Annotated in this window: 112 protein-coding genes and 3 pseudogenes (1 of these 115 running past the window's edge); 77 read left to right on the top strand and 38 right to left on the bottom strand. The window is 62.4% G+C overall.

What is annotated here, in order from left to right:
• The 10 genes from IEX53_RS00575 to IEX53_RS00530 form a co-directional block, all read left to right on the top strand.
• Window positions 1-227 carry the final stretch of a sugar ABC transporter substrate-binding protein gene (locus tag IEX53_RS00575; protein ID WP_188820408.1) on the top strand. Its footprint begins 694 nt before the window's first position, so 227 of the gene's 921 nt are visible here — the last part of the coding sequence; its start codon lies beyond the left edge, outside the window; the stop codon is at window positions 225-227.
• 233 nt (window positions 228-460) lie between these two features.
• Window positions 461-1,567 carry an ABC transporter permease gene (locus tag IEX53_RS00570; RefSeq protein WP_188820406.1) on the top strand — a complete coding sequence of 369 codons (1,107 nt, stop codon included), beginning with the start codon at window positions 461-463 and terminating at the stop codon, window positions 1,565-1,567.
• 60 nt (window positions 1,568-1,627) lie between these two features.
• Window positions 1,628-2,404: an ATP-binding cassette domain-containing protein gene (locus IEX53_RS00565; RefSeq protein ID WP_188820404.1), complete on the top strand. Its 777-nt coding sequence runs from the start codon at window positions 1,628-1,630 to the stop codon at window positions 2,402-2,404.
• 19 nt (window positions 2,405-2,423) lie between these two features.
• A complete protein-coding gene (locus tag IEX53_RS00560) occupies window positions 2,424-3,599 on the top strand; it encodes a Gfo/Idh/MocA family protein (protein ID WP_308429124.1) in 1,176 nt (391 codons plus the stop codon).
• Window positions 3,596-5,683 (top strand): 5-dehydro-2-deoxygluconokinase, encoded by a 2,088-nt coding sequence (gene iolC / locus IEX53_RS23730; protein WP_236015975.1) that lies wholly within the window; start codon window positions 3,596-3,598, stop codon window positions 5,681-5,683. The genes IEX53_RS00560 and iolC overlap by 4 nt, the downstream gene beginning before the upstream one ends.
• On the top strand, window positions 5,680-7,515 hold the full coding sequence (gene iolD / locus IEX53_RS00550) for a 3D-(3,5/4)-trihydroxycyclohexane-1,2-dione acylhydrolase (decyclizing) (protein ID WP_188820402.1): 1,836 nt from the start codon (window positions 5,680-5,682) through the stop codon (window positions 7,513-7,515). The genes iolC and iolD overlap by 4 nt, the downstream gene beginning before the upstream one ends.
• A gap of 8 nt (window positions 7,516-7,523) precedes the next feature.
• Entirely contained in the window at window positions 7,524-8,420 is an 897-nt protein-coding gene (gene iolE / locus IEX53_RS00545) for a myo-inosose-2 dehydratase (protein WP_188820400.1), read from the top strand.
• An 87-nt stretch (window positions 8,421-8,507) separates the two neighbouring features.
• Window positions 8,508-9,305: a 5-deoxy-glucuronate isomerase gene (iolB, locus tag IEX53_RS00540; protein WP_188820398.1), complete on the top strand. Its 798-nt coding sequence runs from the start codon at window positions 8,508-8,510 to the stop codon at window positions 9,303-9,305.
• A 220-nt stretch (window positions 9,306-9,525) separates the two neighbouring features.
• Entirely contained in the window at window positions 9,526-10,308 is a 783-nt protein-coding gene (locus tag IEX53_RS00535; protein ID WP_188820396.1) for a TIM barrel protein, read from the top strand.
• A gap of 49 nt (window positions 10,309-10,357) precedes the next feature.
• Window positions 10,358-11,857 (top strand): CoA-acylating methylmalonate-semialdehyde dehydrogenase, encoded by a 1,500-nt coding sequence (locus tag IEX53_RS00530; protein ID WP_188820394.1) that lies wholly within the window; start codon window positions 10,358-10,360, stop codon window positions 11,855-11,857.
• 25 nt (window positions 11,858-11,882) lie between these two features.
• Here the strand turns inward: IEX53_RS00530 and IEX53_RS00525 are convergent, their stop codons facing one another.
• The gene (locus IEX53_RS00525; RefSeq protein WP_188821060.1) at window positions 11,883-12,785 is read right to left on the bottom strand and encodes a LysR family transcriptional regulator; all 903 of its coding nucleotides are present in this window, start codon (window positions 12,783-12,785) and stop codon (window positions 11,883-11,885) included.
• Window positions 12,786-12,985: 200 nt separating this feature from the next.
• On the opposite strand from IEX53_RS00525, the gene IEX53_RS00520 reads away from it, so the two are divergent.
• Entirely contained in the window at window positions 12,986-13,672 is a 687-nt protein-coding gene (locus tag IEX53_RS00520) for a L,D-transpeptidase (RefSeq protein ID WP_188820392.1), read from the top strand.
• Window positions 13,673-13,683: 11 nt separating this feature from the next.
• On the opposite strand, the gene IEX53_RS00515 is transcribed toward IEX53_RS00520, so the two are convergent.
• Window positions 13,684-14,283: a TetR/AcrR family transcriptional regulator gene (locus IEX53_RS00515; protein WP_188820390.1), complete on the bottom strand. Its 600-nt coding sequence runs from the start codon at window positions 14,281-14,283 to the stop codon at window positions 13,684-13,686.
• A gap of 78 nt (window positions 14,284-14,361) precedes the next feature.
• Here IEX53_RS00515 and IEX53_RS00510 point away from each other — a divergent pair, with 78 nt between their 5' ends.
• On the top strand, window positions 14,362-15,327 hold the full coding sequence (locus tag IEX53_RS00510) for an alpha/beta fold hydrolase (RefSeq protein ID WP_188820389.1): 966 nt from the start codon (window positions 14,362-14,364) through the stop codon (window positions 15,325-15,327).
• Here the strand turns inward: IEX53_RS00510 and IEX53_RS00505 are convergent, their stop codons facing one another.
• Window positions 15,328-16,971, bottom strand: a complete 1,644-nt coding sequence (locus tag IEX53_RS00505) for an MFS transporter (RefSeq protein ID WP_188821059.1) — start codon at window positions 16,969-16,971, stop codon at window positions 15,328-15,330.
• Between IEX53_RS00505 and IEX53_RS00500 the strand changes: the two genes are divergently transcribed.
• The 4 genes from IEX53_RS00500 (at window position 16,961) to IEX53_RS00485 (ending at window position 19,046) form a co-directional block, all read left to right on the top strand.
• On the top strand, window positions 16,961-17,146 hold the full coding sequence (locus IEX53_RS00500; protein WP_188820387.1) for a hypothetical protein: 186 nt from the start codon (window positions 16,961-16,963) through the stop codon (window positions 17,144-17,146). The two genes, IEX53_RS00505 and IEX53_RS00500, sit on opposite strands and share 11 nt — an antisense overlap.
• Before the next feature lie 124 nt (window positions 17,147-17,270).
• The gene (locus IEX53_RS00495; protein ID WP_188820385.1) at window positions 17,271-17,720 is read left to right on the top strand and encodes a VOC family protein; all 450 of its coding nucleotides are present in this window, start codon (window positions 17,271-17,273) and stop codon (window positions 17,718-17,720) included.
• A gap of 254 nt (window positions 17,721-17,974) precedes the next feature.
• A complete protein-coding gene (locus IEX53_RS00490) occupies window positions 17,975-18,406 on the top strand; it encodes a hypothetical protein (protein WP_373288507.1) in 432 nt (143 codons plus the stop codon).
• Between the two features lie 139 nt (window positions 18,407-18,545).
• Window positions 18,546-19,046 (top strand): TIGR00645 family protein, encoded by a 501-nt coding sequence (locus tag IEX53_RS00485; RefSeq protein ID WP_188820381.1) that lies wholly within the window; start codon window positions 18,546-18,548, stop codon window positions 19,044-19,046.
• Window positions 19,047-19,053: 7 nt separating this feature from the next.
• Here IEX53_RS00485 and IEX53_RS00480 read toward each other — a convergent pair whose 3' ends face one another.
• Complete coding sequence (locus tag IEX53_RS00480) at window positions 19,054-19,944, bottom strand: AraC family transcriptional regulator (RefSeq protein WP_188820379.1); 891 nt, start codon at window positions 19,942-19,944, stop codon at window positions 19,054-19,056.
• Window positions 19,945-20,083: 139 nt separating this feature from the next.
• Here IEX53_RS00480 and IEX53_RS00475 point away from each other — a divergent pair, with 139 nt between their 5' ends.
• Window positions 20,084-20,839 carry an SDR family oxidoreductase gene (locus tag IEX53_RS00475; RefSeq protein WP_188820376.1) on the top strand — a complete coding sequence of 252 codons (756 nt, stop codon included), beginning with the start codon at window positions 20,084-20,086 and terminating at the stop codon, window positions 20,837-20,839.
• 102 nt (window positions 20,840-20,941) lie between these two features.
• A complete protein-coding gene (gene ald / locus IEX53_RS00470) occupies window positions 20,942-22,057 on the top strand; it encodes an alanine dehydrogenase (RefSeq protein ID WP_188820374.1) in 1,116 nt (371 codons plus the stop codon).
• A gap of 162 nt (window positions 22,058-22,219) precedes the next feature.
• Here the strand turns inward: ald and IEX53_RS00465 are convergent, their stop codons facing one another.
• Window positions 22,220-22,420, bottom strand: coding sequence for a CsbD family protein (locus IEX53_RS00465; protein ID WP_188820373.1), 201 nt, complete (start codon window positions 22,418-22,420; stop codon window positions 22,220-22,222).
• Window positions 22,421-22,482: 62 nt separating this feature from the next.
• Window positions 22,483-22,659, bottom strand: coding sequence for a hypothetical protein (locus IEX53_RS00460; protein WP_188820371.1), 177 nt, complete (start codon window positions 22,657-22,659; stop codon window positions 22,483-22,485).
• Between the two features lie 44 nt (window positions 22,660-22,703).
• Between IEX53_RS00460 and IEX53_RS00455 the strand changes: the two genes are divergently transcribed.
• The 5 genes and pseudogenes from IEX53_RS00455 to IEX53_RS00435 all read left to right on the top strand — a co-directional run bounded on the left by IEX53_RS00455 (window position 22,704) and on the right by IEX53_RS00435 (window position 25,785).
• Complete coding sequence (locus tag IEX53_RS00455) at window positions 22,704-23,474, top strand: amino acid ABC transporter substrate-binding protein (protein ID WP_188820369.1); 771 nt, start codon at window positions 22,704-22,706, stop codon at window positions 23,472-23,474.
• Window positions 23,475-23,564: 90 nt separating this feature from the next.
• The gene (locus IEX53_RS00450) at window positions 23,565-24,245 is read left to right on the top strand and encodes an amino acid ABC transporter permease (protein ID WP_236015974.1); all 681 of its coding nucleotides are present in this window, start codon (window positions 23,565-23,567) and stop codon (window positions 24,243-24,245) included.
• A complete protein-coding gene (locus IEX53_RS00445; protein ID WP_188820367.1) occupies window positions 24,242-25,018 on the top strand; it encodes an amino acid ABC transporter ATP-binding protein in 777 nt (258 codons plus the stop codon). The genes IEX53_RS00450 and IEX53_RS00445 overlap by 4 nt, the downstream gene beginning before the upstream one ends.
• A gap of 63 nt (window positions 25,019-25,081) precedes the next feature.
• On the top strand, window positions 25,082-25,342 hold the full coding sequence (locus IEX53_RS00440; RefSeq protein WP_188820365.1) for a type II toxin-antitoxin system Phd/YefM family antitoxin: 261 nt from the start codon (window positions 25,082-25,084) through the stop codon (window positions 25,340-25,342).
• 3 nt (window positions 25,343-25,345) lie between these two features.
• A pseudogene (locus IEX53_RS00435) lies at window positions 25,346-25,785 on the top strand (type II toxin-antitoxin system VapC family toxin).
• 44 nt (window positions 25,786-25,829) lie between these two features.
• On the opposite strand, the gene IEX53_RS00430 reads toward IEX53_RS00435, so the two are convergent.
• The 3 genes from IEX53_RS00430 to IEX53_RS00420 form a co-directional block, all read right to left on the bottom strand.
• Entirely contained in the window at window positions 25,830-29,105 is a 3,276-nt protein-coding gene (locus IEX53_RS00430) for an autotransporter domain-containing protein (RefSeq protein ID WP_236015973.1), read from the bottom strand.
• Between the two features lie 153 nt (window positions 29,106-29,258).
• Entirely contained in the window at window positions 29,259-29,918 is a 660-nt protein-coding gene (locus tag IEX53_RS00425; RefSeq protein WP_188820361.1) for a dihydrofolate reductase family protein, read from the bottom strand.
• Window positions 29,919-30,009: 91 nt separating this feature from the next.
• A complete protein-coding gene (locus IEX53_RS00420) occupies window positions 30,010-30,918 on the bottom strand; it encodes a LysR family transcriptional regulator (protein ID WP_188820359.1) in 909 nt (302 codons plus the stop codon).
• Between the two features lie 93 nt (window positions 30,919-31,011).
• Here IEX53_RS00420 and IEX53_RS00415 point away from each other — a divergent pair, with 93 nt between their 5' ends.
• The 13 genes and pseudogenes from IEX53_RS00415 to cydX all read left to right on the top strand — a co-directional run bounded on the left by IEX53_RS00415 (window position 31,012) and on the right by cydX (window position 46,217).
• Window positions 31,012-31,881 carry an aldo/keto reductase family oxidoreductase gene (locus IEX53_RS00415; RefSeq protein ID WP_188820356.1) on the top strand — a complete coding sequence of 290 codons (870 nt, stop codon included), beginning with the start codon at window positions 31,012-31,014 and terminating at the stop codon, window positions 31,879-31,881.
• A 377-nt stretch (window positions 31,882-32,258) separates the two neighbouring features.
• Window positions 32,259-35,174 carry a monovalent cation/H+ antiporter subunit A gene (locus IEX53_RS00410; protein WP_188820354.1) on the top strand — a complete coding sequence of 972 codons (2,916 nt, stop codon included), beginning with the start codon at window positions 32,259-32,261 and terminating at the stop codon, window positions 35,172-35,174.
• Entirely contained in the window at window positions 35,174-35,515 is a 342-nt protein-coding gene (locus IEX53_RS00405) for a Na+/H+ antiporter subunit C (RefSeq protein ID WP_188820352.1), read from the top strand. The genes IEX53_RS00410 and IEX53_RS00405 overlap by 1 nt, the downstream gene beginning before the upstream one ends.
• Window positions 35,512-37,119 carry a monovalent cation/H+ antiporter subunit D gene (locus IEX53_RS00400; RefSeq protein ID WP_188820350.1) on the top strand — a complete coding sequence of 536 codons (1,608 nt, stop codon included), beginning with the start codon at window positions 35,512-35,514 and terminating at the stop codon, window positions 37,117-37,119. The genes IEX53_RS00405 and IEX53_RS00400 overlap by 4 nt, the downstream gene beginning before the upstream one ends.
• Window positions 37,116-37,610 (top strand): Na+/H+ antiporter subunit E, encoded by a 495-nt coding sequence (locus tag IEX53_RS00395; protein WP_188820348.1) that lies wholly within the window; start codon window positions 37,116-37,118, stop codon window positions 37,608-37,610. The genes IEX53_RS00400 and IEX53_RS00395 overlap by 4 nt, the downstream gene beginning before the upstream one ends.
• Window positions 37,607-37,888 carry a K+/H+ antiporter subunit F gene (locus IEX53_RS00390; protein WP_188820346.1) on the top strand — a complete coding sequence of 94 codons (282 nt, stop codon included), beginning with the start codon at window positions 37,607-37,609 and terminating at the stop codon, window positions 37,886-37,888. Before IEX53_RS00395 ends, IEX53_RS00390 begins: the two co-directional genes overlap by 4 nt.
• Complete coding sequence (mnhG, locus tag IEX53_RS00385) at window positions 37,885-38,229, top strand: monovalent cation/H(+) antiporter subunit G (protein ID WP_188820344.1); 345 nt, start codon at window positions 37,885-37,887, stop codon at window positions 38,227-38,229. Before IEX53_RS00390 ends, mnhG begins: the two co-directional genes overlap by 4 nt.
• Before the next feature lie 483 nt (window positions 38,230-38,712).
• Window positions 38,713-39,297, top strand: a complete 585-nt coding sequence (locus IEX53_RS00380) for a GbsR/MarR family transcriptional regulator (protein ID WP_188820342.1) — start codon at window positions 38,713-38,715, stop codon at window positions 39,295-39,297.
• A gap of 167 nt (window positions 39,298-39,464) precedes the next feature.
• Window positions 39,465-41,243, top strand: a complete 1,779-nt coding sequence (cydD, locus tag IEX53_RS00375) for a thiol reductant ABC exporter subunit CydD (protein WP_236015991.1) — start codon at window positions 39,465-39,467, stop codon at window positions 41,241-41,243.
• A gap of 3 nt (window positions 41,244-41,246) precedes the next feature.
• A pseudogene (locus IEX53_RS00370) lies at window positions 41,247-42,966 on the top strand (amino acid ABC transporter ATP-binding/permease protein); the annotation flags it as partial.
• A gap of 249 nt (window positions 42,967-43,215) precedes the next feature.
• Complete coding sequence (locus IEX53_RS00365) at window positions 43,216-44,796, top strand: cytochrome ubiquinol oxidase subunit I (RefSeq protein WP_188820335.1); 1,581 nt, start codon at window positions 43,216-43,218, stop codon at window positions 44,794-44,796.
• A 64-nt stretch (window positions 44,797-44,860) separates the two neighbouring features.
• Window positions 44,861-46,015: a cytochrome d ubiquinol oxidase subunit II gene (cydB, locus tag IEX53_RS00360; RefSeq protein ID WP_188820333.1), complete on the top strand. Its 1,155-nt coding sequence runs from the start codon at window positions 44,861-44,863 to the stop codon at window positions 46,013-46,015.
• A gap of 94 nt (window positions 46,016-46,109) precedes the next feature.
• A complete protein-coding gene (gene cydX / locus IEX53_RS00355) occupies window positions 46,110-46,217 on the top strand; it encodes a cytochrome bd-I oxidase subunit CydX (RefSeq protein ID WP_188820331.1) in 108 nt (35 codons plus the stop codon).
• Window positions 46,218-46,457: 240 nt separating this feature from the next.
• Here cydX and IEX53_RS00350 read toward each other — a convergent pair whose 3' ends face one another.
• Window positions 46,458-47,009, bottom strand: coding sequence for an invasion associated locus B family protein (locus IEX53_RS00350; RefSeq protein WP_188820329.1), 552 nt, complete (start codon window positions 47,007-47,009; stop codon window positions 46,458-46,460).
• Window positions 47,010-47,206: 197 nt separating this feature from the next.
• Window positions 47,207-48,529: a dicarboxylate/amino acid:cation symporter gene (locus IEX53_RS00345; protein WP_188820327.1), complete on the bottom strand. Its 1,323-nt coding sequence runs from the start codon at window positions 48,527-48,529 to the stop codon at window positions 47,207-47,209.
• A 530-nt stretch (window positions 48,530-49,059) separates the two neighbouring features.
• Between IEX53_RS00345 and IEX53_RS00340 the strand changes: the two genes are divergently transcribed.
• Together IEX53_RS00340 and IEX53_RS00335 are read left to right on the top strand one after the other, a co-directional pair.
• Window positions 49,060-50,886 carry a sensor histidine kinase gene (locus IEX53_RS00340; protein ID WP_188820325.1) on the top strand — a complete coding sequence of 609 codons (1,827 nt, stop codon included), beginning with the start codon at window positions 49,060-49,062 and terminating at the stop codon, window positions 50,884-50,886.
• Entirely contained in the window at window positions 50,883-52,241 is a 1,359-nt protein-coding gene (locus IEX53_RS00335; protein WP_236015972.1) for a sigma-54-dependent transcriptional regulator, read from the top strand. Before IEX53_RS00340 ends, IEX53_RS00335 begins: the two co-directional genes overlap by 4 nt.
• Window positions 52,242-52,247: 6 nt before the next feature.
• Here IEX53_RS00335 and IEX53_RS00330 read toward each other — a convergent pair whose 3' ends face one another.
• Window positions 52,248-52,436, bottom strand: coding sequence for a DUF3008 family protein (locus IEX53_RS00330; RefSeq protein ID WP_188820323.1), 189 nt, complete (start codon window positions 52,434-52,436; stop codon window positions 52,248-52,250).
• Window positions 52,437-52,618: 182 nt separating this feature from the next.
• Between IEX53_RS00330 and IEX53_RS00325 the strand changes: the two genes are divergently transcribed.
• Window positions 52,619-52,990 carry a DUF1428 domain-containing protein gene (locus IEX53_RS00325; protein ID WP_188820321.1) on the top strand — a complete coding sequence of 124 codons (372 nt, stop codon included), beginning with the start codon at window positions 52,619-52,621 and terminating at the stop codon, window positions 52,988-52,990.
• A gap of 222 nt (window positions 52,991-53,212) precedes the next feature.
• Here the strand turns inward: IEX53_RS00325 and IEX53_RS00320 are convergent, their stop codons facing one another.
• Window positions 53,213-53,359, bottom strand: coding sequence for a DUF1127 domain-containing protein (locus IEX53_RS00320; protein WP_188820319.1), 147 nt, complete (start codon window positions 53,357-53,359; stop codon window positions 53,213-53,215).
• Between the two features lie 543 nt (window positions 53,360-53,902).
• Here IEX53_RS00320 and efeU point away from each other — a divergent pair.
• From efeU to efeO (IEX53_RS00300), 4 genes are all read left to right on the top strand, one after another.
• Window positions 53,903-54,745: an iron uptake transporter permease EfeU gene (efeU, locus tag IEX53_RS00315; protein ID WP_188820318.1), complete on the top strand. Its 843-nt coding sequence runs from the start codon at window positions 53,903-53,905 to the stop codon at window positions 54,743-54,745.
• 13 nt (window positions 54,746-54,758) lie between these two features.
• Window positions 54,759-55,949: an iron uptake system protein EfeO gene (gene efeO, locus IEX53_RS00310; protein ID WP_188820316.1), complete on the top strand. Its 1,191-nt coding sequence runs from the start codon at window positions 54,759-54,761 to the stop codon at window positions 55,947-55,949.
• Complete coding sequence (efeB, locus tag IEX53_RS00305) at window positions 55,949-57,238, top strand: iron uptake transporter deferrochelatase/peroxidase subunit (RefSeq protein WP_188820314.1); 1,290 nt, start codon at window positions 55,949-55,951, stop codon at window positions 57,236-57,238. Before efeO (IEX53_RS00310) ends, efeB begins: the two co-directional genes overlap by 1 nt.
• 210 nt (window positions 57,239-57,448) lie before the next feature.
• On the top strand, window positions 57,449-58,270 hold the full coding sequence (gene efeO / locus IEX53_RS00300) for an iron uptake system protein EfeO (RefSeq protein ID WP_236015971.1): 822 nt from the start codon (window positions 57,449-57,451) through the stop codon (window positions 58,268-58,270).
• A gap of 177 nt (window positions 58,271-58,447) precedes the next feature.
• Here the strand turns inward: efeO (IEX53_RS00300) and IEX53_RS00295 are convergent, their stop codons facing one another.
• Window positions 58,448-58,876, bottom strand: coding sequence for an Lrp/AsnC family transcriptional regulator (locus IEX53_RS00295; RefSeq protein WP_188820309.1), 429 nt, complete (start codon window positions 58,874-58,876; stop codon window positions 58,448-58,450).
• Window positions 58,877-58,997: 121 nt separating this feature from the next.
• Between IEX53_RS00295 and IEX53_RS00290 the strand changes: the two genes are divergently transcribed.
• The 9 genes from IEX53_RS00290 to sbmA all read left to right on the top strand — a co-directional run bounded on the left by IEX53_RS00290 (window position 58,998) and on the right by sbmA (window position 66,940).
• A complete protein-coding gene (locus IEX53_RS00290) occupies window positions 58,998-60,101 on the top strand; it encodes a saccharopine dehydrogenase family protein (RefSeq protein WP_188820307.1) in 1,104 nt (367 codons plus the stop codon).
• 443 nt (window positions 60,102-60,544) lie between these two features.
• Complete coding sequence (locus tag IEX53_RS00285) at window positions 60,545-61,585, top strand: aldo/keto reductase (RefSeq protein ID WP_188820305.1); 1,041 nt, start codon at window positions 60,545-60,547, stop codon at window positions 61,583-61,585.
• A 124-nt stretch (window positions 61,586-61,709) separates the two neighbouring features.
• Window positions 61,710-62,207: a YciE/YciF ferroxidase family protein gene (locus IEX53_RS00280; RefSeq protein ID WP_188820303.1), complete on the top strand. Its 498-nt coding sequence runs from the start codon at window positions 61,710-61,712 to the stop codon at window positions 62,205-62,207.
• 190 nt (window positions 62,208-62,397) lie between these two features.
• Window positions 62,398-62,766: a hypothetical protein gene (locus IEX53_RS00275; RefSeq protein ID WP_188820302.1), complete on the top strand. Its 369-nt coding sequence runs from the start codon at window positions 62,398-62,400 to the stop codon at window positions 62,764-62,766.
• A gap of 78 nt (window positions 62,767-62,844) precedes the next feature.
• Window positions 62,845-63,114 (top strand): antitoxin, encoded by a 270-nt coding sequence (locus IEX53_RS00270; RefSeq protein ID WP_188820300.1) that lies wholly within the window; start codon window positions 62,845-62,847, stop codon window positions 63,112-63,114.
• Window positions 63,111-63,524, top strand: coding sequence for a type II toxin-antitoxin system VapC family toxin (locus tag IEX53_RS00265; RefSeq protein ID WP_188820298.1), 414 nt, complete (start codon window positions 63,111-63,113; stop codon window positions 63,522-63,524). The genes IEX53_RS00270 and IEX53_RS00265 overlap by 4 nt, the downstream gene beginning before the upstream one ends.
• 82 nt (window positions 63,525-63,606) lie before the next feature.
• Window positions 63,607-64,338: a 2OG-Fe(II) oxygenase gene (locus IEX53_RS00260; RefSeq protein WP_188820296.1), complete on the top strand. Its 732-nt coding sequence runs from the start codon at window positions 63,607-63,609 to the stop codon at window positions 64,336-64,338.
• A gap of 79 nt (window positions 64,339-64,417) precedes the next feature.
• Window positions 64,418-65,590 carry a YbfB/YjiJ family MFS transporter gene (locus tag IEX53_RS00255; protein WP_188820294.1) on the top strand — a complete coding sequence of 391 codons (1,173 nt, stop codon included), beginning with the start codon at window positions 64,418-64,420 and terminating at the stop codon, window positions 65,588-65,590.
• Window positions 65,591-65,683: 93 nt separating this feature from the next.
• The gene (gene sbmA, locus IEX53_RS00250; protein WP_188820292.1) at window positions 65,684-66,940 is read left to right on the top strand and encodes a peptide antibiotic transporter SbmA; all 1,257 of its coding nucleotides are present in this window, start codon (window positions 65,684-65,686) and stop codon (window positions 66,938-66,940) included.
• Window positions 66,941-66,943: 3 nt separating this feature from the next.
• Here the strand turns inward: sbmA and IEX53_RS00245 are convergent, their stop codons facing one another.
• Complete coding sequence (locus tag IEX53_RS00245; RefSeq protein ID WP_188820290.1) at window positions 66,944-67,939, bottom strand: polysaccharide deacetylase family protein; 996 nt, start codon at window positions 67,937-67,939, stop codon at window positions 66,944-66,946.
• A gap of 178 nt (window positions 67,940-68,117) precedes the next feature.
• Between IEX53_RS00245 and IEX53_RS00240 the strand changes: the two genes are divergently transcribed.
• Window positions 68,118-68,789, top strand: coding sequence for a tetratricopeptide repeat protein (locus IEX53_RS00240; RefSeq protein WP_188820288.1), 672 nt, complete (start codon window positions 68,118-68,120; stop codon window positions 68,787-68,789).
• Window positions 68,790-68,896: 107 nt separating this feature from the next.
• Entirely contained in the window at window positions 68,897-70,342 is a 1,446-nt protein-coding gene (der, locus tag IEX53_RS00235) for a ribosome biogenesis GTPase Der (RefSeq protein ID WP_188820286.1), read from the top strand.
• Here der and IEX53_RS00230 read toward each other — a convergent pair.
• The 3 genes and pseudogenes from IEX53_RS00230 to IEX53_RS00220 form a co-directional block, all read right to left on the bottom strand.
• On the bottom strand, window positions 70,339-70,920 hold the full coding sequence (locus IEX53_RS00230; protein WP_188820284.1) for an acyloxyacyl hydrolase: 582 nt from the start codon (window positions 70,918-70,920) through the stop codon (window positions 70,339-70,341). The two genes, der and IEX53_RS00230, sit on opposite strands and share 4 nt — an antisense overlap.
• Window positions 70,921-71,071: 151 nt before the next feature.
• Window positions 71,072-71,467, bottom strand: coding sequence for a VOC family protein (locus IEX53_RS00225; RefSeq protein ID WP_188820282.1), 396 nt, complete (start codon window positions 71,465-71,467; stop codon window positions 71,072-71,074).
• Between the two features lie 237 nt (window positions 71,468-71,704).
• Window positions 71,705-71,948: pseudogene (locus tag IEX53_RS00220) on the bottom strand (type II toxin-antitoxin system prevent-host-death family antitoxin).
• A 215-nt stretch (window positions 71,949-72,163) separates the two neighbouring features.
• Between IEX53_RS00220 and IEX53_RS00215 the strand changes: the two are divergent.
• Entirely contained in the window at window positions 72,164-73,303 is a 1,140-nt protein-coding gene (locus IEX53_RS00215) for a cell wall hydrolase (protein WP_188820280.1), read from the top strand.
• A 48-nt stretch (window positions 73,304-73,351) separates the two neighbouring features.
• Here IEX53_RS00215 and IEX53_RS00210 read toward each other — a convergent pair whose 3' ends face one another.
• Window positions 73,352-74,092: an SDR family NAD(P)-dependent oxidoreductase gene (locus IEX53_RS00210; protein WP_188820278.1), complete on the bottom strand. Its 741-nt coding sequence runs from the start codon at window positions 74,090-74,092 to the stop codon at window positions 73,352-73,354.
• Window positions 74,093-74,191: 99 nt separating this feature from the next.
• Between IEX53_RS00210 and IEX53_RS00205 the strand changes: the two genes are divergently transcribed.
• The 8 genes from IEX53_RS00205 (at window position 74,192) to IEX53_RS00170 (ending at window position 78,732) form a co-directional block, all read left to right on the top strand.
• The gene (locus IEX53_RS00205; protein ID WP_188820276.1) at window positions 74,192-74,824 is read left to right on the top strand and encodes a TetR/AcrR family transcriptional regulator; all 633 of its coding nucleotides are present in this window, start codon (window positions 74,192-74,194) and stop codon (window positions 74,822-74,824) included.
• Between the two features lie 196 nt (window positions 74,825-75,020).
• Window positions 75,021-75,443, top strand: a complete 423-nt coding sequence (locus IEX53_RS00200) for an AtpZ/AtpI family protein (RefSeq protein ID WP_188820273.1) — start codon at window positions 75,021-75,023, stop codon at window positions 75,441-75,443.
• A 39-nt stretch (window positions 75,444-75,482) separates the two neighbouring features.
• On the top strand, window positions 75,483-76,235 hold the full coding sequence (locus IEX53_RS00195) for a F0F1 ATP synthase subunit A (protein ID WP_188820271.1): 753 nt from the start codon (window positions 75,483-75,485) through the stop codon (window positions 76,233-76,235).
• A 64-nt stretch (window positions 76,236-76,299) separates the two neighbouring features.
• On the top strand, window positions 76,300-76,527 hold the full coding sequence (locus IEX53_RS00190; RefSeq protein ID WP_110747887.1) for a F0F1 ATP synthase subunit C: 228 nt from the start codon (window positions 76,300-76,302) through the stop codon (window positions 76,525-76,527).
• Between the two features lie 82 nt (window positions 76,528-76,609).
• Window positions 76,610-77,236 (top strand): F0F1 ATP synthase subunit B, encoded by a 627-nt coding sequence (locus IEX53_RS00185; RefSeq protein ID WP_188820269.1) that lies wholly within the window; start codon window positions 76,610-76,612, stop codon window positions 77,234-77,236.
• A gap of 11 nt (window positions 77,237-77,247) precedes the next feature.
• On the top strand, window positions 77,248-77,727 hold the full coding sequence (locus IEX53_RS00180) for a F0F1 ATP synthase subunit B (protein ID WP_188820267.1): 480 nt from the start codon (window positions 77,248-77,250) through the stop codon (window positions 77,725-77,727).
• A 235-nt stretch (window positions 77,728-77,962) separates the two neighbouring features.
• Entirely contained in the window at window positions 77,963-78,229 is a 267-nt protein-coding gene (locus IEX53_RS00175) for a type II toxin-antitoxin system TacA family antitoxin (RefSeq protein ID WP_188820265.1), read from the top strand.
• The gene (locus IEX53_RS00170; protein ID WP_188820263.1) at window positions 78,217-78,732 is read left to right on the top strand and encodes a GNAT family N-acetyltransferase; all 516 of its coding nucleotides are present in this window, start codon (window positions 78,217-78,219) and stop codon (window positions 78,730-78,732) included. Before IEX53_RS00175 ends, IEX53_RS00170 begins: the two co-directional genes overlap by 13 nt.
• A gap of 65 nt (window positions 78,733-78,797) precedes the next feature.
• On the opposite strand, the gene rnhB is transcribed toward IEX53_RS00170, so the two are convergent.
• Together rnhB and IEX53_RS00160 are read right to left on the bottom strand one after the other, a co-directional pair.
• The gene (gene rnhB / locus IEX53_RS00165) at window positions 78,798-79,463 is read right to left on the bottom strand and encodes a ribonuclease HII (RefSeq protein WP_188820261.1); all 666 of its coding nucleotides are present in this window, start codon (window positions 79,461-79,463) and stop codon (window positions 78,798-78,800) included.
• A 259-nt stretch (window positions 79,464-79,722) separates the two neighbouring features.
• Window positions 79,723-80,877 (bottom strand): PA0069 family radical SAM protein, encoded by a 1,155-nt coding sequence (locus IEX53_RS00160; RefSeq protein ID WP_188820259.1) that lies wholly within the window; start codon window positions 80,875-80,877, stop codon window positions 79,723-79,725.
• A 193-nt stretch (window positions 80,878-81,070) separates the two neighbouring features.
• Here IEX53_RS00160 and IEX53_RS00155 point away from each other — a divergent pair, with 193 nt between their 5' ends.
• A complete protein-coding gene (locus IEX53_RS00155) occupies window positions 81,071-81,571 on the top strand; it encodes a glycosyltransferase (RefSeq protein WP_188820257.1) in 501 nt (166 codons plus the stop codon).
• An 8-nt stretch (window positions 81,572-81,579) separates the two neighbouring features.
• On the opposite strand, the gene IEX53_RS00150 is transcribed toward IEX53_RS00155, so the two are convergent.
• The 6 genes from IEX53_RS00150 to IEX53_RS00125 all read right to left on the bottom strand — a co-directional run bounded on the left by IEX53_RS00150 (window position 81,580) and on the right by IEX53_RS00125 (window position 86,227).
• Entirely contained in the window at window positions 81,580-82,473 is an 894-nt protein-coding gene (locus tag IEX53_RS00150; protein ID WP_188820255.1) for a 4-(cytidine 5'-diphospho)-2-C-methyl-D-erythritol kinase, read from the bottom strand.
• A 268-nt stretch (window positions 82,474-82,741) separates the two neighbouring features.
• Window positions 82,742-82,927, bottom strand: coding sequence for a hypothetical protein (locus IEX53_RS00145; protein ID WP_188820253.1), 186 nt, complete (start codon window positions 82,925-82,927; stop codon window positions 82,742-82,744).
• 22 nt (window positions 82,928-82,949) lie between these two features.
• The gene (locus IEX53_RS00140) at window positions 82,950-83,828 is read right to left on the bottom strand and encodes a S49 family peptidase (protein WP_188820251.1); all 879 of its coding nucleotides are present in this window, start codon (window positions 83,826-83,828) and stop codon (window positions 82,950-82,952) included.
• A 106-nt stretch (window positions 83,829-83,934) separates the two neighbouring features.
• Window positions 83,935-85,125 (bottom strand): Na+/H+ antiporter NhaA, encoded by a 1,191-nt coding sequence (nhaA, locus tag IEX53_RS00135; protein ID WP_188820249.1) that lies wholly within the window; start codon window positions 85,123-85,125, stop codon window positions 83,935-83,937.
• Window positions 85,126-85,196: 71 nt separating this feature from the next.
• On the bottom strand, window positions 85,197-85,997 hold the full coding sequence (locus tag IEX53_RS00130) for a tRNA1(Val) (adenine(37)-N6)-methyltransferase (RefSeq protein ID WP_236015970.1): 801 nt from the start codon (window positions 85,995-85,997) through the stop codon (window positions 85,197-85,199).
• Entirely contained in the window at window positions 85,994-86,227 is a 234-nt protein-coding gene (locus IEX53_RS00125) for a putative signal transducing protein (RefSeq protein ID WP_188820247.1), read from the bottom strand. Before IEX53_RS00125 ends, IEX53_RS00130 begins: the two co-directional genes overlap by 4 nt.
• Window positions 86,228-86,376: 149 nt before the next feature.
• Here IEX53_RS00125 and IEX53_RS00120 point away from each other — a divergent pair, with 149 nt between their 5' ends.
• The 4 genes from IEX53_RS00120 (at window position 86,377) to glyS (ending at window position 93,047) form a co-directional block, all read left to right on the top strand.
• Complete coding sequence (locus tag IEX53_RS00120; protein WP_188820246.1) at window positions 86,377-87,393, top strand: polyprenyl synthetase family protein; 1,017 nt, start codon at window positions 86,377-86,379, stop codon at window positions 87,391-87,393.
• Window positions 87,394-87,768: 375 nt separating this feature from the next.
• A complete protein-coding gene (locus IEX53_RS00115) occupies window positions 87,769-89,526 on the top strand; it encodes a tetratricopeptide repeat protein (RefSeq protein WP_188820244.1) in 1,758 nt (585 codons plus the stop codon).
• A gap of 384 nt (window positions 89,527-89,910) precedes the next feature.
• Window positions 89,911-90,882 carry a glycine--tRNA ligase subunit alpha gene (locus IEX53_RS00110; RefSeq protein ID WP_188821051.1) on the top strand — a complete coding sequence of 324 codons (972 nt, stop codon included), beginning with the start codon at window positions 89,911-89,913 and terminating at the stop codon, window positions 90,880-90,882.
• Window positions 90,882-93,047, top strand: coding sequence for a glycine--tRNA ligase subunit beta (gene glyS / locus IEX53_RS00105; protein WP_188820241.1), 2,166 nt, complete (start codon window positions 90,882-90,884; stop codon window positions 93,045-93,047). Before IEX53_RS00110 ends, glyS begins: the two co-directional genes overlap by 1 nt.
• A 301-nt stretch (window positions 93,048-93,348) precedes the next feature.
• Here the strand turns inward: glyS and IEX53_RS00100 are convergent, their stop codons facing one another.
• A complete protein-coding gene (locus tag IEX53_RS00100; protein ID WP_188820239.1) occupies window positions 93,349-93,705 on the bottom strand; it encodes a hypothetical protein in 357 nt (118 codons plus the stop codon).
• 150 nt (window positions 93,706-93,855) lie between these two features.
• Between IEX53_RS00100 and IEX53_RS00095 the strand changes: the two genes are divergently transcribed.
• The 3 genes from IEX53_RS00095 to IEX53_RS00085 all read left to right on the top strand — a co-directional run bounded on the left by IEX53_RS00095 (window position 93,856) and on the right by IEX53_RS00085 (window position 97,451).
• A complete protein-coding gene (locus IEX53_RS00095) occupies window positions 93,856-94,818 on the top strand; it encodes an L-threonylcarbamoyladenylate synthase (protein ID WP_188820237.1) in 963 nt (320 codons plus the stop codon).
• A 33-nt stretch (window positions 94,819-94,851) separates the two neighbouring features.
• The gene (locus IEX53_RS00090) at window positions 94,852-96,264 is read left to right on the top strand and encodes an FAD-binding oxidoreductase (protein ID WP_188821049.1); all 1,413 of its coding nucleotides are present in this window, start codon (window positions 94,852-94,854) and stop codon (window positions 96,262-96,264) included.
• A gap of 620 nt (window positions 96,265-96,884) precedes the next feature.
• Window positions 96,885-97,451 carry a DUF6101 family protein gene (locus tag IEX53_RS00085; protein WP_188820235.1) on the top strand — a complete coding sequence of 189 codons (567 nt, stop codon included), beginning with the start codon at window positions 96,885-96,887 and terminating at the stop codon, window positions 97,449-97,451.
• 187 nt (window positions 97,452-97,638) lie between these two features.
• Here the strand turns inward: IEX53_RS00085 and IEX53_RS00080 are convergent, their stop codons facing one another.
• The 6 genes from IEX53_RS00080 to IEX53_RS00055 all read right to left on the bottom strand — a co-directional run bounded on the left by IEX53_RS00080 (window position 97,639) and on the right by IEX53_RS00055 (window position 102,329).
• Complete coding sequence (locus IEX53_RS00080; protein ID WP_188820233.1) at window positions 97,639-98,238, bottom strand: ATP-dependent Clp protease proteolytic subunit; 600 nt, start codon at window positions 98,236-98,238, stop codon at window positions 97,639-97,641.
• Window positions 98,239-98,281: 43 nt separating this feature from the next.
• Entirely contained in the window at window positions 98,282-98,629 is a 348-nt protein-coding gene (locus IEX53_RS00075; protein WP_188820231.1) for an SRPBCC family protein, read from the bottom strand.
• Window positions 98,626-98,940 (bottom strand): ArsR/SmtB family transcription factor, encoded by a 315-nt coding sequence (locus IEX53_RS00070; protein WP_188820229.1) that lies wholly within the window; start codon window positions 98,938-98,940, stop codon window positions 98,626-98,628. The genes IEX53_RS00075 and IEX53_RS00070 overlap by 4 nt, the downstream gene beginning before the upstream one ends.
• Before the next feature lie 259 nt (window positions 98,941-99,199).
• Complete coding sequence (locus IEX53_RS00065; RefSeq protein ID WP_188820228.1) at window positions 99,200-99,949, bottom strand: crotonase/enoyl-CoA hydratase family protein; 750 nt, start codon at window positions 99,947-99,949, stop codon at window positions 99,200-99,202.
• Window positions 99,950-100,134: 185 nt separating this feature from the next.
• Complete coding sequence (locus tag IEX53_RS00060; RefSeq protein ID WP_188820226.1) at window positions 100,135-101,898, bottom strand: acyl-CoA dehydrogenase family protein; 1,764 nt, start codon at window positions 101,896-101,898, stop codon at window positions 100,135-100,137.
• Between the two features lie 107 nt (window positions 101,899-102,005).
• Window positions 102,006-102,329, bottom strand: a complete 324-nt coding sequence (locus tag IEX53_RS00055) for a DUF1330 domain-containing protein (protein ID WP_188820224.1) — start codon at window positions 102,327-102,329, stop codon at window positions 102,006-102,008.
• A gap of 112 nt (window positions 102,330-102,441) precedes the next feature.
• Here IEX53_RS00055 and IEX53_RS00050 point away from each other — a divergent pair, with 112 nt between their 5' ends.
• A complete protein-coding gene (locus IEX53_RS00050; protein ID WP_188820222.1) occupies window positions 102,442-103,239 on the top strand; it encodes a helix-turn-helix domain-containing protein in 798 nt (265 codons plus the stop codon).
• Between the two features lie 15 nt (window positions 103,240-103,254).
• Here IEX53_RS00050 and purD read toward each other — a convergent pair whose 3' ends face one another.
• The gene (purD, locus tag IEX53_RS00045; protein WP_188820220.1) at window positions 103,255-104,538 is read right to left on the bottom strand and encodes a phosphoribosylamine--glycine ligase; all 1,284 of its coding nucleotides are present in this window, start codon (window positions 104,536-104,538) and stop codon (window positions 103,255-103,257) included.
• Between the two features lie 59 nt (window positions 104,539-104,597).
• On the opposite strand from purD, the gene ubiA reads away from it, so the two are divergent.
• Window positions 104,598-105,599 carry a 4-hydroxybenzoate octaprenyltransferase gene (gene ubiA, locus IEX53_RS00040; RefSeq protein ID WP_188820218.1) on the top strand — a complete coding sequence of 334 codons (1,002 nt, stop codon included), beginning with the start codon at window positions 104,598-104,600 and terminating at the stop codon, window positions 105,597-105,599.
• Between the two features lie 23 nt (window positions 105,600-105,622).
• On the opposite strand, the gene IEX53_RS00035 is transcribed toward ubiA, so the two are convergent.
• From IEX53_RS00035 to pdxH, 3 genes are all read right to left on the bottom strand, one after another.
• Entirely contained in the window at window positions 105,623-106,123 is a 501-nt protein-coding gene (locus IEX53_RS00035) for a GNAT family N-acetyltransferase (protein WP_188820216.1), read from the bottom strand.
• Window positions 106,124-106,408 carry a type II toxin-antitoxin system TacA family antitoxin gene (locus IEX53_RS00030; protein ID WP_188820214.1) on the bottom strand — a complete coding sequence of 95 codons (285 nt, stop codon included), beginning with the start codon at window positions 106,406-106,408 and terminating at the stop codon, window positions 106,124-106,126.
• 62 nt (window positions 106,409-106,470) lie between these two features.
• Entirely contained in the window at window positions 106,471-107,091 is a 621-nt protein-coding gene (gene pdxH / locus IEX53_RS00025; protein WP_188821047.1) for a pyridoxamine 5'-phosphate oxidase, read from the bottom strand.
• Between the two features lie 62 nt (window positions 107,092-107,153).
• Here pdxH and IEX53_RS00020 point away from each other — a divergent pair, with 62 nt between their 5' ends.
• From IEX53_RS00020 to IEX53_RS00005, 4 genes are all read left to right on the top strand, one after another.
• Window positions 107,154-107,594: an RT0821/Lpp0805 family surface protein gene (locus IEX53_RS00020; RefSeq protein WP_373288519.1), complete on the top strand. Its 441-nt coding sequence runs from the start codon at window positions 107,154-107,156 to the stop codon at window positions 107,592-107,594.
• A gap of 176 nt (window positions 107,595-107,770) precedes the next feature.
• Window positions 107,771-108,700, top strand: a complete 930-nt coding sequence (locus tag IEX53_RS00015; RefSeq protein ID WP_188820210.1) for a DnaJ C-terminal domain-containing protein — start codon at window positions 107,771-107,773, stop codon at window positions 108,698-108,700.
• A gap of 345 nt (window positions 108,701-109,045) precedes the next feature.
• A complete protein-coding gene (fabI, locus tag IEX53_RS00010) occupies window positions 109,046-109,864 on the top strand; it encodes an enoyl-ACP reductase FabI (RefSeq protein WP_188820208.1) in 819 nt (272 codons plus the stop codon).
• A gap of 67 nt (window positions 109,865-109,931) precedes the next feature.
• Window positions 109,932-110,522: a histidine phosphatase family protein gene (locus IEX53_RS00005; protein ID WP_188821045.1), complete on the top strand. Its 591-nt coding sequence runs from the start codon at window positions 109,932-109,934 to the stop codon at window positions 110,520-110,522.
• The last annotated feature ends 189 nt before the right edge of the window (window positions 110,523-110,711 follow it).

Genomic DNA, 110,711 nt, shown 5'->3' with positions numbered 1-110,711 from the left:
CCACCTTCGACCTCTCGGCAGGCTTCCTGCAGCAGGTCGCCGACGGCAAGGCCGCCTTCGCCATCGACCAGCAGCAATTCCTGCAAGGCTATCTGCCGGTTTCGTTCCTGGCGCTCAATGCGGAATACGGCCTGATCCCGGGCGGCGATGTGCCTTCGGGGCCGAACCTTGTGACGAAGGAGGCTGCGGGGAAGGTGATCGAGCTTTCGGCGAAGGGGATAAGGTAAGGCGATAACATTCAGGTTTGGCGCGAGGCACCCCCCTCTGCCCTGCCGGGCATCTCCCCCACAAGGAGGGAGATTGGCTGACACGACGCTTCGCGCTCATCCTGAGAGGTTTGCGATTGGTGCCGACGTTTATGAAGGCCGATCTCCCCCTTGTGGGGGAGATGTCCGGCAGGACAGAGGGGGGTGTTGCCCCGCCAACGTTTCCGTAAAGTAACTTCACGGGAGTAAAACCCATGCCCACCGACACGCTGGCGAAGACGGATGAGCGGCTTACATCCGAATCCGCCGTCTCCAAACTCATGAAACGGCCGGAGCTGGGCGCGATCGGGGGCGTCATCCTCGTCACGCTTTTCTTCCTGGCGACCGCCGACCGCAGCATGTTCACGCTGTCGGGCATCATGAACATCATGACGCCGGCGGCGCAGCTCGGCATTCTCGGCATCGCCGCCGCGCTCCTGATGATCGGCGGGGAGTTCGATCTTTCCATCGGTTCCATGGTCGCCTTCGCCGGCATGATCTTCGGCGTCTTCACCGTCAATCTGGGCCTGCCGCTCATCCTAGCCATCCCGCTGACCATGGCCTTTGCCGCCGGGCTTGGCGCGGGGAACGGGCTCATCGTCATCCGCACCGGCCTGCCATCCTTCATCGTCACGCTGGCGGGGCTTTTCGTCCTGCGCGGCGCATCGCTGGTCGGCCTCAAGATCTTCACCGGCGGGGCGACGCAATTGCGCGGCGTGCGCGAGGCGGTGGAGGGCGATTTCCTGACGCCGATCTTTTCCGGCGACGCCTTTGGGTTCCTGTTCGAATGGCTGGCCAAGGCGGGCCTGATCGATGTCTTCAAGTCCGGCGCGCCGAAAGTGCCCGGCATTCCCGTCGAGATCATCTGGTTCGTTCTGTTTGCGCTTGTCGCGACCTGGGTGCTGCTGCGCACGCCCTTCGGCAACTGGATCTTCGCCACGGGCGGGGATGCCCTTGCCGCGCAGAATTCCGGCGTGCCTGTCCGCCGCGTCAAGATCGCGCTCTTTATGCTCACCGCCATGGCCGCGGCGCTGGTCGCCATCATCACTGTCATCGACGCCGGTTCCACCGATGCGCGCCGTGGCTTCATGAAGGAGTTCGAGGCGATCATCACCGCGGTCATCGGCGGTTGCCTGCTCACCGGCGGCTATGGCTCGGCCATCGGCGCTTTCTTCGGCGCGATCATCTTTGGGATGGTCACCATCGGCCTCACCTATACCCGCTTCGATCAGGATTGGTTCCAGGTGTTTCTGGGCGCGATGCTGCTGCTCGCCGTCATCTTCAACAATGTCATCCGCAAGCGTGTGACGGGGGAGCGCTAGCGGGATTTCCGAAAAGTGGCCCCCGGTTTTCGGACAAAAATCCCGCTGAAAGGAATAAAGATGCAACCCATCATCCGCATGGAAAACATCAGAAAGCATTTCGGCAATGTCATCGCGCTGAACGGCGTCACCTTCGACGTCCACCCCGGCGAGTGCCATTGCCTGCTGGGCGACAATGGCGCGGGCAAGTCGACCTTCATCAAGACCATGTCGGGCGTGCACAAGCCGACCGAGGGGACGATCACCTTCGAAGGCAGGCCAATGTCCTTCGACAGCCCGCGTGACGCCATGGAGGCGGGCATCGCCACCGTGTTCCAGGACCTTGCCATGATCCCGCTGATGTCGGTGGCGCGCAATTTCTTCATGGGGCGCGAGCCGGTGAAGGGCAGGGGGCTTTTCAAGCGCTTCGACGTGGAGAAGGCCAATGAGGTGACCATGGCGGAGATGCGCCGCATGGGCATCAATCTGCGCCGTCCCGATCAGGCGGTGGGGACACTCTCGGGCGGCGAGCGGCAGACCGTGGCGATTGCCCGCGCCGTCTATTTCGGGGCCAAGGTGCTGATCCTCGACGAGCCGACTTCGGCGTTGGGCGTGCGCCAGACCTCGAACGTGCTCGCCACCATCGACCGGGTGCGCTCGCAAGGCGTCGGCGTGGTGTTCATCTCGCACAATGTCCGCCACGCGCTGGCGGTGGGCGACCGCTTCACGGTGCTGAACCGGGGACAGACGCTCGGCACGGCGAAGAAGGGCGAGATAACAGCGCTGGAATTGCAGGATCTGATGGCCGGCGGGCAGGAGTTGGCCGCGCTCGAGGGTTCGCTTGGCGGGACGATCTGAACCTTGAGGATAATCACAAATGATCGTGGCTAGCTGCTCCATATCCGATTGGATTGCCATCGATCCGGAGACGATGATGTCATATTCGCAAAAACAACTCGGCATCGCCCTCATCGGCACAGGCTTCATGGGCAAGTGCCATGCCATGGCTTGGCGCAATGTCGCGGCGGTGTTTGGCGGCGCGCATCCGAGGCTGGAAATCCTCAGTGATGCGACCGAGGAAGCGGCGAATGCCTTCGCCCGCCAGTTCGGCTTTGCCCGCGCCACCGCCCATTGGCAGGAGGCGGTTGCTGACCCCAAGGTGGATGTCGTCTCGATCACCGCGCCCAACGGCCTGCATCGCCCGATGGCCGAGGCCGCGCTGAAGGCGGGCAAGCATGTCTGGCTGGAAAAGCCGATGGCGCTGACCCTGTCGGACGCCGAGGCGATGGCAGCAGTCGCCGCCGCGCATCCGGGCCAAGTGACGATCCTTGGCTATAATTATCTGAGAAGCCCTGCTTTCCAATCCGCGCGGGCGATGATCCGCAATGGCGAGATCGGTGAGCCGCTCGCCTTTCGCGGGGTCTATGACGAGGATTATTCCGCCGATCCGAACCTCCCCTGGTCGTGGCGGATGACTCACGAGGGAGGTGGCCTTGGCGCGCTAGGCGATCTGGGCTGCCATCTCGTCAGCCACATGCTGGCGCTGATGGGGCCGGTGAGCGAACTCACCGCGCAGACGCAAATCGCCGTGCCCATGCGCCCATCGCCTGACGGGCTGAAGCCGGTGGAGAATGAGGATAGCGCGATGGCGCTCTTACGCTTTGCCTCCGGCGCGCATGGCTCTTTCGCCACCTCCCGCGTGGCGCGCGGTAGAAAATGCCGCCTGCAATGGGAGGTGCACGGAACTGATGGCACCATCGTTTTCGACCAAGAAAACATGAATGAACTGTGGGTGCATCACGCCGGAGAGGCCGGTTTCGTGCGCCATTTGACCGGCCCGGCCCAGCCGGACTATGCCGCCTTCTGCCCCGCGCCGGGCCATAATTTCGGCTTCAACGAGCAGAAGGTCATCGAAGCGCGGGACCTTCTCTCCGCCATCGCCGGCGGGCCGAATGCGGGGCCGGATTTTGCGCAGGGGCTGGAGATCGAGCGCATCATCCACGCCATGGCCGCGTCAAACGGAACGTCCGTCCGGATCGGAGGCCAAAAATGAAGCCCCTCGACGTCATCACCATAGGCCGCGCCAGCGTCGATCTCTATGGCACGCAAGTTGGCGGACGGCTGGAGGATATGGGCTCGTTCGAGAAATATATCGGCGGCTCGCCCACCAACATCGCCTGCGGCGCGGCGCGGCTCGGCCTCAAATCCGCGCTGATCACACGCGTGGGCGACGAGCATATGGGCCGCTTCATCCTTGAGCAGCTTGCCCGCGAAGGCGTCTCCACGCAAGGCGTCAGGACAGACCCGGAACGGCTCACCGCTCTCGTCATTCTCGGCATCCGCGACGACAAGCAGTTTCCGCTGATCTTTTACCGCGAGAACTGCGCCGACATGGCGCTCTGCGAGGACGATATCGATGAAAGTTTCATCGCATCGGCCCGTGCGCTCGTAGTCACCGGAACGCATCTCTCCCACACGCGCACGGAGGCCGCAAGCATCAAGGCGCTGAAGCTCGCCCGCAAGCACGGCCTCAAGACCGCACTCGACATCGATTATCGCCCGAACCTGTGGGGTGTCGCGGGCCATGGCGATGGCGAAAGCCGGTTTGTCGAGAGCGGGAAAGTCACCGCCAAGCTGCAATCAAGCTTGCATTATTTCGACCTGATCGTCGGCACGGAAGAAGAACTCCATATCGCAGGCGGCTCGACCGATACGCTGGCGGCGCTGAAGGCGGTTCGGGAGGTGAGCGGCGCAACGCTGGTCTGCAAGCGCGGGCCGCTTGGAGCCGTTGCCTTCGAGGGCGAGATTCCCGATAGCCTCGACAAGGGTCAAAGCGGAGAGGCGTTCCGGATAGAGGTGTTCAACGTGCTGGGCGCGGGCGATGGCTTCTTCGCCGGGCTTCTGCGCGGCTGGCTGACCGGAGCGGACTGGCCCACCTCGCTGAAATACGCCAATGCCTGCGGCGCTTTCGCCGTCAGCCGCCATGGCTGCACCCCGGCCTATCCCAGCTGGGAGGAATTGCAGTTCTTCCTGAAACGAGGCGTCAAGCGTCCCGATCTTCGCAATGACCCTGAGCTGGAGCAGCTTCACTGGTCCACTACGCGCCATACACGGGTCAATGGCGACTGGTCGACCATGCGCGTCTTCGCCTTCGACCACCGCAAGCAACTCGAGGATATGCCGGGCTACACGCCGGAAAAGGGCGCGGCCTTCAAGGAACTCTGCCTCGACGCAGCGCTCCGCGTGCAGGCGGCGCATTGCCCCTCACCCTTACCCTCTCCCCGCTCGCGGGGCGAGGGGGGCATCCACGCTGATGCCCTATCCATTGAGCCAGGCACAGCAGAACAGAAAGAAGCGTCAACGCTGACGCCTCCCTCTCCCCGTAATTCACGGGGAGAGGGTAAGGGTGAGGGGCAGTCCACCACCTCCGAGGGCTATGGCATCCTCTGCGACAACCGTATCGGCCGCTCGGCGCTGCACCGCGCCTCCGGCACCGGGCTCTGGATCGGCCGTCCGGCGGAATGGCCGGGCTCGCGTCCTCTCACGCTCGAACCGGAACTCGGTTCCGATTGCGGCGGGCTTGTCGAATGGGCGCGCGAGCAGGTGGTGAAAATCCTTTGCTTCTGCCACCCGGACGACGATGTTCCCACCCGCGCCGCGCAAGAGGCAACGGTGAAGCGGCTCTTCGAGGCGGCGCGGCGCAACCGGCTGGAATTTTTGGCTGAGATCATCCCCTCCAAGGTCGGCCCCACCGACGACATGACGGTCGCGACCTTGATCCACCAGTTCTACGCGGCAGGCATCTACCCCGACTGGTGGAAGCTGGAACCGATGAAGACGGAAGCCGGTTGGCAGAACGCCATCGCCGCCATCGAGGCGCATGACCGACACACGCGCGGCATCCTCGTGCTGGGGCTGGACGCGCCGGAGGCCGAGCTTGCCGCGAGTTTTGCGGTCGCGGCCAAATTCCCGCTCGTGAAGGGCTTCGCCGTCGGCCGCACCATTTTCGCCGATGCGGCGCGGCGCTGGTTCGCGGGCGAGATCGGCGATGAAGCGGCTATCGAGGACATGGCGGCGCGCTACATGAGGCTTTGCGATGTGTGGGATGCGGCGCGGAAGAAGGAGCAGGCAGCATGAGCACGGTAGTAAGGCTTACGGCGGCGCAGGCCATGGTGAAATGGCTTTCCGCCCAGATGACGGAAGACGGTGAGCGCTTCGTCGATGGCGTATGGGCGATTTTCGGCCATGGCAATGTCGCGGGTCTTGGACAAGCTTTGCAGGAGGCAGGCAACAGCCTGCCCACCTGGCGCGGCCAGAACGAGCAGACCATGGCGCACGCCGCCATCGCTTATGCCAAGGCGATGAAGCGCCGCCGGGTGCAGGCCGTCACGTCCTCCATCGGCCCCGGCGCGACCAATATGGTGACGGCGGCGGCGCTCGCCCATGTCAACCGCCTGCCGGTGCTGCTCATTCCCGGCGATGTCTTCGCCAACCGCAGGCCCGATCCCGTGCTCCAGCAGGTGGAAGATTTCGGCGACGGCACCGTTTCGGCCAATGATTGCTTCCGCCCGGTGAGTCGCTATTTCGACCGCATCGTCAGGCCGGAGCAACTCCTGACTGCTCTGCCGCGCGCGCTGCGCGTCATGACCGACCCCGCCAATTGCGGCCCGGTAACGCTGTCCTTCTGCCAGGATGTGCAGGCGGAGGCCTATGACTGGCCGGAAGCCTTCTTCGAGCCGAAAATCTGGCGCATCCGCAGGCCGGAGTCGGACCGGCGTGACCTTGCCGATGTCGCCGCCCTCATCCGCGCCGCCAGGCGCCCGGTAATCGTCGCGGGCGGCGGGGTGATCTATAGCGAGGCAGAGCAGGAACTGGCCGGCTTCGCCACCCGCCACGCCATTCCCGTCGTGGAAACGCAAGCGGGCAAATCCGCACTGGCGCAGGCCCATCCGATGAATTTCGGCGCGGCGGGCGTCGATGGCTCCGCCGCCGCCAATGCGCTCGCCCGCAGGGCGGATCTGGTCATCGGCATCGGCACGCGCTTTCAGGATTTCACTACCGGCTCCTGGTCGCTGTTCGAGGCCGATGATGTGAAGCTCGTCTCCATCAATGTGCAGGGCTATGATGCGGACAAGCACGGCGCGATCGGCCTCGTGGCCGACGCCAAGGTTGCCTTGCAGGCTTTCAGCGAGCTTCTGGGCGATCACCGCGCCCCCGCGTCCGGCGACTCCCTCAGGACCGAATGGCTCGCCGCCGTGGTCCGCCATTGCGCCGCGCCTGATGGCGATGGCCTGCCGACCGATGCGCAAATCATCGGCGCGGTGCAGCGTGCAACCGGCGAAAACGCCATCGCCATGTGCGCGGCAGGAACGATGCCCGGCGCGCTGAAGCTGCTCTGGCAGGCAAGCCAGGGCGGCTATCACATGGAATATGGCTATTCCTGCATGGGCTATGAGATTGCCGGAGCCATGGGCCTCAAACTCGCCCGGCCCGAGCGTGAGGTGATCTGCTTCGTCGGCGACGGCTCCTATATGATGGCGAATTCGGAGCTGGCGACCGCGGTCATGCGCAAGGTGCCGTTCACGGTGGTGCTCACCGACAACAGAGGCTTCGGCTGCATCAACCGTCTCCAGCAGGCCAGCGGCGGCGAGCCGTTCAACAACCTCTACAGGGATTGCAACATCGTCGAGCAGCCCCGCATCGACTTCGTCGCCCATGCCGCGTCCATGGGCGTATTTGCGGTCAAGGCCAAGGACATTCCCGATCTCGAAGCACAAATCGCCGCCGCGCGCGGGCGCGATATCCCGACCGTCATTGTCATCGACACCGACCCGAGCGAAGGCCCCGGCTTCGGCGATGCCGGCTGGTGGTGGGACGTCGCCGTGCCGGAAGTCGGAAGCACCGACAAGCTGAAACAGGCCTATGCGCGCTATCTCGAAGCGGCGGCCCGGCAAAGACTCGTAAACTGAGGAAGAAAATGATCCGCTTCGGCACAAACCCCATAGCCTGGGCCAATGATGACGACCAGACCCTCGGCGCGAATATCCCGACCGGGCAGATATTGCGCGAGGCGGCGGAAATCGGCTTCGACGGCATCGAGAATGGCCATCGCTGGCCGGAGGCCCCGGAGGCTCTCAGGCAATTGCTCGCCTCTCATGGCCTAGCCTTCGTCTCCGGCTGGTACTCGCTGAACCTGCTCGTCCAATCCGTGGAGGACGAGAAGAAGGCCATCCAGCGCCATCTCGACAGGTTGAAGCACAATGGCTGCACGGTCTGCATTGTTTGCGAGACCTCGAACAGCATTCAGGGCCTGCCCGTGCCGCTGGCGCAAAGCCCGGTGCTTTCGTCCGATGAGATGAAAGCCTTCGGCGCGAAGGTGGAGGAGCTTGCAGCGTTCACGGCGGCGCAGGGCATCCGCCTCGTCTACCATCACCATATGGGAACGGTGGTCGAAACGCCGGAAGAAATCGACGCCTTCATGGCCGCGACGGGACTGCATACGCGGCTGCTCTTCGATGCCGGTCATTGCTATTTCGGCGGCAATGGTCAGGACCCCGCGCCGGTTCTGGCAAAATATGCCGATCGCGTCAGCCATTTCCACGCCAAGAATGTGCGCCCGGTGATTATGCGGCAGGTCCGCGAAACCGGCATGTCCTTCATGGACGGCGTGCGCGCCGGGGTCTTCACCGTGCCGGGAGATGAGGAAGGCGGCATCGATTTCGCGCCGCTGCTGAAGATATTGAAAGAGGCGGGCTATGACGGCTGGATCGTGATCGAAGCCGAGCAGGACCCGGATGAGCGCAATCCGTTTCAATACCAGTCGCTGGGGCTGAAGACATTGAAGGCCGCGGCTGCGGAAGCGGGTTTGATCTGAAGGTCTTGTTCGAATGGAAGCGCGGCACACCCCCCTCTGCCCCGCCAGCGTCTCCAGCAAAAAATGGAATGCTTTAGGAGAAAAACCATGCCCAATCTGCTGCACCGTCCGTTCGGTACCCATGGCAAGGTGCATGAAATCACGCCTGCGCTTGCCGGATGGCGCTATGTCGGCTTTTCGCTCTATCGACTGCGCGCCGGTGAGCGCGTGGCGGAGGCGACTGGCGAGCGCGAGGTGATCCTCGTCATGGTTGAGGGCAAGGCGCGGTTTACCGGCGCGGGCCGGGACTGGGGCTTGCTTGGCGAGCGCATGAGCGTCTTCGAAAAATCGCCGCCCCATTGTCTTTATCTGCCAAACGGCAGCGAATGGCAGGCGGTCGCGGAGACAGATTGCGTCATCGCGGTCTGCTCCGCCCCAGGCAAAGGCGGGCACGAGGCAAGGCGCATCGGGCCGGAAGATATTACCCTCACCAAGCGGGGCGAGGGCACCAACACCCGCTACATCAACAACATCGCCATGGAGAACGAGGATTATTGCGATGCGCTGCTGGTGACGGAAGTATTCACCCCCGCCGGGCACTGGTCGAGCTATCCGAGCCACCGCCATGACGAGGACGATTTTCCACGGATCACCTATCTGGAAGAGACCTATTACCACCGGTTCAATCCAGCGGACGGCTTCGGCATCCAGCGGGTTTATACCGACGATCTGCAATTGAACGAGGTGATGGCTGTCCACGACGGCGACGTCGTCTGCGTCCCGCGCGGCCATCATCCATGCGGCACGCCTCCGGGCATTGAGATGTATTATCTCAATGTGATGGCGGGACCGCTGCGCAAATGGCGGTTTGTGGCGGCTCCGGTGGTCGAGCGGTTGATGCGGTAATTGCAATGCTTGTTCCCATCAATACCCCCCTCTGCTCTGCCGGGCATCTCCCCCTCAAGGGGGGAGATCACGCCTTCATCGGCGTTTGGTACCAATCGCAGACGTTGCAAAAGGTGCGATGGTCGTCATGTCGGCCAATCTCCCCCCTTGAGGGGGAGATGTCCGGCAGGACAGAGGGGGGTGGCTGGTGGGCACGCAGTTGCGTCGGAGATATCTACCCATGACCCATCCCTTCACCCTCGGCGCCTGTGCCGAAATGCTCTGGCGTGACCGCCCGATCGAATGGCGCTGCGCAAAGCTCAACGAAATGGGCTTCCAGGTAGGCCTCTGGAACTGGCCGGACCATGATCTCACCGCGCTTGAGCGCTCCGGCGCGACCTTCTCCATCATGAACGGTTACCTCACCGGCAGGCTTGCTGATGACGAAGGCGCGGATGAGCTCCTGCGCTCCGCCCGGCAAACAGCGCAGATCGGCAAGCGTCTCGGCGTCGCGCGTCTCAACCTCCACGGCACCGGCCTCGGCGCGGGCGGTCTGCCGGCAAAACCCAGCGAAACCATCACCGGGAAAATGTGGCTGAAAGCCCGCGACACGCTCTGCCGCATCGCCGGCATGGCGGAAGAGGAGAACGTCACCTTCGCGCTGGAAAACCTCAATCTCCCCGTCGATCATCCGGGCGTGCCCTTTGCCAGGGCAGAAGACACGCTGGCGCTGGTATCCTCGGTCAACCATCCGCGCCTGCGGCTCAATCTCGACCTCTATCATGTACAGATCGGCGAGGGGAATTTGATCGAAACCTGCCGCGCCGCGCTGCCATGGATCGGCGAAATACAGGTGGCCGATGTGCCCGGACGCTGCGAGCCGGGCACTGGCGAGATAAACTATCCCGCCATCGCCCGCGCGCTGGGCGAGATGGGCTATCGCGGCCCAGTCACCATGGAGGCCTTCGCCAGGCAAGATCCGGAACAGGCGCTGGAAGCCTTTCGGTCGGCTTTTTTATTGTAATATCCTGATGTCCGGTTAAAGGACGAACAGCAACAGGGGAAGATACGCCATGCCCACTGACATTTCCCATTTCATCGACGGCCGTCTTAATGCGGGCCGCAGCGGCCAGTCCGCCCCTGTCTTCAACCCGGCAACGGGCGAGGCGACCGGCTCCCTCGCGCTCGCCGGGGCCGACGAGGTGCGTGAGGCCGTGGCCGCCGCGAAACGCGCCTTTCCGGGATGGGCCGCCACGACGCCGCTGCGCCGCGCCCGCATATTGAACCGCTTCCTCCACATCATCGAGGAGCGCATAGACGAGCTTGCCGCGATCATCACCGCCGAGCACGGCAAGGTGCTGTCGGACGCCAAGGGCGAAATCCAGCGCGGCATGGAGGTGGTGGAGTTCGCCACCGCCGCGCCGCAGCTGCTCAAGGGCGAGATAACGGAGAATGTCGGCACGCGCGTGGATAGTTACTCGCTGCGCCAGCCGCTGGGCGTCGTCGCTGGTATCACGCCCTTCAACTTCCCGGCCATGGTGCCGATGTGGATGTTCCCGGTGGCGCTCGCCTGCGGCAATTGCTTCATTTTGAAGCCGTCCGAGCGCGACCCCTCCGCCTCGCTGCTTCTCGCCGCCTGGCTCAAGGAAGCGGGCCTGCCCGATGGCGTCTTCAATGTGGTGCATGGCGGCAAGGAGGCGGTCGACGCCATCCTCCACGACCCTGATATTGCCGCCGTAAGCTTCGTCGGCTCAACCCCCATCGCCCGCTATATCTACGAGACTGCGGCGCGCACGGGCAAGCGCTGCCAGGCGCTGGGTGGGGCGAAAAACCACATGGTCATCATGCCCGACGCCGACATGGATCAGGCGGCCGATGCGCTGATGGGCGCGGCCTATGGCTCGGCGGGCGAGCGGTGCATGGCGATATCAGTCGCCGTGCCGGTGGGCGAGAAGACGGCGGAGACGCTGATCGAGAAGCTCGAGCCTCGTATCCGTGCATTGAAGATCGGCCCCGGCACCGACCCTGACGCGGAAATGGGCCCGCTGGTGACAAAGCAGCATCTGGAGCGCGTCCGGGGCTATATCGACACCGGCGTGGCGGAAGGGGCGAAGCTCGTCGTCGATGGCCGCGGCTTCAGGATGCAGGGCTATGAGAACGGCTATTTCATCGGCGGCACGCTGTTCGACCACGTGACATCAGAGATGACGATCTACAAGGAAGAGATCTTCGGCCCGGTCCTGGCGATCACCCGCGCCGATACGTTCGAGACCGCCGCGCGGCTCATCAATGAGCACGAATTCGGCAACGGCACCGCGATCTTCACCCGCGACGGCGACGCCGCCCGCGAATTCGCCCATCACATCCAGGTCGGCATGGTCGGCATCAACGTGCCGATCCCCGTGCCCATGGCCTTCCACTCTTTCGGCGGCTGGAAAGCCTCGCTCTTTGGCGACCACCATATGCACGGCCCGGAAGGCGTGCGCTTCTATACCAAGCTAAAGACCATCACCAGCCGCTGGCCGACCGGCATTCGCGAAGGCGCGGAATTCGTGATGCCGACGATGCGGTAAAACGGACAATCCTCAAGGGAAGCATTCAATCCACTCCCTCGATTGCCTTCAGCCTGGGCACCAGAAAATCCGTGAAGGCGCGCACGATCGGGCGCATGAAGCGCGTCGAGGGAAAGGTCAGAAACATTTCCGTCGCGCGGATCGAATATTCCGGCAATAGCTGGATGAGGCTGCCCGCAGCGAGATCGTCTGAGATGAGGATCGTCTGCACCGGTCCGGCGCCTCGTCCCTCCCTGAGGCTGCGGGTGATCACCTCCGCATTGTTCGTTCTGAGCTTCGGGCGGACCGGCACCTCGACCGTCTCGCTGCCGCGATGCAGCGTGAGCGTGTTGCGCGGCGACAGGAAGGCAAGCGTCGTCACGATGTCGAGTTCGGCGAGGCGCTCGACCGAATCGACCGGGCCTGCACGCTTGAGATAGGCGGGAGAGGCGACCAGAACGCGCCGGACGAGCCCGATCCGCCGGGCGATGACACCCTGATTCTCCGGCCGGTCATAGCGGATCGCCAGGTCGAAATTCTCGTGGATGAGATCGACATGGCGGTTGTCCAGCACCAAGTCTACGCAGACCAGCGGGTTCTCCTCCTGAAATTCCATGACGATACGGTCGAGATGTTGCGCGCCGATGCAGGAGGGTGCGAATATGCGGAGCGTGCCCTGCATCTCGCCCGTTTCGCGCCGCACGCCTTCGAGCGCCGCTTCGATTGAGGCCAGCGCCATGCGGCTTGTCTCATAAAGCGCGAGGCCTTGCGGCGTCGGGCGGACGGCGCGGTTGCTGCGCTCCAGCAGCCTTGCGTTGACGTGCCGCTCAAGGTTCCTCAAATGTTTCGTAACCGCTGGCTGGGAGATCGAGAGATCCTTGGCTGCGCCGGTAATCGATCCTTTCTCGACCGTTCTGACAAAGGCGCGAAGAGCGGCATTGATGTCCATGGCATAGCTTTCGGTTATGGTGGCTATGCCATCATAACCAATAGACATTTCGCGCGCCAGACCTCCTTATGCCGCCAGAGCATGATCCCGAAAAGTTGCAGACTTTTCGGCGAAGATCATGCGGCGAAAAGAGCATGATCCCGAAAAGTTGCAGACTTTTTCGGTCAAGATCATGCGGCGAAAAAGGAGACCATCCCCATATGCTCATCACGCGCCGCTCTTTCATGACTGGCCTGCCACTTGCTCTCGGCGGCTGCGCAACGGCTGAAATACCGGTTCCGGCAAGGCCGGTGGCGAAAGGCCCAGCCGGCGATTCCGTTTATCGTGAAATGTACGGACCGGTTACCTCGGAGCCATGGCCTATCGCCGGGGTAGACCTGAAGCGCGTCAACCCGAAATTCCTGCGTCAGGAGGTGGATTACGTCTCTTCCTATGCGCCGGGCACGGTGGTAGTCGATCCCAACGAGCGCTTTGCCTATCTGATCCGCGAGAACAGCCGGGCGCTTCGTTATGGCGTCGGCGTGGGAAAGGTCGAGGCCTTCAATTTTCAGGGCGAGGCGACGATAGCGGCCAAGAAGGAATGGCCGGGCTGGAAACCGACGCCGGACATGATCGCGCGGGAGCCCGAGCGCTACGGGCCTTTGAAGGATGGCCTGCCGGGCGGCCCGAATAATCCGCTAGGGCCGCGCGCGCTTTACCTTTTCCGCGACGGGCGCGACACTTTTTATCGCCTGCACGGCACGGTCGAGCCGTGGACGATCGGAACCAAGGTTTCGTCGGGCTGCATCCGGCTGTTCAATCAGGATATCATCGATCTCTACAGCCGTGTTCCCGTTGGCAGCAAGGCCGTAGTGCTTCCGGTCATTCCAGAGCATCAGTCAGCCTAACGCCTGCGCCACTATAACTGCCGCGCCCTGAGGCCCGCCACCACCTCTTCGACAATCTCCTGCAATTCCTCCCGCGTCGCGCCGTCCCGCGCCTGGATGGAGATGCCCTGCATCACTGCGGCCAGATGCCGGGCGAGGCGGGGCAATTCTTCCCTCCCGGCGAAAGGTTCCAGCGTCCGCGCGATCCGCTCCCGCATCGCCGCGCGCCGTTCGGCCGCCTCGCGGGCGAGCGCTGCGTTGTCGGGCTGGCACTCCACCATGCCGCTCGAGATCATGCAGCCGGGTTCGCGCGCGGGGTCGGTGACGGCCCTGACCGCCGCTTCGAGCAGCAGCCACACCGCCTCGCCAAGCGTCTTTGCCGTGGCAATCGCGGGGACATTGAGCAGCCCCAGCGTTTCCTCATAGCGGCTAAGCGCTTCCCGGTAGAGCCCCGCCTTGCTGCCGAACGCCGCATAAAGGCTGGGCGGGGCGATGCCGATGGCCTTGGTGAGGTCTGCCACCGACACCCCCTCATAGCCATGCCGCCAGAAGAGCCGCATCGCGGTCTCTATCGCCTTGTCGCGATCGAAGCTCCAGGGCCGCCCGCCGCGTGGTTTTGCATCCTGTTCCATAACGGTCACTAAACAACAACTTGACATCAGGGTCAATATGGGTTGAATAGCGATCACTAAAAAACAAGGAGCAAACCGATGAAATCCTCCCGACGCACCTTCCTTTCCGGCGTGGCCGGCCTTGTCGCGCTGGCGCTGGGTGCTGCCACCGTCTCCCCTCTGGCCTATGCAGGGCCCGCCGTGGCGACTCAGGCGAGCGTGCAGGAAAAGGCCCCGCACCAAGAAACCTTCTCCGTCCGCTCGAGAGACGGCACGATGCTGGTGGGCGAGGCACAGGGCGATCCGCAAGCGCCGGAGATCCTCTTCATCCATGGCCTGCGCCAGAGCCGGTTGAGCTGGGAGAAGCAGCTCGATGATCCCGCACTCAAGGACTTTCGGATCGTCAGCTTCGACCTGCGCGGCCATGGCGATTCGGACAAGCCCGCGTCACCCGATGCCTATTCCGACGCGGATAAATGGGCGGATGATGTCGCCGCTGTCATAAAGGCGGCGAAGCTGCGCAAGCCCGTGCTGGTCGGCTGGTCGCTCGGCGGCTATGTGGCGGGCGCTTATTTGCGCAAATATGGCGGCGCTGAAATCGCTGGAGTCAATCTGGTCGATGCGGTCACGAAGCTATCGCCCGACCTGCTGACCGAAGAGGCAGGCGTGTTCACCCGCACCGCCACCTCGCACGACCTCGCGGAACGCACCGTGGCGACAGCAGATTTCCTCGCCGCCTGCTTCCATCAGCAGCCGACGGCGGAGGAGATGAGGCGCATGCTCGTCATCAACGGCATGACCGCACGCGCTGCCAATGAAGGTTTCGTTAAGACCGGGACGACCGATCTCGAACCCGTCTTCAAGGATTATGCCGGCCCGGTCCTGCTGACCCACGGCGTCCATGACCGGCTGGTGCGCACAACCATGTCCGAGCGGATCAAGGCCGTTCACTCAAATAGCCAGCTTTCGCTCTTCGACAAGAGCGGCCACAGCCCGTTCTATGAAGAGCCGGAACGCTATAACAAGGAGCTTGCCGAGTTCGTGAAGGCGGCGAACAAGGAGTAGTCAGGGCGTAACCGGAGAAGACGACGGCACGTCCATTTTCAGCGGCGTGTCGTCCTTCACCGGAACCGTCTGGCGTTCGATCATGCGATGGACCCTCGGTGGCTCATCGCCACGGTGCAGCGCTCGCAGCCGGGCGCCCACTTCCGCATCGGCCTGCGTGCGCCGCTTGTTGTGGCGGATATATTCCACCCAGGTCGGCACATGGTAGGTCTCGGTCCAGACGTCAGGGTTTTCCAGGTCGCGCAGCAGCGCCCATTGCTGGGCGCCGTCGCGGATGCGGATTTTGCGGCGCTTGTTCATGGCGGCGAGGAATTCCGGCACGTCCTCCTGCGCGATTCTGTAATCGATCATCACCATGATCGGCCCGCTGCGCGAGCGCAAATCGAGGAGCAGCTGCGGCTCGGTGAACCCTTCCACCGGGGAAAGGTTGAGCGACTCGAAATCCGGCTGGCGCAGCACCAGGCCCAAAAGGCCGCCAAGCGTCAGCACGACGCCCGCGATGGTGAGCGCGCCCGCGACGCCTTGGCCATCGGCAAGCGCGCCCCAGAGCCAGCTTCCCGCCGCCATCCCGCCATAGGTCGCGGTCTGGTAAAGCGCCATGGCGCGCCCGACCACCCATCGCGGCGTGGAAAGCTGGACGGTGACGTTGAAGAGCGAGAAGCCCTGCACCCAGGCAAGGCCCGCGGGCATCAGGAGGAGGCAGCTCAGCCAGATTTCCCGGCTCGCTGCCAAGCCCCAGACGCTGAGCGCGAGGATGAAGAAGGAGCCCCGAATGATCGTCTCATTGCTGAAGCGCTCGCGGATGCGCACGCTGAAAAGCGCGCCTCCGATGGCTCCTAGCCCGAAAAAGCCCAGCATCACGCCATAGGTGATCGCGGTGCCGTCCACCTGATCGCGCGCGACGAGGGGCAGCAGCGCCAGGAAGACGATGGCCGTGAGGCCGAAGACGAAGGCGCGGCACATCACCTTCAGGATGTTCGGCGACATCAGCACATAGCGGAAACCCGCCGCCATGGCGGCGCCGAAGGGCTCACGCGGCAGGCCGGTATTGACGGGCGTGGTCTTCCAGCGCAGCAGCGCGATGATGAGGGCGAAATAGCAGAACACATTGAAAAGAAAGGCAAAGGCCGCCCCTGCGGTCGCCACGATGATGCCGCCGACCGCCGGGCCGATGCTGCGCATGAGGTTGTAGCTCATGCTGTTGAGCGCCACGGCGGCAGGCAGGTGCTCGCGCGGCACGATATCCCCCATCGAGGCCTGCCATGACGGATTGTTGAGCGCCCCGCCGCAGCCGATCAAAAAGGTGAGGCTCAGGAGAAACCACGGCGTCAGCGCGTCCGTATAGGCCAGCGCCGCCAGCGAGGCCGATACGCACAGCATGAAGCATTGCGCGGTGAGCATGATGCGCCGCCGGTCGAAATTGTCGGCCAGCGCCCCCGCCGCCAGCGAAAAGATCATGACCGGCAGGGTGAGGGAGGACTGTACCAGCGCCACCATGCCATGCGACGTGGCGATGCTCGTCATCAGCCAAGCCGCGCCCACACCCTCCACCAGCCCGCCAAGGTTCGAAACCAGCGTCGCGGACCACAGGGAACGGAAGGTCTTGTAGCGGAAGGGCAGGAGAGGGGAGTCTTTGCTGGACATCATGCTTACTGAAAAAGTGGCGGAAAAACCAATCCGCCTGCCTGCGGAAAAGCAGACAAAGCATTTCCTTTATTGCGGGGAATTTAGGTTAGCGAATCCGCTTCATCTGCCTGTCATGAACTGTGGGCGCTTTGTCAGTGATGGAGAAGCGCTGACGGTCATCAAATTTTCTTGACGAGTGAAAGATAGGGTGTTGGGCTGACGACGCTACCCGCTGTGGTCGCGCATCGGCTTCTCTTGCAAAGACCGATCAATGCGGCAAAGTGAGAAAGGAAGCAGCGGAGGGAGGACCGCCAACAATGCCGGCAGAAATTCCGTTTTCTCTCGTTGGTATCGATCACGTCGTCCTCCTGGTCGATGACATGGAGGCGGCGCTTCGGTTTTATCATGGCGTCCTCGGATGCCAGCCGGGTTACTCATATCCCGCATTGGGCATGGAGCAGGTCTGGTGCGGATCGGCTTTGATCGTTCTGTGGGACATTACCCACCCCGGAGGCCAGAAGGCGGCACCGCCGGTTGCCGGGGGGCGCAATGTCGATCATATCTGCATCGCCATCGGGCCGTTCGACCATGACGCGATGCGGACGCATTTGAAGCGCCATGGAGTGAAAATTTATCAGGAAGCCTTCCATGGCGGGGCGAGGGGAATGGGGCATTCCTTCTATATCCATGATCCTTTCGGCAACAAGCTGGAGATCAAAGGCCCGGCGGAATATCCGGATGGACGCAACGCTGCCACGGCGCGCTGACGATTGCGGCATTTGCGCAACAGGCTGTCTTCCGCAAGGGAATGCACGCGCTTGACGTGTTGACACCGGGTCGTACGGCTCGTTACGACGCCGCCCGTGTCCGCTCGCGCCGATTATGGCGATAAACTCTTGAATTTCAATTATTTCCTTAGAGCGCCGAGCGGGCTGAGAGGGTTGACTTGGAATGCCCACCGCCCGGCGGTGCGGCTATATTGGAGAGGGGTGGACAAATGTCCCGTGGGGATAAAGCAACCATGAACAGAACGGGCCTGGCGGTCGCGGCCCTGGTGGGGCTCAGCCTGGCAATGGCCGGCTGCGGCGGACGCGAGGCAAAGCCGATTGCCATCACCAATGCGACGGACAGCTCTTTGGATTGCGCGGCGGTCTCGCGCGAGTTCGCCGCCAATGAGCGCCAGATCCTCGCCACGTTGAAAGAGCGCACCCAGGCGCAGGGCAAGAACATCGTTCTCGGCGTGACAGGGGCGGTGATATTCTTCCCGGCGCTTTTCTTCATGGATCCGAAATCGCCGGAGAAGGTGGAGATAGACGCCTTGCGCAATCGCAACAAAGTGCTCGAAGACATCGCGCGGACCAAGAAGTGCGGACCGCTGAAGTCGCAGCTGACGGAAGTTTATAAGAAGCTCGACAATCCCCGCAGCTCGGAGCCGGCGAAGGTCAAGGACTAGGCGCAACTGGCGGCTTGTCCGTGAAAAGAACGATTGCGTCTTCCACGGCGCAATCGTTTTCAGCCTGCCAAAACCGTATTGCGGCTGCCATATTCCCTGATTAAACAAGGCTTCGTCGGTCAAGCCATGAGGAATCTGCATGAAATCGCTGGAATTGCTGGTCGAACGGATCATCCTGTCGAGCCGCTGGATTCTTGTCGCCTTCTATCTTGGCCTCGTGGCGGCGCTCGCCGTCTACGCCGTTTCCTTCGCCGGCAAGTTCCTGAAGATCGCGCAGAACGTGTTCAGCTATGGCGAAGCGGAGATGATCTTGGCCATGCTTGGCCTCATCGACGCGGCGCTGGTGGCGAGCCTCATCGTCATGGTGATGATCTCTGGATATGAGAATTTCGTCAGCCGTTTCGATGAGACGGACGCGGACGTTTCTTTCCTCGGCAAGCTCGATGCCGGCAGCCTGAAGATCAAGGTCGCATCCTCGATCGTGGCGATCTCCTCCATTCATCTGCTGCAGATATTCCTCAACGCCGACCATTATGACGATGGCAAGCTGATGTGGTATACGATCATCCATCTCGCCTTCGTTATCTCCGCCGTCATGCTCGGCTGGCTGGAGCGCATTTCCTCCAAGTCCAAGGAGTGACGGGCAGTCACTCCGCCGCGGCGATGACACCTTTTGCCGTCTTCCGGTCGCGGACGGGCGGCAGCCCGAACAGCCGCGCATATTCGCGGGTGAACTGCGGCACGCTCTCATAGCCCACCGCGAAAGCCGCGCTGCTTGCGGTCATGTCCTCGAACAGCACCAGCCGCCTTGCCTCGATAAGACGCAATTGCTTCTGGAACTGCAGGGGCGAAAGCGAGGTGACAGCGCGGAAATGCTGGTGGAAGGAGGAGGGGCTCATGCCCGCCACCGCCGCAAGCTGCTCGATCCGCAGGGGCTTCGCAAATTCGGCGCGCAGCATGGCCACCGCTCGCGCCACGCGCTGCACATGCCCATCCGGCCAGCCGAGCCGCCTTATCGCCGCCCCATGCCGCCCCGCCAACAGCCAATAATGCATCTCCCGCACCAATTGCGCCTGCAGCACAGGCAGCGAAGCCGGGCGGTCCAGAAGCCGCATCAGCCGCAAAGCGGCATCGGCCACTTCCGCCTCGGTCGGCTCCACCCGTATGGGCCGCGCGTCGTCATCGGGCGCGGCACTCATTTCCGCCACAAGGCCGGCAATGACCGCCGGGTCGAGCTCCAGCACCAATGAAAAATAAGGCGCGGCGGGGCTGGCACGGGTGATCTGGCTCACGGTCGGCACATCCGCCGCGATCAGCAGGGAATCCCCAGCGGAAAAGGCAAAACTTTCCGCTCCCATCGCCACATGCTTGGCTCCGGCCAGCACCAGGCAGGCGAGGGGGCGGGAAATCGCATGATCGAGACCGCTCGGCGCAGTACCGCGCACAAGGGTAAGGCCGGGGATCGGCGTTCGCGCGATTCCGGCGCTGTCGGCATGGGACTGGGCATAGCGCCTGATAGTGTCGAGAAGTGTACTCATGCCACGAGCCTACCCCACCGCCGCGCTCTTCGCATCTCTTTTGGACGATCAGGCAAGAATTGTCGAGTTTCCAGCAACACGGTCGGGCGCGCGTGGTGGATATGAATGGGCACCGAAAGCTCACTTAAGGGAGTCCAGCATGACCAAGATTGCACTTGTCACCGGCGCCAGCCGCGGCCTTGGCCGCAACACCGCAATCAGCATTGCCCGCGGCGGCGGCGATGTCATCATCACCTATCAAAGCCGCCGCGCCGATGCCGAGGCGGTCGTCGCCGAGATCGAGGCGATGGGCCGCCGCGCGCTCGCCTTCCAGCTCGATACGGGCGATGTCGCCGCCTTCCCGCCTTTCGCCGAAACCCTGCGCGCTGCGCTGCGCGAGAATTGGGGCCGCGAGAGCTTCGACCATCTCGTCAACAATGCCGGTCATGGCGACTATGGGCTTGTCAGTGAGACGACGGAAGAACAGTTCGACCGGCTGGTCAATGTCCATCTCAAGGGCGTGTTTTTCCTCACCCAGACGCTGCTGCCGCTGATCGCCGATGGCGGGCGCATCGTCAACCTCTCCTCAGGGCTCACACGGTTTGCGGCTCCAGGCTGGTCCGCTTACGCGGCGGTGAAAGGTGCTGTCGAAGTCCTGAGCGTCTATCTGGCGAAGGAACTGGGTAGCCGGGGCATCGCGGTCAATACGGTTGCGCCGGGGGCGATCGAGACGGATTTTTTCGGCGGCGCGGTCCGCGATACGCCGGAATTCAACAGCCTCTTCGCCAGTATGACCGCGCTTGGCCGCGTCGGCGTGCCCGATGATATCGGCCCGATGATCGCCAGCCTGCTCACCGAGGATAATCGCTGGATCAACGCCCAGCGTATCGAGGTTTCCGGCGGGCAGGGGATTTAGAATTAGATCGCGCGGCTATACAACTTAAAGCGCGCTTGATTGGAAACTGCCGCTCGCCCTCCTATTTCTTCAATATCCCTGTTGGAAAAAGAGGAGGGCGTAATGCGCGTCGGCTGCCCCAAGGAAATCAAAAACCATGAATATCGCGTCGGCCTCACGCCGGGGGCCGTACGCGAATATGTCGCCCATGGCCATGAAGTGATCGTCCAGTCGGGCGCTGGAGCAGGCATCGGCGCCGACGATGGCGCATACAGGCAAGCGGGCGCGCTGGTGGTGCCGTCAGCGGAAGAGGTCTTCCTCAACGCCGACATGATTGTAAAAGTGAAGGAGCCGCAGCCTTCGGAATGGGCGCAATTGCGCGAAGGGCAGATCCTCTACACCTATCTCCATCTTGCGCCCGATCCGGAACAGACAAAGGGGCTGCTTGCCTCTGGCGTCACGGCCATCGCCTATGAAACGGTGACCGATGATCGCGGCGGGCTGCCGCTTCTGGCCCCTATGTCCGAGGTTGCCGGCCGTCTCGCGGTACAGGCGGGGGCCACGGCCCTGCAGAAGGCCAATGGCGGGCGCGGCATTCTCTTGGGCGGTGTGCCTGGCGTCTCTCCGGGCAAGGTCGCTATCATCGGCGGCGGTGTGGTCGGCGTCAACGCTGCGATGATGGCCACGGGCCTTGGCGCGGACGTTACCATCCTCGACCGTTCCATTCCGCGCCTGCGTGAGCTCGACGAGCTCTTCCGTGGCCGCATTCATACGCGCTATTCCACCATTGAGGCGCTGGAGGAGGAGGTTTTCTCGGCGGATCTCGTCATCGGAGCAGTGCTGGTCCCCGGCGCTGCCGCGCCGAAGCTGGTGACCCGCGCCATGCTCTCAGGCATGAAGAAGGGAGCCGTCATCGTCGATGTCGCCATCGATCAGGGCGGCTGCTTCGAAACCTCGCGCGCCACTACCCATTCCGATCCGGTCTATGAGGTGGACGGCGTCATCCATTACTGCGTCGCCAACATGCCGGGCGCGGTGCCGGTCACCTCGACGCACGCGCTCAACAACGCGACCTTAAAATACGGCTTGCAGCTCGCCGACCATGGCCTGCAGGCGCTGATCGACAATCCGCATCTGCGCAATGGGCTCAACGTGCATAAAGGCCGCCTCACCAATCGCCCCGTCGCCGAGGCGCTGGGGCTGGAGATGGTGGAGCCTGACAGGGTTCTGGCGGCTTGATGAACCACTGCCCTCCTCCCTCCCCCTTGCGGGGAGGGTGGCCCGAAGGGTCGGGTGGGGGTGGTGACGCGTACGCCACTGTCTCCAGCAAAAGCGCAAACGTCACCACCCTCATCCGCCCACTATCGCGGGCACCTCCCCCGCAAGGGGGAATGTTGTGCTTTAATTCAGGCCTCTCGACCAGTCGTCCACCTGGCGCTGGGCTTCTTCCTTGGCGATGCCGTAGCGCTCCTGCACCTGGCCGACCAATTGATCGCGGTTGCCCGCGATGCGGTCGATGTCGTCGTCGGTAAGGTCACCCCACTGTTCGCGGATCTTGCCCTTAACCTGTTTCCACTGTCCTGCAATCTGATCCCAGTTCATCCCATTTTCTCCTTCCTGTTTGGTCTTATGGGACAACGAATTGCTGGCTGGCGGGTTCCCTGTCATTTTTGCTTGATGAGCCAGGAGAGCTTTTTCCGCCCTGCCGCCACCATGATAGGTATCGGGCGATTTTTTGCTAAAACGAAGCTATTTATGCGATTCAAATTCCAATATTTCGCTGGTTTAGAAAACCATTCGCGTTTCAATCCTGTTATGTTTTTGCCATTCTCTGGCTCCAAGCAATCTCCGGCCAAAAAGGCCGAAACTCAGGAAACGCAAAATCATGAAACGCTTGCTTTCGCTGCTCGTCGCCGGCGCCCTGCAGCTTCTGGTGTTCGCTCCCGCCCACGCCAATGATCTGGCGGAGATCAAGTCCTCCGGCGTGTTCCGTATCGGCACCGAGGGCACCTACGCGCCCTTCACCTATCATGACGACACGGGCAAGCTCGTCGGCTTCGACGTGGAGATCGGTGAGGCGATCGCGCAGAAGCTGGGCGTGAAGGCGCAGTTCCTGGAAGGCCGCTGGGACGGTCTTATCGCCGGTCTCGACGCCAACCGTTATGACTCCGTCATCAACCAGGTGGGCATCACCGAGGAACGCAAGAAGAAGTACGACTTCTCCGATCCCTACATCGCTTCCAAGGCGGCGCTGATCGTGCGCGGCGACAACACCGATATCAAGACCTTCGCCGATCTGAAGGGCAAGAAATCGGCCCAGTCGCTGACCAGCAATTTCGGCAAGCTTGCCGCCTCGAACGGCGCCGAGCTCGTCGGCACCGATGGTTTCGACCAGTCGATCCAGCTTGTTCTGAATGGCCGCGCCGACGCGACCGTCAATGACAGCCTGTCCTTCCTCGACTTCAAGAAGCACAAGCCCGACGCCAATGTGAAGGTCGTCGCGACAGAGGAAAAGGCCGATTATTCCGGCGTGATCATCAACAAGAACCAGCCGGACCTGCTCGCCGCGATCAACAAGGCGCTGGCGGACATCAAGGCCGACGGCACCTATCAGAAGATTTCCGACAAATATTTCGGCCAGGACGTTTCGAAATAAGCGGAATTCGCGCATGAAGGACTGACCGGTTCCCCTGAGCCGGTCAGTTTTGTTTATTCTAAAGTTTGCGGCGCACAGGGAGGACAATCCTTGCCCAACTGGCTTCAGCTCATGCTGGAATCGCTCGGACCGCTCTTGATCGCGGCCGTGAAATTCACCGCTCCTCTCACGCTTCTTTCCTTCGCATTCGGGCTCACGCTCGGGCTGATCGTGGCGCTCATCCGGCTGTTCGGGCCGCGCCCGCTGGTCTGGCTCGTGCGCTTCTATGTCTGGATTATCAGAGGCACGCCGCTGCTGGTGCAATTGTTCCTGATCTTCTACGGCCTGCCGAGCGCCGGCATTGTACTCGACGCTTTCCCCGCGGCGCTGATCGGCTTTACGCTCAACATCGGCGCCTACAGCTCCGAGATCATCCGCGCCGCCATCGGCTCGGTGCCCAAGGGGCAATGGGAGGCGGCCTATTCCATCGGCATGACCTGGCCGCAGGCCATGCGCCGCACCGTGCTGCCGCAGGCCGCGCGCGTCGCCGTCCCCCCGCTGTCGAACACCTTCATCTCGCTCGTCAAGGATACGTCTCTGGCCGCCGCCATCACCGTGCCGGAGCTGTTCATGGCGGCGCAACGCATCGTCGCCACGACTTATGAGCCGCTGATCCTTTATATCGAGGCCGCGATCATCTATCTGGCGATGAGTTCGGTTCTCTCCCATCTCCAGGCCCGGCTTGAAAAGCGGCTGGGGCGCTATGGCGGTTTCATCGAGGCGCGGTCATGATCGGCTTGGAAAATATCGTAAAGAAATTCGGCGATCTCGCCGTCCTCAAGGGCGTGTCGCTTACCATGAACGAAGGCAGCGTCACCGCTCTCATCGGCCCCTCGGGCGGGGGCAAGAGCACGCTGCTGCGCTGCATAAATTTGCTCGAAATCCCCACCTCCGGCGCTTTGCGCATCGGCGATGAGCGCATCGTGTTCGAGGAAGGCAAGCGCGTTCCCACCGCCGATATCCAGCGCATCCGCCGCCAGACCGGCATGGTTTTCCAGAATTTCCAGCTGTTTCCGCATCGCACCGCCATCGAGAACGTCATGGAAGGCCCGATCGCCGTGCTGAAATGGCCGGAGGCGCGCGCCCGCGCCCATGCGATGGAGCTTCTGGAGAAAGTCGGCATGGCGCACAAGGCCGACGTCTGGCCCTCGACTCTGTCGGGTGGCCAGCAGCAGCGCGTCGCCATCGCCCGTGCGCTCGCCATGTCGCCGAGGGTACTGCTCTGCGACGAGCCGACCTCAGCGCTCGACCCGGAACTGGCGCAGGAAGTGGTGGATGTGCTGAGCCATCTGGCGAAGGAAGGCACCACCATGGTCATCGCCACCCACGATCTGCGCCTCGCCTCGACCATCGCGCAGGAAGCGGTGTTTCTCGACGGCGGCGTCGTGGTGGAAAAAGGCCCGGCGCGGCAGCTGTTCAGCAGCCCCGAGCATGAGCGCACCAAACGCTTCATCGCCACGCTGACGCAGGAAGCTGTGATGGTGAGCCAGGGGGAGGGGATATAGGCCCATCCTAGCGTTCAGGCGGAAAATACGCTATATGACCTCTATATTGGTCAGGAGCGTGACATGAACGCGGTTAATCTGGCGGATGCAAAGGCCCATTTGAGCGAGCTTCTCGATCAGGTGGAAGCTGGAAATTCCATTGAAATTACCCGGCACGGCAAGACGGTGGCCCGGCTTGTTCCGGCGGAACCGGAGCTAAAATCAATACCTCCCCGCAAGCCAATTGATTTCAAAAGGTTGCGGGCCTTCACCGATACGCTGCCAAAGGAAACCGAACATCCCGGCGAGTTCATACGGCGAATGCGAGATGATGAGCGTTATTAACGCATGTATTATCTTGATACGTCGCTCATCGTCGCTGCACTCTCGAACGCCGAAATCGCGAGTGATCGTGCGCAAGCTTGGCTTAGCGAACACGAATCGGCGCAATTATTCATCAGCGATTGGACGATTACTGAATTTTCGTCCGCGGTAGCTTTGAAGGTAAGGACCGGAACGCTTACGGTCGAACAGCGAGCAGCGTCCTTCGTGGAATTTAATTTGCTTGTTGCCGCAGCTTTACGCTGCTGCCGGTGACCAGCGAGCATTTTCGTACAGCCGCGAGATTTGCCGACCGTTACACCTTGGGTGTTCGCAGCGGCGATGCTTTGCATCTAGCTATTGCCTGGAACCATGGAGCTACCGTCTGTGCACTTGATGGACGGCTTGCCAAAGCCGGCCCAATCCTCGGCGGACCCACGGAGCTGTTGTCTTTAAAGCAGGCTTAAAACAAGCCCCGGGCGCCTTTCGGGGCGCCCGGGGCTTTCTAACATCAGAACTTCACGGCAAACCGCGCATCGACGCCGTTCTGCTTCACATCCGAGCCGAACTGGCCGGTGTAGCTGACGCCCAGCGTGGTGCGCTCGCTGAGCTTGACGTCGAACCCGGCTTCGACAAGGCCCATGTCCTCGGCCAGCGGCACGCCCGCCACCGAGAAGCCATTGCCGCCGTCGAAGGCCAGCGTCGAGACCGGCGTGGTGTCGCCATAGGCATGCTGCCAGCCGACCGTGCCGCGCGCTTCAGCCTCAACAGTGCCGAGCGTGAACGGTGCCGAAGCCCGAAGACCGAGCGTGGTGAAGGTCGTGGATGTCGTCTCTTCCGCCGCCGACAGTGCCGCCGCGCCGCCCGTCTCGGTGAAGCCGTCCGTCTTCACCCGCACATGGGCAAGGTTGGCGAAAGGCTCGAAGGCGACCTGCTTCATATCGATCCGGTAGCCGAGCTCGCCGAAGGCCTGGAAGGTGCCGGCATCGTAATCGGCTTTCAGACGGTCCTCAAAGCCGGAGAAGGCAACCGAGCGGGAGGTCTCGACCGAATGCCAGCTATAGCCAAGGCCGGAGCGCAGCGACAGCGCGCCGAAATGCCCGCCGCCATAGACGCCGACATGGTAATTGTCGCTTTCGCCCGAGCCCCTCGCATCGAAACTGGTGCGGCTGTAACCGGCAAAAGCGCCGAGGCGCCAGTCGGTGGCAACCGCCGTGTCGAAGCCGGTGACGAAACCGCCGGTCGACTGGTCGAGATCGGCAGCGTTGCCGTTGCCATCGGTCTTGCTCCACGCGCCGAAGGCCTGCCCCCACGCCGCCATTTGCGGCGTCTCGCCCTTCACAAGCGGCTTGGCATCCGGCCCATAGCCCAGCACCGGCAGGTCCGTTGCGGCCACATCGTTGAAGGCCGTGCGCAGACGGTCGTTGACTGCGCTGCGGATCAAGCGGCTGTCATTGATGAGCGCAGTCGTGGCCGAAGCGTGGATTTCGCCCGAGAGCTGGTCGAAGGCGCCGCGCGCAGCCGCCTCGCTGTCCTGCAGCACGACGGCATCATACACCTCGTTGCCCGCGCCGAGCGCCTCGATTGCCCCAGCGGTAGCCTTCTGGTTGCGCGTGATGCCGATGGTGGGGAACGCCACATCATTGCGGGCGATGTCGAGATAGACATTGCGCGGATCGTAGGTGAGGCCGAGATCGACGAAGGGCATGTTCTGGCTCAAATTGCCGAACGCGCCGGCGACGCCACCATCGGCGGTCAGGATCGTATAGCGCTGCCCCGGCATGTAATTGCCCGCGAGCTTGGAGATATAAACGTCTCCGCCCTCGAGCGTGGCCTTCCCCGTCACCGCCAGCTTGTCGCCCGTGCCGTCAGGCGCGATATTGGCGATATAGGTCGATCCTGCCCCCAGCGTCAGGTCGCCATCGACGGTCAGCGTGCCGATATCGTCTCCATCAGGCGTGAGCGTGCCGATGCCGAGCGCCGCGCCGCCGGTCTTCACCGTGCCCGCGCCGGTCAGGAGCGACATGGTGAGGTCGAAGCCATTGAGATCAAGCGTGCCGCCATTGACCGCATAGGCGGTATTGTTGACGAAAGCGCCAGCCACGCCTGCTTTCAATACGCCGTTCTCGACGATCGTGCCGCCCGTATAGCTGTTGGCGGCGGAAAGGACGAGCGTCCCGTCCCCGCGCTTCGACAGGGCGCCCGCGCCGCTGATCTGCTGGTCGGCGGAAACAATGTTGGAGGCATCCGCGATATCGATCCAGCCAAGCCCCTGCAGTTCCACCTCGCGGTTCAGACTATGCATCGCGGTTCCGGCCACCCGCAAGCCACCATTGACGAGCCGCAGGGCCGCATCCGGGCCGCCCAGCGCCGCGTCTTCGTCGACGATCACCGTGCCGCCATCGGTGACGACCGTTTCGCCGATGAAACTGTGATCATCGATGCAGTACTCCTCGATCGCCTGCTGAAAGCGCGCGTCTGTGCTCTTGCAATCGAGCAGTGTCTTCTTTTCCTGATCCGTCAGGCCGGTGAGGATGGGATTGCCGTTATCGTCGGAAATTTGCCCGAGATAGACGTCGTTCCGCATGTTGTTGCGGGAAAGGTAAAATTCCTTGCTGTTTTCCTCAAACACCGGTGCCACCGCGCCCCAGATGAGACGTGTTTTCCCAACCGTGCCGTCCATATAGGTCGCGAGGGCAGGTCCAACCCATTTGAAGGTATGTGCTACCGGTTCATGGTCGGAAACGGGGGCCGTGGTCCCATCGGGCTTGGTGACATAGACATCCTTGATGACGCCCGCATAGGGATCGTTCGGATCATCGTCTATCTTGTACCATTTGCCGAAGGGACGGCTTGCCAGGAAATGATCGATCTTCACCCGGTGCCAGCTTCCCCAGACATTTTCGTCATCCTCGCCCGCCGAAGGCCAAGTGCCGCTACCGTCATTGAGCTCGTGCGGTTTGAAGCCCTCACGTTCTGCATCGGTCTGAAGCAGCATGAATTGCTTCTTCAGAATGTTCATGGTTTGGGGTGTGTTGCCGGCAATCGGATACATCTCGTCGTTGAACAGGCCGGTCGGTATGGCCGCGGCATCGATTGCCGCTCCGCCTTTACCTTTCCAGTCGCTGATGAACTTGTCGAGCGCCGCATCATCCGTGGCGTATTGACGGAGCAGATCGTAGTAAAAACTATTGGTCGGGTTCTTGGTGTAAATCCGCAGGAGCAACTCCTGCTGGCTGACCGAATGCAGGCCGCGCTCCGATACATCGCCCGCATTAAAATCACCGGTTAGGATAACTGGCAGGCTTGCTCCCCTGGCCCAATTGTTCAAGGCCTTCGCCTCGGCCATGCGCTTGGTCGCCGGGTCGCTGTAGTCTAGATGCACTGTCCCGATCAGCGTCTGCGGACGCCCGCTATCCTCGTTGGCAATGGTATAGCTTACGTAACGGCCTTGGGTATTGAGGCCCGGCGATGTGTAGCTGCCGAAACTGCCGGGAAGCCGCGATATCACACCGACATCGCCGGTCAGTATGCCGCCATATTTTCCTAGCCCCGCATTCTCGAGGATTCCGGGAATGTCCGACACATAGCGGCTGCCATTGGCCTCCTGAAATGTCAGCACATCCCAGTTGCCGCCGATCATGAAATCGGAGGTGACCTGCGGGGTCTGCTTGAACTTGTTCCAGATATTTAACGTCAGGATCCGAAGTTTGCCGTCTTCCGCGCCCGCTGATGACGTTGCCGCAATGATAGCCCCAACAGCGACGCCGATCTTGGCTGCCGTCATCAAGCTTTTGGTTCTCTTCCGCATAATGCGCCCCACTGATAATGATCTTTAACGGACATTAAAATGTCAGTTTTTGATCATTATCGGTGTTATATGTCAGTTTTACAACATTCTAAGGGGCCGGAAGCGAATAGATGGCGCAAGCTTCGTTGCTCAGGTCAAATTCTTCCGTCTCTCCAACTCCGCCGCGGTCGGCGTTTCGAACTCGAACGAGCCGGTGACGATCTCGCCGCCGCGGACATATTTGTTGATGGTGACGCCATTGTCGGAGGTCTTGGAGCTCACGAGCTTCCAGCCATGAGGGAAGGAGCCGTCACCGAACAGGCGCTTGCCCTTGCCGAGAATGAGCGGAAAGATCGAGACATTGATCTCGTCGACCAGATTATATTCGAAAAGCGTCTTGAGGAAGTCGGTCGAGCCCTGCGTCAGCAAGTCCGGACCATCCCCATCCCTAAGCGCCTTTACCCCGGCCACGGCATCAGGCTTAAGCACATGGCTGTTCTGCCAGTCGAGTTTCAAACCCGGATTGCGGGAGGCGACATATTTGTTGATGCGGTCGAACATCGACCCGATGGGATCGCCGGGAGGCGCGTAAGGCCAATGCGCGGCGAAGATGTCATAGGTCTTTCGGCCCAGGAGCAGGTCGAAGGGCTTCGAGAACATCTCGCCCACCATTTCCTCAAGCGTCTTGTCGAAATAATGCGGCACCCAGCCGCCGAACCTGAAATCTCCCGTCGGGTCTTCCTCAGGCCCGCCCGGCGCCTGCATCACCCCGTCGAGGCTGGTCATCGCGCCTACGATGATCTTCCGCATTTCCGTTCTCCTTGGGTAAAGACATGATCATTACTTTCGTAGCATGGCTGAATAGAGCTTCGCGACGGTCTATCCGGAAGTGAGACGATTTTTATCGGGAAAAATTCTGCGTCTTGATGAAATCGACAAACGCCCGCAGCGGCGCGGGCACGAAGCGCCGTCCGGGATAATAGAGGAACGGCCCGGAGAAGCGCTGCCACCACGGCTCCAGAACCGGTTCGAGAGCGCCCTTGTCGAAATAAGGCTGGAGCCAGTCCTCGAACAGCCCGACAATGCCGAGACCCGCGACCGCCGCATCCACGGCCAGATCGATGCCGCCGCTTGCCTGCACGATGAGCGGCCCCGGCGGGTCGACCCGCACGATCTCGCCGTCGCGCTCGAATTCCCAGGGCGGCATCGCGCCGCTGGGAAAACGATGGCGCAGGCAGGCGTGATCGAGCAGGTCGCGCGGGTGTTCCGGACGGCCCCGTGCGTCGAGATAGGCAGGGGAGGCGGCTGCCCCATAGCGCTGGACGCGCGGCCCGATGGGCACGGCGATCATGTCCTGCTCCAGCTGCTCCTCATAGCGAATGCCCGCATCGCATCCGGCGGCGAGCACATCGACGAAACTCTCCTCGGTCACGACTTCCAGCCGGATATCCGGATAGGCCGCAAGGAATGGCGGGACGATCCGTGGCAGCACCAGCCGCGCCGCGCTCACCGGCACGTTGAGGCGCAGCACGCCCGTGGGACGCTCGCGATAGCGGTTCACCACGTCGAGCGCCGCTTCCACCTCGGTGAGGGCAGGGGAGAGCCGCTCCATCAGGCCTTGGCCCGCCTCGGTCAGCACCACGCTGCGCGTCGTCCGGTTGAAGAGCCGCACGCCCAGCTTCGCCTCCAGCCGCCGGATCGCTTCGGAGAGACCGGAGGGGCTCATGCCGCTCACCCGCGCGCCGTCGCGGAAGCCACCGGCTCGCGCCACCGCCAGGAAGGCATTTAAATCTCCGAGGTCGATTGCCATTGTTCGTTTCTCCGCACAACCTGTGCCGATTGTACTGGATTATCAGCGGATCGAACAGGGCTTATCTCCATGCTGTCACAAGAGGAGATACCCATGACCGATATCACCAGAGCAGGCACCTTCAAGCTCGGCAACCGCACCGTGAAGCGCCTCGGCTATGGCGCCATGCAGCTCGCCGGACCCAGTGTGTTCGGCCCGCCCAAGGACCGCGACGCTGCGATCAAGGTGCTGCGCGAGGCGGTGGAAAGCGGCGTCAACCATATCGACACCAGCGATTTCTATGGCCCCCACGTCACCAACCAGCTGATCCGCGAGGCGCTGCATCCCTATCCGGACGATCTGGTCATCGTCACCAAGATCGGCGCGCGGCGCGGGGATGACGCCTCTTGGCTGCCGGCCTATGCGCCGGAGGAACTGACGCAGGCCGTCCATGACAATCTGCGCAATCTCGGGCTCGATGTGCTTGAAATCGTCAACCTCCGCATCATGTTCGACGCGCACGGCCCTGCCGAAGGGTCGATTGAGGCGCCGCTAACCGTGCTCGCCGACCTCCAGCGTCAGGGGCTGGTGCGCCATATCGGCCTCAGCAATGTCACGCCCACGCAATTGGCCGAAGGCCGCCGCATCTGCGAGATCGTCTGCGTGCAGAACATGTACAATTTGGCGCATCGCGGCGACGACGCTTTCATCGACGATCTCGCCCGTGACGGCATCGCCTATGTGCCCTTCTTCCCGCTCGGCGGCTTCAGCCCGCTGCAATCGTCCACCCTGTCCGATGTGGCGGCCCGTCTTGGCGCGACGCCGATGCAGGTGGCGCTCGCCTGGCTGCTCCGCCGCGCGCCGAACATCCTGCTCATCCCCGGCACTTCGTCCGTCGCCCATCTGCGCGAGAACCTTGCCGCCGCCGAGCTGGATCTCGACGCCGATGTGCTGGCGGAACTGGAGGGCGTGGCGGGGAAATAATTCCCGGAAAATTGCGGTGACCAGACATCGGCGGGACAGCCTCTGTCCCGCCGATATTTTTTTGCGCGCTGCAGCGACTGAGACGATTCAGCGCAGCCAGCGAGATCGGAGGGAGCCTTTCGGCGCATCAGGCGTTGAAGAGCGCTTGGGATGATGACAGCTGCCGGGCTGATGGTCGGGAAAAACCTTCGGATAGCGATCGGTCGAGTGTCAGTAGAGTAAGTTGACCCGTTCGCATAAATAATCTGGAGAGGGTAAAATGAAAAACTCCATGGAAGTAAGATTTTCTGCCGTTGTTTACTGCGGTGTAGGCTGTTGAAAACTATACTATGCCTTGAGATTTCGTGGTCTGTGCTTAAGGGAAGGTATGGCGGCGGATGGTGAGTAATGGCGTCCTGCTGCTTCTGCTTGTAATCACCCCTTTCGCGGGCAGCATTATCATCGCCTTCTTCCGGCGGAGCGATCATAATGGCGAGGCTTTCTTCGCCGGAGCGGTTGCGCTTGCCGGTTTGATCCTCACCCTCGTGCTTTATCCGGGTGTCAGCGGCGGTGGCATCGTGCGAGGAGGATTCTCCTGGCTTCCTGACTATGGGCTGGATTTCCTCCTGCGCATGGACGGCTTTGCCTGGATGTTCGCCGTCCTGGTGACGGGCATCGGGCTGCTCGTCATCATCTATGCGCGCTATTACATGTCGCCCGCCGATCCCGTGCCGCGCTTCTTCTCCTATTTCCTCGCTTTCATGGGCGCCATGCTAGGCTTGGTGCTGTCAGGAAATCTGGTCCTGTTGGTCATCTTCTGGGAGTTGACGAGCATCTTTTCCTTCCTGCTCATCGGCTATTGGTACCAGAATGCCGGGGCGCGGGAAGGCGCGCGCATGGCATTGACAATCACCGGCGCGGGCGGTGCCTCGCTCTTCTTCGGGGTCTTGCTTCTTGGCCATATCGTCGGGAGTTACGATCTCGACCGGGTGCTGGCTTCCGGCGAGATTATCCGCGAAAGCCCGTTTTTCCTGCCCGCCATGCTGTTGATCGTGCTGGGCGCGCTCACCAAAAGCGCGCAGTTCCCTTTCCATTTCTGGCTGCCCAACGCCATGTCGGCGCCAACGCCCGTCTCGGCCTATCTCCATTCGGCGACCATGGTGGGCGCCGGCGTGTTCCTTCTGACGCAGTTGTGGCCGATTTTCGCCGGTACGCCCGAATGGTTCTGGGTTCTGGGCATATCCGGCCTTGCATCGCTCGTCCTCGGCTCCTGGTTCGCGCTGTTCCAGCAGGATCTCAAAGGGCTGCTCGCCTATTCGACGATCAGCCATCTGGGCCTCATTACGCTGCTCTTGAGCCTCGGGAGCCAACTTGCCGCCGTCGCCGCTGTCTTCCACATCATCAACCATGCCACGTTCAAGGCGTCGCTGTTCATGGCTGCCGGCATCATCGACCATGAGACCGGCACGCGCGACATGCGCCGCCTGCGCGGGCTGTTCCGCTACATGCCCATCACGGCGACGCTCGCCATGGTGGCGAGCGCGGCGATGGCCGGTGTGCCGCTTCTCAACGGCTTCATTTCCAAGGAGATGTTTTTCGCCGAAACGGTCGCGCTCCACCGCGACAACATGCTCGACGCCGCCGAGCCTTATTTCGCGGTGATTGCCGGCATCTTCACCGTCGCCTATTCGACCCGCTTCATCCATGGCGTCTTCTTCGGCCCGCCGCCGGACGATCTGCCCCGGGCGCCGCACGAGCCGCCGCACTGGATGTATATTCCGATCGCTTTCCTGGTGCTCGCCTGCCTTGTCATCGGCATCGTGCCCGGCGTCTCGGTCGGTTCCTATCTGCGCACCGCCGCCATAGGCGTGCTGGGTGCCGAAACGCCGCGGTTCAGCCTCGCCGTCTGGCATGGCTTCAACCTGCCGCTGCTGATGAGCGCGATTGCGCTGGCGGGCGGAGTGACGCTCTATTTCTTCCTCGCGAAATATCTGGCGACGAGCGAGGACGGCCCTCCCTGGTTCCGCCACATCAGGGCGAAGGGCATTTTCGAACGCGCCCTCGCGACGCTGTTCTGGCGCTGGCCGCGCATTGCCAGATATTGGCTCAGCACCCGCCGCCTCCAGCCGCAATTGCGCATTCTGGTTGTTGCGGCGCTCGTCGCTGGGGCCTTGCCCTTCTATCAGGCAGGCGCGTATGCCGGCCTGGCGCCCAGGCTTCCCATCGATCCGGTCTTTGCCTGGTTATGGATATTGGGCGGCATCTGCGCCGTCGGAGCAGCGGCCAACGCCACCTTCCATCGGCTGACCGCGCTGGCCATGCTCGGGGGAGCGGGACTCGTCACCTGTGTCACCTTCGCATGGGCCTCCGCGCCCGATCTCGCCATGACCCAGCTTCTGGTCGAGATCGTTACCATGGTGCTCATCCTCCTCGGCTTGCGCTGGCTGCCCAAGCGCCCGGCTGGAGAGGAAATGATGCCGGTCGAGACCGGCCCGCGTCTCCGGCGCCATCGCGATTTTCTGATCGCCGCGGCGGGGGGAGGCGGCATGGCCTTTCTCGCCTATGCGATCATGACCCGGCCTGTGACGAGCAATATCGGCGATTACTTCATCGAGCACGCCTATACCGAAGGCGGCGGAAGGAACATCGTCAATGTCATCCTGGTCGATTTCCGCGGCTTCGACACTTTCGGCGAGATCGCGGTGCTGGGCGTGGTGGCCTTGAGCGTCTTCGCGCTCTTGCGCCGCTTCCGCCCCGCGCCGGAAAGCATCGCCGCGCCCCGCCAGCAATATATCCAGAACGCCGACGATCAGATGAAGGCGGGTCGCCAGGCCGGCGATACGCTTGCCGATTATCTCGCCGTCCCGTCGGTCATCATGCAATGGCTTTTTCCGGTCATCATCGTCTTCGCGGTTTACCTGTTCCTGCGCGGCCATGACCTGCCGGGCGGCGGCTTCGCCGCGGGCGTCGCGCTGGCGGCGGGCTTCATCCTGCAATATATGGCGGCGGGCATCCGCGTGGCCGAAAGCCGCTTGCGCATCCTGCCGCTGCGCTGGATCGCGCTGGGCCTGCTCATCGCCGCATTCACCGGCATGGGCTCCTGGGTCTTCGGCTATCCGTTCCTGACCGAGTATATCCATTATCCAGTGCTGCCGCTGGTGGGCGAAATCCCGGTGACGAGCGCGCTCCTGTTCGATCTGGGCGTGTTCCTGCTGGTCGTCGGCGCCACGGTGCTGGTGCTGGTCGCGCTTGCGCACCAGTCGGTGCGCAGCCACCGCGCCGCGCGTTCCGCCGCGCCGAGGAGGAAGCGCTGATGGAACTGATCCTCGCCCTTGCCATAGGACTGTTGATCGGGTCGGGCATCTGGCTGCTGTTGCGTCCGCGCACCTTCCAGCTCGTCGTCGGCCTGTCGCTCATTTCCTATGGTGTCAATCTTTTCATCTTCGCCATGGGGCGCCTCAAACTGGGCGCTCCGCCTGTGCTGCAAAAATCAGGCCCCGGCGATCCCGCACTTTACGGCGATCCGGTGCCACAGGCCCTCGTGCTGACGGCCATCGTCATCGGCTTCGCCATGACGGCGCTTTTCCTCGTTGTCCTGCTCGCTTCGCGCGGGCTGACGGGCACCGACCATGTCGATGGCAGGGAGCAGAAATGACGGCCTCCTGGCTTCACCATCTCATCGTCGTGCCGGTCGTGCTGCCGCTGGTGACCGGCGCGCTGATGCTCCTCTTCGACGAGCGCCGCCACGGGCTGAAGGCGGCGATCAGCCTTGCCTCAGCGACCCTTCTGCTCGGCGTTGCGGTAACGCTGATGGTCATGGCGGGGCGAAATGGCCTGGGGGCCAGCGTCTATCGTCTGGGCGACTATTCAGCGCCCTTCGGCATTGTATTGGCGCTCGACCGGCTCTCGGCGCTGATGCTGGTGCTGACGGCCGTTCTCGCCGTCGCGTCACTCGTCTATGCCCTGGCATGCTGGCAGCAGGGAGGGCCGCATTTCCATACCCTCTTCCAGCTTCTGCTGATGGGGCTGAACGGCGCGTTCCTGACCGGCGATCTCTTCAATCTTTTCGTATTCTTCGAGCTGACGCTGGCGGCCTCCTACGGCCTCGCCCTGCACGGCTCCGGCGTCAGGCGCGTCAAGGCGGGCCTGCGTTATATCGTCTTCAACCTCGCCGCATCCGCTCTGTTCCTTATCGGCGTGAGCCTGCTTTACGGCGTGACCGGCACGCTCAACATGGCGGATCTGGCAACGCGCATCCCGCTGGTGTCACCCGGCGACCGGGTGTTCGTCGAGGCGGGCGCGGCGATCCTCGGCCTCGTCTTTCTGGTCAAGGCGGGCATGTGGCCGCTCGGCTTCTGGCTGACACCGGCCTATGCCGCCGCCGCAGCGCCCGTGGCGGCGATGTTCGCCATCCTTAGCAAGGTCGGCATTTATGCCATCCTCAGGCTGTCGCACCTGTTCTTCGGCACGGGTGTGCTGGCCGGTTTCGGCGATCAATGGCTTATCGCGGGCGGCATGGCGACGATCGTCTTCGGTGTCCTCGGCGTGCTGGGATCGCGGGCGATCGGCCGCATCGCAAGCTTCGGCGTGCTCATCTCGTCCGGCACGCTCATCGCCGCCATCGGCGTCGGCGGGGTGCCGACGGTCGCGGCCCTCCTGTTCTACATGCTCTCAACCACATTGGGCATCGCCGCGCTCTTTCTGCTGGCGGAGCTCATCGAGCGCGGCCGCGATACGGTCGCCAATGTTCTCACCCTGATGATGGACTTTGACGATGAGGACGAGGAAGAAGAGGAGGAGGTCGGCCTTACCATTCCGGCGACGCCGGCGATTCTCAGCGTCTGCTTCATCATCTGCACGATCGTGCTGATCGGGCTGCCGCCCTTTTCCGGCTTTATCGCCAAATTCATGCTGATCTCCTCCATCCTCAATCCTGGGGGGCTCGGCCATCCCGAGCCGATAGCGGCAATGCACTGGGCTCTGGTCCTGCTGATGGGTTCTGCCGGTCTGGGAGGCCTCATCTCCCTGACAGGCATCGGCATCCGCAATTTCTGGACGCCGCTGGAGCGCAGCGTGCCGCCCGTGAGGCTCGTCGAGATCGCGCCCGTCATCGGGCTGCTCCTGCTCTGTCTGGGGCTGGTGGTGGGTGCCGCGCCGGTCATGCGCTATCTGCAGGCGACGGCGCAATCGCTGAACGCGCCCCAGGATTATATCCGCAGCGTTCTTGCCGCGCCGCACGTGGAGGAGAAAAGCCGATGACGCCCATCCTGCCATATCCGCTGCTCGCCCTGTCGCTGTTCGTCATGTGGCTGCTGCTGAACGGCGTTTCCACCGGCGACATGCTGCTCGGCGCCATCATCGCCATTTTCGCCTCATGGACCATGCGGGTGCTGGAGCCGTCGAAGCCGCATGTCCGGCGCTGGCGCCTTGCCCCGGTCCTTTTCGCCCGTGTCTTCATGGACGGCATAAGCTCGAACATCGATGCCGCTCGTCTCATTCTGACGCCGGGAAGGACGCCAAGATCCGCCTTCATGCGCGTTCCCCTTGCCCTGCGCGATCCCACCGGGCTCGCCGTCCTGTCCGTCATTCTCAACGCCATGCCGGGCACGGCATGGGTCGGCTACAGCGCGCGAAGCGGAGAACTGCTCGTCCATGTGCTCGACATGGAGGACGAGCGATATTGGCGCGATCTGATCCAGGAGCGCTATGAGCGTCCGCTCCGCGACATGTTCGAGGAGACAGACGAATGAGCGCTGCCATTCTCTCCTGGTCGCTTCTGGCGGCGCAGATGATGCTGGTCGCCGCGATGGCGCTCGCGCTCATCCGGCTCTTCATCGGGCCGCGCGCGGCGGACCGTGTCCTCGCCATGGACGCCTTCTATATCGGGGCCATGCTTCTGCTCGTCACGCTCGGCATCAGGACGGGCAGCACGCTCTTTTTCGAGGCGGCGCTGATCATCAGCCTCCTGAGTTTCGTCTCCACGCTGGCGCTCGCCAAATTCCTCATGCGCGGGGAGGTGATCGAATGACGGGCGCGGATCTTCCCCTCTGGGCGGCGCTGCTGGCGGCGTTCCTCCTGCTCATGGGCGCGGCCATCACGTTGGTCGGCGCGATCGGCCTTCTCCGTTTCAAGACGTTCTACGACCGCCTTCACGCCCCGGCCATGGGGGCAAGCTGGGGCGCAAGCTGCATCCTGCTTGCTTCGATCGTCTTTTTCTCGGTGCGCGATGGCGGGCTTGTCCTGCATGACGTGCTGATCGGTTTCTTCATCATGGTCACCACCCCCGTCGCCCTGATGCTGCTCACCCGCGCGGCTCTATACCGCAATCCGCCAAAAGACGGCCTCCCGAAAAGCCGCAAGAGACGCTGATGGCGCCCCCTTGCGCTGCCCAAGCTGGTTTGCCGATCGCACGAGTATCTGTCAGAACCAGCTTGAAACAGCGCCCCTCTCGCCGTCATTCTCGGGCTTGTCCCGAGAATCTGCCGTGGCTTAATCTGTCAGGACGGTAATCGCTTATTCTTTTTCTTATGGCAGATCCTCGGGACACGCCCGAGGATGACGGCAGGACTCCGCGCCTTTTCTTCACAGCGTGTCAGTTGAACTCTGACAGACTCTATTTCCTCGTCTGCCGATCGTGAACACCCGTGATTTGGCAGGGTGTGGCGGCGAGGCTATGCCCATTTGAGGAAATTCCGGGAGGAGGGATGCCACGCATCTGCGCTTGGCTACAAAACACCCCTTATGCGGCGAAACGTCCCGGATAGCCCTGAAATTTTTGCAAATTGCTTGCTATCGCGCAAATTCGGGCTTATTGAGATTTCAGAAATTACTGAAACTTCGGAAGAGAGTGTCATGGACCTTCCCCCCATCGTTCAGTCCTTCGTGCTGCATTTCGGTGAAATGGGCAGTCGGTGGGGCATCAACCGCACGGTCGGGCAGATCTATGCGCTGCTTTATGTTTCGCCCGAGCCGCTCTGCGCCGACCAGATCGTCGATGCGCTGGGCGTCTCGCGTTCCAACGTCTCCATGGGGCTGCGGGAGTTGCAGGGCTGGAACCTCGTGGTGCTGAAGCATCTGCCGAACGACCGGCGCGATTTCTTCACCACCCCCGACGATGTCTGGCAAATCCTGCGCACCTTGGCCGAGGAGCGCAAGAAGCGCGAGATCGACCCGACCATGACGGTGCTGCGCGAAATCCTGATGCAGCGGCCCGCCAGTGAGACCGAGCAATACGCGCAGAGCCGGATGCAGGACATGTACGGGCTCATCGAGCAACTGACCAACTGGTATGACGACGTGAAGCAGCTCGACACCGACCGGCTCGCGACCCTGCTGGCGCTGGGCGCGAAGGTGACACGCTTCCTGGAGGCGAAGGACCGCATCGTCTCCTTCGGCAAGAGCCGCCAGTCCCGCAAGAAGGACGGTGAAAGCGCGTGACCATTGCTGTCTCCAACGAATTCGTGGCCGCCCCCGAGGCTGCCGCCGAAACCCGCGCGACTGAAGCAGTCCGGGTGAAAGCCGTAGCCTTACCGGAATCGTCTCCCACAGGCATGGCCCCGAAAAGTGCGAAGCGGTTTTCGGACAAGGTCCATGCCCAGCCAAGAATGAAAGTCGGAGCAGGTGCAGTGCTGCAAACCGGCGCTGCCCTGCTCTGGCTGCCGCAGGCGGGGTTGCTGGCCTATGCGCTGGGGCTGGTGATGAAGGGCGGCGCGCTCACGCAGGTGGCTTGGATCGCCATCGCCGTGCTTATGCTTGGCATCATCCGCGCGGCGCTCGACGCCGCCGGCAGCCGCATTGCCTTCAAAGCCGCGAGGGCGACGCTTGCGGTGCTGCGCGAGCGCGCGGTTTGCGCCCTCATGCGCCGCTCGCCGCTTGATAACAGCCGTCCCGCCTCGGGCCTTGCTGCCAGCGTCATCGCCGAACAGGCCGAGGCGGTCATTCCCTATCTCTCGCGCTTCCAGCCGGTGCGGCAGCGGGTGAGCGTCGTGCCGCTTGTTATTCTTGCGGTTGTCCTGTGGTTTTCCTGGGTGGCGGCGCTCATCCTTCTTGTTGCCGCGCCATTGATACCGGTCTTCATGGCCCTGATCGGCTGGCGCGCAAAAGCCGCGAGCGAGGCGCAACTGGCGGAGCTTGGCGGCATGAACGGCTTTCTGCTCGACCGCCTGCGCGGGCTTTCCACCATCCGCGCCTTCGACGCCGTCGACCTGACCGCCCACCGCCTGCGGAACAACGCGGAAAGTCTGCGCCGGCGCACCATGGTCGTGCTGCGCATCGCCTTTCTGTCGTCGGCGGTGCTTGAGCTTTTCTCCGCGCTCGGCGTCGCCATGGTCGCGGTCTATACCGGCTTTCACCTTCTCGGCCAGCTCGATTTCGGCGCCTGGGGCGGCAAGCTGACGCTGCCGGAAAGCTTCTTCATCCTGCTCCTCGCCCCCGCCTTCTTCGAACCCCTGCGCGATCTCTCCGCTGTCTGGCACGACCGAGCCTCGGGCGAGGCGGCGATAAAAGCGCTTGAGGTGCTGGGGGGGGAGGGGGCGGCCATGGTGAGCGACGCAGCACAATTTTGCCCCTCACCCTTACCCTCTCCCCGTAAAGAACGGGGAGAGGGGGGCGTCAACGTCGCGTCTTCGTCCTTTTTCCCCTGCACCCGGCAGAAGAACGAGACGGAAACGTCCGTGTCCCCCTCTCCCCGCGCGCGGGGAGAGGGTAAGGGTGAGGGGCAACCTGCTAGAGTGAGTGAGGGGCAAGCTGCCCTCCACCTCACCAACCTCCGCTTCCGCCACGCCGGCAGCGACACCCCTCTGTTCGACAATTTTAACCTCACCGTCTCCCCCGGCGAACATGTCGCCCTCTGGGGGCCGAGCGGCTGCGGCAAGTCCACCTTGCTGGCGCTGATGGGGGGGCTTGTGATCCCGGAAGAGGGGAATATCACCCTCTGCGGCCCCCCCTTTCTCCCCGAAACGGCGGCGGATATCCGCGCCCGCATGGCCTGGGTGGGACAGAAGCCGCATATCTTCGCGGGTTCCGCTGAGGCCAATATCACCCTCGGACGCGACGGCGGCGAGGCTGAAATCGAAGCGGCGCTGGAAGCGGCAAACCTCACCGATGTTATCAGGAACCGCGCGGCGCTGGGCGAAAGCGGCATCGGCCTTTCCGGTGGCGAGGCGCTGCGCCTGTCGCTCGCCCGTGCCGCCTTCAACACTGAGGCCGCGATCATCCTCGCCGATGAGCCGACCGCCCATCTCGATCACCAGACAGCCTTGAAGGTCATGGACAGCCTGCTCGCGCTGGCCAAGGGAAAAACGCTTGTTGTCGCGACCCATGACCCGGCCCTTGCCCTGCGCATGGACCGGCTCGTCAGGCTGGACGCCGGAAGGAGGGCCTGAGCCATGAACACCATCCGCCATCTTCGCCCGGTTCTCTCCCTTTTCTCATGCGAGCGGCGCGGCATGATGCTATCAGGCATGGTCCTCGCTGCAAGCACGGTTTTGGCCGGTATCGCGCTATTGGGGCTTTCCGGCTGGTTCATCACCGCCACGGCGATTGCCGGAATGTCCGCCGCTACCGCCTTCGCCTTCGATGTCTTCGCGCCCGCCGCCGGCATTCGCTTCCTCGCGCTCGCCCGCACCGGCGCGCGTTATGGCGAGCGGCTCGTCACCCATGACGCTACGCTCGCGGTGCTCGCTGCTCTACGGGAAAGGCTCTTCCGCGCCTGGGCCGCCCCCGGCGCCGCGCATGACCTCCTGATGCGCCCCGCGCGGCTTCTCTTTCGCTTGACCGCCGATATCGACGCACTGGATTCGCTCTACCTGCGGGTATTGGTGCCTGCCGGAGCCGCACTTGCCACGGCGCTGGCCGCGGGCATCGCGTTCTTCTTCATGTCGGCGCTAGCAGGTGTCGCCATCGCCGCGCTGCTGCTCCTCGTAGGGCTCGGCCTTCCAGTAATAGCCGCGATTTCAGCCCAAAAGCCGATGCGCCGCCGCGCCAAGGCGGTGGAAGCCCTGCGCGCCCGCGCCATCGATCTCGTCGCCGGGCAGACCGAACTCGTCATGGCCGGACGTCTCGCCGCCAAGGCGGAAGCCATCGCCTATGCCGACCGCCGTCTCAGCGAAGCCGATGACAGTCTCAACCGGATCGACACGCGGGTTTCCTTCGGCTTCGGCCTCGCGGGCGCGCTGCTGCTTTCAGGCACGCTCGTCGCCATGGCCGTGCTTGCCGACAAGGGAACCATCGGCGCGCCGGTCGCCGCACTCGGCCTGCTCGTCGCGCTCGGTGCGATGGAGCCCTTCGCCGCCCTGCGACGCGGCGCGATGGAACTCGGCCGCACCGCGCTCGCCGCGCAGAGGCTGGGGCCACGACTGACGGAAACGGAACACTCTTCCGCTTGCCTCTCACCCTTACCCTCTGCCCGCATGCGGGGAGAGGGGGGCCTTGATGTCGCCGCCTCATCTTGCAGCGCTGAGGGTGCAGGCAAAAGCGGCAACGCGGATGCCCCCCTCTCCCCGTCCTTACGGGGAGAGGGTAAGGGTGAGGGGCAATCCGAAGCGCCCGCCGCCCGCCTCATCTCCGTCACCGCCTACCATCACGGCGCGGAGAAACCGGTGCTCCAAGGCGTCTCTCTCGACATCCTACAGGGTGAAAAGCTCGCTCTGGTCGGCGCGAGCGGCGCAGGAAAGTCCACGCTGCTGGCCATACTGTCAGGCGAGATCGCGCCTCTGTCAGGCACGGTGGCCGCGCTGCCGGCGACTCTCGTTACCCAGCGCACCGAGCTTTTCCAGGACAGTGTGCGGGAGAACCTCCTGCTCGCCAACCCCGCCGCCGATGACGCCGCGCTATGGGCGGCGCTCGATGATGCCGGGCTTGCCGAAACCATCAGGGCGCTGCCCCATGGCCTCGACAACCGGTTGGGGGAGGGCGGAATGGGCCTCTCCGGCGGACAGTCGCGCCGTCTGGCGCTTGCCCGGCTGTTCCTGCGCGATACGCCGCTCTGGCTCCTCGACGAGCCGACCGAGGGGCTGGACGCTGCGACGGCGAAGGATGTGCTCACCCGTCTCGCGGCAAAGGCACGGGGCAGGACTCTGCTCATCGCCACGCACAAGCGGCGCGAGGCGGAATGCGCCGACCGCATCGCCCTCGTGGAGGAGGGACGGATCGTCGCCATCGCCGATAAGGCCGATCCGGCTTTCGGGGCCATGATTTCCAGTTTGCGGGAGGATTGAACCGCAATTTCCGCGATGCCGGGTGCATGGCGGACAAGCAAGTCCCAAGGGCGGTTTTCCCGGGAAAAACAGGAACTGTTTTCCCAGCGGACTTGCGGATAAAGAAGAAAGGAGCGCCGGCCAGCCGGCGAAAAACCCGATGGAATTCGACATTGTCACGCTGTCGCGGCTGCAATTCGCGATAACAGCGCTCTATCACTTCATCTTCGTGCCGCTGACGCTGGGCCTTTCGGTGCTGCTGGCGATCATGGAGACGGTCTATGTCATGACGGGCCGCAAGGTCTGGCGCCAGATGACCAAGTTCTGGGGCACGCTCTTCGGCATCAATTTCGTCATGGGCGTGGCGACCGGCATCGTCATGGAATTCCAGTTCGGTATGAACTGGAGCTATTACAGCCATTATGTCGGCGACATCTTCGGCGCGCCGCTCGCCATCGAGGGGCTGATGGCCTTCTTCCTTGAGGCAACCTTCGTCGGCCTGTTTTTCTTCGGCTGGGACAGGCTCTCCAAGGTCGGCCACCTCGTCGCCACCTATTGCGTCGCCGCCGGGTCGAATTTCTCAGCCCTCTGGATCCTGATCGCCAATGGCTGGATGCAGAACCCGGTCGGCGCAGCCTTCAACCCGCAGACCATGCGCATGGAGATCACCGATTTCTTCGCCGTGGTGACCAATCCGGTGGCGCAGGCGAAGTTCGTCCATACCGTTTCGGCGGGCTATGTCGCGGCGTCGGTCTTCGTGCTGGGAGTCTCGGCCTGGTATCTCCTCAAGGGCAAGCATAGCGAGCTTGCCAAGCGTTCTATGACCGTCGCCGCCTCCTTCGGCCTTGCCGCCTCGCTTTCGGTAGTCGTGCTGGGCGACGAGAGCGGCTATCTCTCGACCGAGCACCAGAAGATGAAGCTCGCGGCCATCGAGGCGATGTGGAACACCGAGCCCGCGCCAGCCGCCTTCACCGCCTTCGGCTTCCCCGACCAGGAGAAACGCGAGACGCATTATGCCGTGCATATCCCATGGGTGATGGGCCTCATCGGCACCCGCTCGCTCGACACGCAGATCCCCGGCATCAACCAGCAGGTGGCCGCGGCCCGTGAGCATATCGTCAAGGGCATCGCCGCCTATGACGCGCTGCAGAAGATCCGCGCCGCGGGCGGCGACAAGGCCAATGTCTCGCCTGATATCCGCGACCAGTTCGAGAACAACGGCAAATGGCTCGGCTATGCGCTGCTGCTGAAGCGCTATGTCGATGACCCGCGCCTCGCCACTCCCGCCGATATCACCAAGGCCGCTAACGACACCGTGCCGCAGGTCTTCCCGCTGTTCTGGGCGTTCCGCATCATGGTCGGCATTGGCATGTTCCTGATCCTGCTGACGGGCACCTTCTTCGTCCTCTCGGCGCGCCGTTCGCTCGACCGTCACCCATGGCTGCTGCGCGTCGCGCTCTGGGCCATCCCGCTGCCGTGGATCGCCATCGAATGCGGCTGGTTCGTCGCGGAGTTCGGCCGCCAGCCCTGGATCATCGAAGGCGTGTTGCCGACGGCCGTGGCTGTCTCCGATCTTGGCGCGGCGAGCGTGCTGGCCACCATCGCGGGCTTCGTCGTCATCTATACCGTCCTTCTCATCATCGAGATGAGCCTGATGGTGAAGGCCATCAAGCACGGGCCCGAACCGGACGATGAGACCGAAGCGATCCTCGTTTCTCCCCATCTCGCGGTAAAGGCCTAGTCGCATGATCTTGTCCGAAAAGTCTGCAACTTTTCGGGATCATGCTGCGGCGGAGTAAAGTATTATGATATTAAGTGAACTCATCGACTATGGAACCCTGCGCCTCATCTGGTGGGTGCTTCTGGGCGTGCTCCTCATCGGCTTCGCGGTCATGGACGGCTTCGACCTCGGCGTCGGCATGCTCTTGCCCTTCGTCGGGAAAAGCGATGTCGAGCGCCGCGTCGTCATCAACACGGTCGGGCCGGTCTGGGAGGGCAATCAGGTCTGGCTGATCCTTGGCGGCGGCGCCATCTTCGCCGCATGGCCGCCGCTTTATGCGGTGTCCTTCTCGGGCTTCTACCTCGCCATGTTCCTGATCCTCGCCGCGCTGATCCTGCGGCCCGTTGGCTTCAAGTACCGCTCCAAGCGCGAGAGCATGGGCTGGCGCACCGGCTGGGACTGGGCCCTGTTCATCGGTGGCTTCGTGCCCTCGCTCATCTTCGGCGTCGCGGTTGGCAATGTGCTGCAGGGCGTGCCGTTCCGTTTCACCGAGGAAATGCGCATCATCTATGAGGGCAATCTTCTCGGCCTGCTCAACCCGTTCGCGCTGCTCTGCGGGCTTCTGTCAGTCACGATGCTCGCCATGCATGGCAGCGCCTGGCTGGCGCTGAAGACGAGCGGCGTGATCTCGGCCCGCGCAAGGCGGCTCGGCAGCATCGCCGCGCTGCTGACCATCGTGCTCTATGTCGCGGCGGGCGCTATCCTCTGGCAGCATATCGGTGGCTACCGCATCACCAGCGCCATCAATCCCGGCGGGCCGTCCGACCCGCTGTTGAAGAGCGTGGTGGCGGAGCATGGCGCATGGTTCACCAACTATGCGGCCTATCGCTGGCTGATGATCGCCCCGGCGCTGGGCGTGCTCGGCCCGCTCATGACCTTCTTCGCGCTGCGCAGCCGTGCGGAGATCCTGCCGCTCCTGACCGGCAAGCTCGGTATCTTCGGCATCATCTCGTCGGTGGGCGTCTCGATGTTCCCCTTCATCTTGCCCTCATCGATCGATCCAAGATCGAGCCTGACGGTATGGGATTCATCCTCCAGTCATGTGACGCTGTTCATCATGCTGGTGGTGACCGCAATCTTCCTGCCGCTGATCGTCGCCTATACCAGCTGGGTCTACCACGTGCTCTGGGGCAAGGTGGACGAGGCGGCTGTGACGGACAAGAAGAGCCATTCTTATTAGTGAGATAGGGAATAGTGAGTAGTGAGTAGTGAGATAGAAAACTACCTCACTACTCACTGATCACTATCTCACTGGATTATCAAGGAGACCAACTATGTGGTATTTTTCCTGGCTTCTCGGATTGCCCCTGGCGGTGGCTTTCGCCGTGCTCAACGCCATGTGGTACGAGCTGATGGACGATCAGGCGAAGAAGAGCGAATAGGGAAGTGGTAAATGGTGAATGGAAAAATAGCCATTCACCTAGAGCATTTCACATCTATACGGAGCCAACTGTGCGCCCTTCACCCCCGTGGTTCGAGGCTCGCTACGCTCACACCTCACCATGAGGGTGAAGGGTTGCAACGCCGTAGTAGCCCTCATCCTGAGGTGCGTAGTGAAGCGCAGCGGAACGAAGCCTCGAAGGGCGAGGGCGCTTGGCGATTCGATCAAAACATGAGTCGCTCTACGACGCCGCCAGCGCGGCCAGCCGGCTTGATGCGGCGGAGAAGCCCTTCAGCGAGATATTGCCGGTCACGTCCTTGCCGCCGTTGAAGGCGGTCATGCCGATGACAGCTTGCTTGCCTTTTGCCAGCGCGGCCAGCGCCTTGCCATCAAGCGAAAGCGGGGCGATGCAGCCCTGCGGCAGGCAGGTGCTGATACCGGCGCGGGCGAGGTCCGTCTCGTCTACCTTGACCTGCACGCCTCTGGAGAAATCCAGTCCGAAGGGCAGAACCAGCGTGGAGTTGGCGATGCCGGTCTTGGCATCGGGCGCACCCAGCGCGATCATCAGCACCATCTGCCCGGTCTTGCTGTCGACCTGCTGCTGTGTCATCTGGCAATTGCGCTTCTTGCCATCGGGCGCGGCCTGACAATTGACCATCCAGTCGCCGAAGGTTTCGGAAAGCGCGGTCGGAGCGGGCCCTTCGGCTTGCGCGGGCGCGGGCCTGGTGCCGGTCAGCACCAGCGCGGTCCCCGCCGCAGCCATGAGCGCCAGCACGGTCAGTCCGAAAGTCATGATTTTTTCACGTGGAGAGCGGGCGAGTATTGCCATGTCTTTTCTCGATCAAGGTTGATTCTTATTTAATTAAACCTATACCATATTGGTATATGAATTATTCACAGGCAAGATGTTTTCTGTTGTATATTTGCATCTTTGAAATAAAAAGCCGGGCGCATCTTACGGCACGCCCGGCATATGATGATGTATAGCGCTTATTCCGCCGGCTGGAGCACCTGCGTCTGCATGGGGCGTCCGCTCATGGCGGCGGCGAGCTTCTCGGTGTCGAGTTCCTTTTCCCAGCGCGCCACGACGATGGTGGCAACCGCATTGCCGACGAGGTTGGTCAGCGCGCGGCACTCCGACATGAAGCGATCGATGCCGAGGATCAGCGCCATGCCCGCGACCGGAACGGCGGGGACGACCGAGAGCGTGGCGGCGAGCGTGATGAAGCCCGCGCCCGTGATGCCGGCAGCGCCCTTCGAGCTCAGCATCGCCACCAGCAGGAGCAGGACCTGATCGCCGAGGGAGAGGTGGATATCCATCGCCTGCGCGATGAACAGCGCCGCCAGCGTCATATAGATATTGGTGCCGTCGAGGTTGAAGGAATAGCCGGTCGGGACGACGAGGCCGACGACGGATTTCTTGCAGCCCGCCTTTTCCATCTTCTCCATGAGCGAGGGCAGCGCCGCCTCGGACGAGCTGGTGCCAAGGACCAGCAGCAGTTCTTCCTTGATGTAACGGATCAGCGCCAGGATGGAGAAGCCGTTATACCGCGCCACCGCGCCGAGCACGACGAGCACGAACAAGATCGAGGTCAGGTAGAAGGTCGCGACCAGAAACGCCAGGTTTGCGACGGATTCGATGCCATATTTGCCGATGGTGAAGGCCATGGCGCCGAACGCGCCGATGGGGGCCGCCTTCATCAGGATCGCCACCAACCGGAAAATAGGCAGCGAAAGCGCCTGCAGGAAGTTCAGCACCGGCGCGCCCTTTTCGCCGACCATCCCGAGCGCGATGCCGAACAGGACCGAGAAGAACAGCACCTGCAGGATGTCGCCCGAGGCGAAGGCGCTGACAATGGTGGTCGGGATGATATTGGTGAGGAAGCCGGTGATCGTCTGCTCATGCGCCTTTTCGGCGTAATTCGCCACCGCCTTGGTGTCGAGCGAGGCAGGGTCGATATGCATGCCGCTGCCGGGATGGACGACGTTGGCGACAATGAGACCGAGGATCAGCGCCAGCGTCGAGAAGGTGAGGAAGTAGATCATCGCCTTGCCCGCGACGCGGCCGACCTTGGCAAGGTCCGACATGCCGGCGATGCCGGTGGCGACGGTGAGGAAGATGACGGGCGCTATGATCATCTTGACCAGCTTGATGAACGCATCGCCCAGCGGCTTCAGGCTTTCGCCGAGCTCGGGGTAATAATGGCCGAGCGCGATGCCGGCGGCGATAGCCACCAGCACCTGCACATACAGATGACGGTAAAGAGGGGTTTTCGCGCGGGGCGTGTCCGCGCCGATATGCGTGGGGCTCATGGTTCCTCCTAGAGCATGATCCCGAAAAATTGCAGATTTTTCGGTAAGATCATGCGGTCGAAATGTGCAAACCCCGGTCTCCTCGACAGCTCCTCCGCCGATTGTTCTCAGGGTCCATTTAACAGGCGGGCGCCCGATTAAAGCGCCCGCTTGGATAGCTTCCATGAAAGCAATTGCCGTGCCAAAGTTTCGCCTTAAGTGTAAATGATTGATTTAATTAAGGGAAATGTTGAGGGTGCGAGTCAGGGTCTCGGAAGTTTGTGCGACAATCCGCACTCGCCTTCTTGTGTTTTGTCCGGGATTCTGCACCTGTGCGGTTCATGGCTTATGATCGTTTGCGCCCAGTCATCACCCCCCTCCGTCCTGCCGGACATCTCCCCCACAAGGGGGGAGATCGGATGTCGGTTCCGCCTTGGCCAATCGCCAACGTTGCAGGATTGGGTGCCGTCATCGATGAAGGCCAATCTCCCCCCCTTGTGGGGGAGATGTCCGGCAGGACAGAGGGGGGTGGACCGCGGTTTCGCTCCCACATGAAAACGTCCCGCCACCACCCGGCCATCGAATGGAGCATCTTCGCGCTGCTTGCCGCCGGCCTGCTGCTCGCCGCGCTGTGGCTGGCGGGCGATTATGGGCGTGCGCAGGCTTATCGGGCGCTCGACAGCCGCAGCCGCAATGCTGCCTCGCTCAACGCGGTCGTGCTGCGCACCGTCTTGGAAAAGCAGCGCTCCGTTCCCTTCGTGCTGGCGCAGGACAGGGATATCCGCGCCGCGCTGGCCAGCGGCGACAAGGCGCGGTTCCAGGAACTCGACCACAAGCTGGAAGGTCTCGTGGACGGCACCGGCGCATCGGTCATCTATATCCTCAATAGGCACGGCCTCGCCGTCGCCGCCAGCAACTGGCGCTCGCCCACCAGCTTCGTCGGCAATGATTATGCCTTCCGTCCCTATTATCGGGAGGCGGTGAAATCGGGTAGGGCGGAATATTATGCGCTCGGCACCGCCAGCCTGCGCCCCGGCCTTTATATCTCGCGACGGGTCGAGGGGCCGCATGGCCTGCTGGGCGTCATCGTCGTCAAGCTGGTGTTCGACCAGGTCGAGGCGGATTGGAGGAGCAGCGCCGACGCCTCCTATGTCACCGACGAGCACGGCGTGGTGCTGGTGACGAGCATTCCGCGCTGGCGCTTCCGCACGCTCACGGACATTCCGCCCAAGGACCAGACGGCGCTGCGCGATACGCTGCAATTCGGCGATGCACCGCTGACGGTGCTGCCTATATCGCCACATTTCGCTGCCGATGAGCGCCCCGATATCGTGCGCGCCGCGCTGCCGGATACGCGCCCGGCGCGCTTCGTCCGCGTCCGCGTGCCGGTGCCGACCACAAACTGGACGCTGCATATGCTCGCACCCGCCAGCGAGGAGGTTGCCTTGAGCATGCGCGAGGCCCGCTCGCTCGCCGTGCTCGGCCTCATACCCGTTCTCGCGCTGGCGGGCTGGCTCCTGCGCCGGCGCCAGCGCATCCAGCGCCGCGCCGCGCAGGCCCGGCTTGCCCGCGAGGAACTGGAAACCCGCGTCAGCGAACGCACATTCGAGCTCAGTGCCGCCAACAAGCGGCTGGAGCGCGAGGTGGAGGAGCGTCAGAAGACGGTGCTGCGTCTGCAGGAAGTGCGCGAGGAACTGGCGCAGGCCAACCGCCTCGCCATTCTGGGGCAGGTGGCGGCGGGCATCACCCATGAGATCAACCAGCCCGTCGCCGCGATCCGCAGCTATGCCGACAATGCCCGTACCTTCCTCGCCCGGAACGACCGGAAGGCCGTTGGCGAGAACCTCTCCACCATCGCTGCCCTGACGGAGCGCATCGGCACTATCGCAGATGGCCTCCGGACTTTCTCGCGCAAGGGCACGGGCGGGGTGGAACCGACCAGCGTCGCCGCGGCGATGGACGGCGCGTTCCTGCTCCTCAACAATCGCCTGCGCCAGCAGGGCGTGGAATTCGTCTGCGATATCCCGCCGCCCGACATCCGCGTCATGGGCAACCGCGTGCGGCTGGAGCAGGTGCTGGTCAACCTGATGCAGAACGCCATGGAAGCCATGGAAGGGCAGGCGGACGGGCGCGTCGAGCTTTCATGGGAGCGGCAGGGCGACGAGACGCACCTCATCGTCGCCGACAATGGCCCCGGCATCCCGCATGATATCATGGAGCGCCTGTTCACGCCCTTCACCACCACCAAGAAGGGCGGGCTGGGCCTCGGCCATGTCATCTGCAACGACATCGTCACCGAATTCGGCGGGCGCCTCGAAGTCGAAAGCGAGCCGGGGCAGGGCACCCGTTTCATCATTCATTTGAAGAGCGTGCTATGAGCAATCACGAAATGCGTCCGAAAATTGCCTTCGTCGACGATGACGAGACCGTGCGCCGCGCCAATGCCCAGACGCTGGACCTGGCGGGCTTCGAAGTGCTGTCCTTCGACGGCGCAAAGGCGGCCATCGCCGAAATCGATGCGGAGTTTGAAGGCATCGTCGTCACCGACATCCGTATGCCGCGCATCGATGGGTTCCAGCTTTTCCGGGAATTGAAGGCGCGCGACGTTGATCTTCCCGTCATCCTCATCACCGGACATGGCGATATCGCCATGGCTGTCGAGGCGATGCAGGAGGGAGCTTATGATTTCATCGCCAAGCCCTATCCGGCGGAGCGGCTGGTGCAGAGCGTGCGCCGCGCCATCGAAAAGCGCCGGCTGGTGCTTGAAAACCGCGAACTGCGCCGCGCGGCGGAAGCAGCGCAGGACGAATTGCCGCTGATCGGCCAGACGCCATCCATGGAGCGCCTGCGCCGCACGCTCCGGCAGATCGCCGATGCGGATGTGGATGTGCTCGTCGCCGGCGAAACGGGCAGCGGCAAGGAGGTGGTGGCCGAGCTTCTCCATCGCTGGAGCCGCCGCCGCCAGGGCCAATTCGTGGCATTGAATTGCGGCGCGCTGCCCGAAACGATGATCGAGAGCGAGCTTTTCGGGCATGAGCCGGGCGCATTCACGGGCGCGCAGAAGAAGCGCGTCGGCAGCATCGAGCATTCGAGCGGCGGCACCCTGTTCCTCGATGAGATCGAAAGCATGCCGCCCGCCGCGCAGGTGAAGCTCCTGCGCGTCCTCGAAAAGCGCGAAATCACCCCGCTCGGCAGCAATCAGGTGCGCCCCCTCGACCTGCGCGTCGTCGCCGCCTCGAAGATTGACCTCGGCGATCCCGCCGCGCGCGGCGATTTTCGTGAAGATCTATTTTACAGGCTGAATGTCGTGACGGTCTCGATCCCGCCTCTGCGCGAGCGGAAAGAGGACATTCCGCTGCTCTTCGCGCATTTCCTCGGCCGCGCCGCCCAGCGCTTCCATATGGACCCGCCGCCCGTACCCGAAAACGTCCGCCGCCACCTCCTCGCCCATGACTGGCCCGGCAATGTGCGAGAACTCGCCCATTTCACCGAGCGCTTCGCATTAGGGCTGACCGAACCGGCAATCACCGGGACGCCTTCCCACGATGAGGAAAAACTGTCGCTCCCCGAGCGCGTCGAGCGCTATGAGGCCGAACTGATCCGAGAGGCGCTCGCGGCCAATGGCGGGGACGTCAAGGCGACGATCGAAGCGTTGGGCATCCCGCGCAAGACCTATTACGACAAGCTCCAGCGGCACGGGATTATCCGGGCGGGGTATGCGGGGCAGAAGTAAGCAGGTTTAATCCTTGCCCACATGCTCCGGCAGGCCCTTGCGCTTGGTCGATGCAAACTCCTCGAGTTCCTTTTCGGACATCGATTCATACATCGATTTCGAAGCGCCCTTGAGCTCGCTTACCTTCTTTTCATCACGCTTTGCGGCAAGCGCGGTCCCGGCCGCTTCCTGCTGGCTTTTCGATTTCGCGGGCATGACATACCTCCGAATCTGGCCTCACCGCTGTTCAAACGCGTCAGGCGTCGAATGGTTCAGGCAAATGGAAGGTGGGTATTTGGCTGTCCGGAGTCAATTTTGCGCCACTGGAGGGTTGAGCAAGGCCGTCAAGCCGGACAGGATGACAATTGCAACATTTCCATTCTGGATGAGGAAATCTCATGTCCTATGTCGATGGCTTTGTGCTGGCCGTGCCGAAGGCCAACCGCGAGGCGTTCAGGAAGCTGGCGGAGGATGCGGCGGTGGTTTTTACGGATCACGGCGCGTTGAGCGTTGTCGAGTGCTGGGGCGACGACGTGCCGGATGGCGAAGTCACCTCGTTTCCCATGGCGGTGAAATGCGAGCCGGATGAAGCGGTGTGCTTCTCCTGGATCGTCTGGCCTTCGCGCGAGGCGCGCGACGAGGGGAACCGGAAGGTGATGGAAGACCCGCGCATGAAGATGCCTGACGGCAGCGCGCCCTTTGACGCCAGGCGCATGATCTATGGCGGCTTCACGCCGATCGTGGGCGACCCGACGGCAGGTAGGGGATAGCGCGCGATCCCGAAGCTGCGGACTTTTCGGATGAGATCGAGGCTGAAGCAACTTCCCAAAAAACAACACCCGCCGCGGGAGGAGGTGCGGCGGGTGCTATTTGTAAAGGCCGGCTTGGGAGGAGGAGGTGCCGGCCTTTTATCGCGGGGGTCTGGGAGGAGGAGGTGACCCCGGCGATATCTCTATGATTCTTTGCGCATGGGACGAGCCATGCGTCCAAACTTAGCGAGCGACGGCCTTGCGGGCGACGTAGGGGATTTCGGCGGGAAGGATGCCGAGATCGTTCAGTTCGCGGGTCGACAGGCGGCTCAGTTCGTTTACGGTAGCGCGGTAACGGCGCCAGTTGTTGTAGGAGCGGATCAGGTTCATTTTTCTCACCTAGACTTCGTTTGTTCTTTTTTGTGTGAGCTAGATATACCCTCGCATCGCAAAAATGTGCAGAGGCGATTTTGCATGGCTGCCTTGCAAGAAATGCTCTGAGGCCTTTGATTTCTGACATTTTTTCGTCATCATCATCCCCTCGCATCGCATATTGCGGCGCAATATGGGCACGCCCCGCCATCTCCCGGAAAATTTAGCCAAAAAAAGAGCCGGACTTGCGAAAGCCCGGCTTCAAGTTTTGAAGGTGCCCATACGGGCAAAACCTCCAGAGGGGAACACTTGCCGCGCGCAATGGGAGGAGACGCGCCTGCAAGCCACGCTGATATGGAGAAGGGTTTTGTCATCTTCAAGCCCTTGGGTGAAAAATTTTGTGCAGCGCGATGGGAAGCGAAGTTGTCAGAACCAGCTTGAGGCGCTGACGCCGCCCCAGCAACTCACAGGCTCGTGACGGGACGTACTTCCCTATTTCTTTCCTTCTCCATCCCCGTTAAAAGGTGACAAAAATACGAAGGCTTTTTCCGGGTGGCGGATATGCTCGTACCTTTTCTCATCATGCTGCGTGAGGGCGTGGAAGCGGCGCTGATCGTCGGCATCATCGCCAGCTATATCAGGCAGACAGGGCGGGGCGCATGGATGCCCGTCGTCTGGATCGGTATTCTGCTGGCGCTGGCCCTCTCGCTCGCCGTCGGCGCGGGGCTGCAATTTGCCAGCGCAGAATTTCCGCAGAAGGCGCAGGAGCTTTTCGAGTCGGTGATCGGCTTCATCGCCGTCTTCGTGCTCACTTCGATGGTGTTCTGGATGCGCAAGGCCGCGCGCTCCATCAAGGCCGAACTGCATCATTCCATCGACGCCGCGCTGGAGACCTCCACCAACAAGGGGCTGGGGCTTATCGCTATGGTGTTCTTCGCCGTGGCGCGGGAAGGGCTGGAATCGGTGTTCTTCCTGCTCGCCGCTTTCCAGCAGAGCGATGGCATGGCCGGTCCCTTGGGTGCGCTCATGGGCGTCCTTGTCGCCATCGCCATCGGCTATGGCATCTATATCGGCGGGCTCAAGCTCAATTTGCGCCGTTTCTTCCGCTGGACCGGCGTGTTCATCCTCTTCGTCGCCGCCGGCATTCTCGCCAATTCGGTCAAGGCGCTGCATGAAGCGGGGCTTTGGAACCATCTCCAGACAGTCGTTTTCGATCTGAGCGCCGCACTACCGCTCGACAGCCCCCTGGGCTCGCTGCTGTCAGGCATGTTCGGCTATATCGACACGCCGACCGTCAGCGAGCTCGCGGCCTATGTGGTCTTCCTCGTCCCCGCGCTTTTGCTTTTCCTGGCCCCGCCCGCTTCCGGCGCGCCGAAGGCGGCGAGCGCCGGGCATCATTCATAAAGCGGGTTAGGAAATGCCTGATAACAAGACCATCGACCCCATGCCGCGCCTAATCATCCGCGCTGGGCTGGGGCTTGCCATCGTGCTGTTCGTCGGTGCGGGCGTTGCCTTCTATTATGCCTCGAAAAAGGCGAACGAGGCGCGCCGGACTGCCGGAGGCGCGGCGGCAACTGTCACCATCACCGACAAGGCCTGCGATCCGAATGAGCTGACCATACCGGCGGGCCGCGCCACATTCGAGATCGTCAACCGCTCGCAGCGGGCGGTGGAATGGGAAATCCTCGACGGCGTCATGGTGGTGGAGGAGCGGGAGAATATCGCGCCCGGCTTCAGCCAGCGTCTCGCCGCCCGTCTGGAGCCCGGCGAATATCAGATGACCTGCGGCCTTCTCAGCAATCCGCGCGGCAAGCTCACCGTCACGCCCTCCGCCAGCGCTTCGGCGGATAGCGCCCGCCCGCAACTGACCGCCTTCATCGGCGCTCTGGCCGAATACAAGCTCTATCTGGCCGCGCAGACGGATGTGCTGGCCAAGGCGGTGGACGATCTGGCCAATGCCGTCAAGGCGGGCAATCTCGACGCGGCGAAGCAGTTCTACGAGCCAGCCCGCGAGGCTTATGCCCGCATCGCGCCGGTCTCGGAGACCTTCGCCGACCTCGATACGGCCATCGACGCCCGCGCCGATTATTTCGAAAAGCGCGAGGCCGACCCGGCGTTCGGAGGGCTCCACCGCATAGAATATGGTCTGTTCGCGCAGGGAAGCACGGAAGGGCTCGCCCCGGTCGCCGACAAGCTCGTCGCCGATGTCGCCACGCTGCAAGGCCGCGTCCACGACATGCGCATCCTGCCGCAGAAGATGCTGGGCGGCTCGGCCTCGGTTCTGGACCGCTTTGCCAGCGAGACGCCGGGACAGGAGCAGGACCGCTACGCCCATACCGACCTTGCCTCCTTCGCCGCCAATCTCGAAGGCGTGCGCAAGATCGTCGATCTCTTCCGCCCGGTGGCTGTCAAGGCCGATGCGACGCAAATCAATGCGGTCGATAAAGATTTCACGCAACTCGGTGCGACGATGGGCGCCCTCAGACGAGGGGACGGCTTCATCGCCTTCGACAAGCTTGACGACGCCGGCAAGGCGCAAGTGAAAAAGCAGGCCGCGCAACTGGCCGCCGATCTGGGCAAGCTGCGCGACGCTTTGGGATTGAACTGATGGACGATACAGATTCAGACGACAAGAACGCGCCCGCCTCTCCGGCGCGGCGCAAGCTTCTCCTTGGTGCAGGCGTAGGCGCTATCGCCGGCCTGATGCCGCAAGGGGCGGGGGCCACGGAACTGCCCAATGACAGCGTCACCAACGCGCCGGAAAGCGACAAGACCGGGGAGCGCCAGCCTTTTTATGGGCCGCACCAGCCCGGCATCGTCACGCCGCGCCCGGCAGCGGGCATGGTCGCCGCCTTCGACGTTCTGGCGCGCGACCGGGGCGAACTCGAAAAGCTCATGCGTACACTGACCGAGCGCATCGCCTTCCTCATGCAGGGCGGCGAGGCGGATGAGCTCGATCCGAAATTCCCGCCGCCCGATTCCGGCATTCTGGGGCCGGATATCATGCCCGACAATCTGACGGTGACGGTGGCGCTGGGCTCGTCGCTGTTCGACGACCGTTTCGGCCTGAAACCGGCAAAGCCGAAGCATTTGACGCGCATGACGAAGTTTCGCAACGATGCGCTGGACAAGAACCTTTGCCATGGCGATCTGCTGATCCAGTTCTGCTCCAACACGCCCGACACCAACATCCACGCGCTGCGCGACATCGTGAAGAACACGCCGAGCCTTCTGGTGCTGCGCTGGAAGCAGGAGGGAAGTGTGCCGGTGCAGCCGCCCGCGCGGGCAAACGAAAGCGCGCGCAATTTCCTTGGCTTCCGCGACGGCTCCGCCAATCCGGACTCCGGTAATGCCGAACTGATGAACAAGATCGTCTGGGTGCAGAAGGATAGCGGCGAGCCGGAATGGGCGGCGGACGGCACCTATCAGGTGGTGCGCATTATCAGGAATTTTGTCGAGCGCTGGGACCGCACCCCCCTGCGGGAGCAGGAGGCGATCTTCGGACGCCGCAAGAACAGCGGCGCGCCCTTCGACGGCAAGACGGAAGCGGACGTGCCCAATTACGCCGCCGACCCCGAGGGCAAGGTGACGCCGCTCGATGCGCATATCCGCCTCGCCAACCCGCGCGACGCCAATGCGGCGCAGCATCTCATCCTGCGCCGCCCGTTCAATTATTCCAACGGCATCAGCAAATCCGGCCAGCTCGAGATGGGCCTCCTTTTCATCGCCTTCCAGGCCGATCTGGAGAAGGGCTTCATCACCGTGCAGAAGCGCCTCGATGGCGAGCCGCTGGAGGAATATATCAAGCCCATCGGCGGCGGGTTTTTCTTCGCTCTGCCCGGCGTGCGCGATGAGAAGGATTATCTTGGCCGGACGCTGCTGGAGGCGACGGCATGATCTGGTGCCAAGCGCCCTCGTGGTTCGAGGCTCCCCTTCGCAAGCTACGGGTCGCACCTCACCATGAGGGCTACAGGAGCGCTGCCGCCCTTCGCCAGGCGCGGCGCCCTTTACCCTCATCCTGAGGTGCTCGCGAAGCGAGCCTCGAAGGGCGAGGGTAAAGGGCACTTCATTGTTTCTGAATTGAAAACTATCGGAGAGGATACACCCATGAACATACGCCTGCTCACCTCGGTTTGCGCTCTGGCGCTAACCACCGCTCTCACCCCCGCCCGGGCGGAAGTCTCGCCGCTCGACCTGGTCCAGCCGATCGCGGATTATAAGCTCTACGTCCAGCAGAACCTCGACCAACTGGTAAAGGACACGAAAGCCTTCACCGACGCCGTCAAGGCGGGCGATCTGGAAAAGGCCAAGGCGCTCTATGCCCCCTCGCGCATGCCCTATGAGAAGATCGAGCCGATTGCCGAGCTCTTCTCTGACCTCGACGCCGCCATCGATTCCCGCGCCGACGATCACGAGGCAGGGGAGCAGTCCGACGAATTCACCGGCTTCCATCGCCTGGAATACGGCCTCTTCGCCCAGAACTCCACCGAAGGTCTCGCCCCCATCGCCGACCAGCTTTATGCCGACGTGCTTGAATTGCAGAAGCGGGTGAAAGACCTGACCGTTCCGCCGGAAAAGGTCGTGGGCGGCGCGGCGGCGCTGATGGAAGAAGTGGCGGCCAGCAAGATCTCCGGCGAGGAAGACCGCTACAGCCACACCGACCTCTGGGATTTCCAGGCCAATGTCGATGGCGCGCAGGAGATCGTCAAGCTGGTGAAGCCGCTGGTCGAGAAGGAAAACCCTGATCTCGTCAAGAAAGTCGAAGCCAACTTCGCCACCGTCGACGGCATTCTGGCGAAATACAAGACCGCCGACGGCTTCGAGACCTATGACAAGCTCACCGACGACGACCGCAAGGCACTGGCCGGCCCGGTCACGACCCTGGCCGAAGACCTCTCGACGCTGCGCGGGACGCTGGGGTTGAATTAGTTGGTCAGGCAGCGAGGCTCGCACCCTCCTTCCCCCTTGCGGGGAAGGTGCCCGCGTTAGCGGGCGGATGGGGGTGGTGACGAATGCGCGTGCTTCGAATACCGTGGCGTAAACGTCACCACCCCCACCCGACCCTTCGGGCCACCCTCCCCGCAAGTGGGAGGGAAGGCGCCCCACCTACCTCTCAATCCGCGTCGACAGAATAATCGACGACATGGTGCGCTCGACGCCTTCAAGCGCGCCGATATTATCAAGCACCACGTCCAGTTCCCGGATCGACGGGGCTTCGACGATGACGATCATGTCGAAATGCCCGCTGACGGAGTGGAGCGTGCGGACCGCGATCATGCCGCGCAGGGCGGTCTCCACCTTCGGCGCAAGCTTGGGCAGCGCCGTCACCAGCACATGGGCTTTGACGAGATTGCGCTCGTGCTCGGGCGCCAGCCGCACCGTATAGCCCTCGATCACACCGCGCCGTTCCAGCCGCTCGATGCGGCTTTGCACCGTCGTGCGAGATACGCCGAGCCGCCGCGCAAGCTCCGCGGTTGAGGCGCGCGCGTTCTCGCGCAGGAGGGCCAAAAGCTGGTGGTCGGCGTCTGTCGTCATAATGCCTGATATATACGTCGTTTCGTTGATACGATAGGGGCATATCGTCATTTCATCGGCTACTATCCGACGAGAAAACCGGCGAATCTGGGCAAATCACCAATCCAGAGAGGGGCACCCCATGAAAGAAATCACCGTCGTCGGAGCAGGCAAGATCGGCGCCGCCATTGCCGATTTGCTGGGCAGTACCGGAGAGTACGCCGTCACAATCATCGACCGCTCGCAGGCGCAACTGGATGCGCTGGGCGCGGAGGGCGCGGTCAGGACCGAATGCGTCGATATCGAGGATGCAGACGCGCTGAAGGCGGTGCTCAAGGGCAAGTTCGCGGTGCTGAGCGCCGCGCCCTATCACCTGACGACGCGAATTGCCGAGGCTGCCGCCGCCACCGGCGTGCATTATCTTGATCTCACCGAGGATGTGGCGAGCACCCGCCGCGTCAAGGAACTGGCCGCCACTGCCACCACCGCCTTCATCCCGCAATGCGGCCTCGCGCCGGGCTTCATCTCCATCGTCGCCAACGATCTGGCCAAGCGCTTCGACACGCTAGACAGCGTGAGAATGCGCGTCGGCGCGCTGCCGCAATATCCCTCCAATGCCCTGAACTATAACCTGACCTGGAGCACGGACGGCGTCATCAATGAATATTGCGAGCCCTGCGAGGCGATCGTCGAGGGCGAGTTGACCGAAGTGCCGCCGCTGGAAGAGCGCGAAGAGTTCTCGCTCGACGGCGTCACCTATGAGGCGTTCAACACGTCGGGCGGCCTTGGCACGCTATGCGAGACGCTGAAGGGCAAGGTGCGCACGCTCAACTACCGCACCATCCGTTACCCCGGCCATGCCGCGATCATGAAGGCGCTGCTCAACGATCTTGGCCTGCGCCACCGGCGCGAGGTGCTGAAAGACATTCTGGAAAACGCGCTGCCCGCGACGCTGCAGGACGTGGTGGTGATCTTCGTCACTGTCAGCGGCCGCAAGAATGGCCGGCTGGTGCAGGAAACCTACGCCAACAAGGTCTATAGCCGCCGCGTTGGAGCCGCACACCGCAGCGCCATCCAGATCACCACCGCCTCGGCCATCTGCGCCGTGCTCGACATGCTGGCCCATGGCGACCTGCCGCAGCAGGGCTTCGTCAAACAGGAAGACATCGCCCTCGACGCCTTCCTCGCCAACCGCTTCGGCATGGCTTATGCGCAGGTGGACACTGCGGGGAGGCTGGTGGCTTAGCCGAGCGCTTCATGTTTTAGTGGAATTGCCTGAATTCCATTTTGGGCCGTTGTGGTCATGGAAGCGTAGAGGAATGGATCCCAGTGACGAGCACTGGGATGACGGGTTTGCTTGGCTGTTGCCAGCCAACCTCCATCCTCTCCGCCTGGCAGAAGCATATCCGGTAGTGGAAAACATCTCCGCCCCGTCATCCCAGTGCTCGTCACTGGGATCCATTCCTCTACGGTGGCCTAGCCGCAACGAGAAAAGAACGGGCCACCAGCTTCTATCTTAAGCGAAGAATTCTAGTCCCTCCACCCTCGAACCACGAGGGCGCTTGGCACTAATTTCATCAAAACAAACTGACTCGCATCTTTAGCGATGCGCATTTACATTACGCACCGAATTTCCCTTCCCCGGGGAGCATCCTGTTCCCCCATATTCCATCCGAACGGACATATTGCATGAAAACGAAACCGCTTGGCCGTACCGGCATCGACGTCACGGAAATCTGCCTGGGCACCATGACCTGGGGCGTGCAGAACACCGAGGCCGAGGCGCACACCCAGCTCGATTACGCCACCGACGCAGGCATCAACTTCATCGACACGGCGGAAGGCTATGCCGTGCCGATGACCACCGAGAGCTATGGCACGACCGAGACCCATATCGGCAACTGGCTGAAGAAATCCGGCAAGCGCGACCGGCTGGTGATCGCCACCAAGGTTTCCGGCCCGGGCCGGCCATTCATCCGCGAGGGCAGCGCGCCGAGCGCAAAGACGGTGCGAGAGGCCCTCGAAGGCAGCCTGAAACGGCTCCAGACCGATTATATCGACCTCTACCAGATCCATTGGCCCAGCCGCCCGCATTACCATTTCGGCGAATCCTGGGGCTATGACCCGACCAGGACCGACCGGGCGCAGGTGCTCGCGCATATCGAGGAGGTCTTGGAAAGCCTGGACGCGCTGGTGAAGGAGGGCAAGATCCGCCATATCGGCCTTTCCAACGAGACCGCCTGGGGGACGATGCAATGGCTGCGTCTCTCGGAGGAAAAAGGCCTACCGCGCGTCGCCTCTGTGCAAAATGAATATGGCCTGCTCCAGCGCCATTTCGATCTCGACATGGCCGAAACCTGCCATCATGAGGGCGTCGGGCTGCTCGCCTATTCCACCCTCGGCGCGGGCATCCTCACCGGCAAATATCTTGACGGCAAGGAACCCGCCGGGGCTCGCAGCCAGTTCTTCCGCGAAGGCTTCTGGCGCAGGAACAATTATTCCGAGCCGGCGGTGAGGGCCTATGTCGATCTGGCCCGCAAGCACGGGCTCGACCCGGCTCAGCTTGCCATCGCCTTCAGCCTGTCGCGACCGTTTATGACGTCTGTCATCGTCGGCGCGACTTCGCTCGATCAGCTGAAGACGGATATCGCAGCGGCGGATCTGACGCTTTCCGCCGAGGTGCTGGCTGAAATCGAGGCCATCCACCGCACCTATCCGCGTCCGCTCTGATCTTTCGGCCGCTTTCCTCCCGCTTTGTTCGCCCGGTTTGCGGTTTCTTGGCTCCCTCAAGGAACGCTTTGCCGGGCGAGGCGTTGAACCCGCGCATGCGGTTTCCATTCCCAAGGAGGATACTATGGCTGAGAAGGCACTCGATAAGCTGTTCTATGAAACGCTGAAGGATATCTATTACGCGGAAAAGAAGATCGTAAAGACGCTGCCGAAGCTGGCGCGCAGTGCGGCGTCGAAAGAGCTGAAGGAAGCTTTCGAGCGGCACCGCGAACAGTCGGAAGAGCATGTCGCGCGTCTGCAGCAGGTGTTCGAAATCCTCGACAAGCGCGCCGCCGGCAAGACCTGCGACGCCATCGAGGGCATCATCGCTGAGGGCGAGGAAGTCATGGACGAGTTCAAGGGCCAGCCCGCGCTCGACGCCGGCCTGATTGCCTCCGCCCAAGCGGTCGAGCATTATGAAATCAGCCGCTACGGCACGCTGAAGCGCTGGGCCGAACTGCTCGGCATGAAGGACGCCGCCAAGCTCCTCGACCAGACGCTGAGCGAGGAAATCGCCACCGACGAACTGCTGACCAAGCTCGCCAACCGCGACGCCAACAAGCACGCCGCAAAGGCCGCCTGATCCGGCCTCTGTTTCTCCGCGTGATCTTATTCGGAAAGCCAGCGTCTTTTCGAGGGTCATGTTTTAAGGAGCGGAACCGGCTCTCGTTTCATCGGGAGCCGGTTTTTTATGCATGGTCGCCCCGCTGCTGCGGGTGGGGAACCAATTTGCCGCCCGAGGAGTTGACACGGGGCAACCCGAGGAGGCGGACATGCAGGATTTTCAGATTAAGATTAAAACCTTGACCGGCCCGGATGCCCGCATCGACGGCCATTTGGTCGAGTTCTGCAGGCAGGGCAAAACATGCGTCTCCGTGACCTTGCACGAACGGTTCGGAGCCGATTACCGTCCCGGCGGTCCGACCGACCAGCCCCAGGGCCTTGCGGATAAGGCGAGGGCGCTGATGCGCGAGGTCTTGCTGGCGATGGATGAAGGCACGGCCTGCTTCGCTGAAGACACGGCATCCGAACCGGAACAGCCCAAAGGCCCGCCCTTTTCCTCCGCCCAGGCCGAACCCGAAGTCGATGACGCGCCGACTGTGCGTGTGACAGGCGAGGGGATGATCCGTCCGGAGGGGTGAGCACTGGGCTCGCGTGCTGCAGCTTGAAATCAGTGCAGGCGAGATGTATATACTTCAGTATATGCAATGGAGGTCGCCATGACCCAAACCCAGCCCAGAGAGACAAGCTCTCCCCGGGAAGCCAAGCTTTTCCGTAATAATAAAAGCCAGGCGGTACGGATCCCGGCTGATTTTGAACTTCCCGGTGACCGTGTGCTCATTCACCGGGACGGGGACCGGCTGATTATTGAGCCCGTGCATCGCAAGAGCCTGCTGGAAGTGCTTGCTGAGTTGCAGCCGCTCGGCCCGGAAGACCAGTTTCCTGATATCGACGATACGCTGCTGCCTGCGAAGGAAATCGACCTGTGAGCGGGCGTTACATGCTCGATACCAATATCGTGTCCGATCTGGCCCGCAATCCGCAGGGAAAAATTGCCAGGCGCATTGCGGAAGTTGGCCAAGGTGCTGTCTGCGTCAGCATTATCACGGCGGCTGAGTTGCGCTATGGCTGTCATAGGAAGGGGTCGGCGAGGCTGTCGGCTCAGATCGATGCGATACTTGGAAGTATGCCGGTTCTGCCGCTCGACGTGCCTGCCGATGCCGAATACGGGAGAATTCGCGCAGAACTCGAGGCTTCCGGCAAGCCCATCGGTCCCAACGATCTGCTAATCGCTGCCCACGCCAGTGCCATCAAGGCTGTTCTCGTAACAGCCAATACGCGCGAGTTCCTGCGCATCCCCGCCATAAAAGTGGAAAATTGGCTGGACGGAACGTTCTGAATTCAAAAGCAAGCGCCGGAGTGTTCGCAGGAAATCGATCTATTACCGGAAGGGCTCGCAATTTCGCAGAACGAGGTGTGAGATGACAACTTCCATTCGCGAGCCCCAACCCGCCCGAAACCGCGTCGATGCCTATGACTGGCCGGCACTGGGCGCAGAGCTGGATCGTTATGGCGCGGCGGCGATGGAAAGGCTGCTGACGCCGGAGGAGTGCGGGGAAATCGCGGCGCTTTATCCCGATGAGGAGCACTTCCGCAGCCATATCCACATGGCGCGGCATGGTTTCGGCAAGGGCGAGTACCGCTATTTCAAATATCCGCTGCCGGAGCTTATCTCGGGTCTGCGCACCGCGCTTTATCCTCGTCTTGCGCCGGTCGCTAATCGCTGGAACGAGCGGATGGGCGATGCGACGCGCTATCCGGCCAGCCATGCCGACTTCCTGAAAGCCTGTCACGATGCGGGACAGACGCGCCCGACGCCGCTGCTCCTGCAATATGTGCCTGATGATTTCAACTGCCTGCATCAGGACCTTTATGGCGATCTCGCCTTTCCCCTGCAGGTGGCGATCCTGCTCTCCGAGCCGGGCAGGGATTTCACCGGCGGCGAATTCGTGCTGACCGAGCAGCGCCCGCGCATGCAGAGTCGGGCCGAGGTGGTGCCGCTGAGGCAAGGCGATGCGGTGATCTTCGCGGTGCATAACCGGCCGGTCGAGGGAACGCGGGGGCATTACCGCGTCAATCTGCGCCATGGCGTCAGTCGTGTCCGCTCCGGCATGCGCCATACGGTCGGCATCATTTTCCACGACGCGCGGTGACGTCATGGTTCAGCAAAACCGATAGATCCATCAGATAAATTCAATTGCGTTGATGCTGCGCCATCCTATTGTGCGGTGCATGCAAACCTCCCGGAATACATTCCCCTTCGCATTCGGCGGCTTCATCACCATGGCGGTTGCCATGGGAATCGGGCGTTTCATCTATACGCCGATCCTTCCCGGCATGATGAGCGGTCTCGGGCTTTCGCCCGCCGACGCGGGGTTCATCGCCTCGGCCAATTATATCGGCTATCTCCTCGGCGCGGTTGTTGCCGGCTATGGCTGGGCGGCGGGGATCGAGCGGGCGATTGTCTACGCCGGGCTTGCCGCGAGCGCCGCGCTGTGCCTCGCCATGGGCTTCAGCGATGGCGTCTGGCTTTTCGCCGCGATCCGCTTCCTCTCCGGGCTTGCCAGCGCCTTCACCATGATTCTGTGCACCACCATCGTGTTCAGCCATCTGGCGGCGGCGGGGCGCAACGATCTGCAGGCCTGGCATTTCGGCGGGGTGGGCATGGGCATTGCGGTTTCAGCGCTTTTCGTCGCAATGATCGGGCAGTTCCAGCTTGGCTGGCGGGCGGACTGGATCGGCGCGGGGCTTCTTTCGCTCGCGGGACTGCTGGCGGTCATGCTGCTCATCCGCGAGGGACCGCTGCGCAACGGGGCGCAGCTGCGCGAGCCGCCGCTGCCGCGCACCCCGGCCTTTGTGGCGCTGGCGCTCGCCTATGGCATTTTCGGCTTCGGCTATATCATCACCGCCACCTTCCTCATCGCCATCGTGCGCTCAGGCAATGGCGGCGTGGCGATGGAAGCAGCCGTGTGGATGGTCGCCGGGCTGACCGCCGCGCCGTCGATCTGGCTCTGGGGCTTCATCGTGCGCCGCATCGGGCTGTTCGGCAGCTTCGCCGCGGCCTGCCTTGTCGAGGCGGTGGGCGTCGCCGCAAGCGTGCTCCTGCCGCTGCCAGCTGGCCCTCTCCTGGGCGGTCTGCTGCTCGGCATCACCTTCATGACCGTCACCGCCTTCGGGCTTCAGGCTGGCCGAACCCTCGCGCCGGAAGCGCCGAGGCGCGCGCTTGCGCAAATGACGGCCTGGTTCGGCATCGGCCAGATCATCGGCCCGCTGGTGGCGGGATATCTGGCCGGCCTCTCGGGGTCATACAAATCCGCAAGCCTGCTTGCCGCTGCTTCGCTCGTGCTTTCCGGCGCGATCGCCCTCTTCGCCGGATATCGCGGACGCTCACGCGCCCTCGCTTAACTGTGATCGAAACTTACGGGAATTTAATCCCTGTTCGCTGCGTGTTGCTGGTAAGCCCAAGGGGAGAGGCAAGCCGAACGGGGTATATGCAAATTGTTCGTATCCTTTTTTCCCAGGCCGAAACTGTTTTTCAGTTCCGCCGTCCTGTGGGCGCTCTTTGCGGTCGTTACATGGTTCATCGACGGCAGGAAACTGGGCGCTGTTTTCGGCCTGCCGCCCGCCGTGCCGGGCAGTGAGCCGATCATCGGCGTTTCGATCTTCTGGTCCGCGCCTTTTCTTTGGTTTTACATTTATTTCGCAATTGCGGTGCTGGCGTTCTATGCCTTCTGGTCCATGGTCGCGCCGCATAAATGGCAGGGCTGGTCGATCCTTGGCTCATCGCTGATCCTGTTCGCCACCTATTTCCAGGTAGAGGTCAGCGTGCAGGTCAATGCCTGGTACGGGCCGTTCTACGATCTTGTGCAGAAGGCGCTGTCCAAGAGCGGATCGGTTCCTGCGACCGAACTCTATATGTCGCTACTCACTTTTGCCGGTATCGCCTTCGTGGCCGTGACGATCGGCGTCCTGAACCTGTTTTTCACCAGCCATTACATTTTCCGCTGGCGCACCGCCATGAACGAATATTTCATGACCAATTGGGAGCGCCTCAGGAGCATTGAAGGCGCCGCGCAGCGCGTGCAGGAGGACACGATGCGGTTTTCAACAACGGTGGAAACCCTCGGTGTGAGCCTCGTCACGGCAATCATGACCTTGATCGCCTTCGTGCCGATCCTTTTAACCTTTTCCGACAAGGTAACGACGCTGCCCCTTATTGGCCATGTGCCGCATGCCTTGGTGCTGGCCGCAATTCTCTGGGCGCTTTTCGGCACGGTTCTTCTGGCGGCGGTGGGTATCAAGCTCCCGGGCCTCGAGTTTAAGAACCAGCGCGTCGAAGCGGCCTACCGCAAGGAACTGGTCTATGGCGAGGACGATCCGGATCGCGCCCAACCCGTGACCGTGACCGAACTGTTCCGCAATGTGCGGCGCAATTATTTCCGTCTCTATTTTCACTACATGTATTTCAACGTCGCCCGCATTCTCTACGTGCAGGCGGACAATATCTTCGGGACGTTCATCCTCATCCCCGCAATCGTGATGGGACGGCTGACCCTCGGCCTGATGCAGCAGATTTTGAACGTGTTCGGTCAAGTCAGCAGCTCGTTCCAGTATCTTGTCTCGTCCTGGTCGACGGTCGTGGAACTCCAGTCGATCTTCAAGCGCCTGCGCGCCTTCGAGGCAGCCATTGACGGGGAGCCGCCGCTGGAGATGGAACCGGAATATCTCGCCCCGCAGACCGCGGAGGCGACATGACGTTCACTGCTCCGCGTGCCGCTCCGCCGTGGCGGTCTTTTGCAGGTAATCGCTGTAGGTGAGGCACTGCACGCCGGGCTTCGTGCAGGTCTCGGTGGCGAAGCGCTCCAGCGCGCGCCAATATGCCCCTGCATTCATCTCCACGAAATGGAAGCCCAGTTGCAGCGGAATGCGGCTGCCTTTGTATTGCTTCTCGAACGCCGCCTTGAAGGCCTGATAGGTCCGCTCCTCGAAGGCTTGGCTTTGCGAAGGTTTCTCGAACCCGCCGGAATGACGGACATAAAGATTATAGTCCATGGCGATGACAGGCCGCAGCAAAGGGCCTTCGGGGATCATCGGCAGGCCGAAGCTCGCGAGTTCCGTCTTGCGCTCCGGCAGTTCCGGCCCGCGCGTCACGCCGCTCGCCTGATAGCGGAAGCCGTTGGCGATAAGCGCCTGCCGCACCGGCGTACCCGTGGCAAGATAGGGCGCGCGGAAGCCGGTGATGCCGCGCTCCGCAAGTTCCCGCCAGCCCTGCGGCTCGCCGGGAATGCCGTTTGCGGAATAGGCGTCCGCGACGAAGGTGCGAAACGCCTTCACTTCCTTGTCCCAGTCCGCCGTGCTCCATTTCGTTCCGTCGAAATGGCCGCAGCCATGGCTGGCGATCTCATGGCCCTCAATATGGGCGGTCCAGATATTGCCGAGCCGCTCGGCGATCTCCTCTTTGGTGAAGGCGAAGCCGACATTGGACCGGCCCGGAGCCATGCCCGGCGGGTGATAGCGGGCGCGGTCGGAACGCTGGATCAGGAAGACGCAGGAGAGGAAATAGGTGAAGCGCGCGCCCGCCTTCTGCCCCAGATCCATGCTGCGCCGCCACAGCTTGTTGTCATGCGCCCCGTCGAACGAGATGAGCACATATTGCGGCGGCCGTTTCTCGCCATCCGCCGGGGTGGCAAGGGCGGATTGCAGCGGAAGGCAAGTGATAAGGGCCAAGATGAACGGACGGGTAAAAATCTGCATGATTCCGCGTTAGAGCCTGATTGTGGCGAAGCTCGGACTGGATAAGCTCATGATCTCGCTCTTATTTGTAAGATCGGCTCTTACATATACGGCGAAATGCGACTAAAAGCGCGTTAACTGGGTTGTACGCTGGGTAATGGCGTGCAACGGGCAACGATAACGAGTGACGGCTAGGGCGATGACAGACGACAGCTTCTTCCGCGAGGTAAATGAGGAAATCCGCTCCGACAAGGCGAAAGCCTTCTGGCAGCGGTTTGGCCCCTTGCTGATCGGCGCCGCCGTCGCCATCGTGCTCGGCACCGCCGGCATGGTTGCCTACAGGCATTGGAGCGCGTCGCTGGCCGCCCAGTCCGGCGATAAATATCTCGCCGCGCTCGATCTGGCCGATCAGGGCAAGAAGGACGAGGCGCTGGCGGCGCTGAACGCGCTGGAAAAGGACGGCTACGGCGATTATCCTTCGCTGGCACGGATGCGCGCGGCGACGCTGCTGGCCGATAAAGGCGATACGGCAGGGGCTGTGGCGGCCTATGACAAGATCGCCGCCGATAGTGCGGTGCCCGCCGCCCTTAAGGATATCGCCCGTCTGCGCGCCGGTTTCCTGCTGATTGACACCGGCTCCTATGATGATGTCGCCAAGCGTGTCGAGCCGATCACGGCTGACGGCAATCCGATGCGGTTCTCGGCGCGCGAAGCCCTCGGCCTTGCCGCCTGGAAGGCGAACCGCCCGGCCGATGCGTTGCGTATCTTCCAGCAGATCGCCGACGATTCCGGTACGCCGCCCGATATCGGCCAGCGCGCCAACATGATGCTTGACTTGATCCACGGTTCCGGTGAAGCCAAGAAGAGCTAGTGCCGTTTGAGAGCTTGTGCGGTTCACAGCCCCCTCTGCCCGGCAGGGCGTAGGGGGTATGCGCGCGCTTCCATCTCAATGTCTGATACTCTAAGAGTCATAAAATTATGAGCTTTACCCTCGCCATAGTCGGGCGTCCGAATGTCGGCAAGTCCACGCTGTTCAACCGGCTTGCCGGGCAGAAGCTGGCGCTTGTCGACGATACGCCCGGCGTGACGCGCGACCGCCGTGTGCATGACGGCAAGCTTTATGACCTCCGGTTCCAGGTCGTCGACACCGCCGGCCTCGAGGAGACGGGCAGCGAGACGCTGGAAGGCCGGATGCGCGCCCAGACTGAGATCGCCATCGCTGAAGCCGACGTGATCCTGTTCATGATCGACGCCAAGGCCGGCATCACGCCCGCCGACGTCACCTTCGCCGACCTCGTGCGCAAGGCCGGCAAGCCCGTGGTGCTGGTCGCCAACAAGTCGGAATCGCGCGGCTCCGACGCGGGCTTTTATGATGCCTACCGGCTGGGGCTTGGCGAGCCTTGCCCGCTTTCCGCCGAGCATGGCCAGGGCATTCCCGACCTGCGCGACGCGATCGTCGAGGCGATCGGCGAGGAACGCGCCTTCGGCAAGGAAGAGGAAGAGGAGGAAGCCGCGGCTTTGTCTCCTTCCGAAACCACGCTGATCGGCGAGGATATCGACGATCCGGACGCGGAGGAAATCCCCGCCTACGACACGTCGAAGCCGCTGCGCATCGCCATTGTCGGACGGCCCAATGCCGGAAAATCGACCCTCATCAACACCATGCTTGGCGAAGAGCGCCTGCTTACCGGCCCGGAAGCGGGCATCACCCGGGATTCGATCTCGGTCGATTGGGAGTGGAAAGGCCGCCGCATCAAGCTGTTCGACACGGCGGGCCTGCGCCGCAAGTCGCGTGTGCAGGAGAAGCTGGAAAAGCTCTCCGTTGCCGACGGGCTGCGCGCCATCCGCTTCGCCGAAGTGGTCATCATCGTGTTCGACGCGACGATCCCGTTCGAGAAGCAGGATCTGCAGATCGTCGATCTCGTGGTGCGCGAAGGCCGCGCCCCGGTGCTCGCCTTCAACAAATGGGACCTCATCGAGAACCGCCAGGAAGTGCTGGCCGATTTGCGCGAGAAGACGGCTCGCCTGCTGCCTCAGATCCGCGGCATTCGGGCGGTGACGGTGTCAGGCGAAACGGGGCAAGGCGTCGACAAGCTCATGGAGAATGTCCTTCTCACCCATGAGATATGGAATCGCCGCATTTCGACAGGCCGCCTCAACCGCTGGCTCGAAGGTGTCACCACGCACCATCCGCCCCCGGCGGTTTCGGGCCGTCGCCTGAAGATCAAATACATGACGCAGGTGAAGACGCGCCCCCCCGGCTTCGTCATCGACTGCTCACGCCCCGACGCCATGCCGCAATCCTATCTGCGCTACCTCATCAACGGCCTGCGCGAGACCTTCGACATGCCGGGCGTGCCCATCCGGCTATCGCTGAAGACGTCGGACAATCCGTTTGCCGGACGGGCGAAGAAGAAGCATTAGAACCGGTAACCCAGGCGAATACCCGTCGCCTCGGCGCCGTTGTTCTCGTCGCATAGATTGGCGTTGGAAAAATGGTCGGTATAGAGCTGTGCCGTCCAGTTGTCGGTCAGGTCATAGCCGAGGCCGGCTCCCAGGTGAAAGAGCACACGGCATCCCAGCGCCTTGTAGGTGGTGGGGTCGTGCAGATTGTTCGCCGTTGTCACCGCGCCGCCGAGGCTGGTCGTCAGATAGAACTTCTCGGTCAGCTGGAAATCCCAGCTGAGGCCCGTATAGAAGAAATGGATGGGATCGTCGGCTATCGCCGCGTCGAAACCGACATAGGGGCGGGGTGAGCCGATACCGTCGAGTAGTTCGGGTGACTTGAACAGGTATTCGCCGTTTATCACGACCCCGTCATAATCATCGGTCGAGAACAGCCCGCGATCATAGGCCATGACGCCCAGGCGAATTTCCTGCCTGTCGGCATATTTGCCGACCTGGCCGAAACGGCTTGTGTCGAATAAATCCCCAGCAAGGGCTGGAGACGGCAGCAGCAATGAAACGGGAATGAACGCGCACAAAAAATGTCTGATAAGCATAGTATCCCCACCCACCCAAAGATACGAAGCATGCTTGCGACTATGATGATCGAATCATTTTCACATGAGCATATGTTTTGACAATTAGTTAAGCGAGAAAAAATTTAGCGGGACATGCGACGCCGGTGAGGGGCCGTCACCGGCGCTTCATTCATTCCGTCCGGGCATTGAAACAGACGAACGCGATCTTGTTGCCATCAGGGTCGCGCGCATAGGCGGCGTAGAATCCTTCACCATATTGGGGGCGAAAGCCGGGCTTGCCCTCATCGCTGCCGCCATTCTGCATGGCCAGTTCATAAAGACGGTCGATCAGCGCCGCATTGCCCACCTGAAACGCCGTCATCACCCCATTGCCTACGTTCGCGGGCTTCCCGTCGAAGGGGTAGCCCGTGAAAAAGCGGGGGATCGTCTCGTCATCCTTCTTGCCCCACGAGGCCGAGAGTTCATCCCGCCAGCACTGCTCCATCCCCATCGCTTCCATGATGGGATCATAGAAGGCGAGCGCGCGCGTGAGATCGTTCGTGCCAACCATTGTGTATGCGATCATTCTTGTCTCCACTGGCTGTAAATCATTCTGGGAAGAAGGTGGTTGGCTCCACGCACCCCCCTCTGGCCTGCCGGCCATCTCCCCCACAAGGGGGGAGATTAGCTGCGGGGGCCGCTTTCGCCAATTGTCAGCGTTGCAGAATAAAGTGCCGTCGTTGATGAAGGCCAATCTCTCCCCTTGTGGGGGAGATGCCCGGCAGGGCAGAGGGGGGTTCCTCCAGCCAGTCGCCTCAGTAGATCATTTTCCCCGTGCCAGCCGGTCGATTTCCACTGCGAAGATCTCCCTGTGCTCGTCCGGCATTTTCGGAAGCGAGGTGGGCGCTACGCGGGTTGCCGCCCGTGCGCAGCCGCTCGTAGTGCTCGTAGCTCATAAGCACGAAGCGGGGTTTGCGGTGCTTGGTGAGAATGACCGGCTCGCGGCTCGCGGCATCGGTCACGTCGCCCACCTGCTTGTTGAGATCGCCTGTCGTGAACTGCCGCATAATAATGCTCCCTGATGAATTTCCATAATATCCAGATTTACTGGATTTTCAAAAAACGTCCCCCGCGCTCCGTTAACCGTCCATCAAGGTTAATGCTTCATTCTCAAGGCCGTTAACCAGCGTGCTTTGAGTTGGAGTGTCACGTGCGTCTCGATACGTCGCGGAGCCTGTTCCGCCGCCGGATTCCGTCATCCCCAAAAGGGCGCCTCCGCCATATGGCTGCTCCAGCCACGCTGGGACTGGCGGTTTATTTCTTCACCCCCACCGTCGTCGCCTTTCAGGATATGTCGAGCCTCATTCGCGGCAGCGAGGCGGGAGCGCCGCGCTGGGCGGAATATATGGTGCAGACCCCGGCAGGCTCTGTTCACAAGGCCGAGACGCCCTTTGTCGATCCCTCGCTGGTGACCGGCTCGATCAGATCCGCCGGTGTGGACGTGCCGGGGGTAGGGCGCATCGCCTTTACCGGAGGCAGCGAGCGGCGGGAGAAGCTGGGGATCGCCGATCCGAACCCGGACGAAAACCGTGTGAACCGCGCCGAGAAGGGGAGCCGCCTCGTTTCCGTGCTGCGCAAGGCGCCGCCCAGATCCTTCAATGCCGGCTCGCTCCTCGAACATTCGAGCCTGCTGCTGACGCCGGCCGAGGAGCCTGAGGTGCGCATGGCCTTCGCCCCGTCGAAGATCCGCGGGGAAGTGGAAATCGCGCTCGCCTTCCATAAAGCCGAGCCGCCAAAGGCCAAGCCGGAAATGCCGGTGCAGCTTGCCAAGCTCATCACAAACAGCAACCCGGATATTCTTGCGACCGGCTATGCGTCCACCGGGCTTGACTACGCCAAAGCCTCTCCCTTCGAAAGCATCTTGACGGAAAAGAGCGCGGGCCGCTTCACCCCGCCGGTCAGTTCCGAGGATCATGATTGGGCCAAGGCGCCGCTGCCGCCGGAGGTCTTCACCGCCAAGGAGCAGAAATGCCTGGCCGAAGCCGTCTATTTCGAGGCGCGCGGCGAGCCGGTCAAAGGGCAGGCGGCGGTGGCGCAGGTGGTGCTCAACCGCGTCCGCAACCCGGCTTTTCCGAAGTCCATCTGCGGCGTCGTCTATCAGAACGACGACTGGCGCAACCGCTGCCAGTTCTCCTTCGCCTGCGACGGCCGCCGCCAGCGCGTGACCGAACCGGAGCATTGGAAGATCGCGCAGCAAGTGGCGAAGGCGGTATCGGCGGGCCAGATCTGGCTGCCGGAAGTCGGCTCCGCCACCCATTACCACGCCACCTACGTCAAGCCGCGCTGGGCCTCCGCCATGGAGCGCGTCAAGAAAATCGGCCTGCATATTTTTTATCGGACGTATGGAGGCGGGTGGAGCTAAGCGCCGACCTTCTCCCTCCCCGCAAGAGGGAGGGAGGGTCGTCAGGTCCTACGCATTCGTCCCGCTATCCAGCGTAATCGCCGTTCCCGTCACATAGCGGCCTTCCTCGCTGGCGAGCCAGGCGACGAGGCCGGCAATGTCTTCCGGCTTGGCGTATTCCGGGATCGCCATGCGGCCGCGCTGTTCGTCGGCGTGGGGCGTGCCGGAGGGGTTCATGTCCGTCTCGGTCGAGCCGGCCTGGACGAGGTTGACGGTGATCCGCTTCGGCCCAAGATCCCGCGCGATACCTTTGGTAAGGCCCGAAAGCGCCGATTTGCTTGCCGAATAGAGGCTTGCGCCGGTGATCGGCACGCGGTCGGCAAGCTGGCTGCCTATGGTGATGATCCGCCCGCCCTCCGGCAGGTGCGGCACGGCGGCGCGGATGGCTGCGAACACGGCGCGGGTGTTGATGGCCATGATCTCTTCAAAGGCCTCCAGCGTCGCCTCCTCGATCGGGGCGCGCGTGAAGATGCCCGCATTGTTGACGAGGATGTCTAGCCTCCCAAGTTCCTTCACCGTCTTCTCCACGGCTGCCTCTATGGCGGCGGCGTCCTTGTTGTCCGCCTGGATGGCGATGGCGCGGCGCCCTGTCTTCCGGATATCAGCCGCGACGGCCTCCGCCTTTTCCGGCGAACGCGCATAGGTTAGCGCCACATCGGCCACATCTGCTGCCAGCCGCCGCGCGATGGCTGCGCCCATGCCCCGGCTGCCGCCCGTAACGAGAGCCACTTTGCCCTGCAAGCCACTCATATCGAATCCTTTCTGTGTTGATCGATACAGAAATCTTTTCAGTCTTGCCCGAGGGCGTCAAGCCATTTACGTATCAATCATCACAGAAAGGAAATTCACATGTCCGAAAGGGGTCGCCCCCGCAGCTTCGACCGCGACAAGGCGCTGGAGCGCGCCATGGAGGTGTTCGAGATCAAGGGTTATGACGGCGCCTCCATGACCGATCTGACCAGGGCCATGGGCATCAACTCGCCGAGCCTCTACGCCGCCTTCGGCTGCAAGGAGGCGCTGTTCTGCGAAGCGGTGGAGCTTTACGCGCAAAAGGGCGCGTTCTTGTGGGAGGGGATTTTCCGCGCGCCGACGGCGAAGGCGGCCATCGCGCATCTCCTGCGCCAGAGCGCCGTCGCCTATACCCGCCCCGACAAGGCGCCCGGCTGCCTGATCCTCATGGGCGTCCTGCATGGCGATGACGACGATAATGGCCCCCTGCGCATGTTGCGGAAGCACCGTGCCGGAAATCATCGCACGCTTTGCGAGAGGCTGGAGCGCGCGGTGGCGGAGGGCGAGCTTCCCCAGGGGCTCGATTGCGCAGCCGTCGCCTCGTTCTATCTGGCTGTGCAGCAGGGCATCGCGTTTCAATCGCGCGACGGCGTCCCGCGTGAGACGCTGCTGCGCGTGGCCGAATCCGCCCTTGCCGGGTGGGACGGCCTCATTTCCGCCCACGCCGTGAGAGAGCCTGAAATGAGCTGGTGATGCGCCTGATTGGCGCAGTTCCGGGGCGGTTGTGGAGAGTTTGCGGCAGGATTCTTATTAAATAACTGATTTGAAAAGCGAAAAATCCTTTTAAAGGGATAGTTGCAGCGCCTTGACTAGGGCGCGGCCTGTCAATATGTTGCGCGCGACTTTGAAGCGGGGCTGAAGCCTTGCACAACGCGCTCGAGGAGGCGTCATGGCGACGGGCAAGAAACCCGAAAGGCCGGATCGTGGACCTCTTGCGCGTGGTGGCAAGCCAAGCCCCCTCTCGGAGGGGCTGGATGAACGCCGCCGCCGCCTTGAAGCCGAACTGGCCAAAAAGGGTACGCGGACGGGGCCGGGCTCTTCGGGAGGCCGGTCGGAGACGTCAGCCGGGGTTGCTGAGGCCATGAAGCTGTCGAGCGAGTTCATCGCCGGCATTCTGGTCGGGGCGGCGTTGGGCTGGCTCATCGACCGTTTCGCCGGGACGTCGCCGTGGGGGTTGATCATATTCCTCTTCCTCGGCTTCGCTGCCGGTGTGCTCAATATTCTGCGCACGACGGGGCGTGTCGCTTCAAGCGGCATTCAGCCCGGACGGGCGCAGGGCGATGATAAAAAGGCTCCTCCTGGGGGCGGGTAATGAAAACGCCTTCGGGCAGGGACGACAGACGAGGTTAAGGTGGCTAACGATCCGATCCATCAGTTCCAGGTCTCCAGATGGATTCCCATCCACGCCGGTGGCGTCGATCTCTCCTTCACCAATGTTTCGGCCTTCATGGTTCTGACCGTCGTGGCCGCTTCCGCTTTTCTCTATTTCACCACGTCCAGCCGCAGCGTCGTTCCGGGACGGCTCCAATCCGTCTCCGAGATGGCCTATGAGTTCGTGGCGGATGCGTTGCGAGGGTCGGCGGGGTCGCAGGGGATGAAGTTCTTCCCCTTCGTCTTCTCGCTGTTCATGTTCGTGCTGGTGGCCAATTTCCTCGGCCTCTTCCCGTATTTCTATACGGTGACGAGCCAGATCATCGTCACCTTCGCGCTTTCCCTTCTGGTCATCGGCGTGGTCATCGTCTACGGTTTCTGGAAGCACGGTTTCGGCTTCCTGAAGCTCTTCGTGCCATCAGGCGTACCTGCAATCATCGTGCCGCTGGTGGTGCTGATCGAGATCATCTCCTTCCTGTCGCGCCCGGTCAGCCTCTCGGTTCGTCTGTTCGCCAACATGCTCGCCGGTCACATCACGCTGAAAGTCTTCGCGGGCTTCGTCGTGTCGCTCGCCGCGCTCGGCAGCGTCTGGGGCATCGGCGGCGCGATCCTGCCGCTGCTGATGACGGTCGCCATCACTGCGCTCGAATTCCTCGTGGCCTTCCTTCAGGCCTACGTCTTTACCGTTCTCACCTGCATGTACATCAACGATGCCGTACATCCGGGACACTGAGTTCTAGCCGGCGGGAGACCGCCAGAACAATCTGCGCTATTTCCATTCAAAAGGAGCTTAAACAATGGATCCCATCGCAGCAAAGTACATCGGCGCCGGTCTCGCATGCTTCGGTATGGCTGGCACGGCCCTTGGCCTTGGCAACATCTTCGGCAGCTACCTCTCGGGTGCGCTGCGCAATCCGTCCGCCGCTGACAGCCAGTTCGGCCGTCTGGTGTTCGGTTTCGCCGTGACGGAAGCTCTGGGCATCTTCTCGCTGCTCATCGCGCTTCTGCTCCTGTTCGCCGTCTAATCGACGAGCGTCAAATTCGCCGGTCGCGTCTTGTGCCCTCAAGCACTGGCGACCGGCGTCCGAATTTATAAGGGGATGATGGATGTTCGTGTCCGCGGCGTTTGCCCAAAGCGAAACCCACTCTCAGCCCGCTGAAGCACCGGCGGCTGATCATGGCGCCCCGGCTGGGGCTGAAGCCGTGCACACCGAAACCGGAGTGCCGCACGATGCCGGTCATGCCGGCGTCTTTCCTCCGTTCGATCCCAGCCATTACACATCCCAGCTCCTCTGGCTGGCCATCAGCTTCGGCTTCTTCTATGTCTTCCTTTCGCGCGTGGTCCTGCCGCGCCTGGGAGGAACCATCGAGGCCCGGCACAACCAGATATCGCAGGATCTCGACCATGCCGGCCGCCTGAAGACGGATGCCGACAACGCCATCGCCGCCTATGAGCAGGAACTGGCCGAAGCGCGCCTCAAGGCCGGAAAGATCGCCGGGGAAGCCCGCGATGCCGCCAAGGCCAAGGCGGAGAGCGACCGCGCCGCAATCGAGGCTACGCTCGATAGCAAACTGGCTGAAGCCGAGACGCGCATTCGCGCGATCAAGGACAAGGCCATGAGCGATGTGGGCACCATCGCCGAGGATACGGCGGCCGGAATCGTAGAGCATCTCGTGGGCAGCGCGGCGGACAGGAACGCCGTATCCGCTGCCGTCAAGGCCGTACGCGGCTAAAGGAGGGCGAAATGGACGCTACATTTTGGGCGCTCGTCGCCCTGATCATCTTCCTCGGCATTGTCGTTTACATGAAAGTGCCGAAGATGCTCGCCAGCTCGCTCGACGAGCGCGCCGAGCGTATCAAGAACGAACTCGACGAGGCGCGCCGCCTGCGCGAGGAAGCGCAGCAGCTCCTCAACGAATATCAGCAGAAGCGCAAGGAAGCGGAAAAGGAAGCGAGTGACATCGTTGCCGCCGCCGAGCGCGAGGCCGCCGCGCTTCTCCAGGACGCCAAGGAGAAGATGGAGGACTACGTCACGCGCCGCAACAAGCTTGCCGAGCAGAAGATTGCGCAGGCTGAGACGGAAGCCGTCAACGCGGTGCGCTCGTCGGCGGTGGAAATCGCTGTCGCCGCCGCTGAAAAACTCATCGCAGACAAGCTCGACGTGAAGGCGGCGGGAGAGCTGTTTAAGAAATCCGTTGATGAGGTGAAGGCAAGGCTGAACTGAGCCGGAATGCCTCCGAGGATATTTAGTTGGAAAAACGCCGCCGCAAGGCGGCGTTTTTTATTACATGGTGTCCGACTTTCCAAGCGTAATACACCGCATTCCAGGCATTCAAGATTGTTTCGCGACAGGTTTGGCCACGGCCGGCACGTCTATGCAGGGTAACGCCCGGTCAAGAAACAACTCGCATTCGTCGATGGGTATGCTATTGTCCTACGAAGATCGAAAGGATATCGCCATGGCAAATCTCGCTCCAGTGAGCGTGCGGGTATCGCCGAGGGAACGTGAGTTGCTTGAAGCCGCAGCCGAGCAATCACGCACCAATTTGAGTGACTTCATCCGTCGCAAGGCGGTGGAAGCTGCCGAACTGGAACTCGTCCATCAGAATCACGTGGTTATTCCAGCGGCTGAATGGGAGAAGTTCGAGGCATGGGTGGATAGCCCGCCAAAGGATGTCCCCGCTCTGCGTGACCTCGCAAAGACGCGTCCGGTATGGCGCGACTGACCTTGCCCCGACAGCTTCGCGAGGACGATGATCGCGAGAGTTTTGATTGTGGCCGCGCGTCGATGAACGAATGGTTCCGGCGGCATGCCTGGCGCAATCAGCAACTCGACATTTCCAGAACCACGGTCATGTGCGACGGGGAAAAGAACGCCGTCGCAGGATATGTTACTTTGGCCGGCGGCCACATCGAGCGGGAGTATCTGCCGAAAGCCTCGCAGCGCAACAGACCGGAGCACATACCGATTTTCCTGCTCGGTCAACTGGCGGTGGATCGCCGGTACCAGGGATTGGGTATCGCTCGGTCGCTGTTGTACTATGCCTTGACGGCGTCCGTGCATATCGCGAAGTCGATTGGATGTGTCGGAGTGCTGACTCACCCGCTCGATGACGAGGTGCGATCATTCTACCGGCGTTTCGGCTTTGAGGATCTTCCATACGATCCCCGGCGCAGCATGATCGTCAGAATCAAGGACCTCAGACAAAACGGGTTCGATCAAGAATAGGCAGAAAACGACCGCTTCAAGCTCTCCGGGATAAATTTACCATTCGCCGCGTCGTTGCTGCCCCATTACCCCACTCGAAACCGATCCCTAATCGGCGAAAATGTAAATCGGTGCAGCCCGCGCACGGGACCGTGGATCTCGAGCGCCACGCGGTGCTGTTCGGTGGCGTAGCCGACATGGGCTTCGAGGCCGTAATGGGGGTGGTGGTTGCCCGCCCGCCGCATCATGCGGTCGCGGGTGACCTTGGCGACGATGGAGGCGGCGGCGATGGAGATGGAGCGCTGGTCGCCCTTGACGAGCGCGCTGCCCTCGCAGCATAGGCCCCAGGGCACGTCGACGCCGTCGATCAGCGCATGGCCGGGCGCGAGCGTCAGCCCTGCCGCAGCGCGGCGCATGGCTTCGAGCGAGGCTTTGCGAATGTCTGAGCGATCGATGCTGGGCGCTGAGAGGCTTGCCACCGAAACGGCCAGCGCGCGCGCAAGGATGATGTCGTATAGCTTGTCCCGCATGGCGGCGGTCAGCCGTTTGGAATCGTCGAGCCCTTCCGGTAGAGACCCGGCATCGAGAACCACCGCCGCAGCCACCACCGGCCCGGCAAGGGGGCCGCGTCCCGCCTCGTCTATACCGGCGACGGGACGCACGCCTCGTTTCATCAGCCTGAGCTCGGTGGAAAAATCCGGCACGAGCGGCATGTCGAAGAGGAGCGGAGAATCGGTAAGCGCGCGGGTCATTGTGCGGCGACAGTCGCATTGCTTCCGATTCTCCGCAAGACCCTCCCGCCGGGGGACTGGCAGGAGGGCATTCAGGCGCGGGGCTCGGGCGCCTGAAAGGAAAATCCAAGCATGATCCCAAAAAGTTGGAGACTTCTTGGACGAGATCATGCGGGTAAATAGCCTTTCATGATCCAAAAAAGCTGGAGGCTTTTGAAAATCATGCTGCTAAACCAGAGGCTTAATCATTAGAGGGGATGAAGGTTCCTTCACGCTCGCCTCAAAAAAGCGAGAGCTGGGTGCCGTATTTCGTCGGCGGCGCGAAAAGATCGGTCCTGAGCCGGGCGCGTTGCCCGTTCATCCCGAGCCGTTTGGCCGCGATCTCGAAGCGCCGGCCGATTGCCCAGGCATAGGGACCGTCGCCGCGCATCCGCTTGCCCCATTCGGCGTCGTAATCCTTGCCGCCGCGCATGGAGCGCACCAGCGACATGACATGCCGGTAGCGGTCGGGGTAGTTGCGCAGCAGCCAGTCCTTGAACAGCGGCGCGACTTCCAGCGGCAGGCGCAGCAGCACATAGCCCGCGCCGCGCGCGCCCATCGCATAGGCCGAATCGAGGATGCGCTCGATCTCATGGTCGTTGATGCCGGGAATGACCGGCCCCATCATGACGGAAGTCGGAATGCCCGCCTCGGAAAGCGAGCGGATCGCCTGCAGCCGCCGCGAGGGCGTCGACGCGCGCGGCTCCATGGTGCGGGCGAGCTTGGCGTCGAGCGTTGTCACCGAAAGCGCCACCCGGGCGAGCCCCTTCTCGGCCATGCGGGCGAGAATGTCCTGATCGCGAGTCACCAGCGCGGATTTGGTGACGATGGCGACGGGGTGATTGGCTCCTTCAAGCACCTCGAGGATTTCGCGCATGATGCGCCAATTCTTCTCGACCGGCTGGTAAGGATCGGTATTGGTGCCGATGGCGATGGTCTTCGGCTGGTAGCCGGGCTTCGCCAGCTCCTTTTCCAGAAGGCGCGGCGCATCAGGCTTGGCGAACAGCTTCGATTCAAAATCAAGCCCCGCTGAAAGCCCCATATAGCTGTGTGTCGGCCGCGCGAAGCAATAGATGCAGCCATGCTCGCAGCCGCGATAGGGATTGATCGAGCGGTCGAAGCTGATATCGGGGGAATCGTTGCGGGTGATGATGGTGCGCGGCTTCTCCACCTGAACGTCGGTCGTGAACGGCGGCAGTTCTTCCAGCGTGCTCCAGCCATCGTCGAAGACATGGCGCGTCTGCGGCTCGAAGCGTCCAGAGGGGTTGATGCCCGCACCGCGTCCGCGCCGGCGTCCGTGGTCGATGCGCAGGCCCGTTTCCTCGATCAGCGCATTGGCATGATCCGCCCGGCCTTCGCCGAACGCCGCCCTGTCGGCATGGTGAATGACTTCCATCCTCGTCTCCCGCTGGCAATCGTGTTGCCTCAAGAAATAGAACAAAGCCAGAACTTATCGAACAAAGCAAGAACTTTTTTAGGTATGGTGCCGACACGCGGCCCGAGCATGATTCCGAAAAGCTTTCAGAGAAGATCATGCGGCTAACTAAGGAATTGTGGCGTTTTCGATAGCCATGCGCTAAGCGGGAAGCATGGTATCGGTGATCATCGAAACGAAAAATGACGAGGAAGCGCTGGCTCGCACGCTGGCCGGGCTGGTGAGCGGCGCGGTGGAAGGCCTGGTGCGCGACGTGCTCGTGGTTGATCACGGGTCGAGCGACCACACGCGGGACGTTGCTGATGCAGCGGGCTGCGTTTTCCTCGCGAACAAGCCCTTCGCCGATGCGGTCCGGCAGGCGAGGGGAGACTGGCTCCTGCTGCTGGAGCCGGGCGCGCGGCTGTTGGAAGGCTGGCCGGAGGCGGTTCGCGACCATATCGAGGTGCTGCCCGGCCCTGCTCGCTTCACCCGCGCGAGCATCAATCGGCCGCGTTTTCTGGCGAGGGTTTTCGGCCGCAACGATCCGCTGAGAGACGGCCTGCTGATCTCCAAACGGCAGGCGACGGCGCTGTTGAAACCCGGCTGCGGTGGGCGGGATTTGGCGCGGGGGCTGGCGATGCGGAAGCTGAAGGCGGAAATGGTGATGGTCGGATAGGCGCGGCCTTATGCCCGCGTCTGCGTCGCGATCACAAACCATTCCGGATTGCGCTCCTTGACCAGCACCGCCGCCCGCTCTGCTGCTGCTTTATCCGGGAAAATCCCGAAGCAGGTTGCGCCGGAGCCGGACATTTGTGCGAAGCTGGCTCCGGTTTCCCGCAGAAGATCAAGGACATCGCCAAGCGCGGGCGAAACGGCCAGCGCTGCGGGGTAGAGATCGTTGCGTGTTTGTCGGACATAGTCGCAAAACGCCTCGATGTTCGAAAAATCGGGTGGCGTGGGGAGCGGCGGATTGTTCCGGCGGGTGAGCGCCTGGAACACGTTGGGCGTCGAAATCCCCGTCCCGTCATTGACGAGCACGATAGGCAGGCGCGGAAAGCGGGGCAGGGGCGTCAGCGCCTCGCCGATGCCGCGCGCGACGAGCGGCGCGCCGATCTGCTGCCCATGCAGGCACATCGGCAGGTCTGCCCCCAGTGTGAGACCGATGCCGCAGAGGGCAGGAAGGTCGAGGCCGAGATTCCAGAGCCTGTTGAGCGCGGCCAGTGTCGCAGCCGCATCGCTCGACCCGCCGCCGATGCCGGATGCAATCGGCAGGTTCTTGGTGAGATGGATCGCCACTGGCGTTTGGCGCGCGGGGAAACGGTCCTTGAGCGCATCCCGCGCCTTGAGGACGAGGTTGCCGGCATTGAGAGGCACACTTTGTGCGTATGGCCCGCTGACGGTGAAACGGTCTTCCGGCGAGGGTGCAACCTCGATCATGTCGCCATAGGCTGCGAAGGCGACGAGGCTTTCGAGGAGATGATAGCCATCGTCACGCCGCCCGGTCACGTGTAAGGCAAGGTTGATCTTGGCGGGGGCAAGGAGGGAGATGGTGGTGTGGGAAGGGGCGTGGTGGTTCATACGGGTGCCCCGTGTGTGTCTGCTCGCGCGCTGTTACTGTCGCCCGCTGCTAGAGTACTGTCAGCGCTCACCCCCCTCTGCCCTGCCGGGCATCTTCCCCACAAGGGGGAAGATTGGACTTCATCGATGGCGGCATCTAATCTTGCGACGTTGGTGATTCGCGAAAGTGGTTCTGACAGCCAATCTCCCCCCTTGGGGGGGAGATGCTCGGCAGGGCAGAGGGGAGTGTTGCCCCGCCTCCCGTCAAACAATCTAATCCCCACCCCGCTCAATCCTTGCGCAGGCGGTATTCGCCGGTCTTCGGGTCTTGTTCCAGCGTGCCGTGGGCGCGGTTCTGCGCTTCCTTTTCGGCTTGGCGCACTTCGCGCGAAACCCGCGCCGCCTCGCGTTTGAAGGCGCGGTAGCCGTACCAGGCCGCCAGCGCCATGACGATGAGAAAGATAACTGACGGCATAGCCTCTGGGTCCTCGAAACGTTTATAATCCGTAGCGCGACCACAGGGCCTTCTGCTCCACGGCCGTGAGCAGCCCTTCCGCCGCGCCTGCGGCAGCTTGCGCCAAAGCGTCCGGTTTGTGAAGCCCGGCGGCGGGTGTGGAGCGCAGGCCCAACATGCCGCGCGAGCCCTCGATCAGGTTCAATTCGGTCTTCGGGCCATATTCCTTGCGCAGGAAAGAGCGCATGTCGCCGAGTGCATCAACGAGGCCGAGGGACTGCCCCTTGATCCCCGTCCAGAACATGCCGGTGAAGAGGTCAGGATCATCGGAAAGCTTCGCGCCGCGCCGCGCCTTGACCATGTCGATGAAGACCTGATGCACCTCCTCCTGCAAGGTTTTCAGGTGCTCCACGTCCTCCTTCTTCTCCGGAAGGAACGGGTCGAGCATCATTTTGTTCCGGCCCGAGGTGAAGACGCGCCGCTCCACGCCGACCTTCTTGATCAGTTCTTCAAAGCCGAAGCCGGCCGATACGACGCCGATCGACCCGACGATGGAGGAGGGGTCCGCGACGATCTCGTCGCCCGCCAGTGCGATCATGTAGCCGCCCGATGCCGCCAGATCTTCGACGAAGACATAGACCTTCTTGTTCTTTTCCTCCGCCAGGTCGCGGATGCGGCGGAAGATCAGCCGCGCCTGCACCGGTGAGCCACCCGGCGAATTGACGGACAGCGCCACCGCCGGCGCGGATTTGTCGCTGAAGGCCTTGTCGAGCACTGCCGCCACGGAAGCAAGCGAAAGCGGGGCAGGGCGGAACAGCCCTCCGCCCTCGGCTGTGATCGTTCCGTGCAGGCGCACCACGGGGATTTCGACGCGGCTGCCCCGGAACCGCCGCGGGACGAGGCGGGAAAAAATACGGGGCATGCGCAGTTCCAAATTCACTTCCACGAGCGAAATCTCCGAAAAGAGAGCAGCAGGACAGTAAGGCTATATGTTTATATTGCTTTCCCGGCCACGCTCAATGATCTTTCTACTGCTGCGCCGTTTCCCTTTTTCCGCAGAACCTCAGCAGCACATAGCCGCAGATGGCGGAGAGGACCGATCCGGTCAGCACGCCGATCTTCGTCTCGTTTTGCAGATGCTCGGAGGCGGCGAAGGAAAGAAGTCCGATGAAGAGGCTCATGGTGAAGCCAATGCCGCAAAGGAGTGACACACCATAAAGCTGCATCCAGGTCGCGCCTCTCGGTTTGTTGGCAAGGCGCAGCTTGACCGCCGCCCACGCCGCGCCGAAAACGCCGATCTGCTTGCCGAGGAAGAGGCCGAGGGCGATGCCGAGCGTCAGTGTGTCCCGGAACACCGATCCATCCACCCCGGCGAAGGAAACGCCCGCATTGGCGAAGCCGAAAATCGGCACGATGAGGAACGACACCCAGCCGGAAAGCCCATGCTCCAGCTTGTGCAGCGGCGAGGTCATGTCGTCAGGTCGGCCCGGCGCTGGCTTCAGCGGAATGGTCATTGCCAGGACGACGCCGGCAATCGTGGCATGGACGCCAGAGCGCAGCACCAGATACCAAAGCACAAGGCCGACCACGAGATAGGGCAGGAGCCGCATCACGCCCATGCGATTCATGACGATAAGAACCAGCGTCGCAACCGCTGCGCCGCCAAGATAGGTGAGCGAAAGGTCGGATGTGTAGAAAATCGCAATGATCACCACCGCCGCCAGATCGTCGAGAATGGCGAGCGTCGCCAGAAACACCTTGAGGCTCGAGGGCACACGCGAGCCGAGCAGCGAGATGACGCCGAGCGCGAAGGCAATATCGGTCGCCGATGGAATCGCCCATCCGCGGATGGTCTCCGGGTTTGAACTGTTGAATGCCACGAAAATCAGAGCCGGCACGATTACGCCGCCTGCCGCAGCAATACCCGGCAAGATGCGGTTCGACCAGCTCGCCAACTGCCCGTCCAGGAACTCGCGCTTGATCTCAAGCCCCACCAGCAGGAAGAACAGGACCATCAGCGCGTCATTGACCCAGTGCAGTACGCTGAGGCCGCCAACATAAACATGAAGGGTATGGAAATAGGTTTCGGCGAAGGGTGAGTTCGCGACGATCAGCGCCAGCGCGGCGGCGCCCATCAGCACGATGCCGCCCGCGGCTTCGCTGTCGAGGAACTCGCGCAGGACGGAGATGGGGCGTTTCAGCTTGCTGGCTTCAATCATCGGCATTCCAATCTTGACAAAATAGCGGACTTGAATTTGAGAGCATGCTGCTTTTCGCAAAATCGGACCGGTTATAAAAGCCCTTTTCGCCCGTTATTGATCGCATCCGCGCGTTCCGTGAACCCATTTCCGCTCGGCCCGTGAAGCACCAGCGCGGGCGCGAGCGTCAGCTTGGCGCGGCTGCCGCGCACGCCGCGCACTACGATACGGATGGCGGCTTCATCCGGGCGGGGTTGGATAGGCACGAGTGTCAGGGCGCCGAACCGGCCCGAAAGCGCCGCGAGCATCTCGCCGATCGACACGGGCCGCGCGATGATGGCGATGCCGCCGGCGGGCCTGACGATCGCCGCCGCTGTCCTGATCCATTGCTCGAACATGTCCTTGCCCATCACATGCGCCTCCGCCTTCACCGTATCGGGCGTGCGCCGGTCGGCTTCGGCGTTGAAGGGCGGGTTCATGATGGCAAAGTCGAAGGCGTTGTCGGCCAGGCCCGCGGCATTGCGCGCCCGTCCGGTCAGCGTCACATCGGCCTCGATGAGCGTTGCACGTGCCGAAACCCCGGCATTCAGGGGGTGCCCAAGCGTCTTGCGGGCGAAACCGGCCATGAAGGCGGAGCGTTCCACCAGCGTCACATGCGCCGACGGGCACTGCGCCGCCACGGCAAGCCCCGCCGCGCCCGCGCCCGCACCAAGATCGACAAGCCTGCCGGAAAAGCCATCAGGCACCGCGCTGGCGAGGATCATTGCGTCCACGCCTGCCCGGTGGCCCTTCATCGACGGCTGCACGAGATGGAACGCGCCGCGATGAAATGCGTCGAGCGTCTCACCCGCGTCCTCGGCGGACGGGCTGTTCTCTTGCGGCAGCGCGCTCATGCAAATCCCATGGGTCGCAATTCATGCCCGATGCCCGCATCGCCAAGGATCTGGCGCGCGCGTTCGGCCTCCGCCTCGTCCACCATCAGACGGCGCGGCAGCACGCCGAGCGATCCTTCGATGATGCTCATATTCGAATCGGCGACGAAATGCACGATACCCGCCTCCGCCAGCAGCGCCTCGGCGAAGGAAATCAGGACAAGGTCATTGGTTCGCATCAATTCGATCATAGATATAACATGAGGGGTTGGACGAGCGTTGGCAACTGTGGGCGCGACGGATTGTAACCTATTTGTAGCTTGAGCATGGTGCCCCGCTTCAATAATGTGGCGCCGAAATGAAAACTATGGAGCGGGACGCCGTTCCCAGGAGTATGGCATTGGGTGTGGTTCTGAGCCTCGACGAGAAGAAAAAGCACGAAGGGTCGGTCCAGCCGCTGATCGACCTGACGAAGGCGGATATGCGCCGTGTCAACGAACTGATCCTGTCGAAGGCGGGGTCGGATGTCGAGATGATCCCGGAAGTGGCGAACCATCTGATCTCGTCGGGCGGCAAGCGCCTGCGCCCGATGCTGACGCTCGCCTCGGCCCGCATGTGCGGCTATGAGGGCAAGGGGCATGTCAAGCTCGCCACTTCGGTCGAGTTTATGCACACTGCTACGCTGCTCCACGACGATGTGGTGGACGAAAGCGACCTGCGCCGCGGCAAAAGCACCGCCCGCATGATCTGGGGCAACCAGGCAAGCGTGCTGGTCGGCGATTTCCTGCTCGGGCAGGCGTTCAAGATGATGGTCGATGTCGGCTCGCTCGACGCGCTCGACGTACTGGCGACGTCCGCTTCCATCATCGCCGAGGGCGAGGTGATGCAGCTTGCCGCCGCCAAGAACATGGAAACGACGGAAGACGAATATCTGGCCGTCATCAAGGCCAAGACGGCGGCGCTGTTCTCTGCCGCCGCCGAAGTCGGCCCGATCATCGCCGGTGCGCCGCGCGCCGACCGGGTTGCCCTGCGCTCCTATGGCCTCAATCTCGGCCTCGCCTTCCAGCTCGTCGATGACGCGCTCGATTATGGCGGCAGCGCGCGGGACCTGGGCAAAAATGTCGGCGACGATTTCCGTGAGGGCAAGATCACCATGCCGCTTCTCCTCTCCTATCGCCGCGGCACGGCGGAGGAGCGCGCCTTCTGGAAACACGCCATCGAGGAGGGGGCGAGCGACGACGCCGCGCTGGAAAAGGCCATCGGCCTGATGACGCGCTACGGCGCGATTGCCGATACCGTCCAGCGCGCCCGCCATTTCGGCGAAATCGCCCGCGACGCACTGGCGCCCCTGCCGGCGACGGCGGAAAAGGATGCGCTGCTTGACGTGATCGATTTTTGTATCAGCCGGGTGAACTGAGTATGATCCCGAAAAGTTGCAGACTTTTCGGACAAGATCATGCTGCTACCTCTAACTGGCTTTCTTGCGCGTTGCTCGCAAAAGGGCCATGGTTATCTGCGTTATCTGCCTTGAGAATTCTTGCTTTGCTGAAGCGCCAGGCAATCCCCCTCTGCCCTGCCGGGCATCTCCCCCACAAGGGGGGAGATTGGCTTGCATCGATGGCGGGGCTTGGTCTGCTACGCTGGCGATTGACGAAAGCGGAACTCTCTTGGTCAATCTCCCCCCTTGTGGGGGAGATGCCCGGCAGGGCAGAGGGGGGTGTCTGGCACCTGCATTCCCATTCTGACCTAGAATGCTCCAAGCAACCATATTCAAACGAAAAGGAATAACGGAATGCGGCGAAGCCCGATCTACGGTTCTCTCTACGGATTGCTTCTGGCCGCAACCGTCAGCATGGCCTGGCCCGCGCCGGACGCGCTGGCCAAAACGGGCAACGCGCTGACGCCCATCCGCACCGGCTCCTTCGCCGGAGCCTATCTCGCGGGCCGGGTCGCCGAGAGCGACAATGATCTCTCCGCCGCCGTCGCCTATTATCGCCAAGCGCTGGCTTTCGACCCCTCCAACCAGTCGATGAAGCAGGATCTGCTCATCACGCTCCTCACCGATGGCCGGTTCAGCGACGCGCTGCCGCTGGCCGAGGAGTTGAAGAACGTGCCGGAAGTGGAGCGCTTCTCCCGCGTTGCGCTCGCCATCGACGCCATCACCCGCAAGCAATACCGCAAGGCCGGTCCGCTGCTGATGCTCTCGTTGCAATCGGACATGGACCGCCTTTCCACAGGTCTGATGTCGGCCTGGGCCACTTTCGGCACCGGCAAGACGAAGGATGCGCTGGCCGCCATCGACAAGCTCGAAGGGCCGGAATGGTACAATCTCTTCAAGACCTATAATTCCGCCCTGATGGCCGACGCTGCCGGCGACAAGACTGCCGCCGCCAAATTCTATCAGGAAGCCTTCGACGACCGCACAGGCGGCGGGGCCGCGCCCGATACCTATGAGCGTGTGGTCGAAGCCTATGCCTCGTTCAAGGCGCGCAGCGGCGACCGGCAGGGCGCGGTCGAACTGCTCGACCAGGCGCAGGAACTGCTGTCCGGCCGGCTGGCGCTCAGCGAATTGCGCGCCAAGCTGGAGCGGGGCGAGCGCTTGAAGCCGCTCGTCGCCACGCCGCAGCAAGGCGCGGCGGAAGTGCTCTACACGCTCGGCACCGCGATCAATCGCGGCGGTGCCGAAGCCTTCGCCAAGCTCTATCTCCAGATGTCGCTGCCGCTGCGCCCGAACGACGACGCCACGCTGTTCCAGCTGGGCGACATCGCCGCCAAATTGCAGCAGCCGCAGAAGGCTATCGAATATTACGCCAAGGTGCCGAAGGATTCGGTCTACCGGCGCGATGCGGAAATGCAGCTTGGGCTGAACCTTGCCGAGACCGACAAGACCGACGAAGCGGTCAAGCATCTGAAAGTGCTTGTCGATCAGGATAAGACCGATATGCGCTCCTATCTGGCGCTGGGCGCGGTCTATGTGCAGAAGAAGGATTTCCGCAAGGCCGCCGAAACCTATGACGCGGCGGTCAAGATAATCGGCACACCGACGCAGGAAGACTGGGGCCTTTTCTACCAGCGCGGCATCGCCTATGAGCGCCTGAAGGAATGGGACAAGGCGGAGCCGAATTTCCGCCAGGCGCTGAAGCTCTATCCGGACCAGCCGCAAGTGCTGAACTATCTCGGCTATTCCTGGGTGGACATGAACATGAACCTCGAAGAGGCGCTCGGCATGATCCGCAAGGCGGTCGAGCTGCGCCCGCAGGACGGCTACATCGTCGATTCGCTGGGCTGGGCCTATTACAAGCTCGGCCGCTACAATGAGGCGGTGACGGAGCTGGAAAAGGCCGTGAAGCTGCGCCCCGAGGACGCGACGATCAACGATCATTTGGGCGACGCCTACTGGCGCGCGGGCCGCAAGCTGGAAGCGACGTTCCAATGGCGCCACGCGCTGGCATCGAAGCCCGAGCCGGAGGAAATCGTCAAGATCGAAGCCAAGCTGAAAAGCGGCCTGCCGGCGGAGGATGGGCGCAAGGCGGCGGAGGTGAAGGAGTAGGGCGCGCCTTTCCCTCCCCCTTGCGGGGGAGGGTGGCCGAAGGGTCGGGTGGGGTCGTAAAGGCAGCGCGCTATGGTCGGCGTTGGCACGTAATTGTCGCCCACCCCCCTCTGCCCTGCCGGGCATCTCCCCCACAAGGGGGGAGATTGGCCTTCATCGGTGACGGCACTTTATTCTGCAACATTGGCGATTAGCGAAAGCGGAACTGACATCCAATCTCCCCCCTTGTGGGGGAGATGCCCGGCAGGGCAGAGGGGGGTGAGAGGAAGCGCGCGAGGATGGCCAGCCGGTCACTCCCGCTTGACCCTGCAAGGCTGACAAACTAGGACGTGGCATCCTGATTTTTCACGAGGCCCGCCCGTGTCATCCAATCTGCCCGACCATATGCATCCGACGCGCTCCTTTCAGGGGCTGATCCTGACGCTCCATAATTACTGGGCGCAGCACGGTTGCGTCATTCTCCAGCCATACGACATGGAAGTGGGCGCGGGCACGTTCCATCCGGCGACGACGCTGCGCTCGCTGGGGCCGAAGCCATGGAAGGCGGCCTATGTGCAGCCTTCGCGCCGCCCCAAGGATGGCCGCTATGGTGAAAACCCCAACCGGCTCCAGCATTATTACCAGTATCAGGTGATCATCAAGCCATCGCCGCCCAACCTGCAGGAGCTTTATCTCGGCTCGCTCAAGGCCATCGGTCTCGACCCGCTGCTGCACGATATCCGCTTCGTCGAGGACGATTGGGAAAGCCCGACGCTGGGCGCCTGGGGCCTTGGCTGGGAGTGCTGGTGCGACGGCATGGAAGTGTCGCAATTCACTTACTTCCAGCAGGTCTGCGGCATCGAATGCGCGCCGGTCTCGGGCGAGCTGACCTATGGCTTAGAGCGCCTCGCCATGTATGTGCAGGGCGTCGACAATGTCTATGATCTGAACTTCAATGGTCTCGAAGGCGACGAGAAGGTCACCTATGGCGACGTCTTCCTGCAGGCCGAGCAGGAATATTCGCGCTACAATTTCGAGATGGCGAATACGGATGTGCTGCACCAGCACTTCATCGACGCCGAAAAGGAATGCGCGGCCATTCTGAAGGCCGGCTTCACCGGCGAGATGTCGCTGCATAAACAAGAGGCGGGGAGTGCCGAAGGCACGACAGGGACATTACATAAATGCGTCTTTCCTGCCTATGACCAGTGCATCAAGGCGTCCCACGTGTTCAACCTGATGGATGCGCGTGGCGTCATCTCTGTGACCGAGCGTCAGAACTATATCCTGCGCGTGCGCAACCTCGCGCGCCAATGCGGCGAGGCCTTCCTCAAGACCGATGCGGGTGGCTTTAACCATAAGAACGAGGCTGCGTGATGCCCGATTTGTTGCTCGAACTTCGCAGTGAAGAGATCCCGGCGCGCATGCAGCGCAAGGCTGCGGGCGACCTAAAAAAGCTCGTCACCGACGGCCTTGTCGAGGCGGGGCTGACCTATGAGGCGGCGCGCGAATATTGGACGCCGCGCCGGCTGACGCTCGATATCAGGGGTCTCACCATCCGCTCCAAGGATGTGCATGAGGACATCAAGGGCCCATCCGTATCGGCCCCCGAACAGGCCGTTCATGGCTTCCTGCGCAAGGCTGGATTGAGCGATGTTTCGCAGGCCCATGTCCACACCGACCCGAAGAAGGGCGATTTCTACGTCGCCCACATCACCAAGCCGGGTCGCGCGGCGGAAGAGATCATCGCCGAACTGATCCCGCAGGTGATCCGCGATTTCCCCTGGCCGAAATCCATGCGCTGGGGCGCGGCCTCCGCCAAGCCCGGCTCACTGCGCTGGGTGCGCCCGCTGCAATCGATCCTCTGCACCTTCGGTCCGGAAACCGAGGAGCCGGTGGTGGTCGATTTCGCCGTTGACGGCATCCGCTCCGGCAATGTCACCTATGGCCACCGCTTCATGAGCGATGGCGAGCCGATCACCGTCCGCCGCTTCGATGACTATGTGACCAAGCTGGAAAAGGCCAAGGTCGTGCTCGATGCGGATCGCCGCAAGGAGATGATCCTCGACGACGCCCGCAACCTCGCCTTCGCCTCCGGTCTTGAACTGGTCGAGGATGAGGGGCTGCTGGAGGAGGTTTCCGGCCTCGTTGAATGGCCCGTCGTGCTGATGGGCGCCTTCGAGGAGGAATTTCTGGCAATCCCGCCGGAAGTCATCCGCCTCACCATTCGCGCCAACCAAAAATGCTTCGTCACCCGCAAGCAGGGTGAGAGCGAAGCGCTCTCCAACCGTTTCATCCTCGTCTCCAACATCGAGGCGAAGGATGGCGGCCAGGAAATCGCCTATGGCAACGGCAAGGTCGTGCGCGCCCGCCTGTCCGACGCGCTCTATTTCTGGAAAACCGACCAGGCCGATCTGCCCGATGTGGAGAAGCTGAAAGTCTCGGCGGAGAAGCTCGGGCTCGATCTGAAAAAGCCGCTCGACCAGCGCATGGCGCGGCTGGATAGCCTGGACGTGACCTTCCACGCCAAGCTCGGCACGCAAGGCGCGCGCGTCGAACGCATCCGCCGTCTCGCCCGTGAAATCGCTCCCATCGTCGGTGCCGATCCTGCTCTGGCCGAACGCGCCGCGGTCCTCGCCAAGGCGGATTTGCAGACCGAAGTCGTCGGAGAGTTCCCCGAATTGCAGGGCGGCATGGGCCGCAAATATGCACTCCTGCAAGGCGAGCATGAATCCATCGCCGCCGCCATCGAGGAGCATTACAAGCCCCTCGGCCCCAGCGACCGCGTCCCGCGCGATCCGGTATCGATTGCGGTAGCTTTGGCGGATAAGCTGGATACGCTCGTCGGCTTCTGGGCCATCGACGAAAAACCGACAGGTTCGAAGGACCCCTTCGCGCTGCGCCGCGCTGCGCTCGGCGTAATCCGGCTGGTGCTGGAGAATGGTGTTCGGATGGCGCTTGGCCAAACGTTCCGTCTCTCATTGAATGGCTATTCGCAAGCCGACAAGGCGGAAGCGGTCTTGGCCGACCTCCTGTCCTTCTTCCACGACCGCCTGAAGGTCTATCTCAAGGACGAAGGCGCGCGCCATGATGCCATCGACGCAGTACTGTCGCCCGACGCGGATAACCTTCTACTCATCGCCCGCCGCGTCGAAGCTTTGATCTATTTCATCAACACCGAGGATGGCAGGAACCTGCTGGCCGGCACCAAGCGCGCCGCCAACATTCTTGCCGCCGAGGAAAAGAAGGGTACGCGGGTCGCCGAAGCCGTCGATCCCGCGCTTTTGCGCGAGGAAGAGGAGACGGCGCTCTTCGCCGCCATCGGCGAGGCGGAAAAGGATGCAGGACAGGCGATCGAAGCGGAAGATTTCTCCGGCGCAATGCTGGCCCTTGCCAAGCTGCGCGGCCCGGTCGATGCCTTCTTCGAGAAAGTGCTCGTGAACGACGAAGACGAAAAAATCCGCGCCAACCGCCTGGCATTGCTTGCGCGTATCCGCGAGGCGACGGGCAGGGTGGCGGATTTTTCGAAAATCGCGGGGTGAGTTCGCGCCCTCCTTCCCCCTTGCGGGGATTGAGGAGCGTTCGGCCGAAGGCCGAGGAAAAGCCAACGATTTGGCTTTTCCAGCGACGAAACCCGCGTTAGCGGGCGGATGGGGGTGGTGACGTTTGCGCTTTCTTCAAAGACCGTAGCGCCGCGTCACCACCCCCACCCGACCCTTCGGGCCACCCTCCCCGCAAGGGGGAGGGAGGAGCGCGCACCGCATCTCACCCACTTCTTGCGCGTCGGAGCGGAAAGCCAGCCATAAAGCAGGCCGGTATCGATAAGAAATTCTGGATGGGGCTCTAGTCCAGCCCCGTCCTCAACCGCACATCCCCCAGCGCCGCCTCCGGCAACGCCCCCACCGCCATCGCATCCACACCGGCAGCCTGCTGCGTCGGCAAATCCTGCCCCTGCATCCGCGCCATATACTCCCGCGCCCGCTTGCGCCGTGCCTCGAGCGCCGCGCGCTTTGCTTCAGCCGCTGCCTTCTCCGCCTCGCACGTCTTGCAGATTGGATTGCCCGCTTCATCGACCCCGTCAAAGCCGACATAATCGATGGAGCGGATACGGTCCGGCAGCCCCGGCGTCTCGATGGAACCGCCCGCATGAACAGGCGTGGCAATCACCAACGCCATCATGGCAATGAATCGAAATGACATTATTCGTCCCCCGCATGGACCCACATGCAGATGTCCTAGCATCCGGACATTTCCATCCCGTCTCCGCGATATTTCAAATTTTACCGATTACGCGCCCTTCTTGCGCCGCGTCCTGCCCTTGTGTAGGCAAAGGGCGACAGGAGCACAACAGTGGCCGATATCGCGAAAATCGATGACGAGGCGCTCGCCTGCGCGGCGCGGATCTTGGGCGATGGCGGGCTTGTCGCCATTCCCACCGAGACAGTTTACGGCCTTGCCGCCGACGCCACCAATGGCATGGGTGTAGCTAAGATCTTCGAGGCCAAGGGTCGCCCGCGCTTCAATCCGCTTATCTGTCATGTGTCGAGCGTCGCCATGGCCGAGCGCTTCGTTGAAATCGATCCGCTCTCCCGCTGCCTGATCGACGCCTTCTGGCCGGGCCCGTTGACGCTGGTTCTGCCCTTGAAGGAAACCGCCGCCGTCCATCCGCTGGTCACGGCGGGACTCTCCACGCTCGCGGTACGCATGCCGCGCGGGCCTGTGGGTGAAATCATCGCCATGCTGGACCGCCCGCTCGCCGCTCCCAGCGCCAACACCTCCGGCCGCATCAGCGCGACGAGCGCGGAAGCCGTGGCCGACGATCTGGGCGCGAAACTGGACATGATCCTCGACGCCGGCCCATGCCCGGTCGGGCTGGAATCGACCATTATCAAGGTGGAGGGCGACACGATATCGCTGTTGCGCCCCGGCGGTCTGGCTGCGGAAGAGATCGAGGCGCTGACGGGCCGAAAACTCCATCGGCTCGACCAGCGCGCCGCGATCCAGGCCCCCGGCATGCTTGCGTCCCATTATGCCCCCCGCGCCGCCATGCGCCTCAATGCGCGCGAAATCGAACCCGGCGAGGCGCTGCTGGCCTTTGGGTCGACACGAGCCAAGGGTGCGGAACAGGCCTCGCATCTTCTTAATCTCAGCGAAACGGGGAACTTGCGCGAAGCGGCCGTGCATCTCTTTGATTACATGAAGCGTCTCGACGCGGCGGGCGCTGGCGTCATCGCTGTCGAGCCGATCCCCCATGACGGGCTGGGCGAAGCCATCAACGACCGTCTCGCCCGCGCCGCCGCGCCGAGAGAATAGAATAAGGTAGGTATCATGACGTTACAGCCGGCAATTCCCGATAACGCCGTTCTCGACCGTTTCGCCGCCATTGTCGGCGAGAAGAATGCGGTCCGCGACGCCAACGACATCGCGCCCTACCTCGTCGAGCAGCGCGACCTCTACCATGGCCGCGCTGCGATGGTGCTGCGCCCAGGCTCGACGGAGGAAGTTGCGCAAATCCTCAAGCTCGCCACAGAGACCGGCACCCCCATCGTTCCGCAGGGCGGCAATACCGGCCTTGTCGGCGCGCAGCAGCCCGATGGCAGCGGTCGCGCGATCATCCTGTCGCTGTCGCGCATGAACCGTATCCGCAACATCGACACCGCCGGCCATCTGGCGACTGTGGAGGCGGGCGTGGTGCTGAAAAACCTGCAGGATGCGGCGGCGGAAGCGGGCCTGCTCTTTCCGCTCTCGCTCGGCGCGGAAGGCTCCTGCCAGATCGGCGGCAATCTTTCCTCCAATGCGGGCGGCACGGCGGTGCTCGCCTATGGCAACACGCGTGAGCTCTGCCTTGGGCTGGAGGTGGTGCTGCCGACCGGCGAGATTCTCGAGGATTTGCGCTATGTGAAGAAAGACAACACCGGCTACGATCTGAAGGACCTTTTCATCGGCGCGGAAGGCACGCTTGGCGTCATCACTGCTGCCGTCATGAAGCTTTACCCGCAGCCCAAGGGCAAGGGCGTCGCCTATGCCGGTTTGAAAAGCCCTGATGATGCGCTGAAGCTGCTGGGCCTTGCTGCGGAACATGCCGGGCCCGCGCTCACTGGCTTCGAACTGATGCCGCGCATCGGCGTGGAGTTCACCGTGCGCCATGTCGAGGGCGTGCGCGACCCGCTGGAAAACCCGCATGATTGGTATGCGCTCATCGATATTTCCTCCTCACGCTCGTCCGACGATGCCCGCGCCGTCCTCGAAACGATCCTGACGGAAGCCTATGAGGCGGGCCTGGTACAGGACGCGGCGATTGCCGAAAGCGTCGCTCAAGAAAAGATGTTCTGGAAAATGCGCGAGGAGATGTCCTGGGCGCAGAAGCCCGAGGGCGGCTCGATCAAGCATGACATCTCCGTGCCCGTCGCCTCCATCCCCGCCTTCATCGAGGAAGCGGGCAGCGCGGTAGAGGAGATGATCCCGGGCGCGCGCATCGTCTGCTTCGGCCATATGGGCGACGGCAATCTGCATTATAACATCTCGCAGCCGGTAGGCGCCGACAAGCAGGCCTTCCTCGCCCACTGGGGCGAAGTCAACCACCGCATCCACACCATCGTCGCGCGCTATGGCGGCTCTATCTCCGCCGAGCATGGCATCGGCCAGCTGAAGCGCGAGGAACTCGTGCATTTCAAGAACCCGGTGGCGCTGGCCTTGATGAAAAAGATCAAGGCGGCATTCGACCCGGCGGGAATCATGAATCCGGGCAAGGTGATCTGAGTTTTCTTCCGAAGGGATTCGGAAAATTACGCGGGATGCGTACGCTGATCTTGAAACTACGCATGTTGCGTAGTAAATTACCGAAGTGAGCTGGGAGATTTCTCCCCCAGCCCAACGCTTAGATGAAGATATGAACCCGCACGATAGCTTGCCAGCCCGTGCGGGTTTTCTTTATCGTCAGCGTGATCCTGATGGTTATGCGCATCAGTTTCACTCCGTTCGAGGGCGAGGCGCTCGCCTGCGCTGGCGTAGCCCATCTTCGCCAGCGCGTCGGGGCTGGCTCCCGACGCCTGCTGCTTCCGCTCTCGATTTCGCGACATTAGAACAAGTGTAATAAAATTGTGAAGAAGTTTTTCTTCAGCAGTTTATAAACAAGTTAGGCGCAATGGCCCGCCTGATGCTTACCAGAACCTTACACCCGGTTTCATTCTGCTAACCATCTGCCAAATCAGGAAAATTTAACTGAACTAATTAAGCGCTCCGGTAATAAAGCGCGCTTATTCTCTCAGTCAACGAGGCCGGGAACGGCCCGAAGATAAGCGGGAGACCGGAAAACCGGCACCGAGACGGCAGGGAGACCGGAACACCGGCTCTCAGGAGAGACAGAGGCGTACAGAAACATGATGAACCAAGGGCTGAAGCCAGTTTGGGCAGGCCGCGAATTGCGGCTCGATCCTTTTCAATTCCCGCAGGTGGTGACCTACGCCGCGCGGGATGAGGAGGGCGATGTCACCTTCACCATTACCGAGCGCGGCGCGGTGATCCGCCGCATTCTGCCGGAAAGCGGGGTGCCCATGTCCATTGCTCTGCCCGCCCGCGCGTTTCAGGGCGTTACGGCCCGCGCGGTGGAAGATGAGTTTGGCGGTATCACCGTCACGCTGGAACTGATGCACGCGGATCCGCAGCTGTCCGTGCCGCTTCTGGTGGCGCATGACCTCGATGACGTGGCCGCCGACTGGCGCGCCTGGTCCGCCGCCTTCAACCTGCCCATGATGCTGGTGGAAGAAGACGGCGTCGCCCGTCCGCTCGAGGAAAGCATGGGCCCGGTCGGCGTCTCGCAGCCGCAGCCGCGCCGCCAGGGCCAGGAACCCCGCCGCCGCCGCCCCCGCTTCCTCGCCCGCCGCAAGACCGGCAATCTGGGGGTGCGGCTGGTGGTGTCGGGGACGGAGATTATTGCGCGGAGGTAGGACGCTCCTCCCTCCCCCTTGCGGGGAGGGTGGCCCGAAGGGTCGGGTGGGGGTGGTGACGTTTACTCTATGTCTCCAGCAAAAGCGCAAGCGTCACCACCCCCATCCGCCCGCTAACGCGGGCACCTTCCCCGCAAGGGGGAAGGAGGGCGCGAGCCCGTCCACAAGGCAGTTATCCGACTGCGCTTTACTCCTCCCGAACCCTCAGCACCCGGTCCACCAGCCCCCATTCCACGGCTTCTTCCGCCGTCATGAAGAAGTCGCGGTCCATGGCTTTTTCGAATTCTTCGTAGGATCGCCCGCAATGCTCGGCGTATAACCGGGTCATCCGCTGCTTGGTTTTCAGCGCTTCCTCGGCATGGATGAGAATGTCGGAGGCTTGCCCTTGATACCCGCCCAAGGGCTGGTGGATGTGGATGCTCGAATTGGGCAGGGCGACGCGCTGGCCGGGTTCGCCCGCCATCAGCAGGAATGATCCCATCGAGCGCGCCGTGCCCATGCAGAGCGTATGCACCGGCGCGCGGATGAGGCGCATGGTGTCGTACATGGCAAGGCCGCTGGTCACCACGCCGCCGGGCGAATTGATATAGAGGTGGATCGGCTTCTTCGGGTGCTCCGCCTCCAAAAACAGCAACTGCGCGCAGACGAGCGCCGAAACGGTGTCGTTCACCTCTCCGTTCAGGAAGATGATCCTTTCGCGAAGAAGACGGGAATAGATGTCGAAGGACCGTTCCCCTCTTGAGGATTGTTCCACGACCATGGGGACGAGTTGCATCGCTTCGCGCATCGGCGAACTCCAATCTTCAAATGTTGGCGTATGTCCTGCCGCGTCAGGCGGCGAGCATGAGGACCGGGCTGTTGCTGTTGGCCGCGGTCGGTTCCATCCGCTTGCCCCTTATGCCGGTCACCTCATGGATGACCCGCAGGCAAGTCCCGCCATTGTCGTTCGGGGCGATGCGGAAGGTGACGAGGCTTTCGGTGAAGGGCGCTTCCGTCTCCCGCATCCGGTAGCTGACTTCTTCGCCCTGCGTCACGCTGGCTGCCTCCATATCGGCCAGCGCGGCATCAGGCAGCCAGTTCTGCCGGAATTCGGGAATGCTGATCGCGCGCCAGACCTTGTGCGGCGGCTCGGCGAGCTCGAATTCCATCTCTATGGTATCGTCCTGTTCGGCGCTCATTGATCCATATCCTTCAGCAAGACCTTGAGCGCTTCGATGCGCTGCGGCCAGTAGGCGCGATATTTCGCCAGCCAGTCGGCGATGAGCGCCAGCCCCTCGGGATCGACCTCGTAATTCACGAAACGCCCCTGCCGCTGTTCTTTCACAAGCCGGGCGCTCCGCAGAACCGAAAGATGCTGTGACATCGCCGGCTGGCTGATCTCCATCCCCTCCCGCAAAGCGCTCGCATTCATGCTGCCCGCGGCAAGCTTCTCGAAGATCGCGCGGCGGGTGGGGTCGGCAAGGGCTCGGAATATGTCGGTGTCTGTCATGAATCACAGATAAGCATAGACTTATGTGATTCGCAAGGGAGGGATTTGCAGATTGTTTGGAGGGTAGCGCGTGGAACACCCCCCTCTGTCCTGCCGGACATCTCCCCCACAAGGGGGGAGATTGGGCTTCATTGATGATGGCACTCTATTCTTTAACGTTGGCGATTAGCGAAAGCAGACCTCACAGCCAATCTCCCCCCTTGTGGGGGAGATGTCCGGCAGGACAGAGGGGGGTTACTGTCCCGCCAACATTTCATTTTCACCGCTTCTTCGCCAAAAACGCCGCCACCGCCTCGCGCGCTTCCTGCGAAGTCAACCGCTCTGCGAAATGCCGGGCCTCCCGCGCAATGCGGTCCCCAACCGGCTCATCCGGCCCGCGCAGCAGCGCCTTGGTGATCTGCATCGCCTCTGGAGGCCGGGCAGCAATGGCGCGGGCGGCTTCGAGCGTGGCTTGTTCAAGCTCTTCCGCCGGGACGATGCGATGAACGATCCCGGCTTCCTTCGCCGCTTCCGCCGAAAACCCTTCGCCCAATGCCAGCAGCGCAAACGCCTTCTGATAGCCCATCAAACGGGGAGCCAGCAGGCTCGACGCCGCCTCCGGCACAAGGCCCAGATTGACGAAGGGTGTGCGGAACAGGGATTGAGGCGTGGCGAAGGTCAGGTCGCAATGGAGATGGATCGTGGTGCCGATGCCGATGGCAAGGCCGTCCACGCCCGAGACAACAGGCTTTTTCGCGGTGGAAAGCGCGTTCAGAAAATCGAGCACCTCCGCGCCGAGGCTCCCTCCGCTCGCCGCAGCCATGAAATCCTGCATGTCGTTTCCGGCGGAAAACGCGCCGGGCGCGCCAAAAAGCACATGGACACGGACGGCATCGTCCGCATCGCCCTTGCGCAGCGCCTCGGCCATGGACGCATACATGGCGCGGGTGAGGGCGTTTTTCTTCTCGGGCCGCGCCATGCGGATGATCTGCACCGCGTCCTGCCGTTCGATGTGGATGTGTTCGGACATGAGAGTTTCTCTCCTTGATGCGCCGGTTCCGGCTATGCGCCCTCCTTCCCCCTTGCGGGGAAGGTGCCCGCGTTAGCGGGCGGATGGGGGTGGTGACGTTTGCGCTTTGGCTGGAGATAGTGGCGTAAACGTCACCACCCCACCCGACCCTTCGGGCCACCCTCCCCGCAAGGGGGAGGGAGGAGTTAGTCCCGCAAGGCTGCGCCGGCGGCGATGAGGCTCGCAGCGCCGTTGATGACACGATCCTTCAGCGCCGCCGTTTCATTCAGCAAATTCTCCGCATAAAACCGGCAAAGCGCCGCGCGGGTCGCATCGTCATCCACCAGCGCGCCCTTGGCGAGGTAAGCGCCGCCGGCAGCCAGCCCGAACAGCCGCAGATAAGGCGTCGCGCCGCTGAGCGCATCTGTAAGGAGACCGTCACCGAGCGCCTGTTGCAGGTAAGTTGTCGTTTCTTCCAGATCGGCAAGCGCGGCGGAAAGGCAGGCGGCGCTGTTGCCGAGATCGGCGCGGTTGCTCGCCGCTGCTTCATCCGCAATCGCCCGCAACTCCGCGATATAGCCCCTCACATGCTCGCCCTTGTCGAGCGGCAATTTCCGCTGCACCAGATCGATGGCCTGAATGCCGTTGGTGCCTTCATAGATCGGCGTGATGCGCACGTCGCGCAGCAGCCGCGCCGCGCCGGTTTCCTCGATGAAGCCCATGCCGCCATGCACCTGAATGCCGAGCGAAGCGGCCTCGACGCCAATATCCGTGCCAAAAGCTTTCGCAACCGGTGTCAGCAGGCCCGCGCGGTCGGCCCAATGCCGCGCTTCGTCTGTGGATACGCGCGCCATATCGAGCGCATGGGCGCAGGCATAGGCGATGGCGCGGGCGGCTTGCGTCAGCCCTTTCGTGGTCAGCAGCGTACGCTGGATATCGGGATGCTCGATGATCGGGCTCATGCCTTCGCCTTTGAAACCAGGCGCGCGGCCCTGCCGCCGCTCTTTCGCAAAGGCCAAAGCCTTTTGATATGCCGCTTCCGCCACCGCCACGCCCTGAATGCCGACGAGCAGGCGGGCATTGTTCATCATCGTGAACATGCAGGCGAGGCCGCGATTTTCCTCGCCGATGAGCCAGCCCTTCGCGCCTTCGCCCGAGGTGCCGTCGCCATAGATCATGGTGCAGGTGGGGGAGGCGTGAATGCCGAGCTTGTGCTCAATCCCTGCGCAATAGACTTCGTTGCGCTTGCCCGGCGTACCATCCGCATCGGGAATGAATTTCGGCACGAGGAACAGCGATATGCCCTTGGTCCCGGCGGGCGCGCCGGGGAGGCGGGCCAGCACCAGATGGACGATATTGTCCGTCATGTCGTGCTCGCCATAGGTGATGAAGATCTTCTGGCCGAAGATGGAATAGGTGCCGTCGCCGTTACGATTCGCGCGTGCCTTCAGAGCGCCAAGGTCAGAGCCCGCCTGCGGCTCGGTCAGATTCATCGTGCCAGTCCATTCGCCGGAGATGAGCTTGGGCAGATAAAGCGCCTTCAATTCGTCGGACGCGTGCTTTTCCAGGGCTTCCACCGCGCCCATGGTCAGCGTTGGCGCGAGCGCGAAGGCGAGGGAACCGGAATTCCACATCTCCGACACTGCGACGGAGAGCATGGTCGGCAGGCCCTGTCCGCCATAGGCTTCATCGCCTGTCAGAGCGTTCCAGCCGCCCGCGGCCCAATCGGTATAGAGCTCCTTCCAGCCCGGCGCGGTGGTAACGTTTCCGTTCTCCAGCTTGGCTCCATGCTTGTCCCCCGCTTCCGCCAAAGGCGCGATCCGCTCTTCCGCAAATTTCCCGGCTTCGTCCAGAATGGCATCGACCAGATCGCCGGAAAGCTCGCCGAACCGCTGATTGTCAAGCGCCTCCTCCAGCCCCGCAACCTGCTTCAGCGTATGGGCGATATCCTTGATGGGGGCGCGATACATGACATCTCCTCCGGTGCCGGGCGGATCGCAGCGCGAACGCCCGGCGAGTTTTCTGCCTCGGAGAAGAGCTATCGGCTTATTACGTAAACGTCAATAATCCCGGCGGCCTATCCGGCCAGTATGTCCGTCGCCTTGTGATCCTCGTCCACACCATCGAGCAGGACGACGCTGCCCTCCGAATTGTCGGTGCGCAGATGCACGATCTTCTGGTAGGCGGGGGAGGCGTACCAGTCGCGGGCATGGTCCATGTCCGGGAAGGCGATCATGACGAGATCGGCGGGCCATTCGCCCTCCAGAACGGTCTTCCTGGCGCCGTGGATGATATAGCGTCCACCGAAAGGCTTCAGGGTTTCGTCGATTCTTTCGAGATATTCGACGATTCCGGGACCCATGGTGACATTGTGCAGGAGGGCGGCGGCATAGGCGGTCATGATTTGGTTCCTTTCGGCTTGATTGAACGAGCCGAATATTGCGGGCGGCGCGCGGCAAGTCGATTACATCCGAGGTAATAGAATTCATCCGCAATCATGATAGTTTGCGCCTATGACCCAGACATCAGCATCATCAGGAAATCTCATCCAGTCCTGGCGCCGCAACCGGCGCTTGAGCCAGTTGGACCTTGCATCCGAAGCCGGCATCTCCCAGCGGCATTTGAGCTTCGTGGAATCCGGGCGCTCGCAGCCGAGCCGGGAAATGGTGCTGCTTCTGGCCGAGCACCTCGCCATTCCCATGCGCGAGCGGAATGCGCTGCTGCTCGCCGCCGGTTATGCGCCGGTCTATCGAGAACGCGCGCTCGATGATCCCGACTTGAAAACGGCGAGGGAGGCGGTCGATCTCATTCTGAGGGGACATGAGCCGCATCCGGCGCTCGCTGTGGACAGGCATTGGAATCTCATCTCCGCCAACCGCGCCATTGAGTTTCTCATTCAAGGCGTGGATGAGGCGCTGCTCTCGCCGCCGGCCAATGTCCTGCGCCTCAGCCTCCACCCGAAAGGGCTGGGTCCGCGCATCGTCAATTACCGCCAATGGCGCGCGCATGTGATCGAACGGCTCAAGCGGCAGATGGATCATCTGCCTGACGCGGCGCTGGCGAAGCTTGTCGAGGAGATCAAGTCCTATCCGGTGCCGGCCGGCGCGAAGCCCTACAGGGAGGATACGGCCCTCGACGCTATCGCCGTGCCTTTTGTCCTTTCCACCGGCAAGGGCACGCTGTCATTTATTTCCACCACAACCGTCTTCGGCACGGCAGTCGATATCACGCTGTCGGAGCTCGTGATCGAATCCTTCTTTCCTGCTGACGAACAAACGGCGGAAATGATGCGGCAGGTCGCTGCTCCTTAGAAAAAGTCGAACAGGTTAACTACCCGACTTTTCCCGCTCCACCGCGCGCCAGCCAATGTCGGACCGATAGAAGCCCCCGGGCCAGTCGATGGCCTTCACTGCCGCATAGGCTTTTTCCTGCGCGTCGAGCACGCTCTTGCCCGTAGCGGTGACGTTGAGCACCCGCCCGCCATTGGCGACGAGCTGGCCGTCCTTCACCGCGGTGCCGGCGTGGAAGATCTGCACATCGGGCAGTTTCGCGGCTTCTTCGATGCCCTCGATCACGCTGCCCTTGTCCGGCGCGGCAGGGTAGCCCTTCGCGGCCATCACCACGGTCAGCGCCGGGTCTTCGCTCCAGCGGATCGAGACCTGGTCGAGCAGCCCATCGGCGGCGGCATTCAAAAGCAGAAGCAGATCGTCCTTAAGCCGCATCATCAGCACCTGGCATTCGGGGTCGCCGAAGCGGGTGTTGTATTCGATGAGCTTCGGGCCATCCCTGGTAATCATCAGCCCGGCGAAAAGAATGCCGGAGAAGGGCGCGCCGATCTCGGCCATGCCCCGCATGGTCGGCTCGATGAGTTCGCGCATGGTGCGCTCGACCATATCAGGTGTCATGACCGGGGCAGGGGAGTAAGCCCCCATGCCGCCCGTATTGACGCCGGTGTCGCCGACGCCGACGCGCTTGTGGTCCTGTGCGGTGCCCAAGGGCAGGGCCGTCTTGCCGTCGCAGAGGCAGAAGAAGCTCGCCTCCTCGCCGTCGAGATATTCCTCCACCACCACTTCCGCTCCTGCGGACCCGAACGCACCCTCGAAACAGGCGTCCACCGCGTCGAGCGCATCCTGAAGCGTCATGGCGACCACCACGCCCTTGCCCGCCGCAAGCCCATCCGCCTTGACGACGATGGGCGCGCCTTGCTCGCGGATATAGGCCTTGGCCTTCGGCGCATTGTTGAAACGGCCATAAGCGCCGGTCGGTATATTGAAGCGGGCGCAGAGATCCTTGGTGAAGCCCTTCGAGCCCTCGAGCTGCGCGGCAGCCTTGGACGGACCGAACACCTTGATCCCGGCGGCGCGCAAATCATCGGCAAGGCCGGCGACAAGCGGCGCTTCCGGGCCGACGACCACGAGGTCGATATTCTTCTCCTTGCAGAATGCCGCGACCGCGGCATGGTCGGCCACATCGAGCGTCACGCAGGTCGCCGCCTCGGCGATGCCGGGATTGCCGGGGGCGCAATAGAGCTGATCCAGCACCGGCGAGGCGGAAATTTTCCATGCCAGCGCGTGTTCGCGTCCGCCTGAGCCGATCAACAGGACTTTCATGGGCCTTGCTCCCTACGGGTTAGAAGACTAGGACATGGGCAACATCAAGGGATATTGTCATGGCGCCCGACGAACTACACGGAACGATTCAGTCGCGCAATGCACAAGGCCGCGTCATGGACGCGCCATCGGGCCATTGGGTCTACCGCGCCCTGCCGCGCTGGGTGTGGCCCTATGCGCAGCTTGCCCGCTGGGACCGGCCCATAGGCTGGCAGCTGCTGCGCTGGCCCTGCTGGTGGTCGACGGCACTCGTGGCGGCAGCGGGAGCAAAGCCCGGTGCAGATATATGGAATTTACTTCCCTCGCCATGGCATCTTCTCCTGTTTCTTGTCGGCGCTATGGCCATGCGCGGTGCGGGATGTACCTATAATGACCTCGCCGATCAGGACATCGATGACAAGGTGGCGCGCACCCGCTCGCGTCCTTTGCCTTCCGGGCAGGTCACACGCCGTCAGGCCAAGATTTTCATGATCCTGCAAGCGTTTGTCGGCCTCCTCGTGCTTCTCCAGTTCAACATTTTCACAATCCTGCTGGGGTTGGCCTCGCTCATCGTCGTCGCGGTATACCCTTTCATGAAGCGGATCACCGACTGGCCGCAATTGGTGCTTGGGCTGGCGTTTTCATGGGGTGCGCTGATGGGCTGGGCGGCGGACAAGGGCAGCCTCGCTCTCCCACCGCTGCTGCTTTATGCCGGGGCGATCCTCTGGACCATCGGCTACGACACCATCTACGCCCATCAGGACAAGGAGGACGATGCGCTGGTCGGCGTCCGTTCCACCGCCCGCCTGTTCGGCTCCAGGACGAAGGAGGCGCTGCTCCTGCTCTATGGCGGCGCGCTGGCGTTGTTCCTCGGAGCATTCGCTGCGGCGGATGTCCCCTTTCCAGCGCTTGCCGGACTCCTTGCCGCCGGCGCCCATATGTATCGCCAGATCGCCACGCTTGATATCGACAATCCTGATCAATGCAAGAAGCTGTTCCTGTCGAATAATACCGTCGGCTGGCTGATCTTTCTCGGGCTGGTTCTGGGCACGCTCTGGGTGGCGGTGAAGCCGGTCGTTTAGTGAGATAGGGAAGCTGTTCTATCTCATTTCCCTTCCAGCCAGAGACGCACATCCTGAATTGAGCGCATGAGCACGGACGGGTTATCCCGTGCTGCGATGAAGCCCCAGCTCTGCCAATAGCGTTCGGCTTCAGCGTCGATCGCCCTGACAACCACGGCCCGGCCTCCGACAATATCGGCTCCGGCAATGCATCGCCGCAACGCATCCTTGACCAGCCCGCCGCCAATTCCCTGTCCCGCGTAGCGCCGATCAACCGCGAGCTGGCCTATGAGAAGACACGGGATGGGATCCGGCGGACGGTCGGTGCGGATCGCACGAGGCGCGCTGTTCGGCTGGATCACAGTCGGGGCAAGCCCGTAATAGCCGATGACAGCTCCGTCATCATGAACCACCAGTACACGGGTGAATCCGCGGCTTTGATTGATATGCGCAAAGCCTGTCAGCCACGCATTGAGCGCTGGCTTGCCGCAATCGAATGCGTCGATCCTGTGCGTATCGTTCAGCAGTTCGATACCCGAAAGCACCTAGCGCTCCCAGGGCGCAGACCGCCGCAATCGCTCGGCGACCTTCGGCGAAGGCGCTTCGGCGGGAGCGGAAATCGCCTGCATGAAAGCGTCATAGGCGTCGGGGGAAAGCCGAATAACGCTCTCGTTGAGGATCGCCGTTTGCGCCTCGCTGAGCGCCGCGCGGCGCATGAACTCGGTGCGTGACAGGCCAAGCAGCTCGGCGCCCCGGTCGATGATGGTCAGGTCATCGTCTCGAAACCGCATCGAAACGGGCGTTTCCTTTCTCGGCGCTGTGCTTCCCATGGTGCGCTCCTGTGCTGCTTATATACCCAGAATACGCCGATGTAATGCAGAGCGCAATACACTTATGGATAGAGCCGCGTCTTCTCCCATCCGCCCTCCGGTGCCTCCCGCGTGAACACCACGCGGTCGTGCAGGCGGAAGGGGCGGTCGTGCCAGAACTCGATGGAGACGGGCTTGAGCCGGAAGCCGGACCAGTGCGGCGGGCGGGGGATTTCGCCGATGGCATGGCGCGCGGTGTATTCGGCGACGGCCTTTTCCAGCGCGAAGCGGCTTTCGAGCGGGCGCGATTGCTTGGAGGCCCATGCGCCGATGCGGCTGCCGCGCGGGCGCGAGGCGTAATAGGCGTCGGCCTCCGAATCGCTCACCTGTTCGACCGGCCCGCGCACGCGCACCTGGCGGCGCAACGACTTCCAGTGGAAGCACATGGCGACCTTCTGCTGGCCCAGAATCTCGCGGCCTTTCTGGCTTTCATAATTTGTGTAAAAGACGAAGCCGTGCTCGTCAAAGCCCTTCAAAAGCACCATTCTGACGTTCGGCATGCCGTTTTCGTCCACGGTTGCCAGCGCCAGCGCGTTGGCATCGTTGGGTTCGGATTTCGTCGCGTCGGAAAGCCATGTGGCGAAGAGTTGAAACGGCTCTTGCGCCTCAGTAAAGTCACCGCTTGTTAACTCCGTATCGCCCATAATTTCCGCCTCGTCAGTATCAGCAAAAGGGAAAGGCATTGGCATCCAGGAATGCGCGCCCCATTCGAGTTTCCGCAGCGTCTCATGCGGCCAGAACATGCCGCCTCTCGGCGGTGTTGACGCTTGGCGTCCTTGCCGGCTGCGCTATGAAGGGGTTCAGCATCGAGAGCGCCGTTCCCGATAGTGCGACCATTACCGGCTCCGTCCCCGCAGCGCAACAGGGCGAGCCCGACAAGGGCAAGCTCTCCGACCAGGCAGCGGTGCGCAATATCGTCTCGGCGCTCGATTTCCGCAAATGGGGCGAGACGCCCATTCCCTGGGCCAATCCCGAGACGGGCAGCCAGGGCACCATCACCACTGTGGCGGAAACGAAGAACGAGACCGGCCTCTGCCGCCGCTTCCAGACCTCGCGCGAGGCGTTCGACGGCGTTTCGATCTATAAGGGCGAGACCTGCCTCGAAAAGGACGGCGCGTGGATGCTGAAATCCTTTGCGCCGATTTGAGCGGACGCAAGGGATAGTTTGGTAACTAAGCGGCGGATTTTCCATGGCAATCTGGAAGTTTCGCCGGTCAATACGCATATTTGAGCATGATCCCGAAAAGTTGCAGACTTTTCGAATAAGATCATGCGGCTAAAACAAGTGCGATTTTCAGGATTTCTTCCGCAACGAGGAACAATATGCGCGATCCCTATAGCGTGCTGGGCGTCGCCAAAACGGCGAAGCCCGAAGACATAAAATCGGCATACCGCAAGCTCGCCAAGAAATATCATCCCGACCAGAATCCGGATGATCCCAAGGCGAAGGAGCGCTTTGCCGAGGCAAGCCAGGCCTATGACATCCTCTCCGACAAGGAGAAGCGCGGCCAGTTCGACCGCGGTGAGATCGATGCCGAGGGCAAGCCGGCATTCCAAGGCTTTCATCCGGGCGCGGGGAGCGACCCCTTTGCCGGATTCGCGCGTCAGGGCGCCGGTGGCCGCAACACACATTTCGAATTCCGCACTGGGCCGGGGGGCGGCTTCGGCCAGGGCGGGTTTGCCGGAGCGGAAGACATCCTCAACGACCTCTTCGGCGGAGGCGCGGCAGGCGCGCGGGCGCGCGGTCGTCCGGCAAAAGGCGCGGATCTGGCGGCTTCCATCGACATATCGCTGGAGCAGGCCGCCGGCGCGGAGAAGGTCGAGGCGGTTTTCCCCAACGGCAAGCGTCTGGCGATCAAGCTGCCGAAATATGTCGAGGATGGCCAGACCATCCGCCTGAAAGGGCAGGGCGAGCCTATGCTGGGCGGCTCGCCCGGAGACGCGCTGGTGACGATCCACCTGAAGCAGCATCCGCGCTTCGAACTGAAAGGCCGCGACCTCCATCTCGACCTGCCGGTGCCGCTGGCCGACGCGGTGCTGGGCGCGCGCATCGAGGTGGAAACGCTCGACGGCCGCGTGGCGGTCAAGGTTCCGGCATGGTCGAGTTCCGACCGGGTGCTGCGTTTGAAGGGCAAGGGCCTGCCTCAGAAGGTGGGCGAACGCGCCGATCTTTTCGTGCATGTCCGCGTCATGCTGCCTGAAGGCGGCGATCCGGAACTGGAGGCGTTGATGGAGAGGCGGCGCGCGGCTTGAGGCGCGCGCCCTCCTTCCCCCTTGCGGGGATTGAGGAGCGTTCGGCCGAAGGCCGAGGAAAAGCCAACGATTTGGCTTTTCCAGCGACGAACCCCGCGTTAGCGGGCGGATGGGGGTGGTGACGTTTGCGCTTTTGCTGGAGAATATGGTGTAAACGCCGCCACCCCCACCCGGCCCTACGGGCCACCCTCCCCGCAAGGGGGAGGGAAAACTCCCGGTTACACCCCGTTATATCAAGTTTCTGATAAATCCCGGCTTTTTCGTCCGCTCTTGCTTGAAGCCCGAGCGCGGCTATGCAATACGGCGCTTATGTCGCTTCAGAACAATTTTGACGAGGGTCGGGTAATGACCGCCAAATCTGGTTTGTTGCAGGGAAAACGCGGCCTTATCCTTGGCGTCGCGAACAACCGCTCCATCGCCTGGGGGATCGCCAAGGCCGCCCACGAGGCGGGTGCGGAGCTTGCGTTCACCTATCAGGGCGAGGCGCTGAAGAAGCGCGTGGAGCCGCTGGCCGAGGAGCTTGGCGCTTTCGTCTGCGGCCATTGCGATGTCTCGGACGCCGCCACCATCGACGCCATTTTCGAGACGCTCGAAAAGAAATGGGGCAAGCTCGATTTCGTCGTCCACGCCATCGGCTTTTCCGACAAGGACGAGCTTACGGGGCGCTATGTCGACACCTCGGAAGCCAATTTCTCCAAGACCATGCTGATCTCGGTCTATTCGCTGACGGCCATCGCCAAGCGCGCCGAGAAGCTGATGACCGATGGCGGCTCGATCCTGACGCTGACCTATTACGGCGCCGAGAAGGTGATGCCCAACTACAACGTCATGGGCGTTGCCAAGGCCGCGCTGGAGGCGAGCGTCAAATATCTCGCCGTCGATCTGGGCCCGCAGAACATCCGCGTCAACGCCATTTCGGCCGGGCCGATCAAGACGCTCGCGGCTTCGGGGATCGGCGATTTCCGCTATATCCTCAAATGGAACGAGTATAACGCGCCCCTGCGCCGTACCGTCACCATTGAGGAAGTAGGCGATGTCGGCCTCTATTTCCTCTCCGACCTGTCGCGCTCGGTGACGGGCGAGGTGCACCACGCCGATTCCGGCTACCATGTCGTCGGCATGAAGGCCGTCGACGCGCCGGACATCTCGGTCGTCAAGGATTAAGGCAGGATCCCGAAAAGTTGCAGACTTTTCGGATAAGATCGTGCGGCAGAAAAAGGGCAGGTCTGCTGTGATACGAGACATCATCTACTTCTCGCGTCACGGCGAGACGGACTGGAACGTGTCGCAACGCATCCAGGGGCAGATCGATATCGATATCAACGCCCATGGCCGCGCGCAGGCCGACCGCAATGGCGACATGCTGAAATCGCTGATCGGCACGGGCGCCGGTTTCGATTTCGTCGCCAGCCCGCTCCGGCGCACCCGTGAGACCATGGAGCGTATCCGCGCCCGTATGGGCATAGACCCTTACGCCTTCCGCACCGATCCGCAATTGATGGAAGTCAATTTCGGCGACTGGCAGGGCTACATGCTCGAAGACATTGCCGCCGAGCGGATCGACCTGGTCGAGGCCCGCGCCCGCGACAAGTGGAACTTCGTGCCCCCAGGCGGCGGGGCGGAAAGCTATATGATGCTGGCCGGGCGCATCGGCCATTGGCTGGAAAGCGTGAAGCAGCCCACCGTCTGCGTCACCCATGGCGGCTGCATCCGCACGCTGTTTTATCTCATCGAGAAAATGGACGGCCACGAAGCCGCCAACCTCTCCATCCCGCAGGATCGTCTGCTGCGGCTGGAGAATGGGAAGCTGACGTGGATTTAACAGCGCGACGCTCCTCCTTCCCCCTTGCGGGGAAGGTGCCCGCGGAGCGGGCGGATGGGGGTGGAGACGGGTGCGCTCGATCCTGAGCCACCCCCACCCCGCTCACTTCGTTCGCGACCCTCCCCGCAAGGGTAGGGGAATCGCACATGAGTATAAAAGCGTTGTTGCAAGTTAGCGGAAAATAGATTC

This window comes from Paramesorhizobium endophyticum, assembly GCF_014640615.1.
Classification (GTDB): domain Bacteria; phylum Pseudomonadota; class Alphaproteobacteria; order Rhizobiales; family Rhizobiaceae; genus Paramesorhizobium; species Paramesorhizobium endophyticum.
This window is presented reverse-complemented; position numbering and strand designations above follow the sequence as displayed.

Excerpts from the sequence above, each read along its gene's own strand:
- IEX53_RS00015 (WP_188820210.1), top strand. The coding sequence starts at position 107,771 with ATGCGCGATCCCTATAGCGTGCTGGGCGTCGCCAAAACGGCGAAGCCC.
- IEX53_RS00490 (WP_373288507.1), top strand. The coding sequence starts at position 17,975 with ATGAACAGAACGGGCCTGGCGGTCGCGGCCCTGGTGGGGCTCAGCCTG.
- IEX53_RS00150 (WP_188820255.1), bottom strand. The coding sequence starts at position 82,473 with ATGAACCACCACGCCCCTTCCCACACCACCATCTCCCTCCTTGCCCCC.
- IEX53_RS00050 (WP_188820222.1), top strand. The coding sequence starts at position 102,442 with ATGACCCAGACATCAGCATCATCAGGAAATCTCATCCAGTCCTGGCGC.
- IEX53_RS00210 (WP_188820278.1), bottom strand. The coding sequence starts at position 74,092 with ATGAGTGGCTTGCAGGGCAAAGTGGCTCTCGTTACGGGCGGCAGCCGG.
- IEX53_RS00205 (WP_188820276.1), top strand. The coding sequence starts at position 74,192 with ATGTCCGAAAGGGGTCGCCCCCGCAGCTTCGACCGCGACAAGGCGCTG.
- IEX53_RS00380 (WP_188820342.1), top strand. The coding sequence starts at position 38,713 with ATGGACCTTCCCCCCATCGTTCAGTCCTTCGTGCTGCATTTCGGTGAA.
- IEX53_RS00100 (WP_188820239.1), bottom strand. The coding sequence starts at position 93,705 with ATGTCATTTCGATTCATTGCCATGATGGCGTTGGTGATTGCCACGCCT.
- rnhB (WP_188820261.1), bottom strand. The coding sequence starts at position 79,463 with ATGACCCGCGCGCTTACCGATTCTCCGCTCCTCTTCGACATGCCGCTC.
- IEX53_RS00275 (WP_188820302.1), top strand. The coding sequence starts at position 62,398 with ATGCAGGATTTTCAGATTAAGATTAAAACCTTGACCGGCCCGGATGCC.
- IEX53_RS00240 (WP_188820288.1), top strand. The coding sequence starts at position 68,118 with ATGACAGACGACAGCTTCTTCCGCGAGGTAAATGAGGAAATCCGCTCC.
- IEX53_RS00260 (WP_188820296.1), top strand. The coding sequence starts at position 63,607 with ATGACAACTTCCATTCGCGAGCCCCAACCCGCCCGAAACCGCGTCGAT.
- IEX53_RS00030 (WP_188820214.1), bottom strand. The coding sequence starts at position 106,408 with ATGGGAAGCACAGCGCCGAGAAAGGAAACGCCCGTTTCGATGCGGTTT.
- IEX53_RS00365 (WP_188820335.1), top strand. The coding sequence starts at position 43,216 with ATGGAATTCGACATTGTCACGCTGTCGCGGCTGCAATTCGCGATAACA.
- IEX53_RS00170 (WP_188820263.1), top strand. The coding sequence starts at position 78,217 with ATGGCGCGACTGACCTTGCCCCGACAGCTTCGCGAGGACGATGATCGC.
- IEX53_RS00285 (WP_188820305.1), top strand. The coding sequence starts at position 60,545 with ATGAAAACGAAACCGCTTGGCCGTACCGGCATCGACGTCACGGAAATC.
- IEX53_RS00320 (WP_188820319.1), bottom strand. The coding sequence starts at position 53,359 with ATGAACCTGATCCGCTCCTACAACAACTGGCGCCGTTACCGCGCTACC.
- IEX53_RS00350 (WP_188820329.1), bottom strand. The coding sequence starts at position 47,009 with ATGACTTTCGGACTGACCGTGCTGGCGCTCATGGCTGCGGCGGGGACC.
- IEX53_RS00125 (WP_188820247.1), bottom strand. The coding sequence starts at position 86,227 with ATGATCGAATTGATGCGAACCAATGACCTTGTCCTGATTTCCTTCGCC.
- IEX53_RS00230 (WP_188820284.1), bottom strand. The coding sequence starts at position 70,920 with ATGCTTATCAGACATTTTTTGTGCGCGTTCATTCCCGTTTCATTGCTG.
- IEX53_RS00420 (WP_188820359.1), bottom strand. The coding sequence starts at position 30,918 with ATGGCAATCGACCTCGGAGATTTAAATGCCTTCCTGGCGGTGGCGCGA.
- IEX53_RS00280 (WP_188820303.1), top strand. The coding sequence starts at position 61,710 with ATGGCTGAGAAGGCACTCGATAAGCTGTTCTATGAAACGCTGAAGGAT.
- IEX53_RS00455 (WP_188820369.1), top strand. The coding sequence starts at position 22,704 with ATGAAACGCTTGCTTTCGCTGCTCGTCGCCGGCGCCCTGCAGCTTCTG.
- IEX53_RS00510 (WP_188820389.1), top strand. The coding sequence starts at position 14,362 with ATGAAATCCTCCCGACGCACCTTCCTTTCCGGCGTGGCCGGCCTTGTC.
- mnhG (WP_188820344.1), top strand. The coding sequence starts at position 37,885 with ATGACGGGCGCGGATCTTCCCCTCTGGGCGGCGCTGCTGGCGGCGTTC.
- fabI (WP_188820208.1), top strand. The coding sequence starts at position 109,046 with ATGACCGCCAAATCTGGTTTGTTGCAGGGAAAACGCGGCCTTATCCTT.
- IEX53_RS00085 (WP_188820235.1), top strand. The coding sequence starts at position 96,885 with ATGATGAACCAAGGGCTGAAGCCAGTTTGGGCAGGCCGCGAATTGCGG.
- IEX53_RS00225 (WP_188820282.1), bottom strand. The coding sequence starts at position 71,467 with ATGATCGCATACACAATGGTTGGCACGAACGATCTCACGCGCGCGCTC.
- IEX53_RS00535 (WP_188820396.1), top strand. The coding sequence starts at position 9,526 with ATGACCCATCCCTTCACCCTCGGCGCCTGTGCCGAAATGCTCTGGCGT.
- ald (WP_188820374.1), top strand. The coding sequence starts at position 20,942 with ATGCGCGTCGGCTGCCCCAAGGAAATCAAAAACCATGAATATCGCGTC.
- IEX53_RS00065 (WP_188820228.1), bottom strand. The coding sequence starts at position 99,949 with ATGTCCGAACACATCCACATCGAACGGCAGGACGCGGTGCAGATCATC.
- ubiA (WP_188820218.1), top strand. The coding sequence starts at position 104,598 with ATGGCGCCCGACGAACTACACGGAACGATTCAGTCGCGCAATGCACAA.
- IEX53_RS00520 (WP_188820392.1), top strand. The coding sequence starts at position 12,986 with ATGCTCATCACGCGCCGCTCTTTCATGACTGGCCTGCCACTTGCTCTC.
- iolD (WP_188820402.1), top strand. The coding sequence starts at position 5,680 with ATGAGCACGGTAGTAAGGCTTACGGCGGCGCAGGCCATGGTGAAATGG.
- IEX53_RS00485 (WP_188820381.1), top strand. The coding sequence starts at position 18,546 with ATGAAATCGCTGGAATTGCTGGTCGAACGGATCATCCTGTCGAGCCGC.
- IEX53_RS00190 (WP_110747887.1), top strand. The coding sequence starts at position 76,300 with ATGGATCCCATCGCAGCAAAGTACATCGGCGCCGGTCTCGCATGCTTC.
- IEX53_RS00345 (WP_188820327.1), bottom strand. The coding sequence starts at position 48,529 with ATGAGCCCCACGCATATCGGCGCGGACACGCCCCGCGCGAAAACCCCT.
- IEX53_RS00145 (WP_188820253.1), bottom strand. The coding sequence starts at position 82,927 with ATGCCGTCAGTTATCTTTCTCATCGTCATGGCGCTGGCGGCCTGGTAC.
- IEX53_RS00530 (WP_188820394.1), top strand. The coding sequence starts at position 10,358 with ATGCCCACTGACATTTCCCATTTCATCGACGGCCGTCTTAATGCGGGC.
- IEX53_RS00570 (WP_188820406.1), top strand. The coding sequence starts at position 461 with ATGCCCACCGACACGCTGGCGAAGACGGATGAGCGGCTTACATCCGAA.
- IEX53_RS00055 (WP_188820224.1), bottom strand. The coding sequence starts at position 102,329 with ATGACCGCCTATGCCGCCGCCCTCCTGCACAATGTCACCATGGGTCCC.
- efeO (WP_236015971.1), top strand. The coding sequence starts at position 57,449 with ATGAACATACGCCTGCTCACCTCGGTTTGCGCTCTGGCGCTAACCACC.
- IEX53_RS00425 (WP_188820361.1), bottom strand. The coding sequence starts at position 29,918 with ATGCGGAAGATCATCGTAGGCGCGATGACCAGCCTCGACGGGGTGATG.
- pdxH (WP_188821047.1), bottom strand. The coding sequence starts at position 107,091 with ATGGGCGATACGGAGTTAACAAGCGGTGACTTTACTGAGGCGCAAGAG.
- IEX53_RS00080 (WP_188820233.1), bottom strand. The coding sequence starts at position 98,238 with ATGCGCGAAGCGATGCAACTCGTCCCCATGGTCGTGGAACAATCCTCA.
- IEX53_RS00140 (WP_188820251.1), bottom strand. The coding sequence starts at position 83,828 with ATGCCCCGTATTTTTTCCCGCCTCGTCCCGCGGCGGTTCCGGGGCAGC.
- IEX53_RS00180 (WP_188820267.1), top strand. The coding sequence starts at position 77,248 with ATGGACGCTACATTTTGGGCGCTCGTCGCCCTGATCATCTTCCTCGGC.
- cydB (WP_188820333.1), top strand. The coding sequence starts at position 44,861 with ATGATATTAAGTGAACTCATCGACTATGGAACCCTGCGCCTCATCTGG.
- iolB (WP_188820398.1), top strand. The coding sequence starts at position 8,508 with ATGCCCAATCTGCTGCACCGTCCGTTCGGTACCCATGGCAAGGTGCAT.
- iolC (WP_236015975.1), top strand. The coding sequence starts at position 3,596 with ATGAAGCCCCTCGACGTCATCACCATAGGCCGCGCCAGCGTCGATCTC.
- nhaA (WP_188820249.1), bottom strand. The coding sequence starts at position 85,125 with ATGATTGAAGCCAGCAAGCTGAAACGCCCCATCTCCGTCCTGCGCGAG.
- cydD (WP_236015991.1), top strand. The coding sequence starts at position 39,465 with ATGAAAGTCGGAGCAGGTGCAGTGCTGCAAACCGGCGCTGCCCTGCTC.
- purD (WP_188820220.1), bottom strand. The coding sequence starts at position 104,538 with ATGAAAGTCCTGTTGATCGGCTCAGGCGGACGCGAACACGCGCTGGCA.
- IEX53_RS00335 (WP_236015972.1), top strand. The coding sequence starts at position 50,883 with ATGAGCAATCACGAAATGCGTCCGAAAATTGCCTTCGTCGACGATGAC.
- IEX53_RS00505 (WP_188821059.1), bottom strand. The coding sequence starts at position 16,971 with ATGTCCAGCAAAGACTCCCCTCTCCTGCCCTTCCGCTACAAGACCTTC.
- IEX53_RS00515 (WP_188820390.1), bottom strand. The coding sequence starts at position 14,283 with ATGGAACAGGATGCAAAACCACGCGGCGGGCGGCCCTGGAGCTTCGAT.
- IEX53_RS00565 (WP_188820404.1), top strand. The coding sequence starts at position 1,628 with ATGCAACCCATCATCCGCATGGAAAACATCAGAAAGCATTTCGGCAAT.
- efeO (WP_188820316.1), top strand. The coding sequence starts at position 54,759 with ATGCCTGATAACAAGACCATCGACCCCATGCCGCGCCTAATCATCCGC.
- cydX (WP_188820331.1), top strand. The coding sequence starts at position 46,110 with ATGTGGTATTTTTCCTGGCTTCTCGGATTGCCCCTGGCGGTGGCTTTC.
- IEX53_RS00295 (WP_188820309.1), bottom strand. The coding sequence starts at position 58,876 with ATGACGACAGACGCCGACCACCAGCTTTTGGCCCTCCTGCGCGAGAAC.
- IEX53_RS00070 (WP_188820229.1), bottom strand. The coding sequence starts at position 98,940 with ATGACAGACACCGACATATTCCGAGCCCTTGCCGACCCCACCCGCCGC.
- IEX53_RS00175 (WP_188820265.1), top strand. The coding sequence starts at position 77,963 with ATGGCAAATCTCGCTCCAGTGAGCGTGCGGGTATCGCCGAGGGAACGT.
- IEX53_RS00445 (WP_188820367.1), top strand. The coding sequence starts at position 24,242 with ATGATCGGCTTGGAAAATATCGTAAAGAAATTCGGCGATCTCGCCGTC.
- IEX53_RS00340 (WP_188820325.1), top strand. The coding sequence starts at position 49,060 with ATGAAAACGTCCCGCCACCACCCGGCCATCGAATGGAGCATCTTCGCG.
- IEX53_RS00525 (WP_188821060.1), bottom strand. The coding sequence starts at position 12,785 with ATGGACATCAATGCCGCTCTTCGCGCCTTTGTCAGAACGGTCGAGAAA.
- efeU (WP_188820318.1), top strand. The coding sequence starts at position 53,903 with ATGCTCGTACCTTTTCTCATCATGCTGCGTGAGGGCGTGGAAGCGGCG.
- IEX53_RS00110 (WP_188821051.1), top strand. The coding sequence starts at position 89,911 with ATGCATCCGACGCGCTCCTTTCAGGGGCTGATCCTGACGCTCCATAAT.
- IEX53_RS00115 (WP_188820244.1), top strand. The coding sequence starts at position 87,769 with ATGCGGCGAAGCCCGATCTACGGTTCTCTCTACGGATTGCTTCTGGCC.
- IEX53_RS00330 (WP_188820323.1), bottom strand. The coding sequence starts at position 52,436 with ATGCCCGCGAAATCGAAAAGCCAGCAGGAAGCGGCCGGGACCGCGCTT.
- IEX53_RS00390 (WP_188820346.1), top strand. The coding sequence starts at position 37,607 with ATGAGCGCTGCCATTCTCTCCTGGTCGCTTCTGGCGGCGCAGATGATG.
- IEX53_RS00480 (WP_188820379.1), bottom strand. The coding sequence starts at position 19,944 with ATGAGTACACTTCTCGACACTATCAGGCGCTATGCCCAGTCCCATGCC.
- IEX53_RS00440 (WP_188820365.1), top strand. The coding sequence starts at position 25,082 with ATGAACGCGGTTAATCTGGCGGATGCAAAGGCCCATTTGAGCGAGCTT.
- IEX53_RS00415 (WP_188820356.1), top strand. The coding sequence starts at position 31,012 with ATGACCGATATCACCAGAGCAGGCACCTTCAAGCTCGGCAACCGCACC.
- der (WP_188820286.1), top strand. The coding sequence starts at position 68,897 with ATGAGCTTTACCCTCGCCATAGTCGGGCGTCCGAATGTCGGCAAGTCC.
- glyS (WP_188820241.1), top strand. The coding sequence starts at position 90,882 with ATGCCCGATTTGTTGCTCGAACTTCGCAGTGAAGAGATCCCGGCGCGC.
- IEX53_RS00060 (WP_188820226.1), bottom strand. The coding sequence starts at position 101,898 with ATGTATCGCGCCCCCATCAAGGATATCGCCCATACGCTGAAGCAGGTT.
- IEX53_RS00290 (WP_188820307.1), top strand. The coding sequence starts at position 58,998 with ATGAAAGAAATCACCGTCGTCGGAGCAGGCAAGATCGGCGCCGCCATT.
- IEX53_RS00475 (WP_188820376.1), top strand. The coding sequence starts at position 20,084 with ATGACCAAGATTGCACTTGTCACCGGCGCCAGCCGCGGCCTTGGCCGC.
- IEX53_RS00200 (WP_188820273.1), top strand. The coding sequence starts at position 75,021 with ATGGCGACGGGCAAGAAACCCGAAAGGCCGGATCGTGGACCTCTTGCG.
- IEX53_RS00255 (WP_188820294.1), top strand. The coding sequence starts at position 64,418 with ATGCAAACCTCCCGGAATACATTCCCCTTCGCATTCGGCGGCTTCATC.
- IEX53_RS00495 (WP_188820385.1), top strand. The coding sequence starts at position 17,271 with ATGCCGGCAGAAATTCCGTTTTCTCTCGTTGGTATCGATCACGTCGTC.
- IEX53_RS00395 (WP_188820348.1), top strand. The coding sequence starts at position 37,116 with ATGACGCCCATCCTGCCATATCCGCTGCTCGCCCTGTCGCTGTTCGTC.
- IEX53_RS00155 (WP_188820257.1), top strand. The coding sequence starts at position 81,071 with ATGGTATCGGTGATCATCGAAACGAAAAATGACGAGGAAGCGCTGGCT.
- IEX53_RS00245 (WP_188820290.1), bottom strand. The coding sequence starts at position 67,939 with ATGCAGATTTTTACCCGTCCGTTCATCTTGGCCCTTATCACTTGCCTT.
- efeB (WP_188820314.1), top strand. The coding sequence starts at position 55,949 with ATGGACGATACAGATTCAGACGACAAGAACGCGCCCGCCTCTCCGGCG.
- IEX53_RS00405 (WP_188820352.1), top strand. The coding sequence starts at position 35,174 with ATGGAACTGATCCTCGCCCTTGCCATAGGACTGTTGATCGGGTCGGGC.
- IEX53_RS00560 (WP_308429124.1), top strand. The coding sequence starts at position 2,424 with ATGATCGTGGCTAGCTGCTCCATATCCGATTGGATTGCCATCGATCCG.
- IEX53_RS00215 (WP_188820280.1), top strand. The coding sequence starts at position 72,164 with ATGGCTGCTCCAGCCACGCTGGGACTGGCGGTTTATTTCTTCACCCCC.
- iolE (WP_188820400.1), top strand. The coding sequence starts at position 7,524 with ATGATCCGCTTCGGCACAAACCCCATAGCCTGGGCCAATGATGACGAC.
- IEX53_RS00400 (WP_188820350.1), top strand. The coding sequence starts at position 35,512 with ATGACGGCCTCCTGGCTTCACCATCTCATCGTCGTGCCGGTCGTGCTG.
- IEX53_RS00465 (WP_188820373.1), bottom strand. The coding sequence starts at position 22,420 with ATGAACTGGGATCAGATTGCAGGACAGTGGAAACAGGTTAAGGGCAAG.
- IEX53_RS00160 (WP_188820259.1), bottom strand. The coding sequence starts at position 80,877 with ATGGAAGTCATTCACCATGCCGACAGGGCGGCGTTCGGCGAAGGCCGG.
- IEX53_RS00075 (WP_188820231.1), bottom strand. The coding sequence starts at position 98,629 with ATGAGCGCCGAACAGGACGATACCATAGAGATGGAATTCGAGCTCGCC.
- IEX53_RS00130 (WP_236015970.1), bottom strand. The coding sequence starts at position 85,997 with ATGAGCGCGCTGCCGCAAGAGAACAGCCCGTCCGCCGAGGACGCGGGT.
- IEX53_RS00185 (WP_188820269.1), top strand. The coding sequence starts at position 76,610 with ATGTTCGTGTCCGCGGCGTTTGCCCAAAGCGAAACCCACTCTCAGCCC.
- IEX53_RS00410 (WP_188820354.1), top strand. The coding sequence starts at position 32,259 with ATGGTGAGTAATGGCGTCCTGCTGCTTCTGCTTGTAATCACCCCTTTC.
- IEX53_RS00270 (WP_188820300.1), top strand. The coding sequence starts at position 62,845 with ATGACCCAAACCCAGCCCAGAGAGACAAGCTCTCCCCGGGAAGCCAAG.
- IEX53_RS00325 (WP_188820321.1), top strand. The coding sequence starts at position 52,619 with ATGTCCTATGTCGATGGCTTTGTGCTGGCCGTGCCGAAGGCCAACCGC.
- IEX53_RS00430 (WP_236015973.1), bottom strand. The coding sequence starts at position 29,105 with ATGACGGCAGCCAAGATCGGCGTCGCTGTTGGGGCTATCATTGCGGCA.